99 protein-coding genes, 5 tRNA genes, 1 other RNA gene and 1 pseudogene (1 of these 106 only partly in view) are annotated in these 115,343 nt (G+C 35.2%); 60 read left to right on the forward strand and 46 right to left on the reverse strand.

The window, feature by feature from the left end; translation table 11 throughout:
- Nucleotides 1-67 precede the first annotated feature (67 nt).
- The 3 genes from EWM59_RS02460 (at nucleotide 68) to EWM59_RS02470 (ending at nucleotide 3,738) form a co-directional block, all read left to right on the forward strand.
- Nucleotides 68-670 carry an RNA polymerase sigma-70 factor gene (locus EWM59_RS02460; protein ID WP_130019369.1) on the forward strand — a complete coding sequence of 201 codons (603 nt, stop codon included), beginning with the start codon at nucleotides 68-70 and terminating at the stop codon, nucleotides 668-670.
- Between the two features lie 27 nt (nucleotides 671-697).
- Nucleotides 698-1,711, forward strand: a complete 1,014-nt coding sequence (locus tag EWM59_RS02465) for a FecR family protein (RefSeq protein ID WP_130019370.1) — start codon at nucleotides 698-700, stop codon at nucleotides 1,709-1,711.
- Nucleotides 1,712-1,803: 92 nt separating this feature from the next.
- Nucleotides 1,804-3,738, forward strand: a complete 1,935-nt coding sequence (locus tag EWM59_RS02470; protein WP_130019371.1) for an STN and carboxypeptidase regulatory-like domain-containing protein — start codon at nucleotides 1,804-1,806, stop codon at nucleotides 3,736-3,738.
- Between the two features lie 44 nt (nucleotides 3,739-3,782).
- On the opposite strand, the gene EWM59_RS02475 is transcribed toward EWM59_RS02470, so the two are convergent.
- The 6 genes from EWM59_RS02475 to EWM59_RS02500 all read right to left on the reverse strand — a co-directional run bounded on the left by EWM59_RS02475 (nucleotide 3,783) and on the right by EWM59_RS02500 (nucleotide 10,624).
- Nucleotides 3,783-4,565 (reverse strand): DUF3575 domain-containing protein, encoded by a 783-nt coding sequence (locus EWM59_RS02475; protein WP_130019372.1) that lies wholly within the window; start codon nucleotides 4,563-4,565, stop codon nucleotides 3,783-3,785.
- A 44-nt stretch (nucleotides 4,566-4,609) separates the two neighbouring features.
- A complete protein-coding gene (locus EWM59_RS02480; RefSeq protein ID WP_310587824.1) occupies nucleotides 4,610-4,789 on the reverse strand; it encodes a hypothetical protein in 180 nt (59 codons plus the stop codon).
- 98 nt (nucleotides 4,790-4,887) lie between these two features.
- Nucleotides 4,888-6,870 carry an SGNH/GDSL hydrolase family protein gene (locus EWM59_RS02485; RefSeq protein ID WP_130019374.1) on the reverse strand — a complete coding sequence of 661 codons (1,983 nt, stop codon included), beginning with the start codon at nucleotides 6,868-6,870 and terminating at the stop codon, nucleotides 4,888-4,890.
- 23 nt (nucleotides 6,871-6,893) lie between these two features.
- Entirely contained in the window at nucleotides 6,894-8,507 is a 1,614-nt protein-coding gene (locus tag EWM59_RS02490) for a Na+/H+ antiporter (protein ID WP_130019375.1), read from the reverse strand.
- 170 nt (nucleotides 8,508-8,677) lie between these two features.
- Nucleotides 8,678-9,802: a radical SAM family heme chaperone HemW gene (gene hemW / locus EWM59_RS02495; RefSeq protein WP_130019376.1), complete on the reverse strand. Its 1,125-nt coding sequence runs from the start codon at nucleotides 9,800-9,802 to the stop codon at nucleotides 8,678-8,680.
- A 45-nt stretch (nucleotides 9,803-9,847) separates the two neighbouring features.
- On the reverse strand, nucleotides 9,848-10,624 hold the full coding sequence (locus tag EWM59_RS02500; RefSeq protein ID WP_130019377.1) for a class I SAM-dependent methyltransferase: 777 nt from the start codon (nucleotides 10,622-10,624) through the stop codon (nucleotides 9,848-9,850).
- A 213-nt stretch (nucleotides 10,625-10,837) separates the two neighbouring features.
- Between EWM59_RS02500 and EWM59_RS02505 the strand changes: the two genes are divergently transcribed.
- Nucleotides 10,838-11,191, forward strand: coding sequence for a hypothetical protein (locus EWM59_RS02505; protein ID WP_130019378.1), 354 nt, complete (start codon nucleotides 10,838-10,840; stop codon nucleotides 11,189-11,191).
- Nucleotides 11,192-11,423: 232 nt separating this feature from the next.
- Here the strand turns inward: EWM59_RS02505 and EWM59_RS02510 are convergent, their stop codons facing one another.
- Complete coding sequence (locus EWM59_RS02510) at nucleotides 11,424-12,518, reverse strand: chorismate mutase (protein ID WP_130019379.1); 1,095 nt, start codon at nucleotides 12,516-12,518, stop codon at nucleotides 11,424-11,426.
- A 257-nt stretch (nucleotides 12,519-12,775) separates the two neighbouring features.
- Between EWM59_RS02510 and EWM59_RS02515 the strand changes: the two genes are divergently transcribed.
- From EWM59_RS02515 to EWM59_RS02530, 4 genes are all read left to right on the forward strand, one after another.
- Nucleotides 12,776-13,975: a proline dehydrogenase family protein gene (locus EWM59_RS02515; protein WP_130019380.1), complete on the forward strand. Its 1,200-nt coding sequence runs from the start codon at nucleotides 12,776-12,778 to the stop codon at nucleotides 13,973-13,975.
- 121 nt (nucleotides 13,976-14,096) lie between these two features.
- Nucleotides 14,097-14,891 carry a lipoprotein signal peptidase gene (locus tag EWM59_RS02520; RefSeq protein WP_130019381.1) on the forward strand — a complete coding sequence of 265 codons (795 nt, stop codon included), beginning with the start codon at nucleotides 14,097-14,099 and terminating at the stop codon, nucleotides 14,889-14,891.
- Between the two features lie 39 nt (nucleotides 14,892-14,930).
- On the forward strand, nucleotides 14,931-15,188 hold the full coding sequence (locus EWM59_RS02525) for a hypothetical protein (protein WP_130019382.1): 258 nt from the start codon (nucleotides 14,931-14,933) through the stop codon (nucleotides 15,186-15,188).
- 92 nt (nucleotides 15,189-15,280) lie between these two features.
- Nucleotides 15,281-16,036 carry a hypothetical protein gene (locus tag EWM59_RS02530; RefSeq protein WP_130019383.1) on the forward strand — a complete coding sequence of 252 codons (756 nt, stop codon included), beginning with the start codon at nucleotides 15,281-15,283 and terminating at the stop codon, nucleotides 16,034-16,036.
- Nucleotides 16,037-16,065: 29 nt separating this feature from the next.
- On the opposite strand, the gene EWM59_RS02535 is transcribed toward EWM59_RS02530, so the two are convergent.
- The 3 genes from EWM59_RS02535 to EWM59_RS02545 all read right to left on the reverse strand — a co-directional run bounded on the left by EWM59_RS02535 (nucleotide 16,066) and on the right by EWM59_RS02545 (nucleotide 18,614).
- Nucleotides 16,066-16,767, reverse strand: coding sequence for a LysM peptidoglycan-binding domain-containing protein (locus EWM59_RS02535; protein WP_130019384.1), 702 nt, complete (start codon nucleotides 16,765-16,767; stop codon nucleotides 16,066-16,068).
- A 142-nt stretch (nucleotides 16,768-16,909) separates the two neighbouring features.
- Nucleotides 16,910-17,395 (reverse strand): 5-(carboxyamino)imidazole ribonucleotide mutase, encoded by a 486-nt coding sequence (gene purE, locus EWM59_RS02540; protein ID WP_130019385.1) that lies wholly within the window; start codon nucleotides 17,393-17,395, stop codon nucleotides 16,910-16,912.
- A gap of 37 nt (nucleotides 17,396-17,432) precedes the next feature.
- Complete coding sequence (locus EWM59_RS02545; RefSeq protein WP_130019386.1) at nucleotides 17,433-18,614, reverse strand: 5-(carboxyamino)imidazole ribonucleotide synthase; 1,182 nt, start codon at nucleotides 18,612-18,614, stop codon at nucleotides 17,433-17,435.
- 118 nt (nucleotides 18,615-18,732) lie between these two features.
- On the opposite strand from EWM59_RS02545, the gene EWM59_RS02550 reads away from it, so the two are divergent.
- On the forward strand, nucleotides 18,733-20,679 hold the full coding sequence (locus EWM59_RS02550; protein ID WP_207219934.1) for a tetratricopeptide repeat-containing sensor histidine kinase: 1,947 nt from the start codon (nucleotides 18,733-18,735) through the stop codon (nucleotides 20,677-20,679).
- On the opposite strand, the gene EWM59_RS02555 is transcribed toward EWM59_RS02550, so the two are convergent.
- Nucleotides 20,680-21,315 (reverse strand): response regulator, encoded by a 636-nt coding sequence (locus tag EWM59_RS02555; protein ID WP_130019388.1) that lies wholly within the window; start codon nucleotides 21,313-21,315, stop codon nucleotides 20,680-20,682.
- 104 nt (nucleotides 21,316-21,419) lie between these two features.
- On the opposite strand from EWM59_RS02555, the gene EWM59_RS02560 reads away from it, so the two are divergent.
- Nucleotides 21,420-22,616, forward strand: a complete 1,197-nt coding sequence (locus EWM59_RS02560; protein ID WP_165372088.1) for a WG repeat-containing protein — start codon at nucleotides 21,420-21,422, stop codon at nucleotides 22,614-22,616.
- 15 nt (nucleotides 22,617-22,631) lie between these two features.
- Here the strand turns inward: EWM59_RS02560 and EWM59_RS02565 are convergent, their stop codons facing one another.
- The 4 genes from EWM59_RS02565 to EWM59_RS02580 all read right to left on the reverse strand — a co-directional run bounded on the left by EWM59_RS02565 (nucleotide 22,632) and on the right by EWM59_RS02580 (nucleotide 26,460).
- Entirely contained in the window at nucleotides 22,632-23,096 is a 465-nt protein-coding gene (locus tag EWM59_RS02565) for an META domain-containing protein (protein ID WP_130019390.1), read from the reverse strand.
- Between the two features lie 60 nt (nucleotides 23,097-23,156).
- Nucleotides 23,157-23,942: an aminoglycoside phosphotransferase/kinase family protein gene (locus EWM59_RS02570; RefSeq protein ID WP_130019391.1), complete on the reverse strand. Its 786-nt coding sequence runs from the start codon at nucleotides 23,940-23,942 to the stop codon at nucleotides 23,157-23,159.
- Nucleotides 23,943-23,952: 10 nt separating this feature from the next.
- Nucleotides 23,953-25,194, reverse strand: a complete 1,242-nt coding sequence (locus EWM59_RS02575) for an exo-beta-N-acetylmuramidase NamZ family protein (protein WP_130019392.1) — start codon at nucleotides 25,192-25,194, stop codon at nucleotides 23,953-23,955.
- 501 nt (nucleotides 25,195-25,695) lie between these two features.
- A complete protein-coding gene (locus EWM59_RS02580) occupies nucleotides 25,696-26,460 on the reverse strand; it encodes a hypothetical protein (protein ID WP_130019393.1) in 765 nt (254 codons plus the stop codon).
- A gap of 124 nt (nucleotides 26,461-26,584) precedes the next feature.
- On the opposite strand from EWM59_RS02580, the gene EWM59_RS02585 reads away from it, so the two are divergent.
- From EWM59_RS02585 to EWM59_RS02605, 5 genes are all read left to right on the forward strand, one after another.
- The gene (locus EWM59_RS02585) at nucleotides 26,585-27,895 is read left to right on the forward strand and encodes a cryptochrome/photolyase family protein (RefSeq protein WP_130019512.1); all 1,311 of its coding nucleotides are present in this window, start codon (nucleotides 26,585-26,587) and stop codon (nucleotides 27,893-27,895) included.
- A 457-nt stretch (nucleotides 27,896-28,352) separates the two neighbouring features.
- Nucleotides 28,353-31,292 carry a PD-(D/E)XK nuclease family protein gene (locus tag EWM59_RS02590; RefSeq protein WP_130019394.1) on the forward strand — a complete coding sequence of 980 codons (2,940 nt, stop codon included), beginning with the start codon at nucleotides 28,353-28,355 and terminating at the stop codon, nucleotides 31,290-31,292.
- A 2-nt stretch (nucleotides 31,293-31,294) separates the two neighbouring features.
- Nucleotides 31,295-32,419 (forward strand): DegT/DnrJ/EryC1/StrS family aminotransferase, encoded by a 1,125-nt coding sequence (locus EWM59_RS02595; RefSeq protein WP_130019395.1) that lies wholly within the window; start codon nucleotides 31,295-31,297, stop codon nucleotides 32,417-32,419.
- A gap of 7 nt (nucleotides 32,420-32,426) precedes the next feature.
- On the forward strand, nucleotides 32,427-33,326 hold the full coding sequence (locus EWM59_RS02600; RefSeq protein WP_130019396.1) for a glycosyltransferase family 2 protein: 900 nt from the start codon (nucleotides 32,427-32,429) through the stop codon (nucleotides 33,324-33,326).
- The gene (locus EWM59_RS02605; RefSeq protein WP_130019397.1) at nucleotides 33,316-34,080 is read left to right on the forward strand and encodes a class I SAM-dependent methyltransferase; all 765 of its coding nucleotides are present in this window, start codon (nucleotides 33,316-33,318) and stop codon (nucleotides 34,078-34,080) included. The genes EWM59_RS02600 and EWM59_RS02605 overlap by 11 nt, the downstream gene beginning before the upstream one ends.
- A 48-nt stretch (nucleotides 34,081-34,128) precedes the next feature.
- On the opposite strand, the gene purL is transcribed toward EWM59_RS02605, so the two are convergent.
- Entirely contained in the window at nucleotides 34,129-36,375 is a 2,247-nt protein-coding gene (gene purL / locus EWM59_RS02610; RefSeq protein ID WP_130019513.1) for a phosphoribosylformylglycinamidine synthase subunit PurL, read from the reverse strand.
- A 140-nt stretch (nucleotides 36,376-36,515) separates the two neighbouring features.
- On the opposite strand from purL, the gene EWM59_RS02615 reads away from it, so the two are divergent.
- From EWM59_RS02615 to EWM59_RS02630, 4 genes are all read left to right on the forward strand, one after another.
- Nucleotides 36,516-36,600, forward strand: a tRNA-Ser gene (locus tag EWM59_RS02615).
- An 83-nt stretch (nucleotides 36,601-36,683) separates the two neighbouring features.
- Entirely contained in the window at nucleotides 36,684-36,917 is a 234-nt protein-coding gene (locus EWM59_RS02620; RefSeq protein WP_130019398.1) for a 4a-hydroxytetrahydrobiopterin dehydratase, read from the forward strand.
- Nucleotides 36,918-37,218: 301 nt separating this feature from the next.
- Nucleotides 37,219-38,514 (forward strand): APC family permease, encoded by a 1,296-nt coding sequence (locus tag EWM59_RS02625; protein ID WP_130019399.1) that lies wholly within the window; start codon nucleotides 37,219-37,221, stop codon nucleotides 38,512-38,514.
- 47 nt (nucleotides 38,515-38,561) lie between these two features.
- The gene (locus EWM59_RS02630) at nucleotides 38,562-39,707 is read left to right on the forward strand and encodes a trans-sulfuration enzyme family protein (RefSeq protein WP_130019400.1); all 1,146 of its coding nucleotides are present in this window, start codon (nucleotides 38,562-38,564) and stop codon (nucleotides 39,705-39,707) included.
- Nucleotides 39,708-39,803: 96 nt separating this feature from the next.
- On the opposite strand, the gene EWM59_RS27530 is transcribed toward EWM59_RS02630, so the two are convergent.
- Both EWM59_RS27530 and EWM59_RS28545 read right to left on the reverse strand, forming a co-directional pair.
- Nucleotides 39,804-39,941: a hypothetical protein gene (locus EWM59_RS27530; protein WP_165372089.1), complete on the reverse strand. Its 138-nt coding sequence runs from the start codon at nucleotides 39,939-39,941 to the stop codon at nucleotides 39,804-39,806.
- A gap of 219 nt (nucleotides 39,942-40,160) precedes the next feature.
- Nucleotides 40,161-40,295 carry a hypothetical protein gene (locus EWM59_RS28545; protein WP_262709105.1) on the reverse strand — a complete coding sequence of 45 codons (135 nt, stop codon included), beginning with the start codon at nucleotides 40,293-40,295 and terminating at the stop codon, nucleotides 40,161-40,163.
- 222 nt (nucleotides 40,296-40,517) lie between these two features.
- Between EWM59_RS28545 and rsmI the strand changes: the two genes are divergently transcribed.
- From rsmI to EWM59_RS02705, 16 genes are all read left to right on the forward strand, one after another.
- Entirely contained in the window at nucleotides 40,518-41,186 is a 669-nt protein-coding gene (gene rsmI, locus EWM59_RS02635) for a 16S rRNA (cytidine(1402)-2'-O)-methyltransferase (RefSeq protein ID WP_130019514.1), read from the forward strand.
- Between the two features lie 62 nt (nucleotides 41,187-41,248).
- On the forward strand, nucleotides 41,249-42,193 hold the full coding sequence (locus EWM59_RS02640) for a sterol desaturase family protein (RefSeq protein ID WP_130019401.1): 945 nt from the start codon (nucleotides 41,249-41,251) through the stop codon (nucleotides 42,191-42,193).
- A gap of 22 nt (nucleotides 42,194-42,215) precedes the next feature.
- Complete coding sequence (gene fabG / locus EWM59_RS02645) at nucleotides 42,216-42,962, forward strand: 3-oxoacyl-[acyl-carrier-protein] reductase (RefSeq protein ID WP_130019402.1); 747 nt, start codon at nucleotides 42,216-42,218, stop codon at nucleotides 42,960-42,962.
- Between the two features lie 176 nt (nucleotides 42,963-43,138).
- Nucleotides 43,139-45,226: a vWA domain-containing protein gene (locus EWM59_RS02650; protein WP_130019403.1), complete on the forward strand. Its 2,088-nt coding sequence runs from the start codon at nucleotides 43,139-43,141 to the stop codon at nucleotides 45,224-45,226.
- Nucleotides 45,227-45,861: 635 nt separating this feature from the next.
- Nucleotides 45,862-46,374, forward strand: coding sequence for a DUF8465 domain-containing protein (locus tag EWM59_RS28330; protein ID WP_229239266.1), 513 nt, complete (start codon nucleotides 45,862-45,864; stop codon nucleotides 46,372-46,374).
- Nucleotides 46,371-46,868, forward strand: a complete 498-nt coding sequence (locus EWM59_RS28335) for a Smr/MutS family protein (protein ID WP_229239267.1) — start codon at nucleotides 46,371-46,373, stop codon at nucleotides 46,866-46,868. Before EWM59_RS28330 ends, EWM59_RS28335 begins: the two co-directional genes overlap by 4 nt.
- A 72-nt stretch (nucleotides 46,869-46,940) precedes the next feature.
- The gene (locus EWM59_RS02660; RefSeq protein ID WP_130019404.1) at nucleotides 46,941-48,347 is read left to right on the forward strand and encodes a DUF4403 family protein; all 1,407 of its coding nucleotides are present in this window, start codon (nucleotides 46,941-46,943) and stop codon (nucleotides 48,345-48,347) included.
- A 146-nt stretch (nucleotides 48,348-48,493) separates the two neighbouring features.
- Nucleotides 48,494-48,902: RNase P RNA component class A (gene rnpB, locus EWM59_RS02665), an RNA gene on the forward strand.
- 147 nt (nucleotides 48,903-49,049) lie between these two features.
- Nucleotides 49,050-49,589, forward strand: coding sequence for a 30S ribosomal protein S16 (locus EWM59_RS02670; protein WP_130019405.1), 540 nt, complete (start codon nucleotides 49,050-49,052; stop codon nucleotides 49,587-49,589).
- A gap of 84 nt (nucleotides 49,590-49,673) precedes the next feature.
- Entirely contained in the window at nucleotides 49,674-50,249 is a 576-nt protein-coding gene (rimM, locus tag EWM59_RS02675) for a ribosome maturation factor RimM (RefSeq protein ID WP_130019406.1), read from the forward strand.
- Nucleotides 50,250-50,309: 60 nt separating this feature from the next.
- Entirely contained in the window at nucleotides 50,310-50,984 is a 675-nt protein-coding gene (gene trmD / locus EWM59_RS02680; protein ID WP_130019515.1) for a tRNA (guanosine(37)-N1)-methyltransferase TrmD, read from the forward strand.
- Nucleotides 50,985-51,249: 265 nt separating this feature from the next.
- Entirely contained in the window at nucleotides 51,250-51,582 is a 333-nt protein-coding gene (locus EWM59_RS02685; RefSeq protein ID WP_130019407.1) for a hypothetical protein, read from the forward strand.
- A 46-nt stretch (nucleotides 51,583-51,628) separates the two neighbouring features.
- Nucleotides 51,629-52,003 carry a hypothetical protein gene (locus EWM59_RS02690; protein ID WP_130019408.1) on the forward strand — a complete coding sequence of 125 codons (375 nt, stop codon included), beginning with the start codon at nucleotides 51,629-51,631 and terminating at the stop codon, nucleotides 52,001-52,003.
- 99 nt (nucleotides 52,004-52,102) lie between these two features.
- Nucleotides 52,103-52,402, forward strand: a complete 300-nt coding sequence (locus EWM59_RS02695) for a YXWGXW repeat-containing protein (protein ID WP_130019409.1) — start codon at nucleotides 52,103-52,105, stop codon at nucleotides 52,400-52,402.
- 313 nt (nucleotides 52,403-52,715) lie between these two features.
- Entirely contained in the window at nucleotides 52,716-55,355 is a 2,640-nt protein-coding gene (gene gyrA / locus EWM59_RS02700; protein WP_130019410.1) for a DNA gyrase subunit A, read from the forward strand.
- 117 nt (nucleotides 55,356-55,472) lie between these two features.
- On the forward strand, nucleotides 55,473-56,582 hold the full coding sequence (locus tag EWM59_RS02705) for a tetratricopeptide repeat protein (RefSeq protein ID WP_130019411.1): 1,110 nt from the start codon (nucleotides 55,473-55,475) through the stop codon (nucleotides 56,580-56,582).
- A gap of 356 nt (nucleotides 56,583-56,938) precedes the next feature.
- Here the strand turns inward: EWM59_RS02705 and EWM59_RS02710 are convergent, their stop codons facing one another.
- Together EWM59_RS02710 and EWM59_RS02715 are read right to left on the reverse strand one after the other, a co-directional pair.
- Nucleotides 56,939-57,265 (reverse strand): hypothetical protein, encoded by a 327-nt coding sequence (locus EWM59_RS02710; RefSeq protein WP_130019412.1) that lies wholly within the window; start codon nucleotides 57,263-57,265, stop codon nucleotides 56,939-56,941.
- A 60-nt stretch (nucleotides 57,266-57,325) separates the two neighbouring features.
- A complete protein-coding gene (locus EWM59_RS02715) occupies nucleotides 57,326-58,090 on the reverse strand; it encodes a ParA family protein (RefSeq protein ID WP_130019413.1) in 765 nt (254 codons plus the stop codon).
- Nucleotides 58,091-59,446: 1,356 nt separating this feature from the next.
- Between EWM59_RS02715 and EWM59_RS02720 the strand changes: the two are divergent.
- Nucleotides 59,447-59,611, forward strand: a pseudogene (locus EWM59_RS02720) (type I glyceraldehyde-3-phosphate dehydrogenase); the annotation flags it as partial.
- Between the two features lie 281 nt (nucleotides 59,612-59,892).
- On the opposite strand, the gene EWM59_RS02725 reads toward EWM59_RS02720, so the two are convergent.
- Nucleotides 59,893-60,324 carry a helix-turn-helix transcriptional regulator gene (locus EWM59_RS02725; protein WP_130019414.1) on the reverse strand — a complete coding sequence of 144 codons (432 nt, stop codon included), beginning with the start codon at nucleotides 60,322-60,324 and terminating at the stop codon, nucleotides 59,893-59,895.
- 967 nt (nucleotides 60,325-61,291) lie between these two features.
- The gene (locus tag EWM59_RS02730) at nucleotides 61,292-62,101 is read right to left on the reverse strand and encodes a 2,3,4,5-tetrahydropyridine-2,6-dicarboxylate N-succinyltransferase (RefSeq protein WP_130019415.1); all 810 of its coding nucleotides are present in this window, start codon (nucleotides 62,099-62,101) and stop codon (nucleotides 61,292-61,294) included.
- 579 nt (nucleotides 62,102-62,680) lie between these two features.
- Between EWM59_RS02730 and gap the strand changes: the two genes are divergently transcribed.
- The gene (gap, locus tag EWM59_RS02735; RefSeq protein ID WP_130019416.1) at nucleotides 62,681-63,688 is read left to right on the forward strand and encodes a type I glyceraldehyde-3-phosphate dehydrogenase; all 1,008 of its coding nucleotides are present in this window, start codon (nucleotides 62,681-62,683) and stop codon (nucleotides 63,686-63,688) included.
- A 65-nt stretch (nucleotides 63,689-63,753) separates the two neighbouring features.
- Here the strand turns inward: gap and trmB are convergent, their stop codons facing one another.
- The 6 genes from trmB to EWM59_RS02765 form a co-directional block, all read right to left on the reverse strand.
- A complete protein-coding gene (gene trmB, locus EWM59_RS02740) occupies nucleotides 63,754-64,407 on the reverse strand; it encodes a tRNA (guanosine(46)-N7)-methyltransferase TrmB (RefSeq protein ID WP_130019417.1) in 654 nt (217 codons plus the stop codon).
- 64 nt (nucleotides 64,408-64,471) lie between these two features.
- The gene (locus EWM59_RS02745; protein ID WP_130019418.1) at nucleotides 64,472-65,791 is read right to left on the reverse strand and encodes a bifunctional folylpolyglutamate synthase/dihydrofolate synthase; all 1,320 of its coding nucleotides are present in this window, start codon (nucleotides 65,789-65,791) and stop codon (nucleotides 64,472-64,474) included.
- Nucleotides 65,792-65,883: 92 nt separating this feature from the next.
- Nucleotides 65,884-66,891: a cell envelope integrity TolA family protein gene (locus EWM59_RS02750; protein WP_130019419.1), complete on the reverse strand. Its 1,008-nt coding sequence runs from the start codon at nucleotides 66,889-66,891 to the stop codon at nucleotides 65,884-65,886.
- Nucleotides 66,892-66,976: 85 nt separating this feature from the next.
- Entirely contained in the window at nucleotides 66,977-68,086 is a 1,110-nt protein-coding gene (locus EWM59_RS02755) for an HU domain-containing protein (protein ID WP_130019420.1), read from the reverse strand.
- Between the two features lie 39 nt (nucleotides 68,087-68,125).
- Complete coding sequence (locus tag EWM59_RS02760) at nucleotides 68,126-69,820, reverse strand: TonB-dependent receptor (protein ID WP_130019421.1); 1,695 nt, start codon at nucleotides 69,818-69,820, stop codon at nucleotides 68,126-68,128.
- Between the two features lie 49 nt (nucleotides 69,821-69,869).
- The gene (locus EWM59_RS02765) at nucleotides 69,870-72,881 is read right to left on the reverse strand and encodes a tetratricopeptide repeat protein (protein WP_130019422.1); all 3,012 of its coding nucleotides are present in this window, start codon (nucleotides 72,879-72,881) and stop codon (nucleotides 69,870-69,872) included.
- A gap of 270 nt (nucleotides 72,882-73,151) precedes the next feature.
- Between EWM59_RS02765 and EWM59_RS02770 the strand changes: the two genes are divergently transcribed.
- A complete protein-coding gene (locus EWM59_RS02770; RefSeq protein WP_262709106.1) occupies nucleotides 73,152-74,957 on the forward strand; it encodes a M61 family metallopeptidase in 1,806 nt (601 codons plus the stop codon).
- A 68-nt stretch (nucleotides 74,958-75,025) separates the two neighbouring features.
- Here the strand turns inward: EWM59_RS02770 and EWM59_RS02775 are convergent, their stop codons facing one another.
- Nucleotides 75,026-75,268 (reverse strand): hypothetical protein, encoded by a 243-nt coding sequence (locus EWM59_RS02775; protein ID WP_130019424.1) that lies wholly within the window; start codon nucleotides 75,266-75,268, stop codon nucleotides 75,026-75,028.
- Nucleotides 75,269-75,370: 102 nt separating this feature from the next.
- On the opposite strand from EWM59_RS02775, the gene EWM59_RS02780 reads away from it, so the two are divergent.
- Nucleotides 75,371-76,414 (forward strand): tetratricopeptide repeat protein, encoded by a 1,044-nt coding sequence (locus EWM59_RS02780; protein WP_130019425.1) that lies wholly within the window; start codon nucleotides 75,371-75,373, stop codon nucleotides 76,412-76,414.
- On the opposite strand, the gene menD is transcribed toward EWM59_RS02780, so the two are convergent.
- The 7 genes from menD to EWM59_RS02815 form a co-directional block, all read right to left on the reverse strand.
- On the reverse strand, nucleotides 76,394-78,121 hold the full coding sequence (gene menD / locus EWM59_RS02785) for a 2-succinyl-5-enolpyruvyl-6-hydroxy-3-cyclohexene-1-carboxylic-acid synthase (RefSeq protein ID WP_130019426.1): 1,728 nt from the start codon (nucleotides 78,119-78,121) through the stop codon (nucleotides 76,394-76,396). The genes EWM59_RS02780 and menD overlap by 21 nt on opposite strands.
- Before the next feature lie 66 nt (nucleotides 78,122-78,187).
- A complete protein-coding gene (locus EWM59_RS02790; RefSeq protein ID WP_101725972.1) occupies nucleotides 78,188-79,051 on the reverse strand; it encodes a sigma-70 family RNA polymerase sigma factor in 864 nt (287 codons plus the stop codon).
- Nucleotides 79,052-79,270: 219 nt separating this feature from the next.
- Complete coding sequence (pnp, locus tag EWM59_RS02795) at nucleotides 79,271-81,400, reverse strand: polyribonucleotide nucleotidyltransferase (RefSeq protein ID WP_130019427.1); 2,130 nt, start codon at nucleotides 81,398-81,400, stop codon at nucleotides 79,271-79,273.
- A 176-nt stretch (nucleotides 81,401-81,576) separates the two neighbouring features.
- On the reverse strand, nucleotides 81,577-81,852 hold the full coding sequence (gene rpsO / locus EWM59_RS02800; protein ID WP_130019428.1) for a 30S ribosomal protein S15: 276 nt from the start codon (nucleotides 81,850-81,852) through the stop codon (nucleotides 81,577-81,579).
- A 547-nt stretch (nucleotides 81,853-82,399) separates the two neighbouring features.
- Nucleotides 82,400-82,483 (reverse strand) — tRNA-Leu (locus tag EWM59_RS02805).
- A 165-nt stretch (nucleotides 82,484-82,648) separates the two neighbouring features.
- Nucleotides 82,649-82,721: transfer RNA gene (locus tag EWM59_RS02810), tRNA-Lys, on the reverse strand.
- 51 nt (nucleotides 82,722-82,772) lie between these two features.
- A tRNA-Lys gene (locus EWM59_RS02815) sits at nucleotides 82,773-82,845 on the reverse strand.
- Nucleotides 82,846-82,980: 135 nt separating this feature from the next.
- Between EWM59_RS02815 and EWM59_RS02820 the strand changes: the two genes are divergently transcribed.
- On the forward strand, nucleotides 82,981-83,721 hold the full coding sequence (locus EWM59_RS02820; protein WP_130019429.1) for an SH3 domain-containing protein: 741 nt from the start codon (nucleotides 82,981-82,983) through the stop codon (nucleotides 83,719-83,721).
- 8 nt (nucleotides 83,722-83,729) lie between these two features.
- Here EWM59_RS02820 and EWM59_RS02825 read toward each other — a convergent pair whose 3' ends face one another.
- Nucleotides 83,730-85,928, reverse strand: a complete 2,199-nt coding sequence (locus tag EWM59_RS02825; RefSeq protein ID WP_130019430.1) for a T9SS type B sorting domain-containing protein — start codon at nucleotides 85,926-85,928, stop codon at nucleotides 83,730-83,732.
- Nucleotides 85,929-86,065: 137 nt separating this feature from the next.
- Between EWM59_RS02825 and rlmD the strand changes: the two genes are divergently transcribed.
- Complete coding sequence (rlmD, locus tag EWM59_RS02830) at nucleotides 86,066-87,472, forward strand: 23S rRNA (uracil(1939)-C(5))-methyltransferase RlmD (RefSeq protein WP_130019431.1); 1,407 nt, start codon at nucleotides 86,066-86,068, stop codon at nucleotides 87,470-87,472.
- Nucleotides 87,473-87,562: 90 nt separating this feature from the next.
- On the opposite strand, the gene EWM59_RS02835 is transcribed toward rlmD, so the two are convergent.
- Both EWM59_RS02835 and dnaB read right to left on the reverse strand, forming a co-directional pair.
- On the reverse strand, nucleotides 87,563-88,702 hold the full coding sequence (locus tag EWM59_RS02835) for a carboxypeptidase-like regulatory domain-containing protein (RefSeq protein ID WP_130019432.1): 1,140 nt from the start codon (nucleotides 88,700-88,702) through the stop codon (nucleotides 87,563-87,565).
- Nucleotides 88,703-88,865: 163 nt separating this feature from the next.
- Nucleotides 88,866-90,488: a replicative DNA helicase gene (gene dnaB / locus EWM59_RS02840; RefSeq protein ID WP_130019433.1), complete on the reverse strand. Its 1,623-nt coding sequence runs from the start codon at nucleotides 90,486-90,488 to the stop codon at nucleotides 88,866-88,868.
- A 264-nt stretch (nucleotides 90,489-90,752) separates the two neighbouring features.
- Here dnaB and EWM59_RS02845 point away from each other — a divergent pair, with 264 nt between their 5' ends.
- The 3 genes from EWM59_RS02845 to EWM59_RS02855 all read left to right on the forward strand — a co-directional run bounded on the left by EWM59_RS02845 (nucleotide 90,753) and on the right by EWM59_RS02855 (nucleotide 93,807).
- The gene (locus tag EWM59_RS02845; RefSeq protein WP_130019434.1) at nucleotides 90,753-91,700 is read left to right on the forward strand and encodes a PhoH family protein; all 948 of its coding nucleotides are present in this window, start codon (nucleotides 90,753-90,755) and stop codon (nucleotides 91,698-91,700) included.
- 222 nt (nucleotides 91,701-91,922) lie between these two features.
- Nucleotides 91,923-93,212: a M43 family zinc metalloprotease gene (locus tag EWM59_RS02850; RefSeq protein ID WP_130019435.1), complete on the forward strand. Its 1,290-nt coding sequence runs from the start codon at nucleotides 91,923-91,925 to the stop codon at nucleotides 93,210-93,212.
- Between the two features lie 130 nt (nucleotides 93,213-93,342).
- Nucleotides 93,343-93,807: a deoxycytidylate deaminase gene (locus EWM59_RS02855; RefSeq protein ID WP_374755934.1), complete on the forward strand. Its 465-nt coding sequence runs from the start codon at nucleotides 93,343-93,345 to the stop codon at nucleotides 93,805-93,807.
- On the opposite strand, the gene EWM59_RS02860 is transcribed toward EWM59_RS02855, so the two are convergent.
- On the reverse strand, nucleotides 93,804-94,316 hold the full coding sequence (locus EWM59_RS02860) for an FKBP-type peptidyl-prolyl cis-trans isomerase (RefSeq protein WP_130019436.1): 513 nt from the start codon (nucleotides 94,314-94,316) through the stop codon (nucleotides 93,804-93,806). The two genes, EWM59_RS02855 and EWM59_RS02860, sit on opposite strands and share 4 nt — an antisense overlap.
- 110 nt (nucleotides 94,317-94,426) lie before the next feature.
- On the opposite strand from EWM59_RS02860, the gene EWM59_RS02865 reads away from it, so the two are divergent.
- From EWM59_RS02865 to EWM59_RS02905, 9 genes are all read left to right on the forward strand, one after another.
- Nucleotides 94,427-95,053: an acyl carrier protein phosphodiesterase gene (locus EWM59_RS02865; RefSeq protein WP_130019437.1), complete on the forward strand. Its 627-nt coding sequence runs from the start codon at nucleotides 94,427-94,429 to the stop codon at nucleotides 95,051-95,053.
- A gap of 3 nt (nucleotides 95,054-95,056) precedes the next feature.
- Nucleotides 95,057-96,064 (forward strand): DNA polymerase III subunit delta, encoded by a 1,008-nt coding sequence (holA, locus tag EWM59_RS02870; protein WP_130019438.1) that lies wholly within the window; start codon nucleotides 95,057-95,059, stop codon nucleotides 96,062-96,064.
- 167 nt (nucleotides 96,065-96,231) lie between these two features.
- Nucleotides 96,232-96,576: a hypothetical protein gene (locus EWM59_RS02875; RefSeq protein WP_130019439.1), complete on the forward strand. Its 345-nt coding sequence runs from the start codon at nucleotides 96,232-96,234 to the stop codon at nucleotides 96,574-96,576.
- A gap of 340 nt (nucleotides 96,577-96,916) precedes the next feature.
- A complete protein-coding gene (locus EWM59_RS02880) occupies nucleotides 96,917-97,735 on the forward strand; it encodes an EboA domain-containing protein (RefSeq protein ID WP_130019440.1) in 819 nt (272 codons plus the stop codon).
- 32 nt (nucleotides 97,736-97,767) lie between these two features.
- Nucleotides 97,768-98,787, forward strand: a complete 1,020-nt coding sequence (locus EWM59_RS02885; RefSeq protein WP_130019441.1) for a TatD family hydrolase — start codon at nucleotides 97,768-97,770, stop codon at nucleotides 98,785-98,787.
- Between the two features lie 85 nt (nucleotides 98,788-98,872).
- The gene (gene eboC, locus EWM59_RS02890) at nucleotides 98,873-99,754 is read left to right on the forward strand and encodes a UbiA-like protein EboC (RefSeq protein WP_130019442.1); all 882 of its coding nucleotides are present in this window, start codon (nucleotides 98,873-98,875) and stop codon (nucleotides 99,752-99,754) included.
- 48 nt (nucleotides 99,755-99,802) lie between these two features.
- The gene (locus EWM59_RS02895) at nucleotides 99,803-100,951 is read left to right on the forward strand and encodes a 3-dehydroquinate synthase (protein WP_130019443.1); all 1,149 of its coding nucleotides are present in this window, start codon (nucleotides 99,803-99,805) and stop codon (nucleotides 100,949-100,951) included.
- Nucleotides 100,952-100,953: 2 nt separating this feature from the next.
- Entirely contained in the window at nucleotides 100,954-102,147 is a 1,194-nt protein-coding gene (gene eboE, locus EWM59_RS02900; protein WP_130019444.1) for a metabolite traffic protein EboE, read from the forward strand.
- An 89-nt stretch (nucleotides 102,148-102,236) separates the two neighbouring features.
- Nucleotides 102,237-103,616 (forward strand): alkaline phosphatase family protein, encoded by a 1,380-nt coding sequence (locus EWM59_RS02905; RefSeq protein WP_130019445.1) that lies wholly within the window; start codon nucleotides 102,237-102,239, stop codon nucleotides 103,614-103,616.
- A gap of 29 nt (nucleotides 103,617-103,645) precedes the next feature.
- Here the strand turns inward: EWM59_RS02905 and EWM59_RS02910 are convergent, their stop codons facing one another.
- Genes EWM59_RS02910 through EWM59_RS02920 form a run of 3 tightly spaced genes read right to left on the reverse strand, consistent with a single transcriptional unit; the run spans nucleotide 103,646 to nucleotide 108,073 of the window.
- Nucleotides 103,646-105,022 (reverse strand): TolC family protein, encoded by a 1,377-nt coding sequence (locus tag EWM59_RS02910; RefSeq protein ID WP_130019446.1) that lies wholly within the window; start codon nucleotides 105,020-105,022, stop codon nucleotides 103,646-103,648.
- Nucleotides 105,023-105,037: 15 nt separating this feature from the next.
- Complete coding sequence (locus EWM59_RS02915; RefSeq protein WP_130019447.1) at nucleotides 105,038-106,387, reverse strand: HlyD family secretion protein; 1,350 nt, start codon at nucleotides 106,385-106,387, stop codon at nucleotides 105,038-105,040.
- 48 nt (nucleotides 106,388-106,435) lie between these two features.
- Nucleotides 106,436-108,073 carry an ATP-binding cassette domain-containing protein gene (locus EWM59_RS02920; protein WP_130019448.1) on the reverse strand — a complete coding sequence of 546 codons (1,638 nt, stop codon included), beginning with the start codon at nucleotides 108,071-108,073 and terminating at the stop codon, nucleotides 106,436-106,438.
- 131 nt (nucleotides 108,074-108,204) lie between these two features.
- On the opposite strand from EWM59_RS02920, the gene EWM59_RS02925 reads away from it, so the two are divergent.
- The gene (locus tag EWM59_RS02925; RefSeq protein WP_130019449.1) at nucleotides 108,205-108,879 is read left to right on the forward strand and encodes a TetR/AcrR family transcriptional regulator; all 675 of its coding nucleotides are present in this window, start codon (nucleotides 108,205-108,207) and stop codon (nucleotides 108,877-108,879) included.
- Nucleotides 108,880-109,022: 143 nt separating this feature from the next.
- On the opposite strand, the gene EWM59_RS02930 is transcribed toward EWM59_RS02925, so the two are convergent.
- Nucleotides 109,023-109,096: transfer RNA gene (locus tag EWM59_RS02930), tRNA-Met, on the reverse strand.
- A 198-nt stretch (nucleotides 109,097-109,294) separates the two neighbouring features.
- Here EWM59_RS02930 and EWM59_RS02935 point away from each other — a divergent pair.
- Together EWM59_RS02935 and EWM59_RS02940 are read left to right on the forward strand one after the other, a co-directional pair.
- Nucleotides 109,295-109,678 (forward strand): START-like domain-containing protein, encoded by a 384-nt coding sequence (locus tag EWM59_RS02935; protein WP_130019450.1) that lies wholly within the window; start codon nucleotides 109,295-109,297, stop codon nucleotides 109,676-109,678.
- A 77-nt stretch (nucleotides 109,679-109,755) separates the two neighbouring features.
- Complete coding sequence (locus EWM59_RS02940; RefSeq protein ID WP_130019451.1) at nucleotides 109,756-111,228, forward strand: LptF/LptG family permease; 1,473 nt, start codon at nucleotides 109,756-109,758, stop codon at nucleotides 111,226-111,228.
- Nucleotides 111,229-111,257: 29 nt separating this feature from the next.
- Here the strand turns inward: EWM59_RS02940 and EWM59_RS02945 are convergent, their stop codons facing one another.
- Nucleotides 111,258-111,899, reverse strand: coding sequence for a deoxynucleoside kinase (locus tag EWM59_RS02945; protein WP_130019452.1), 642 nt, complete (start codon nucleotides 111,897-111,899; stop codon nucleotides 111,258-111,260).
- A gap of 137 nt (nucleotides 111,900-112,036) precedes the next feature.
- On the opposite strand from EWM59_RS02945, the gene trhO reads away from it, so the two are divergent.
- Nucleotides 112,037-113,080: an oxygen-dependent tRNA uridine(34) hydroxylase TrhO gene (gene trhO / locus EWM59_RS02950; RefSeq protein ID WP_130019453.1), complete on the forward strand. Its 1,044-nt coding sequence runs from the start codon at nucleotides 112,037-112,039 to the stop codon at nucleotides 113,078-113,080.
- A 94-nt stretch (nucleotides 113,081-113,174) separates the two neighbouring features.
- A complete protein-coding gene (locus EWM59_RS02955; protein ID WP_130019454.1) occupies nucleotides 113,175-113,729 on the forward strand; it encodes a YdeI/OmpD-associated family protein in 555 nt (184 codons plus the stop codon).
- On the opposite strand, the gene EWM59_RS02960 is transcribed toward EWM59_RS02955, so the two are convergent.
- On the reverse strand, nucleotides 113,724-114,233 hold the full coding sequence (locus EWM59_RS02960) for a GNAT family N-acetyltransferase (protein WP_130019455.1): 510 nt from the start codon (nucleotides 114,231-114,233) through the stop codon (nucleotides 113,724-113,726). The genes EWM59_RS02955 and EWM59_RS02960 overlap by 6 nt on opposite strands.
- Nucleotides 114,234-114,361: 128 nt before the next feature.
- On the opposite strand from EWM59_RS02960, the gene surE reads away from it, so the two are divergent.
- Both surE and EWM59_RS02970 read left to right on the forward strand, forming a co-directional pair.
- The gene (surE, locus tag EWM59_RS02965; protein WP_130019456.1) at nucleotides 114,362-115,129 is read left to right on the forward strand and encodes a 5'/3'-nucleotidase SurE; all 768 of its coding nucleotides are present in this window, start codon (nucleotides 114,362-114,364) and stop codon (nucleotides 115,127-115,129) included.
- Between the two features lie 113 nt (nucleotides 115,130-115,242).
- On the forward strand, nucleotides 115,243-115,343 hold the 5' end (the start) of the coding sequence (locus tag EWM59_RS02970; protein ID WP_130019457.1) for a GH3 family acyl-acid amido synthetase. Its footprint extends 1,462 nt past the window's final position; 101 of the gene's 1,563 nt are visible here — the first part of the coding sequence; its start codon is at nucleotides 115,243-115,245; its stop codon lies beyond the right edge, outside the window.

Here is a 115,343-nt window from a genome sequence, read left to right on the forward strand (position 1 = left end):
ATCAAATTCCACTATCGAACTTTGCATAGAAAAAGCTATGTTTGCATAAACTTTCAAATTTTATTCGGTGCAATTATCGGAGCAAGAAATAGTTGGTGCAATCAGGCAGGGGAATGAACGTATTTTCGAGACAATTTTTCGGAAATACTATCAGAGCTTATGCAATTATGCCAATTCTATGCTGAAAGAGATGGACGAAGCTGAAGAAATTGTACAGAACTTATTTTCTGGTATCTGGGAGAAAAGAGCAGAGTTAGAAATAAGTATATCATTGAAATCTTATTTGTACAGGGCTGTTCATAATCATTGTCTGAACAGAATTAAGCACCTGAAAATAAGAGAAGAATATCAGCAATACGCCAGCAACTACCACGAAAACTCTTATGAGTCGGTAGGGCAATCGGTCATGAAAAATGAATTAGAGAGACGAATTGAGGAAGCAATTGAGAAGTTACCTGAGCAATGTCGCCTGATTTTCAGACTGAGCCGTTTTGAAGAATTAAAATACCATGAGATTGCCGAAAAATTGGGTATTTCGCCTAAAACGGTAGAAAACCAAATTGGAAAAGCATTAAAGATTCTGAGAACAGATTTAGCAGAGTATCTGCCACTGATTGTCTTACTGATAGATGGATTGGTAAGCGTAAGAAACGATTACTGGTATATTTGAATAGCCTGACAGATAAAAATACTAAACTTGAATACGAATAATTCTGATAACAACGAAGACCTTTTAGGCAAATTTCTGGCACAGGAAACTGATGTACAAGAGAATGCCTTGGTTGAAAAATGGCTTCAGGAAAATGAAGGAAATCAGAAAGAGTTAGATGATTATGCTTTTATCTGGGATAAAACCAATCAGTTAAAAGAGCAATTTTCACAAACTGTAGATACAGATGCAGCCTGGTTGAAAGTGAAGTCAAAAATGGATTCAATTAGTGAAACCAAGGTTGTTTCGATGCCAATTGCGCCCAAGAAAAACAAATTTTTTACCTTAGGTGTTGCGGCAAGCATTAGTGTTCTTCTGACCGTAGGTATATTATTCTATTTATTCAAAAATTCGGCTCCTGAACTTATTTCGTTAAAAACTACACATAATACTTTAGAACAAACCCTGCCCGACGGATCGGTAGTATTTTTAAACGCAAATACCACCATAACCTATCCCGAGAACTTTAAGGGTGATATGCGTGAAGTTAATTTAACTGGCGAAGCATTTTTTGACATCAAAAGAGATGAAACAAAAGCTTTTTTGATTCATGCCAATGGGTCTGATGTTAAGGTATTGGGAACTTCGTTTAACGTGCGGGCTTATAATAAAAATGTAGAAGTAAGTGTAGAAACCGGAAAAGTACAATTTAAAAATAAGTCTAAGGCTACGCTATTAGTGGCAGGTGAAAAAGCGGCTTTTGAAGCTGAAAAAGATACTATTAAAAAGCAGGTGTTAATTGATAAAAATGCTTTTGCCTATAAAACAAAAATATTTGTTTTTGAAAACTCAAGCCTTGAACATGTAGCTAAAGTATTGGAAGAGGGGTATCATGTAAATATTTCCTTAAAAAATAATCGTATTAAAGCGTGTCGCCTGACTACCAGATTTGATAATGAAACTCTTCCTGATGCATTGAATATCATTGCCGAAACGCTGAATCTGACTCTGAGCTCAAAAGGAGAGAAATATGTATTGGATGGTGAGGGTTGTGCTGAATAATCCACACCTATTTACAGAATTAATAGTTGAAAAAATAAATTTTTATAGGGGAAAAAGTGTTGTGAGGTGTCATAGCTTCAAAAAAGTAATTTATGAAAAAGCTATTAACGTTTATTTTTTTATTACATCTTTCCCAGTCTTTTGCTCAGAACATACCTCCACTTGAAAGGATTATTACCATAAGAATCAATAATGTAAAATTAGATAATGCACTTAAAAACATTTCAGGTGCAGGCAATTTCAGTTTTTCTTATAACCCTAACGAAATTGACATTAATAAGCGTGTTACGGTTTCTGTTCAGAACCAATCTGTAAGAGAAGTACTGACTATGATTTTTGGTAATACGGCTACCTTCAGAAATAAGGGTAACTATATTATTCTCAAAAAAAATGACGAAGAGCCGAAAAAGGATTTTTTCGTGATGGGCTACGTTTCAGACGGGGAAACGGGCTTGAAAATTGAAAAAGCCAGTGTGTACGAGCCTATTACACTTGCTTCTGCCGTCACTAACCAATATGGGTATTACCGCCTGAAAATTCCTGTTACACTCTCAAATATAAGCATACAGGTACGCAAACAAAATTATCATAATGAAGAATTGACGGTTAAAAGTAAAGCCAATACAACATTGAATGTGATGCTTTTGCCAATTAAACCAATACAGGTTTCGGCAAAAAAACTGGAACCAATTGCTATTAAAACCGATACATTACCCCTGAAAAAAATAGATAGTATAGTACCTCTAAAAATTGCACCATTGGTTTTAGCCAAAAAAGATTCAACTGTTGAAGTGTCAACAAAGTTAGACTATCAGGATTACTGGAATGAAACTAAAGACAGGCTGCTCACAGCTCAAAGACACATAACCGACTGGTTAATAACAACCAGACAGAATATTCACTTGAACAATATCGGAGATACAATTTATCGTCCGGTACAAGTATCTTTTCTGCCATTTGTTGGTACTAATCATTACCTGAGTGGGAATGTAATCAATGATTATTCTTTGAATGTTATTGCTGGATACTCTTTAGGGGTAAGAAAACTTGAAATAGGTGGCTTTTTGAACCTGGTGAGGGGTAAAGTAGGTGGAATACAGGCCGCAGGATTTGCCAATCTGGTAGGGGAGAGTGTAAAAGGAATACAGGCCGGAGGGTTCGCCAATGTGGTGGGGAAAAGTGTTTATGGAGTACAGGGAGCAGGGTTTGGCAATTTGGTTTTCAGGAGTTTTAGTGGGGTACAAGGAGCCGGTTTTGCTAATATGGTGTTACATAGTACCAGAAATGCAGTGCAAGGGGCAGGATTTGGCAATATAGTATTAGGCAATGGAAGCGGTGTTCAGGCTGCAGGTTTTGGTAATGTGGTAGGTGGTAATTTTGATGGTGTACAAGCCTCAGGATTTTTTAATTATGTAGGTGAAAACTTCAAAGGTATGCAGGTAGGGGTTATAAATATTGCCACTCGGGTTAATGGTGGGCTACAGATAGGAGTATTAAACTTTGCAGAAGAATCTAATTCAATTCCTATAGGTTTGGCGAGCTTTGTAAAAAGGGGAGGGTATCGCCGTTTTGAATTAAGTACTGATGAAGTGAATCTGGCGAATGTTACCTTTAAAACAGGTGTTAAACGATTCTATAATATTTTTACTGCTGGATATAGTTTTGGTGAATTTAATAAACCTTTATTCAGTTTTGGCTATGGGTTGGGTACCGCTTGGCGATTAAACAGAACATTCTGGCTGAATTTTGATATTGTAAGTTCTCGCTTGCAGAATGATGTCTATGATTGGGAACTCAACCAGTTGATTCGTGGTAGTTTAGGATTAGAGGTACATCTTACGCCTCGCATAGCCTTATTTGTAGCACCTACCATTAATTTTCATGCCACACAAGAATCAGAGATTAATTTAGGGCAGTTCAGTAGATTTAAGTTCTATGAGCAAGAGGGGAGATATTTTGGCGAAAGAGCTTCTTTATCTTCATGGATCGGTTATCAGGCCGGAATCAGAATTTGTAATCTGAATTGAAAGTGTAAAATAAGTGCCTTGAATTTTCAAGGCACTTGCCATTTTTAGAATCTATATCCAATATTAAATCCAAGCCCTCTAAGATTGAGTAGTTTCAGATTACGGGCGTTTTCTACTCTAACACCTGATTTATCAACATCTAATGCCAGATATTGCTCGTTAATTTTAAATGTATCAATGATTTTTGCTCTTAAGTCTTTAATAAACTGTTCGTCGTAGCCTTCCAGGTCTTGTTTAGATTCGCCAAAAATGGTTACTTTTCCATAGTGCCCACCGATAATAAACCAATCGAAAGTAAACCGATTTCCTAAACGAAACTGCTTGCCAAGCATTAAACCTCCTGAATATGTTTTAATCTGTGTATCTACAGGCAGTTCAACTCTGGCCATTACTCCACGGTATTCCATGTCTACAAATACAGGTGCTTTCCCAAAATAGCTGTTATACCTGCCAAAAACAGCAATGTATGTGCCGATAGGTGCAGACTTGTTTTTACCCAGATAAAAACGAAACTCAGGTGTCAGGTTAAATGTACCAACTGTCGCTTCACCTTTTTTTACATTCGCCAGACTTATGTAATCTATTCTACTGTCGGCTGCATCAATGTATCTTTCTACTGTTCTGGCAAAAGGCACTCGTTTTACCGGCCTGTAACCTGCCCCTAAAGTAAGACTTATCTTCTTGCCCAATACTTTTTCGTATTGCAGAGAGTAAGTACCCAGAGTAAGTGCTGAAAGATTGAGTTTCAGTACACTTGTCGGAGATTCCTGAGAGAAACATAAAAATGAAAAACAAACATAAAAGGCTGTAATGGAAGTAGTTTTCACCGGATTTTTTAAGTAAGGTTAATACAATAAATAAAGAAAGCGGATTAATTAAGATTATCGTCTTTGGTGGACTGATAGAATGAGTTAATGGTTGCCATTTCTTTAATTAAAAAGGTTTGCAATTGCTCATTAAATTCTTTTTTATCCTCGTCAGACAAAGATTCATACAGGTCTTTTAATTCCTGATTGATAGAAGCTTTTTCAGCTTCTGACGAAGAGTTCATAGCCCTTATATGATATGATTTAAGGTTAAAATCTTTCATTGATTATTTTTAATCTCTCTTATTAAACACAATATTGTTCATTTAATTGCAAAGAAAGTTTATTTTTCAGTAGAATTAACTAAAAAATAAACTATCCTACAGGCATTGCCTTTACTTTGAGGGTTTTTACTGCTACTTACTTTTAATTGAAGCGTATGTTTTTTGTCGGTAAGACCTGCGGCAAACAATTTGTACCAGGGTAAATGCAAAAAGTGACTCCATTGAGTATATAAATCCATGGTTTTATAGAGGCCACCATCAATGCGATACAAAACTTGTCCGGCATCCGGCCCTGAAACTAATCCTATCCCTATGGCATTGCCTGTAAAAGTCAGAGATAAAGCGGCATCTGAGGAAGTTGCTTCAAGAACAGGGCAATTAACAAAACCTTCGCGTGTTCCGATTCCATCAGATGGTTGCCACTTTTCAATTATTTTCCATCCCTGCTGTATTTTTGCCTCATGAATAGCGATATATTTACCACCTTCAAAATTCTTAGGCTCTAACGGTTTGGTTAATTGAATACTTTCTGATAAAACTACGTTAACTGGTAGAAAGTTTTTGTAGGCTTCATGCAAAAGGAATTTCATGCTTTGGTAATAAATTTCCTGACCAAAAGGTGAGGGGTGTAAATCTTTAAAATCATACTCCCAACTGAATTCTCTAGCAGCTAATCGGTCAGCTATTTCTTTGGCCAGATTAATAGAAGGCAACTGGTAATGGTTAGCTACTGCCTCATGATTCATAATTTCCAACGGAATAAACCCTTTTTGATAATCTGCCGTTTTATCAGGATCAGCAAAAGACATTAAAACTATATCTATTGCAGGATTACTTTTTTTGGCATGGCGTATAATTCCTTCCAAAGCTCTTATTTGGGTCAGACTGTCGGTTTCGTTGGTGTGGTCGTTTACAGCGGCTTCAACAAATAATAAATCTGGTTTACCTTTCCTGAGAACATCTTGTTCAAAACGAAAAGCATGAGGCAGGCTCCCCAATGAGGGTATTCCGGCATTAATAAATGTAAAAGACTTTTCAGGGAATCTCTCTTGCAGATATTTGCTTACTTTATCTCTCCACCCTTTATTGTGCGTAATAGAACCGCCTAAATAAGTTACTGTGATAGTTTGTTTCTGCTGTAAAGTCTGGTAGAAGTGCGAAAGCCCAGCTCGTAGCTGTACATAATCAGCTTTGGGCAATGGCTGTATAACAGGTGTAGAATGTTGAATCACGAAATCAGCCCACCACTCAGGGTGTTCGATTGGAAAATGATGCCCTTCTAAAGTTTGTGGGCCACGACTCATGCTATATACGTAAGCAGTACCACCCAACTTCTGGTATCTTTCTACTAAGGGGAATGTATTTTCTTCTACTGGGACTAATTTATCTTTTAACCCTATAATATGTAGAAGAGGTACTTTATGTGCCGCTAAGCCTTCTAAATGGTCTAAAGGATTATCGTCGTAGGCTAATGCTTTTTCTTCCGTAAAGCTATATACTTCTAATAACTGCTTCCATTCCTGCTCGTTTCGTTTGCTTTTTCCTTTGCCTCCCGGCCAACTTTTAAAATCACAAACGGGTGTTTCGGTATAAATGCAACTGACTTTTTCAGGGTTGCGTTTTGCCCAGGCATATACATATAACGCTCCACGGCTTATGCCTTCTAAAGCCACTTTAGGAGCAAAAGAAAGGTTTTTAGTGAGATACTTATAAAAATCATCCCATTTCAGCATGGCTTGTGGGTCTCCGTATCGGTTGTCAGTATTGATATAGGCAACATGAAAGCCTTTTTCTAAAAGGATGCTATCCATATCAATATGCCAGTCGGCGAAATAGGCACGCCATATCCACGGACTACCGGGCATAGGCTTATTAGGCTTTACATAGTGAGCAGGAGTACCATCTAACAGAAAACTGACTTTCTGAAACCCGTGCCAGTTTTCTGTTTTCTGTGAGGTGATATTCTGAGCAAAAAGCGAGAAACTTATTTGAGTAATTAAAATAAGTTGTATTACCCAGTTAAAAGAATAGCGGTTTAGCATAAATATTTAAGAGGATGTCAGATTTATGAATGACCGTTCCAGGTTATTTTAGCTTCATCAAAGTCTAATTGCATTTCTTGCTTACGAATTTCATCATCACTAAAGGCATATTCTTTACGAATAGAATACAATTCTTTTCTTTGAGTAATGTAAAGTTCTTTTAAAACCTTGTTATATTGTTCAATCTCTTTTTTCTGACATATCTGGCATTCCATTGAGTTCAGCCGCTGGTGTGTCAGTGAAATATCACTTTCAATCTCATGCTTTAAGAAACTTAATAGTTCATTATTTTTTATTTCACTTGAATATTTCTCGTTGAGTTGATTGAGTGCGGCTTTTTTAATCCTCAATTTAATGCCTGCTTCTTGTTCTTCTTCCGGTGCAATATGGTCGATTTCTTTTATCCCTAACCAATTCACAATAAAGGGCAATGTTAAACCCTGAAAAACTAAGGTTATCAGAATGACTACAAAAGTGATGAACAATATCAGATTGCGATGTGGAAATGGCTGTCCACTATTGAGAAAAAGAGGAATAGACAATGCAGATGCTAAGGAAATCACACCTCTCATACCTGCCCAACCTAAAATAAATGGATTTTTTAAGCCCGGGTTTGCTTCATTCTCTCTTATGCTTTTAAATAAAAACCGTGGTATAAAAGTGGCAGGATATATCCATACTAATCTCACAACAATAGTTAAAATACTAATGATAACGGCATACTTAACAGCCTCTAAAATTGAATAGCCTTCAAGTCCTTTTATAATCATCGGAAGTTCTAACCCAATCAGGATGAATACTAAGCCATTGAGTACAAAAACCAATGTTGCCCAAACCCCTATGGTTTGCAAACGAGTTGACCCATGTGTTAGTATTTCATGCGAGCGGTAAGATAAGAACAAACCACCACTTACTACAGCCATTACACCCGAAAAATGAAATTGCTCTGCTACAATATACATGAAATAAGGTGTTAATAAGGTAAGTGCGGCGTCAATACTGGGTGTAGTAGGCAAAAACCGATGTACTGCATAAGCAACGTGTGCAATAACCAGCCCTACAACAATGCCCATACCAGCCACCCAAAAGAAAGTGCCAATGGCTTGTTGCAAAGAGAATTGTCCTGTAACAATGGCAGCCAGGGCGAATCGGAAGACAATTAAGCTTGAAGCATCGTTAATAAGGCTTTCTCCCTCTAAAATTGTAAGAACTCTCTTTGGTACTTTGATTCCCTTAAGAACTGATGAGGCCGCTACTGCATCAGGAGGAGAAATAATACCGCCCAGTAAGAAGCCCAAGGCAAGCGTAAATCCGGGAATCATGGCCTGCGACGCATAGGCTATAATGGTTGATGTAAAAATAACCAAACCAAAAGCGAGTAGTGCAATAGGGCGTTTCCATTTCCAGAAATCATTCCAGGAGGTGTACCAGGCTGCTTCGTAAAGTAATGGTGGTAGAAAGATTAAAAAAATAAGCTCAGGGTCAACCTCAATTTGTGGAATTTTGGGCATGAAACTGATAAACAACCCCGCCAATACTAAAAAGATAGGAGAGGATATTTTAATTTTTTGCCCTAACATAACTAACATGAAAATGACAAAAAGTAATGATATAACGAGTAGTAAGTTGTAATGCATTTTTTAGAATAGGTATTAGTTGGGGGAACACAGTTTTTTTGCGAAAAGTTTTATCTACATGTGTAGATAATTTGATTTTTCGCTAAAATTTTAAAACCGTATTTGGCTAACCAAATATAAAAAAAATAGTAATTATAACAATACAGTAGTAGATTTTGAGAACTAACTTGTCAGATTAAAAACAAATCACTGGCAATTCTATCGGCAAATAACTTGCCTTGTCGGGTAAGGGTAAGTGTTTGATTGTTGAGTTGTAAAAGCTTACTGGTTAGATATTTATTTAAAACTGCCTGATTGGCTATCTGCCATTTGCTACCAACCATTTTTTCAATTTCATTTATATTACATCCCCATTTGGTACGTAAGCCTGTCAGTATATAATCGTTAATCTTTTCTTCTTTGGATAACAGTTCATAATCAGCCGGAACTTGGCCCAAATGAATGGCTTTGAGATAAGAGGTATTGTTAGCTACATTGTACTGTCGTGAATTACCATTGTAGGAATGGGCAGACGGGCCAACACCTAAATATTCATGACGTTGCCAGTAAGAAGAATTATGGCGAGAGTATTTATTGTCTCTGCAAAAATTGGAGATTTCATATTGCTCATATCCGGCAGATTCAAGCGTGTCAACTAAGATTCTGAATTGTTCGGATGCGAAATCTTCGTTGACAGGAGGAATCTTATTGAGTTGTAACCACTTACCGAAAACAGTTTTTTCTTCAATAGTCAAGCAATAAGAAGAAATATGTGGCACATTCAGGTTAAGTGCCCGTTCCAAATCATTTTTCCAGATATGATGATTTTCGTATGGAATGGCATAGATGAGGTCAATGGTAATATTCTCAAATCCCATATCCTGAGCCAATTTAACACATTCTTCTGCCTGAGAGGCATTGTGGATGCGATTCAGTTTTTTCAGATGATGGTCGTTAAAAGACTGAATACCAATACTTAAGCGATTGAAGCCAAATCTTTGTAAAATAGAGAGGCGCTCTTTGGTTATATCATCGGGGTTTGCTTCTAAGGTTATTTCAATATCTTCTGAAAAAGTATAATACTTTTTAATTGTTTTAAAAGTGTCATACAACTCATTAATATTGAGTAGAGAAGGTGTTCCACCACCAAAATAGATGGTTTGTAGCTCTTTATTGCTAAGATAATTGGCTTGTAATTCAATTTCCCGATTAATAGCCTCTACAACTGTACTTTTCATGGTCAGGTTTGTACTGAAATGAAAATCACAGTAATGACAAGCCCTGCGACAAAAAGGTATATGAAGATATAAATGCACTCAGTGAAAGAAATAATCCGGCAATTGATTCAATTGCCAGAAATACTATTTGGTTCCTATAAAAAAGAAATCAATACATTTTTCAGGCTCGTTTGAGAGAAAATGGTCATCCCAACGAATTTCGGCTGCCAAACCTCCGGTTCCTTCCATTAACTTATTTCTATTGAAACGGTTCAGAATTTCATAAGGTAATCTAAGCATCCAAGCCGGAAGGCGATGTTGTAAGTCGAAAATATCGAAGCGCATGATTCGTCGCACCGACTGCTTATTTTCTTCGTAATAATCCCAGACTTTTTTGTTGCCACCTACGCCCATAGTATCTACTTTCGAAAAATACTTTTGCATTAATGTACGCAATTCAGCAGTATTGTACTCACGGATATGCCAGGGGTTTCGGCTTAATGAATATGGTCTGTTCACGGTTGTCAGTAAAATCTTACCTCCCGGTTTCAGTACCCGTGCTGCCTCTGATAGAAATTTATGGTCGTCCTGAATATGTTCAATTACCTGAAAGGTAACTACAAAGTCAAAAGTATTATCTTTAAATTTAGTCAAATGCGGTAAGTCAGCCGTTCGGAAGGTATGCATCGGATAAGCAGCCTGTAGCTGATTAATAAGGGGTTCGTTTTTATCTAAACCAGTATAATGGTCGCATTTTTCAATTAAAGTCTCAACACCACGACCCCATCCACAACCTAACTCTAATACATTGCCGTGAATGATTTTTGCTGCTTCTGTATAAGGGAAGTATAGACGTTGATGTACAGGATTATCCGACGGAATTTCGGCACTTGTAATTTCTGTTGTTGCGTATTTGCTCATAGACGCTCTTCGTATCTTTTTCCTGCCTGATTCATTATTAAAACTGGCGGACTAACACTTTATTTTGATTGGAATTAAGTCTGATTTTCTATTTTTCAGCTTATTTTTACAAAGTTACTTTAAAATTCTGCCTTTGTAAAATGATAGTTGTAGTTTATAAAATTTTCTATCTTGCCAAGCGTTATTTCAGTAATCTAAACCATATATCAGGCAATGAAAACAAGTTTATTGTTGATTGGATTTTTGTTGATTATGATGAATGCAAATGCCCAGATTGGTATTCACAGTATTTATAACCCTTACTTGCTAAATTCCAGAAAAAAATCTTCTGTTTTCAAAACCAATAGTATTTCACCCACTACCAAATTAGATTCTGTATTTATAAAAAACCGGACTTTGTTTTTGCAGTATCTACCCAAACATAAATATTCCCATATCATTATTTTTGCTGACAACAGGATGAGTATCGTTAATCATTTACAGGATGAACTCGACCTGGAAACGTCGAGGAACCGGACTAAGCAATTGTTCTTCAAAATGAAAATGTGGCGGTATTTCAGGGAATAGACTTCTTGCAAAAGTGTTTTAAGCCGCAAAACTGCACCTTTTCGGCTACAAATTGAATAAATTTCTCAACCATAATAGGCTATGCTATCAAAATTTATCCAATTTTCGCTCGAAAATTCACAATTTTTCAATCATAAATCACTCTTGCAAGAAGTCTAATAAAAAAACGCCAGATTAAAACCTGACGCTTTTTTAAATTCTTCTTTTCTCTAAATAAATTTATTCAACCTGCTCAGGCAGTTTGTTGATTCATTACTTCCGTTTGCTTACGAATAGATTCCATGTGAATCAATTTGAATAATTCTTCAACCATTTCAGGATATAGATTTAGTTTCTTACCCTGCTCTGCACGGCTATTATGAACCTGTTTCCAACGATCCAGTTGTAAAACAGCTACGTTATTATCTCTCTTGTATTCACCTAATTTTTCTACTACTGCCATACGCGCCGCTAATACTTCTAAAAGCTCACGGTCGATGTTATCGATTTTTTGACGTAGTCTGTCTAATTCGCTTTGGAAGTCTTCACCGTAAGATGCTTTGCGTACTTCTAATTCACGAAGCATTTCACCTAAAGCCTCAGGTGTTAATTGTTGAGAAGCATCAGACCATGCATCGTCAGGATTGCGGTGAGACTCAATGATTAAACCATCATAATTCAAGTCTAAGGCACGTTGTGCTAACTCAAACAAATAAGCTCTCTTACCTGCCATATGGCTTGGGTCGCCAATGATTGGTAACTGAGGGAACAATGTCTTCAGTTCTACAGCAAGCTGCCACATTGGAGAGTTACGATATTTGGTTTCTTGTGCATTAGAAAAACCACGGTGGATAGCCGCCATTTTCTTGATACCTGCACCTGCAATGCGCTCAAATGCGCCAACCCATAATGCTAAATCAGGGTTCACAGGGTTTTTAATTAATACCGGAACGTCTACACCTTTCAGGGCATCAGCTAAATCCTGTACATTGAAAGGGTTTACGGTTGTACGCGCACCAATCCAAAGAATATCAATACCATATTTTAAAGCTAATTCGATGTGTTGAGGTGTTGCTACTTCTACTGCAATTGGTAGGCCTGTTTCTTTTTTTACGGCAGCCAACCAAGGCAATGCTGCTTCTCCCATACCCTCAAAACTACCCGGACGTGTACGAGGTTTCCAAACACCTGCACGAATCACATGCGCATAACCTTCTTTAGCAATACGGGTTACGGTTTCGGTTACTTGTTCTTCTGTCTCGGCACTACACGGACCAGCGATAATTAAGGGTTTTCCGTTTGTATCTATCCAACTGTTAAGCGGAAGTACATCTAAATTTGCTTTCATTTCTTTGTTAAAATTTGTTTTGTCAATTTTTTCAATGCTTGTAAAAGGTATCAAATGAGTATGTATTGCTCTTGAGCATGGGTATTGACAATATTGTAGATTACCGAATTATTGATATAGTTTCATTAAATGTCTTTTCTTTGGCGTATATTTGCAAACCATTTTAAAAATATCGTTATTTAAACGATAATGTTTCTTGAAATAGTACAATTCATCATCAAAACCAAAAAATTTAAAAGAAACCAATATTTGAAATAATGAAAACGGCTATTCAAAACCGCTCGTTAAATTTCGATGATACTTCTATTGCCTTTGCTCATCAATCAAACAGCAAGCTTCGTAAAACTTATTTGATTTTTGCGTTGATGAATCAAAACTGGGTTGTAAAGATAGGAACTTTTTTTATAAAACTCGCAATAAAATTAGGATTACCTATAAAATTACTGATTAAAAATACCATATTTGCTCAGTTTTGTGGTGGTGAGAGTATCGCAACTTGTCAAAAGACCATTGAAAGCCTTTCAAAAAGTAAAGTGGGTACAATTTTAGATTATTCAGTAGAGGGAGAAGATAACGAAAAAGACTTTGAGGCTACTACAGATGAAATACTTAAAACAATAGATAAAGCTGCTACGCAAAGAAAAGATATTCCGTTTACTGTCTTTAAAGTATCAGGTATTGGATCAGTTGATCTTCTTGAAAAAGTACAAGAGCATCCGGCAGATTTAACAGATGAAGAGAAGATTGCCTTTAAGCGAGTGCAAAACAGAGTAGATAAATTGTGTGCACACGCAGCAGCAGCAGATGTCAGGATTTTTTTAGATGCAGAAGAGTCTTGGATTCAGGATGTGATAGATGACCTGAGTTATGAGATGATGAAAAAATATAACATTAACGGTAAAACGATAGTTTATAATACTTTCCAGTTGTATAGATGGGAGAGCCTGCAACACTTGACAGATGCCTGCGAAGTTGCGCGGAAAGAAAATTATAAGGTAGGAGCGAAACTGGTGCGTGGAGCCTATATTGAGAAAGAAAGGCGTCGGGCAGCCGAATTGGAGTATAAAGACCCAATTCATGCAACTAAACATGAGACAGATATAGACTTCAATAAATCTATTCATTTCTCAATTGACAATCTGGATGTTTTATCTATCTGCTTAGGTACACATAATGAAGAAAGTTGTTTGCTATGTGCCGAACTCATGAAAGAGAAAAAAATTAAAATAAGTGATGAACGAATTTGGTTTGCACAGTTATTAGGCATGAGCGATAATATTTCTTATAATCTGGCTGATGCGGGTTACAATGTGGCTAAATATGTACCTTATGGTCCGGTTGAGGCGGTAATGCCTTATCTTTTTCGTCGGGCTGAAGAAAACACCTCTATTGCCGGACAAAGTAGTCGGGAGTTTCTGCTGATTAAGAAAGAAAAAGAGAGAAGGAGGGCTTCTTAATAGAAGACTTACAATATTTTTAATAAATTTATGTCGGCTTTCGTTTAAGTATTGAAGCAAACGATATATTTGAAAAGAATATCTGCCTTATGAAAGGCTGTTGTATTAAACTTAACAATAAATGATTACAAGTAGCGGCTCGTTGGAGGGCAAGTCTCCATTTAAATATTTATTTCTTACAATTGCGTTGATTTTAATTGACCAAGGAATTAAGCTTTGGATGTATTATGATGTACTCCCTAACCACTATGGCGAAATAGATTTAATTCCAGGTGTTTTCAAACTGCATTATGTTGAAAACAAAGGTATGGCTTTTGGGTGGCAGCTTGCCGGCGAATATGGCAAGTTACTTCTGACTGTTTTTCGTCTTTGTGCCATGATAGGTATTTGCTGGTATCTGGTTTATTTAGCTCGCAAAAATGCACATAATGGTTTGCTTTGGTCTATTGCGGCTGTGTTAGGCGGTGCTATTGGTAATGTAATTGATAGTACTTTCTATGGCGTATGGTTAAATAATGCTCCGTTAGATTCGCCAACACCTTGGTTTCATGGACAAGTGATTGATATGTTTTATACCTATGGCTTAGATGGTAATTATCCAGATTGGATTCCTTTTCTGGGTGGGCAATATAATACAACTCCTATATTTAATTTTGCCGATGCCTGTATTTTTTGTGGTGTGGTGAGTATCCTGATTTTTCAGAAGAGCTTTTTTATTCATGAAGACAGACAAACTGCACAAACAATACAAAATGATGCGTTAGTGGAAGGTGAAGAAAAAGCGTCTGTGCAAGAAAATACGTCAATAGTAGAAGATGAATTGCATTCGTCAGATACAAATAAAGAAAATGTTGAAGTATTTGTGAATCATAAAACCGAAAATGATTCTGAAGAGATAAAAGAAGAGTCAAAGTAAAAGTACAGCAAATTTAAAAATTAAAATTGATATATTATTATGGCAGTTTTATCTAAGCATTCTTACAGATGGATTATTGTTCTGAGTTTTTTGGGAATTATTATTTTACCAGGTATGATGCCATCACCCACTTTAAGAAACACAACTTTAGGTGCATTAGGTTTAATATGCTTAGTCTTTCAATTTCTTAATATGGGTATTGTTACACCCGATAGAAGCCGGAAAGCCGATATTATTCAGGCCTGGATTTTGATATTATTTACAATTATTCTATTGATTGTAAACTTTATGGTTTAAATGCTGATTGAACAGTTTTTATAGGTAGCAATTAGACAAATCGTGAAGATTCAATCAATAGTATTTTCTAAATTTACTAAAAGCTATTATACATGAAAATCTGTTTTCTTCTACACCTAATTTTCTTCTTTTCTGTAGGTAGTGTTTCTGCTCAAAAAGAAATGATGCAGAGTACACGAGATGCGCTAACCCGTGATGTAAAAATTGGTCAGCATAATTCAACGATGCTATATGGCTTCGATAACCGAACTACTGAAATACAAGGTAGTTTTTATCTTGACCCTGATTGGTCTGTTGCTACAGTAAGGTTTTATCCGAGAACTATTTCTACACCAAAAGGGCTTATCAAATTAGATAGTGTTACAGATGTGCAGATGAGGGTATTGCTGAAAGGTAACGACGTTGAATTTAATACACAAGAGGGCATAAAAGTGATTTCAGGTAATTTAATTAGAAGTTTTACTATTAAAAAGCAAGACTTTGTGGATAGGAATTACATCAGTACTCAGGAATTTACAGATAATAGTGAAAAAGTAAAGTCGGGCTTTTTTGAGATACTGGCAGACGGAAAAGTGAAATTGCTTGAATATAGTAAATTAAAAATACATCAACCTGATTATGTAGAGGCCTTTAATATAGGCAGCAAAGATGTGAAAATTAATACAGAGAAACTATGGTTTATTACCAAGGGTAAAGAGGTAATAAAATTCAGTGCAGGGAAAAGAGATTTATATGAAGTGATGGCCGACAAAAAGCCCGAAATTGAAAAATTTGTTAAAGACAATCATCTGAGTCTGAAAGATAAAACAGACCTGATAAAAGTATTTCAGTATTTCAATACTATATAGCAAAAGAGGGCTGAAAAGCCCTCTTCCTTTTATTCTTTTTGTGCATACGGAATAATCAGTTTTTCTCCACGCTCTGCAAAATTCTTTGTCTTTTTATTAGCCTGCATAATCAGATTTACTGGGACACCATATTTCTTGCCTACCACCCGAAGAATATCTCCCGGCCCAACTGTATGAATAGCTTTTATTCTTACCTTCAGTTTAGTAACTCCTACTTTAATACCGCTTTCTTCGGTATTTGGATTCATGGCCTTTAAGGTTTCTTTTTTGACATTGAAACGATTAGCAATTCCAAAGAAAGTTTCTCCTTCGCCGACGGTATGTGTATAAGTTTCACCACCGGTCGGAATCTCTATTTTAGGTTTCTCTTCTTCTTTGGGTTTTTCTTCTTTTGTTTTGGTATCTGTAGTTTTAGCCTCTGTTTTGGTAGCATCGGTTTTTTTATCTCCTACTTTTGGCATTGACACATCAGGTAAAGCCTCAGAAGTTTTTTCTTCCGTTTCGGGAGCAGGTTCCTCTTCAGATGGTTGTGTGTTAATGGCATTAGCAACGGAGTCAGCAGGAGCGGTAGTTAGTTCATCGGCAGTTGATGTATCATCAGACATATATTTCCAGCCGATGTAAAGCAAAGCGCAGATAATACTCACCAGTACCAAAAGCACTGCCATTGGTAAGTTACGTGAGGCTTCTTTAGGACGTTCATTACGTTGTTCGCGGTCTTCGAACTGCATGGTATTAGGAATTTAGTTACGAATTATATTAGGAAAACAAGTTCTTTAATCTAAGCTTATCGTAAGAAGCACTGTATTTGACATAAATATACAATCATTTCGCTATAATTAACAAAATGATTGCCTACTTAATTGTATATACTCATATACTTTTTTTCAATTCTTCATTCATTTCCTCAACCAAATCTTTCAGACTCTCCCGATAAGTTCTTAATCTTTTGGCAACTTCTTCATCTCCTACACCCAATATTTCTGCGGCTAAAATTCCGGCATTTTTAGCACCGTTTAAGGCAACTGTTGCTACCGGCACGCCAGTAGGCATCTGAAGAATTGATAAAACGGAATCCCAGCCATCGATAGAGTTGCTTGATTTGATAGGAACACCTATCACCGGAAGTGTGGTACTTGAGGCTACCATACCGGGTAGATGTGCTGCTCCACCTGCGCCTGCAATGATTACTTTCAGACCACGACGACGTGCCGAAAGGGCATAGTCAAACATTTTCTGAGGTGTACGATGTGCCGAAACAACCTCTTTTTCGTAAGCAATATCTAATTCATCTAAAATTTCTGCAACCCCTGCCATGATTTTCCAGTCAGAGAAACTGCCCATAATAATTCCAACCATTTACGTCTGTTTTACAAGTAATTAAGGATTCAATTGCTTAGTTTTTGGCTATAACTTTTAATTTTTCTTTTACAAAAATGACTTTTTCTTTTAATTTTTCAAAATTCTGGTCAATAATCGTAATATGTCCCATTTTTCTGAACGGTTTGGTAAAGCGTTTGCCATAAAGAAAAGGATGAACACCCTCAACGGCAAGTACTTCGTCCATACCCTGATAAACAGCTTCCCCGGCGTATCCTTCTTCACCTAATAAATTAACCATTGCTGCTTTTGAATGTGCTTTGGTAGAGCCTAAAGGTAAATTAAGTATGGCTCTCAGGTGCTGTTCAAACTGTGAAACATCGTTAGCCCTGATACTCTGATGTCCGCTATTGTGCGGGCGAGGAGCTACTTCGTTAATAAGAATCTGGCCGTCTTTAGTCAAAAACATTTCTACAGCCAGCAAACCTGTAATGCCTAAGGCATTGGCTATTTGTATGGCAATTGCATCTGCTTTCTGTTCGGTTTCTTTCGAAATATTGGCAGGGCTGAAAAGATACTCTACCAAATTAGCTTCCGGATGAAAAACCATTTCTACTACCGGAAAAGTTTTAGTTTCACCTTCCTGGTTGCGGGCTACTATAACGGCTAACTCTTTTTCAAAGTCAATCATTTTTTCCAACACACCCGGTTGGTCGAAGGCTTTACGGAAATCATCTGCACTTCTTAAAATCTGTACACCCTTACCATCATATCCGCCTTGCCCGAGTTTATGTACTGCGGGCAGGAAGTTTTCAAAACTACGGGTATGTTCCTGATTATCAGTAAGGATAAATTCGGCTGTTGGTAGATTTTGCTGTTGATAGAATTGCTTTTGTACTCGTTTGTCTTTGATAATGCGCAATACAGAAGGTTGCGGAAAAACTGCTTTACCCTGTTTTTCTAATGCTTCCAATGCTTCAATACTCACATTTTCAATCTCAATTGTAACTATATCACAATCCTGAGCAAAGGCCATTACTGTATCATAATCGTTCAGCGAACCTACAACAAATTCGTGGGAAATATATTTACAAGGAGCATCACTATCAGGGTCAAGGGTTTTGATAGTTAAGTCGAAATCAATAGCGGCCTGAATAAGCATCCTGCCTAATTGCCCGCCACCAAGTATGCCTAATTTTTTTCTGTTATCGAATCGCACTATTAGGATTTTTTTTGCAAAGATACGGTAAGAAACCATAGTATAAGCAAGAATAAGACTATTTACATATCTTTTTTCGTATATATTACTATATTTGTTTTATGAATGCTTCGGCTCTATGAAAAAAAAGATGCTCAGAAAAGTAACTGCTTTCTTTGTGGGTTTTCTATACCTGCCGTTTGTCTTTCCGCAAAATACTCCTTTTCCTGATGTAGTAATTGAATTAAAAAATGCTTCTTTAGCGCACAAGAAAGTCAATTCTGATAGCTTACTTTATGTATTAAAGAGTTATTACTATTCAGCCCAAACCCCTGATTTTCTCAAAGTAAAGGCTGTTCTTGAATTGTGCAAACTTTATGGACTTAATACCAATCCGTTAAAAAATGCAGACTCTACTTTAAAGTATGCTTACTTGTTGATAAACCTTGGTAAAAAGACTAATAACAGCCTTACTGTATTTGATGGGCTATTGTATAAGATTGATGCCATGAATGATGCACATAATTATCCTAAAAGCCTTGAGTATTGCGTAGATGGATTAAGGTATGCAGATTCGGTAGGTGTAGAAGGGCTTGAATATTATCATGCAAGGTTACATCTCTATTATGCTTTAAATCTCAGAACATTGGGAGACCATGACAACTCCATTAGACAAAATATTCAGGCCATTGATTTCTTGAAAAAATCTAAAAATTATCCAACAGAAGAATTAATAGATTATCAGATAGATCTGGCAAGAACACTAAGTGTAAGTGGGCAAAATGAAGCGGCAAAAGAAAATTTGCTTATGGCTTTGTCAAGTGCCGGCAAAATAAAATCTCGTGCCTTAGAAATGTATATATATAACGAATTAGCAAGTATTTTTTTAGAACTAAATCAGCCCGAAAAAGCAGAACAATATGTAAGAGCATCGAGGCAGTTTTTTGAAAACAGTAACGATTATTTTAGTTTATGTGAGGCTTATTTTCTTACATCGAAAATATTTCATCAGGCTAAAAATTACGATAAGTGTATTGAATTTGCTCTGAAGTCGCTTAATGTGCCTGCCAATGCTTTGGCACTAAGAATTATTATAAACGCTAACGAGTTGTTGTATCTGAGTTATAAAGCAAAGAATCAATCGGATAGAGCATTAGTTTATTATGAAAAATATATAGAATCCAAAGAGAGAAGTTTTAATAAAGCAAACGCTTTAGAGATGTCTTTTCTTAGAAAGACAATTGAAGATGCTGAATTGAATGCCAAAATAGAACAAGAAGAAAATCTAAATAAGGAACAGAAAAAACTAAGAAACTACATGATAATTAGTATCAGTATATTGCTGATTATGGTAGCGGTTCTATGGTATTATTATCGACTTCTACATATAAAAAATACAATTGTTGAAAAACAGAAAAATGAGATTGAGGTCTTGAATTCAGGTCTGGAGGAAAAGGTGAATGAAAGAACTATTGCATTGCAACAGGCGTACGATGCAATAAAAGAAGCGATGCAAAAAGGACAAACACTTGAGCGTAAACGCATGGCTGCTGATTTGCATGATAATATTGGGAGCTTATTAACTGCTATTAATATTTCATTAGATAATATTAATACAGAGAATTTATCTGAACGGGAAAAGAAAATATATGCAGGTATATTAGATATGACAGAGAATGCATATGCAGAGGTAAGAATCTTATCGCACAATTTATTGCCTGAAGAATTGGAGAAAGAAGGCTTGAAAATGGCATTGGAGAGGCTGATTAAGAAATTAAATAATAGTCAGAAAATTCATTTTTCATTAATAGCTGAGGAATTGAATCGTCATAGAAAAAATATAGAATTAAATATTTATGCTATTTGTTTGGAACTTACTCAAAATATAATTAAGCATTCGTATGCGACAGAAGCTCATGTTTCGATTTTTGAGAAAGGCAGAATACTATGGCTCAAAGTAAGTGATAATGGAAAGGGATTAAAAAAGAACATAGAGAGAGGGATGGGACTGAAAAATATTCAAAGCCGTCTGGAAGATATAGGAGGCGAATTTTTTATTGATTCGAATAATAAAGGTACAGAATTTATTATATCGGTACCATTAGATATGGTTTATGAGAGTTGATTATTGAATCAGTTTGTGTTGAAGGGCATACTTGATGATACCTGCAAGATTTTTGATATTGAGTTTGCGAAAAATATTCTTGCGATGGCTCTCAACTGTATTAAGGCTGATAAAAAGCTTATTGGCAATTTGCTGACTTGAATATTCCTCTGCTATCAGAATTAAAACCTCCAGTTCTCTTTCTGTAAGGCTCTGATGCTGATAGTCTACGGCATTATACTCTTCTTCGTGTGTCAGAGAAGCAAGCAATTCTTCATTAAAGTATTTTTTTCCTGATGCCACTGCGAGAATAGCCTTTTCTAATTCTGCTTTTTTTGACTTCTTTAGTATATAGCCGGATGCTCCTGCCTGAATGGCACTTCTGATAGGTATATTGTCTTCTAACATGGTCAACATAAGAATTCTGACCTCTGGGAAAGATTGTCTCACCTGCAATACAGTTGTTATGCCATCCATGATGGGCATTTGCATATCGCAAACCAAAACATCTACTTCATATATATCTAATTTTTTTAATACCTCTTCTCCATTGGTAGCAGTACTCACCACTTCTATCTCGCTACTGGCATTAATTGAGGTAGCAAGACTTTCCAGCAAAATTTCATGGTCGTCGGCAAGGAGCACTTTTACAGGCATAGTATATTTTGTATCGTTAGCCAAAGATAAATATATTATAATGCTATAATAGATTTAATTGGCATAATGTTTGGACAAATTGAAATATAACCATGCCGATACTTATGAAGACTACTAATTTATCACCCATTCTATTTAGCTTAATTATACTATTTTCTTATTCTCTAAAAGGACAAGAATCAAAAACTACATCCTTTATTTTCTCAAACGAAACTATTGGGCTGTATTTTTTCGATAATATGGCACGTGTAAATATCGGAGGAAAATATGGTTTTATTGACCGTCAAGGCTTTTTACAAATTCCTTGCCAATATGATATGGCCTTAAATTTTGAGGATGGACTGGCCATTGTAAGAGAAAAAGAAAAATATAGTTTTATTCGTAAAGATGGTAGTTTGCTTTCTTCGTTAATTTTTGATAGCTGCGAACCTTTTTCTGAGGGATACGCCTTAGTAAGTATTCATGGCAAATACGGCTTTATTGACAAAGAGGGAAAAGTGGTTATTGCGCCCCAATATGATTTTGGTATGGGCTTTACGAATGGCAAAGCCGTTGTAATTAAAAATGGTAAAAACGGATATATTGATACCAATGGCAAATTGGTGATTGATTTTAAATATGAGTTCTCGTTACCTTTCTCAGAGAACTATGCAGTTGTGATGAACAACGGTAAGTTTGGTTATATTGACCAAGATGGGAATGAAGTAATTCCTTGCAAATATGATATAGCCAGTTCGTATCATGAAGGTTTAGCGACAGTAAAAATCGGAGAGCTTAGCGGAGTAATAGACCAAAAGGATAACATGATTGTTGAGGCAATTTATCAGAATATTAGTAGCTATGAAAATGGTGTAGCTGTAATGATGAAAGGTGATAAATATGGCATCATTGACCGTAATGGTAGAGAAGTTGTTTCGGCTAAATATGATCTATTAGATGATTTCAAAGATAATATCGCGGCTTTTAAAATCAACAATAAATATGGATTTATTAACAGTGATGGCAAAGAGTTTATTCCTGCCATGTTTGATAAAGCCAGCGCATTTGATCAGGGAATGGCTGCTGTGATTCAAAAAAATAATTTGTACTACATTGATACACAAGGTAAAATCATTTACTCAAGCAAATATGCTATTCCATCAGAAATAGCAAGTAATACCCAGAAAATATCAGGGTATATTGACGGAAAAGAGAAAATAGACTTTACAATTGATAAGAACAACCGTTCGAAAGTACAAGTAATACTCACCAAAAACTTTGCGTTTGATAAGGGCAATGTACTTACAGGTATTTCGGATTAAAGGATGGTATAGAAATTATTGCTTAATAACTTTTACCAGTCTTAATGTTTCGGCACCACCTGAGTTAAGGCTTAGCGAATTATCAGCATTAATAGAAAACGTATCTATTTTTTTTAGCAAATCTACAAAAGTTGATTCACCTTCGCCCTGACAAGCCATTTTTGTCATGGCCATAGATTTATTGAGATTTATTTTATTGCCATAAACTACCAGTAATCCACTGAAATTATTGCAACTGGTATTACCCGCAAATTTATTGTCGTCAACATCGAAAGTTATAATGGGCTTTTTGTTAGGGTACATACCTGATACGGATACTCTGGCACCCGGAATATCTGCCAGTTCCCAACTACCGTTGAGTTTCATAGATGTATTCATGGCATCAGCAGGTTTCTGGGTAGAAGTGGTGGTTGTTTGTGTGCCTACACAACCAAGCATGCTGCATGATAAAATACTTATGGCGAATACTAAATTTTTCATAGCTTTAAGTTTTTAGTGAAAATTGTTAATTGCGTTTATTGTACTAAGTTAGACAATCTATTACTTCAATACGTTTAACAGAGGCTGAAAGTTTTTAAATTCTTTCAATAAAAAAGCATGGTTTTTAGGCTTTAAAAAAATCATAACAGAAAGTCTGAATACAATGGCCCTTAGTGCCAGTTGACTTACCAATGAGTCAACATGTTTTGTCGTCCACAGGCTGTTAATGGGTTCCTGATGCCAGGCTATGGAATCTGTGATTAGCAATATTTCGGCAAAAGCTTCAGGTCTGAACTCAGGACTAAAGTCTATAATGACAGGAGTAGAGCCATTAAACAAAATATTGCCTGCCAAATCTGAATGAATTAATTGTCTGGTTAAATAAACAGGTTTGTAATTGGCTTTGATTGATTCAATGATTTCTCTTGATTGAATATCTGTATTTCCTGGTAAATCAGCTTCTTCCCATGCTACCCGGTTTGCCAATTGCCAGGGAGAAGACCAATGCTTCCAATCTGCTGGCTGTGCAACTGTTTGAAGCAACTGATTCAGCTCTATGCAGGCTTTAACTTTTTCGGCTATTCTGCTAATAAAGAAATCTCCTTCTATGTAATGGGTAACTCCATAACCATTCTCAACAAAATTGCCATTTTTGGAGCGAATGGGTTTAGCTATTGCCAGATTCTGGCTTGAAACAGACATGAAAACTTCACCAATCCAGCTATATTTGTTCTTCTCTTCAATGGGTTTTATCACAAAATCACCCACTCTCAAAGACTGCCCTTGCCCACCTGGTAATTTTTCTCTTTTACCACTAATCCCAAATATTTCCAGAATTTCTTTCAATATTTTGGCGTTAAGGGTATAGTAAGTATTTCTTTCTCATGGTTTTATAGGCAGATAAACCTGGTTCCCAACTTTTACGGATTTCTTCTTCTGACTTGCCATCAATTATCTGTTGTTTAAAATTCCTTGTTCCTGCCAGTAGATTAATATCATTCATTTGTCTGCTTTGCGTTTTGTCAAAGAATTTTTCTTTATAAGGATAAGCCTTATATAAATCCATCATCCATTTCAGATTCAGTTTTCTGGATTTTCTCAGCTCACTGGTATCATAGTTTCTCAGGTCTATGCCATAACATTCTTCGTTCTGGTGTAAAGGCGTTTCACTCATGCCGGGTATGCTCACAGGTTTGAAATGAAATTCATATTTACCTTTTAAGGCCGGTGCTCCTAATACTGTAAACGGAATATAAGTACCTCTACCCTGGCTAAGAATGGTTCCTTCAAATAAACAGATGCTCGGATAAAGCAGGATAGATTGTTGCGAGTTTAGATTTGGTGATGGAAAAACAGGAAGTTCATAAGACATATCATGATTGTAGTTAGCTACTTTAATGATAGTAAGTTTACACTTTATTTTATTCGGAATCCACCCTTCGCCATTAATCATCTGGGCAAACTCTCCCATTGTCATACCATGTGTAATTGGGATAGGGTGCATACCAATACCAGAATGCAAATCGTCTTCTAACATTGGGCCATCAACAATATAGCCATTCGGATTAGGTCTGTCTAATATTATCAACTCCTTATTGTTTTCAGCACAGCCTTCCATTACATGGTTAAGAGTATTGATATAAGTATAAAAACGACAGCCTACATCTTGCATATCAAACACTACTAAATCAACATCGGCCAGATGTTCTTTTGATGGTTTTTTGTTTTTACCATAAAGTGATATAATAGGGATACCCGTTTTAGGGTCTGTATTATCTTCTACTTTTGCACCATTACTGGCATTGCCACGAAAGCCGTGTTCAGGACCAAAAACTTTTACCACATTTATACCCAAGGCTAACAAACTATCGACACTTGGTTTTTTACCAATAATAGATGTCTGATTAACTACCATCGCAATGCGTTTACCTTTCAGAAGAGAAAGATAAGAAGATAGCTGGTCTGCTCCGGTAATAATCTCTTTTGGTTTTATTTCAGAATTCTTTCCAGATAAATCACCTTTTGATTGACCAAAAAGAATAAATCCAATAATGGTTATCTGTAAGGGTAAGAGTGCTATGATAATAGCTTTTTTCATCTGGTACTATAAAGTTTTGGAAGTATGATTTATTTGCGAATAAACGAAAATGTAAGGACTTTTCTGCAAATATAAGGGCAGAAATTTAAAATGCCCTTGTTGTATTTTTAGTTATTCATGATTCCTTCTATCTTTCAAAGGTGCTTTATCACTCAAAATACCAGTTCATTCGGAATTTCTGATAATTTATGAAATTTAACTTCTGACTTATGTTGTATATAAGCCTGTGATGGAGAGGCTAGAAAAAATGGTTTTCTCAAAAGCCGACATGCTTTGGTGTGGTTGTTTGATATAAGCGAAAGCAACCTGCCGCTTTGGATGGGTATTTTTTGAATGGATATTGACACGACAAGCTAAAAAGGCTTTGAAATCGGGTATTGATAAGCAGCTTACTGAAAGATATGTGAAATACTAAAATCAAAATAACCGTACGGACATGAGTATAAAAAAGCAGATAGCTAAAAAACTATCTGCCTTTAACTTATAAATCATTCAGAACACTTATTCTTTAATCTCAAATTCAGAATCTTTCAATCCTTTGTTGATTTTTACTGATTGTACTTCTGATACTACTTCGCCCATTTGTCCGCCGCTTCTTTTGCTAACTGCAGGTATTAATACATCAGTACCTTTGAATTTCTTGTAGTTTTCATACAAAACGGTACTTTCAAATTTACCTCTTGGTGTTTCGTTAGAAGTAAAGTTTTTTACTTTCAGGCCAGATGCTACATCAAAATAATCTGTCCATTTTCTTCCGTCAGCCGTAGCGAACTCTACTTTATAGGCATCTTTATCGCCTACTTTCTCTGTTCCTAATACTGTACCTGTAATTCCTAAGTCTTTATACATCGTTTCAAAAAATGGGCTTGAGCGCATTGCCTGAATTTTAGCTGCGTTACCTTCCAACTGAGGACGGTTTCCTCCACCTCCACCATTTCCTCCGCCGCCATTCCCACCGCCACGTCCGCCAAAGCCGCCGCTACTTTGGAAATTCTTTCCATCATATACTGTTGACATTCCCGGATTCCCATTAAAGTACATATTCATGGCATATTTATCAGGAAATTTATATTTTACTTCTGTTTCAGAAGTGCCTCTTTGGCTTTCGCTTGTACTACTGATAGTTATATCCTGAATTTTAGCTATGGCATCTTTTCCACCGATAGCCGTAATATATTTGTCAATAATGGCATCAGCGGTAGGCGTGTCCTGAGCAAAACTACCCAAGGCAATGAATGAAAAAAGGCTAACAAAAATTCTTTTCATTGTTGTTTATAAATTTATAGAGTTTGATTTTGAATTAGACAAACAATTAACCTAAAAGTAAAGTTTTTATTTAAAGATATAGATTAAAAAATTAATACCGAAGATAAAAGTTCAATAAATGGAGATGAAGCAAAAAGTGAGTATATTCTGGTACAGAAGAGATTTAAGATTAGAAGACAATGCCGGACTTTATTATGCGCTCAAGGGTACTTATCCTGTAATACCTGTTTTTATTTTTGACTGCCAGATACTTGATAAATTAGACAATAAACACGATGCCCGTGTAGAGTTTATTCATAAAACTCTGAAAAATCTGCGTCAGCAATTAGCAGGAATAGGTTCGTCAATTATGGTAAAATACGGAAACCCAATTGAGGTCTGGAGAGATTTGATGAAAACATTTGACATTTCTGAAGTCTATACTAACCATGATTATGAAAAATATGCCATTGACCGTGATAGAAAAGTAGGAGAGCTGCTCAATGCTGAAGGGATTGGTTTTTATACCTACAAAGACCAGGTGATATTTGAGAAAAATGAAATTCTGACCGGAAGCAAAACACCCTATACGGTATTTACACCTTATAGCAAAAAATGGAAAGACCAGCTAAATGACTTTTACATAAAATCGTACCCGACTGAGCTGTACTTTAATAATTTTCTGAAAACTGAAAGCCTACCATTGCCTTCTTTAAAAGATATGGGCTTCTTTGAAACCGGAAAGAATTTTCCTGAAAAAAGTATTGATGAGAAAACCATTGAGGACTATGATAAATTAAGAGATATTCCTTCAATAGATGGTACAAGCCGATTGAGTGTTCATTTGCGGTTCGGTACTGTTAGCATCAGGAAACTGGTACAAAAGGCTTTGTCTCTGAATCAGATCTGGTTAAATGAATTGATATGGAGAGATTTCTATATGAATATTCTGTGGCATTTTCCACATATTAATAATGCAAAAGCATTCAGAAAAGAATACGATGAGATTGTATGGCGGAATAATGAAACGGAGTTTCAGGCATGGTGTGAGGGAAAGACAGGTTACCCGATTGTGGATGCAGGCATGAGAGAACTGAATGAAACAGGATTTATGCACAACCGGGTAAGAATGATAACTGCCAGTTTTCTGGTAAAACATCTGCTGATTGACTGGAAATGGGGTGAAGCCTACTTTGCAGACAAATTGCTTGACTATGATTTTGCTGCCAACAATGGCGGCTGGCAATGGGCCGCAGGAAGTGGTTGTGATGCTGCACCTTATTTCAGAATATTTAATCCGACTGCGCAGACACAAAGATTTGACCCTGAATTGAAATACATCAGAAGGTGGGTGCCGGAGGTCAGTAATTTTGATTATCCTGAACCTATTGTAGAACATACATTTGCCAGAGAACGTGTATTAAAAGCTTACAAAAAAGCTCTGGACAGAAAATAGTTTCTGAAAGTTAGTTTCTTTGTTTTGTTATATTTTTTGCAAACCCCTGAATCAGGCCTTGTATTACTTTACCTTGTAAATGTTTAATATTGATGTAAGTTTTTTGGTGATATAATGGAGCTTTGATGAGTGAATAATTAACTATTAATGGTGAAAATAATGGGTTTAATGTGATGAACTTCTTTTCTGTTAATACATGTAAGAATTATGAATTGCTGTGGTTGAAAATATAATCTTATAAAAATAGAGTTACTGTCTCTTACGCTATTACACTTAAATCAAGCCATAAATTAGAAAAGTATAGTTTTGTTGAAATACCTTTCAATAGAGATTTCTGTCCTTATAATAATTTTCATTGAATAAATCTGATAAAAAGCTGTAATTTGCATAAAGATTATCTATATTATCAATAAGCTGTTTCTACACTTGACAATAAATAGATGCTTCTACTCATTTATTGATAGTATTAGTTATTTCAATGGTATTTCTGGAACAATCGGCTCGTTACGTTTTTGATAAACACCCCTTGGCACAATTGAAAAATATTTGTGTCATTTTGCCTAACCGCAGAGCCGTGTATTATTTCAAGCGTTACTTAGCGCGTGTTTCAAAAGTTCCTTTTTTGGCTCCACAGGTTTTTGCTATTGATGATTTTGTTGCCAAAATGTCGGGTTTCAACCAGATTGACGCCGTTGGTTTATTATTTGAGTTGTATGAAACATTCAGAAAGTATGACCCCAATGTAAATTTTGATAGATTTATAGCATGGGCTCCTACTTTGCTAAGAGATTTTGATACCATAGACCAATACTTGATTGGCGACCCAAAGGCATTATTTGATTATATAAGCGAGGCTCAAACCATTGCCCGTTGGAATTTAGAGTTAGAAAAAATAAGTAAGCCATTTGTTGAAAGTACTTCTAATACAGATAAATATTTTAAACTCTTTGAAAATATCTATCATGTGTATAACGACCTGCATAGAGAATTGCGAATTAAAGGCTTCTGTTATAGGGGTATGTCATATCGACTGCTGGCAGAGGAGGTAGATACGCTTTTACTGGAAAACAGGGTTTTTGAAAAATTCTATTTCATTGGGTTCAATGCTTTCAGTAAGTCAGAAGAGAAAGTCATTGAGAAATTAGTAAAAGCCAATATGGCCGAAATGCTTTGGGATTCGGATGAGTATTTTATGAACCCAAAGTTTAATCATAAAGGCGGTAACCAGCTAAGAAAATATAAGGTCGGAGGGAAGTTTGGTCAATGGAACTGGAAAACAGACCATTTATTAACTGATGAGAAAAAAATCAGAATAATTGGTGTTGAAAATTCTACTTTACAGACCAAAGTAGCCGGAGCCATTTATGCAGACGTTATAGCAGAAAAACCAGATACGCCAACAGCCATTGTTTTGTGTGATGAGAATCTGCTATATCCTTTAATGTACTCGCTCGATAATGCGGTATCAGATTTTAATATTACGATGGGGCTCTCTCTGAGAGGTTCTATGTTATTTACCTTGATTGATGCTATTTTTGAGTTACAGCAAAATGTGGCCGAGTTTAAAGACAAATCAGGTGAAACGGTAAAAGTAGCCAAATATAGTCATCGTCATATTTTCAAGGTACTTAATCATCCATTCTGCCGCAGGTATGAGCAGATGAATTATATTAATCAGGAGAGTTCTTTTAAAATAAATATTTTCAGAGAAACGCTTAGGAGAATTATACAGGGAAATCTGGTTTACTTGAGTGAAGAAGAAATGCTTGAGTTTGGAAGGGGTGATAAACTTTTCAGAATTTTGTTCACCCGTTGGGGAGATAATTCTCAGAAATCGTTACAAGCATTTTATGATTTGATTGATGAACTGAGGGCTGTATATAGGGAATCGAAAGATGCTATTGAAACCGAGTATTTATATTTGTTCCTGACGATTCTGAATCGTCTTGAAAAAATACAATTTAATAATCGCCAATTAAACCTCAGAAGTTTCAAACATTTTTTATATGAATTAATCAAACAGGAAAAAATTCCGTTTAGCGGAGAGCCTATTGCTAACTTGCAAATTATGGGTATGCTTGAAACACGCTGTCTTGATTTTGAAAGAGTTATTTTTCTTTCGGTCAATGAAGGCGTATTACCTGCAACCCGACACCTTAATTCTTTAATTCCATTTGATGCATCAATAGAATTTGGTTTGCCTGTACATTCAGATCAAAATGCCATAATGTCTTATCATTTTTTCAGGCTTATGCAACGGGCCAAAGAAATAGATATTTTATATGTGATACCTACCGGGGAGGGTGTAAGTGGAGGAGCTACGGAAAAAAGCAGGTTTATTTTACAAATTGAGAATGAATTGGCTAAAGAAAATAAGAAAATTCAAATCTCCTATCCGAAGGTAAAATATAACAAAACTGCTGATAAAGATGTAGTTAGTAAGATAGCAATTCATAAAACTACGGATATTCTGGCTGAGGTCAGTCAACTGATTTCTGGTAATGGTCTTTATCCGACTTATCTGAATGAATATTTGCATTGCACCATGAAATTCTATTTTAATAAGATTGCCAGGATTTCGAAGAGAGAAGAAGTAGATGAGAATTTTGGTGCAGATATTTTTGGTACCTGGTTACATAATACTTTAGAGAAGATTGATAACGATTTTGGACCGATGATTACAAAAGAATTAATTGATTCGATTGTAAGCGAAATTCCGAAAAGATTAGAGACTGCTTACCTTGAGCAGTTTGGTGGATACGTAATTGACTCTGGGATGAATTACCTGTTAAAGCAGGTGGCTGAACAATTGTTGGAAGATTTTTTCAAACAACAAAAGCAAAGTCAGGTTTTCCCCTATCAGGTTTTGGAAACAGAAAGAAAAATTGAGGTAGTGTTTGATGTGCCTGTTCTTGGAAAAGTGCAAAAAGTAAAAATTGCCGGACGTGTTGACAGAATTGAAAAAGAAGGGAATACTATAAAAGTAATTGATTATAAAACCGGAAGAGTGGGAAAAAAAGAACTGGAAAAAGCAAAGGAACAGATTTTAGAAGAAGCTTTGGTTGACCCAGACAAAGAAAAACTCAGACAATTGTGGCTTTATCAATACCTTATGCTGAAGAGTATAAATCAGGATAAGAGTTTTTTATTAGGAGGAGAAAATCCTGAGAATCATGATGTGAAAGCAAAAATTTATTCTTTTAGAAATATGAAAGAAAATTTAGAGGTAAATTTGAGTTTTAATGATAACCCAAGTATCTTTGGTTTTATAGAAAAATCAGAGCAGATATTAGCCGATTTAATAAAAGAAATGCTTAATCCTGAAGTCCCATTTATTCAGACAAATAATCTGGTAATTTGTGAAAGGTGTGATTTTAAAGGAATTTGCGGAAGATAAAAATGACAAATTTTAAAAATACATTGAGCACACGTAAGAATCATATCCCATTTTTAGATTTGAAATTATTGAATCGGGATTATGAGAAGTCTATCAATGAGGTGCTATCCAAAAAAATTGCGTCAGGATGGTATATATTGGGTGAGGAAGTAAAAGTTTTTGAAAAATCATTTGCAGAATATTGCGAAACCAAACATTGTATAGGTGTTGCCAACGGTCTTGATGCATTGCTACTTTTGTTAAAGGCTTCTGATTTTCCAAAGGGTTCAGAAGTTCTCGTTCCATCAAACACCTATATTGCGAGTATACTTGCTATTTCATTGGCTGGTCTTACTCCTGTTTTAGTAGAACCAGACATCCATACTTACCTGATTGACCCAAAAAAGATTGAAGAAAAAATTACCAAAAATACTAAAGCAATTTTAGTGGTGCACCTTTATGGCAAGTGTTGCGAGATGGAGCCAATCAATGAAATTGCGAAAAGAAATAATTTAAAAGTTTTTGAAGATGCAGCCCAGTCTCATGGAGCTATTTATCAGAATAAAAAAGCAGGTAATTTGTCGGATGGAGCAGGATTTAGTTTTTATCCGACAAAAAACCTGGGAGCGATGGGCGATGCAGGAGCAGTAACAACCAATGATGATGTTCTGGCAAGTAAGATACGAGCTTTGAGGAACTATGGGTCAGGAGAAAAATATGTTTTCGAGGAGCAAGGAATCAATAGTCGGTTAGATGAAATGCAGGCAGCTATCCTGAGTGTAAAGTTGCCGAATCTGGATAATGAAAATAAAGTTCGCCAGTCAATTGCAAAAAGATATTTAACTGAAATTAATAACCCGACAATTACTTTACCATTTGCCGGAACAATAATGGAAGATGTCTGGCATTTGTTTGTAGTAAGAACCCGAGACCGTGATAAATTCAGAGAGTATCTTTCTCAAAATAAAATTGGCTCAGATGTTCATTATCCGGTTCCGCCACATCAACAGTTGGCCTACAAAGACTGGAACAATGATTCTTATCCGATTTCAGAAAAAATACATCAGCAGGTAATAAGCTTGCCACTAAATGCTACCTTGTTAGAAGAAGAGGTGAGTTATATAATCGAAAAAATTAATTCGTATTGAGTCGCCTATGTTATTATCTGTAGTTATACCTGTTTATAAAGGAGAAAAAACGATTACTAAACTTGTAGAAAAACTACAAGACGAACTAAAGAAGTATGACTTTGAAATAATACTGGTAAACGATGGCAGTCCGGATAATTCAGAGCAAGTGTGTTTTTCACTGAACGAAAAATATAAGAATCTTCATTTTATTTCCCTTCGTAAAAATTTCGGAGAATTTAATGCGGTTATTTGTGGGTTGCGATATGTGAAAGGAAAATATGCCGTAATTATAGATGATGATTTCCAGAATCCTCCTTCAGAAATTCTTAAACTTCTTAACAAAGCTCAGCAAGAAAACCGTGATGTAGTGTATAGTTACTACACAGATAAGAAACATCATTTTTTCAGAAACCTCGGAAGTTGGGTAGTTAACCGAATCACTACCTGGTTGATTCATAAACCTGCAAATTTATATTTATCAAGTTTTAAACTCATCAGTAAAGAAGTTATTGCTGAGATTATTAAATATACAGGGCCCTATCCATATATTGATGCCTTGATTTTCAGAGTTACCAATAATGTGGGAAGAGTGGAGGTAGCACATAATGATAGAATGGAAGGCGAGTCTAACTATACCATTAAGAAATTAGTCAGACTTTTTATTATCATTGTTTTTGTTTACTCACTTTTACCTATTCGGTTTGTACAGGCAACAGGTATATTCCTGATAGCTTCATCTTTAATACTTACTTTTTTATATTTAATCAATGTAATTGCTGACTGGCAAATACTTATGTTTATTTTCTTTGGGGGAATACAACTTAGCTCGATAGGTATCATTGGTGAATATGTTGGTAAATTATTCCTAACTCAGAACGAAACTCCGCAGTTCGTAGAAAAGTATAACTCAAATCATGTTAAGTAGTAGAGAAGAATACCAGATGATGTATGACTCTGAAGAGAAACTTTGGTGGTATAAAATTCTGCATGAGAAAATTCTGAAAGAGATTAAATCGAAATTTGCAGAGGACAAAAGTATAAATATTCTTGATGCCGGTTGTGGAACAGGAGGATTAATGAGTTTTTTAATTCAGCACGGTTATAAGAATATTGAGGGATTTGATTTTTCAAAAGATGCGGTGAGTTTCTGCAAGGAACGGAAATTGAAAGTTCAGCACATTGATGTTACCAATTTTGATCTTGAATTTGTAGATTCTTCTTTTGATGTGATTATTAACGATGATGTATTATATCAGTTTGAAGATAATATTATCGTGAAAGCCCTGAAAAATCTTGAGAGAAAATTGAAATCTAATGGAATTTTGATTTCAAACAACAATGCTTTCGATATTTTTTATGGAACACACGATATAGCAGTAGGTGGTTTACAAAGATTTACAAAAAGTGACTTTGAAAAATACCTGACCCAAACCGGATTAAAGATTTTTCGCTACTCATATTGGAGCCTTTTCTTGTCTCCTTTGATTTTATCGGTTCGATTACTTCAGCAGTTTCAGTTAAAGTTCAATTTAATTAACAGAGCTGAGATTAAGTCAGATGTGAGTGTACCTGGGAATTTTGTGAATAATATATTATACAAGATTGTGAAAGTAGAGGAAAAGATTTTTACGAACGGGGGCTTTGGAAGTTCTTTGTTTTTGGTAATGATAAAAAAATAAAGACCTCCGTTAAGAGGTCTTTATTCATTTATAGAAATTTGCTAAGTCTTAATTCATGATTTTTCCTATCACATTATCATAAAGATTTTTAGCAGTTTTGCATGTAATCACTGTTTCTCCGTCAATAATAAAGCTTCCTTCATTTACTTCGCCTAAAAAAGTAAAACTTACATTTTTGCTTCGTAATAAATTTTCAATCGAATCCTTTTGCGAATTATTCGCTGAAATTACAACTCGGCTTTGGGCTTCACCAAATAAGAAAGCATCGGTTCTTAATTGAGCATCCGTTTTAATACTGAAACCTAATTCATTGGTAAATGACGATTCTGCCAATGTGATAAACAATCCTCCATCTGAAATGTCATGTACTGATTGAACTAGTTTATTTTGAATCAATTCTTTGATAGCTTGTTGTACATTGAACTCGGTATCCAAATCAAATGCAGGAGCAGGAGATGCTTTTACGTCACGGTATGAATATAGATACTCAGAAGAGGCAATGTCGTTTTTTGGCTCACCCACTAAGTAAATTAAATCTCCGGCATTTTTGAAATTCAAGGTCATGTGGTTCTCAGTATTTTCTAACAAACCTAACATACCTATAGTTGGCGTAGGAAATACTGGGCCATCATCTGAACTTTGGTTATAGAAACTTACATTACCACCAGTTACCGGAGTACTGAATTTGATACAAGCTTTACTCATTCCTTTTACAGCACCAACAAATTGCCAGTACACTTCGGGATTATATGGGTTTCCAAAATTCAGATTATTGGTAATAGCCAACGGTTCGCCTCCAGTACACACAATATTACGCGCTGCTTCAGATACGGCAATCTGGCAACCAATTTCCGGATCGGCATTTACATATCTTCCGTTACAATCAACAGTAATAACAATGGCTTTATCTAAATTGCCTTTTTCAGGATTTCTTAATCTTACTACTGCCGCATCCGACGGACGGTTTGTGCTACGGTTGGCAGTTCCAACTGTTGAATCATATTGTTCGGTAATCCATTTGCGTGAACAGATATTTGGGTGAGACAAAAGATGTTCTGCTATTTTTACCAATTCTGCCTGGCCATTAATATCGGCCACTGAGTTAATGTCGAATTTTTTGAATTCCTGATAATAAGCAGGCTCACTATATTTGCGATGATATTGTGGAGCTCCACCACCCAAAACTAAATCTTCTGCCGGAACATCAGCAATCAATTTCCCGTGTTGATAGAAATGGAGTCGTTGGGTATCGGTTACTTCACCAATCTGGGCACAATGCAAATCCCATTTATCAAATATAGTTTTGATTAAATCTTCTTTACCTTTTTGTACTACCACCAACATTCTTTCCTGCGATTCTGAGAGTAAAATCTCCCAACCGTGCATGTTTGACTGACGGGTCGGAACTTTATCCAAATCTATAATCATTCCATGTTCGCCTTTGGCACTCATTTCAGAAGTAGAGCAGATGATACCTGCTGCACCCATATCCTGGATTCCGATTACATAGCCGCTACCGAGAATTTCTAAAGTAGCTTCTAACAATAGTTTTTCCATAAAGGGATCCCCTACCTGAACAGCCGGAAGTTTCTCCGTTGATTTATCGGTAATATCTTCTGAGGCAAAAGTTGCTCCATGAATTCCATCTTTTCCGGTAGCAGACCCAACTATAAATACCGGATTGCCCACACCATAAGAGGTAGCCGACGCTTGTTTACCAACTTCAACTATACCAGCAGAAAAGGCATTCACCAAAGGATTGGTATTATAACAATCGTCGAAATAGATTTCACCACCAACTGTCGGAATCCCAAAGGCATTACCATAATCACCAATTCCTTTTACCACACCTTTTAATAGACGTTGTGTTTTTGGGGAGTTGATGTTTCCGAATCGGAGAGAATTTAATTGAGCAATAGGGCGAGCACCCATCGTGAAAATATCACGGTTGATTCCACCTACACCAGTAGCAGCACCCTGATAAGGTTCTAATGCAGAAGGGTGATTGTGTGATTCTATCTTGAAGCTACATGCCAGACCATCACCAATATCAACCAGACCTGCATTTTCCTCACCTGCTTTTGCTAACATGCGGTCAGAATCACGCGGTAATGTTTTTAGCCATACAATAGAATTTTTGTATGAGCAGTGCTCCGACCACATCACTGAAAAAATGGATAGTTCAGTGAAGTTGGGAGTTCGTCCTAAGATTTGTTTGATTTTCTCAAATTCTTCGGGCAATAAGCCAAGTTTTTTGGCAGTTTCGAAAGTTGGAAGTTGTTCGATTGTTTCCACAAAAAGAAGTATTCGTAAAATTTTCACAAATTTACGGTTTTTCGAGGGCTTCTGAAAGGAAAAAAAAACTAAAAATTATTTAGCGAGGGGTTGACATTAATTGAGGAAAGCCGTATCTTTGCAAAACATTTCAGTAACACAGAGAGATGGCAGAGTGGTCGATTGCGGCGGTCTTGAAAACCGTTGACTGTTAAAGGTCCGGGGGTTCGAATCCCTCTCTCTCTGCAAAAGCCGAATCATTTGATTCGGCTTTTTTTTGTTGTATATTGTATTGAGGTTTCAGATACACACATTTAACAATTAAAATTATGTGGAAGGAAGAAGACAATAAATTAAGCAGAACCTTCAAATTTAAAGATTTCTCGGAAGCTTTTGCCTTTATGACCCGTGTCGCATTTTTAGCGGAAACTCAAGGACACCATCCTGACTGGTCAAATACCTACAATAAAGTAAATATTACTCTATCAACACATGATGCAGGGAATATTGTTACTGATAAAGACAGAGATTTGGCAAAAGCCATAGATAAGTTGCTTAAATAAAGTAGTAATTTTAAGTGCTAATTGGTGTTTATAAAGTGTTGATAATCAATTACTTACAAGAGTATGTTTTTTGCTACATAATACCAAATCCCAAGAAATTAGATTTTTTTATACGAAAACCTTGAAAAAAGCTGATCATATAGCTAACTATTATGGCTGAGAATTGAATATTTGTTGCTTGCTTGATATATTGTACAGTACATTTAATTCTCAGCCATAATAAATCCTGCACAAGTGTATAAAAAAATCCGAAAAACGACGCTTTTACTCGTTCTTTTTTAACAAAACTATAACCAATAAAATGTCTGACCAGTTTAAAAGAGCCATAAGCTTATATAGTTTAACCATGATTGCTATTGGCTCAAGTATTGGGTCAGGTATTTTTAAAACACCATCAGAGATTGCCACTTACTTACCATCAGAAGGACTTATGCTTTCGGTTTGGGTAATGGGAGCTATTATAGCTGTTTGTGGAGCACTTACTTTTGCCAGTATTTCTTCTAAGTTTTCTAAAGTAGGTGGTTTTTATGTGTTTATTAAAGAGGCTTTCGGCGAATTACCTGCATTTCTTTATGGATGGTCGATGCTTGTGGTTATTAATACAGGGTCATTGGCAGCGTTAAGTTTGGTTTTTACTTCTTATCTCGGCGTTTTTATAGAAATTTCAGAAAATGTTCAGGTAATCATAGCTGTTTTTACTATTGTAGCGCTTACCATTATGAATATCGTAGGGGTAAAACTGGGAAGTATCTTTGCCAGCATTTTTACCAGTACCAAGCTGTTGGGTATTTTTATAGTTGTAGTTATTGGTATTTTGTTTGGCGTAAATGAAGAAATTCATCTGAATAATTTCAATTTGCCTGAAAATACGAATAATTTATCATTAATTTCAGCTTTTGGGCTTGCCCTGATAGGAGTTTCATTCTCTTATGGGGGGTATCAACATGCTACTTTTGTGGCTGGAGAGGTGAAAGATGCCGCCAGAATAGTGCCAAAAGCTATGATTCTGGGCATATTTGTTGTATGCCTGGCCTATTTAACAATCAATATTGCTTATTTGAGACTATTACCAATCAGTAACATAGCCACTTCTAATAGTGTTGCTTCAGATGCGATTAGTGTGGTATGGTCGATAGGTGGTAAATTTATTTCCTTTTTAATAATATTATCTGTTTTAGGTACTATTGGTATTTATATTCTGACGGCTCCACGTATTTATTTTGCTATGGCAGACGATAAATTGTTTTTCAAGAAGTTTGCTGAGATACATCCTACCTATAAAACTCCCTTCTGGGCTATTATTTTTCAATCTTTGTGGACTATTTTTTTATTAATTTTCTGGAAAACGTTCTCAAATCTGATAACTTATGTGGTTTTTGTAGATACGGCCTTTTTTTTCCTGGCAGCTTTGACTTATTTTTGGTTGTTGAAGGAAAAAACGCTTGCCGGAAGCATAGGTGCTATTGTTTTTATGGGTATGTGTGCTTTTATAGTAGGCAATACTTTACTTGAAAAACCACAGCAGGCAGGTGCCGGATTACTTTTTTTAGGAGTCGGCTGTGTTTTTTATCTATTCTTTAAGAAAAAATCAAATTAGTAATTCATTTCTACACTTTTTTAAGCTAAACAGGGAAATATTACCTTATGAACGACTCTTATATTATTAATCAGCTCGCTGAAAATCGTGAGCAATACTTTCATGCAGTTGCCCCACCCATTATTCAGACAAGTAATTTTGCTTATCCAACGGTAGATGAATTTGCCTATGCAGTTACGCATGAAAAAGATGAACACATTTATACAAGAGGTAATAACCCCACAGTAAATATGCTATGCCAAAAAATGGCAGCATTGGAGGGAGCAGAAGATTGTTTAATGGTTGGCAGTGGAGCCGCCGCTATTACCAACGCAATTATGTCGCAAGTAAGTATGGGCGATCATATTGTTTCTGTTAAAAACGTCTATAGCTGGGCTACCCGGCTCATGACAAATACACTTCCTCGGTTTGGAATTACTACTACTTTTATAGATGGGACTGATATTAACAATTTTGTTGAGACAATTTCTGATAAAACCCGTCTAATTTATTTAGAATCACCCATTTCGTGGACATTCGAAATTCAGGACTTAGAAAAAATTGCCGAATTAGCCAGAAAAAAAGGTATTATAACCATTATAGATAATAGTTATTGTACGGCTCTTTGCCAGAAACCTATTGAATTTGGTATAGACATAATAATTTACTCAGCCACTAAATACTATAATGGACATAGCGATATAGTAGCAGGTGCTATTTGTGGTTCAAAAGAGAAAATGACCCAAATTTTCTATAACGAGTATATGACTTTTGGGAATATCTTGTCTCCACAAAACGCCTGGCTTATGTTGCGCAGTCTCCGTACTTTACCCATCAGGCTCAAACAATCTTCAGAAAGTACATTGAAAATACTTGACTTTCTTAGAAAGTCGCCTAAAATAGACAAAATATGGTATCCATTTGAAGAATCTAATCCTCAAATCGACCTTGTGAATAAGCAAATGAAAATGCCAATGGGGATGTTTACCGTATCACTTAAAAACAAAGATATATCATCAATCAAAAAATTCTGTGAATCTTTACAGAGTTTTCTGATTGCGGTGTCCTGGGGAGGACACGAATCTCTAATAATGCCCAAATGTGCATTTGTTAGCGAGACAGACCCACAAGCAAGTATGATCCGATTTTATATCGGCTTAGAGGAGGCAGACTATATTATTGAAGACCTGGAGAAAAACCTTTTTTTATTGTAAATTGGGATTCATCTCATTGTCCGAAAAGCAAAAACAGTATCGATAAATACACATTTTGTGTATTCTAAGCAACGTAATCTGTATTAAACAGGGATATTACCAGGCGTAAACTGAACGAGGACGAGATTGTAAGCGAGCCAAATATCCTTTTGGTGCATATAATTCTTTTTCTTCATTCATGCGGGTCATTAAAAGACCACCAAAAGCGAGTGATGCGATAGTAAGTAGTAACATAGTTTTAAGCACGTTTAATGTGTACAATTTTCTAAAATTCCTTGCAAAAAAGCAATAACTAAAAAAACTATAAGTCAATAATTGGATTTTTTTATCCTAAAATAGGACTCTTTTACGGTAGTTTTAGTTAAAAAAAAGCACAAACATTCAAAAATTGTATTAATAATAGGTATTTCAAGTTGTGATACAGATTTTTGAATAACAATAGGGGACTTTAAATTAATAAGAATAAACGTTACGTGGGCGAGTTTGTAAACTCATCAGGTAACCTTTTGGAGCATAAAGCTCAGTTGTTGCACGTACTTTGGTCATCATCAGACCACCTACGGCGAGGGCTATGGCTGCTAATAACATGGCTTATAAGGTTTATTAGTTCTTCAAAACTATGTATTTAATTTTGTTTTGTCAAGTATTTTCAGAAATTTTTGAAAATAATATAACAAATGAATGTCAGTTTTTTATTAAACGGCTAAATATTAGTGATTTCTTATAAAAATATCCTATTAATAAGCTTTTAATTCAGGATAATCTTCCAGTTGAACGTTGAAATTTGTACTTTTGTCGAAAAAAAATATAGTGAAGCTTGTTCTTGTACCGACACCAATTGGCAATTTAGAAGACATTACATTGAGAGCAATCAATGTAATTAAAGAAGCTGATTTAATACTCTCTGAAGATACACGCAATACAGGTTTTCTTCTTAAACATCTGAATATAACTAAGCCTTTGCAAAGCCATCACGCTTTTAATGAACACCAGACTGTGGGAAAGGTGGTAGAAAGGCTTAAAAAGGGAGAAAAAATCGTACTTGTATCAGATGCAGGTACGCCGGCTATCTCTGATCCCGGTTTTTTATTGGTAAGAGAGTGCATAAGAAATGGGGTAGAGGTAGAATGTCTGCCTGGACCCACTGCATTTGTGCCAGCATTGGTTAATTCTGGGTTGCCTTGTGATAGATTTACCTTCGAAGGTTTTCTTCCAGTGAAAAAAGGCAGACAAACGAGATTAAAATCTCTTATAGAGGAAGAAAGAACGATGATTTTCTATGAATCACCGTTCAGATTGCTTAAAACACTTGAAAATTTTGTAGAAACCTTTGGCGCAGACAGACAAGCCTCTGTATCGAGAGAAATTACTAAAATGTTTGAAGAAAACGTTCGGGGAACTTTAACTGAAATCATTGCGAATTTCGCCAATCGTAGCATTAAAGGAGAGATAGTAATTGTAGTTCAGGGGCGTACTTAAATCAAAAAGCCTTAAAGCCCTGATTACAAGAAGTTTAATATGTTTTAATTATTTGCTTTTTTATGTTCGAAAGTCTTAAAAACTACACCATTGAGCAGCTTGTTATTATTTTTTCAACGCCTCTATATACTTTTTTGATTCTTGGAGAAATCGTATTAAGTAGCATTCAGGATCGTCGGTTTTATACCTTTAAAGATACTGTTACTAATATTTATCTGATGCTGCTGAACGGAGGCATTGATTTGTTATCTCGTGGGGTTACCTGGGTGATACTGGCCTGGTTTTTTCAATACCGTTTCTTCGAAATACAAAATCCGATTCTTTACTGGTTTTTATTGTTTATAGCCGAAGATTTTGTGTTTTATATCTTACATGTGGTTGACCATCATTCAAGATTCTTCTGGGCGGCACATGTTACCCACCATTCATCTGAGCAATTTAACTTGACAGTTGGCTTTCGCTCATCAGTATTCCAACCGCTATATAGATTCATCTATTTTATACCGCTATCGTTAATGGGATTTAAAGTGGCAGATATTGCAGTGATGTATTCCATAACCCAGATTTATGGTATCCTGGTACATACCAGTTATGTGCCAAAGTTTCGCAAAATGCCTTTAAAATTATTAGAATACGTAATAGTTACGCCATCACAGCACCGGGTACACCATGCGTCTAATATAGAGTATCTGGATAAAAATATGGGAATGTGCCTTACTATATGGGATAGAATGTTCGGTACTTTTCAGGAAGAAATCGATGATTTGCCTATTAAGTATGGCCTTGTTTCGCCTTTAGAAAACAGGAATGCGGTTAATATTGTGTTCCATGAATGGGTAAAATTAGTTGCTGATTTAAAAAAGCCGGTGAGTTTATTTACCAAAATAAAATATATGTTTATGCCTCCAGGCTGGTCTCACGATGGAAGTACCAAGACCAGTAAAGGCTTAAGAGAAGACCTGAAAAGAGAAAAAGAAGCCATTGAAACCTTAACTGAATCCGTTTAACACTAATTATTCAAAATCATACATGAAATTACTCGAAAATAAAATTGCCTTAGTTACGGGAGCCTCACGTGGAATTGGGAGAGAAATTGCTAAAAAGTTCGCAGAACAAGGGGCAAATATCGCATTTACGTACTTATCAAGCGTAGAGAAAGGGCAGGCCTTAGAAGCCGAATTGGCGGACTATGGTGTAAAAGCTAAGGGGTATCGTTCTGATGCCTCTGATTATACCGCTGCCGAGCAGCTAATTACAGATGTTGTAAGCGACTTTGGAACCGTAGATATTCTGGTTAATAATGCCGGAATCACCCGAGATACACTCTTAATGCGTATGTCAGAAGAACAATGGGATGAAGTGTTGCGAGTAAACTTGAAATCAGTTTTTAATCTTACCAAGGCAGCAACAAAGCCGATGATGAGGGCAAAACAGGGGTCAATTATCAATATTACTTCTGTAGTAGGTTTAATGGGTAATGCCGGGCAGGCTAATTATTCGGCTTCTAAAGCAGGTATTATCGGTTTTACCAAATCTGTTGCTAAAGAATTAGGATCAAGAAATATCCGTTCTAATGCACTTGCTCCGGGTTTTATTGAAACAGAAATGACTGGAGAACTGAATGAAAAGGCTTTGGAAGACTGGTTGAAAAATATCCCATTGAAACGGGCAGGTCAGGGTGAAGAAGTAGCGAATGCTTGTGTATTTTTAGGCTCTGATATGTCAAAATATATAACCGGACAGGTTTTGCAGGTTGATGGAGGTATGCTGATGTAAGCATCTATCATGTATTCATAGTATTCTGTCGTAGTTTCTATCGTCAAGGGTGATTAATAGCTACCCTTGACGATATTTTTTTGTATCTTGGCAAAATATTTGTTCACTTAAGGTGTTGTTTTAGTAGTACTATTTTTTAATAAAAATTTCACGTTAATTAACGGAATCCGGGGTTTATGAAATCCGAACTTATCTTTCAATCTTCACCATGGTTTATTATACTTTGCTTGCTCGCAGGAGCAGTTTATGCTGTTGTATTATACCAAAAAAAGACCAACTTTTCAGTACTACAAAACAGGCTTTTAGCTGTTGCCAGGGGCTTGCTGGTAGCACTTTTAGCTTTTCTGCTGATAAACCCTTTATTAAGAAGTAATAAGTCGACAATTGAGAAGCCAACAGTAGTATTAGCTATTGATAATTCAACATCGATGGCACAAGGAGGTCAGGATAAGCTGACACAACTAAAAGATAATTTGCAAAAGCTGAAAGATGATATTGAGTCTAAAGGTGCAAGTGTAGAAATCAAGACTTTTGATGAGGAAGGTGATAACAAAGATATTAATGGTATAAAATTCGGAGAAAAAACTTCTGATTTATCAGGTTTACTGGCAAATGTGAAAAATAATTACGAGGGAAGAAACCTTACAGATGTCATCTTAGTATCTGATGGGATTGCTAACTCAGGTATTTCGCCCACTTATGGAAAATATAATTTCAATATTCATTCGATAGGACTTGGAGATACTACCCAGAAAAAAGATATAAAACTTAACGCAGTTTATACCAATAGAATAGCCTATTTGAGTAATAAATTCCCTGTGCAGGCCGAAATTTCGAGTTTTGGATACCTGGGGAAGTCCACCTCAGTTTTATTGAAACAGGGAGGTAAAGTATTAGACAAACAAATTATCAGTTTCGATAAGCCTACAGACCTTAAGCAGGTAACTTTTTATACGGCTGCCGAGCAAAAAGGTATGCAACGATATATTATAGAAGTTGTACCAAGTAGTGGCGAGTTTTCAACAAGAAATAATTCAAGAGATGTTTATATTGATGTAGTAGATGGAAAAGAAAAGGTTCTATTAGTTGCTTTGGCTCCACACCCAGATATCAAGGCCATTAAATCTATTATAGAAAAAAATGAACTTTATGAACTGACAGTAAAGATAATTCAGAGTGATAATATCAGTGAAATAGGGAACCAACCGTTCGATGCCCTGATTCTCCACCAGCTGCCTGATTTATACGGAGCAGGTGGAAGTCTAATAAACCGCTTATTAGCCCAACAGAAGCCCACTTTATTTATATTGGGTAATCAGTCTAATATTGCCAGCTTTAATGGCCTACAACAAACATTGAGTATTATTTCGCAGGCCGGAAGAGCAGATAAGGTAACAGCAAAGTTTAACAGTAGTTTCAACCTGTTTAACCTTGATGGAGAAAAACTAAACATTCTGGAGAAATTACCCCCGTTGTTATCTCCATTTGGAGAGTATAGACCGGCCACAGGCAGCGAAACTATCCTTTACCAAAGAGTTGGGTCATTGGTAACGCCTAAGCCTCTTCTAATAGCTAATACAGCCAATGCCCGTAAATCTGCTGTTTTGGCCGGAGAGGGTATGTGGCAATGGCGTTTAGAAGAGTTTGCACTTACTGACAAACAAGAAGTAGTGGATGAAATATTCATGAAAACACTACAATTGATTTCAGTGAAAGACGACAAACGCAAATTAAGGGTTTATCCTGTTTCACCCGAGTTCTCGATTGATGATAAAGTTATTTTTGAGAATGAAGCCTATAACGATATCTATGAGCGCATTTATAACCAGAATATCAAATTAGACATTACAGACGAAAGAGGAACCACTAAGAGTTATAATTATACGATTAGTCAGGAGAATACCCGTTTTGAAATAACAGGCTTAGGCGAAGGGGTATATCGCTACAAAGCATCAACACAGGTATTAGGTAAGAGTGAGGTAGTAGATGGACAATTTATAGTCAGAAATGCCGATTTAGAAGGGCTTACCAATACAGCTGATTTTAATATGCTACGTACGTTGGCTCAGCAAAACAACGGAAAGTTTTTTGTAGCTAATCAATTAGATAAATTGAAAGAATACTTATCATCAAATCAAAGCCCAGACAAAGTAATGAGTGTTGAAGAGATGAATGAGTTCATTAATTTAAAGTGGGTTTTCTTTGTTTTGCTCATTTTAGCTTCAATTGAATGGGTAACCAGAAAATATCTTGGAAGCTATTAATTATGGCTCTTTCCATCATTTTTTATATTTCGTAATAAAAAGACTTTTTAATAGTATTGCGAATTTTTAGCCTGATTTTATGAATTAACGGTAACATTTTACCGTATTTTTACATAGAGTCAGGCTTTTTTTGTACTTTATTGATGTGAAAAGAATGCATTTATTGTATTTTTCTTTGTCTTCCTGCTTTTAAAATACATCATTTTTATTTCCTTATTTTATTTTTTTATATAAAAAAGCTGTTTTGTTGCTGCACAGTTTTTCCCCTAAAAGTAAATAAGCCAATCAAGAATTTTAATATGACACCGTTTACGAGTTTAACTGTTTTTATTTCTCGTTTTATTTAAGATAAAATTTAAAAACGAAGGTTTTGGTAATTTTTACTGAATTTATGAATCTGAAATTTTAAGGCTGTTTTATTGCTTCTTTAGTCTTAGGAGGCAAAGATTTTTACAATTCCCTTCTTAATGCTTTTTATATATTTAGTAGATTTGCATACGAGTAAGAATAGTATTTTTCTTAGAAAGAAATTTGGATTTTAGCGCATGCTATGAAATTAATTTAGTGTTTGTGCTGTTATAGAAATTGTCTGTTGATAGCTTACAGACACAATTTTACATAACGAATAACACACCATGAATATAGGAGATAAGGTAAGGCTCTTACACTCGAAAGAAGAAGGAATAATTACACGATTTTTAAAAGATAACGTAGTAGAGGTTGAGATTGAAGCAGGATTTAAACTACCTGTATTAAGGAGAGAATTAGCAATTGTTTCGAAAACAGAGCAACAGTTTTTTAAACCTGTTCAACCATCCTCTGGCAATGAAGTAACTAAACAAAAAGATACTAAGCCAGTAATCAAAGCTGATAAGGGAGTTTTTTTAGCTTTTTTACCAGTTAATGATAAAAGTGTAGCCGTCTATCTTATTAATAATTCTGACTGGAATTTCCCTTTTACATTGACTTTACACACCGAAAGGATTCATGTGGGTTTGTTGGGAGGAGTGCTTCAGGCCAAAAGTTCTCAGAAATCGCCCCTGGAATTAGCGATCAAGGATATGGAAGAATGGGGTAGTTTTTCTTTTCAGGCCTTTTATTATAATGACGGACCTTTTGACGAACGAGCCTCTCTGTCAAAAAAATGAGAGTGCGTTCTAATACCTGGGCTAATTACAAGAAAAAAGCACCTTTATTAGAAAAGGACGCTTATCTATATCAGCTTGATTCGGATGAAGTAGAAGTAACTGTGCAAAAACCCAAAGAACAGGAGAAAAAACTCGTTATTGATGTAACAAAGCTGAAAGAAGGAATGATGGAGAAAAAAACAGCAGATGTTTTACCAAAGACTTATGAGAAACCTACGCAGATAGTTGATTTGCATATTGAAGAGCTGACCAAAAACCATCGGTCAATGAATAATGCAGAAATGCTTGAATTACAGCTAAACACGTTTTTAACTAAGTTTGAGCAGGCGATAGCGAGCGGTATGGATGAAATAACCTTTATACATGGCGTAGGGAATGGTGTATTAAGGCAGGAGATACAAAGAAAACTATCAGGTCATAAAAATGTGGCGTGGTTTGAAGATGCTCAGAAAGAGAAGTTTGGATATGGTGCTACGAAAATTAAGATTAAATAGTATTCACTTCTTAAACCAATAATTTTTTTTGGTTTTGTGCGTTTTGCACAAGTTCCCAATTATTTATTCATAATGAAAAAGTCAAACGTATCTGTTCATTTTATAGTAATTGCATTTTTTTGTTCATTTTTAAATGCCAATGCCCAGAAAGCTAATCCGGAAGCTCCGGAGGAAAAGTATTTACAAGATTCTGTTCGTGTGCAAAAAGTTTTTTCAAATATCAGTATCCCGTTCGATATATCAATGAGTGATATTGAAAGGCAGATTAATGTATCTATTGCAGGGCTTATTTACGAAGACAATAGCTATACAGATGGAAATAATGATAATTTTAAATGTAAAGTATGGAAAAAATCTAATATTCTTATTACAGCAGCAACAAATGATGTGTTTGATTTTACTGTACCAATTAAAGTTTGGGCTGAACAAGGTATTGGTGCATTTGGCATAATGAAATATGTTCCAATTGAATTTGAGATGAATTTAAAGTTCTCTACCAAGTTCACGATAAAGCCCGATTGGGCCGTCCAGACTTTTACAACCCCGAATGGATATGAATGGATTACAAAGCCTAAAATAAACATTGGTTTTGATGTACCAATTGACTTTATTGTAGGAAAAATTATTGATAATAACCACACAAGATTTGCAAAGTCGATAGATGAAGCAGTCGCAAAAAACCTTACCATAAAGCCTTACGTGGTTCAAGCTTGGAATGCTGCCTTACAACCTTACCTGGTGTCAAATGAATATAGAACTTGGGTAAGAATTACGCCTTTAGAGATTTTTATGACACCCTTGACTACAGCGGGCAGAGCCGTAAAGTCTGTATTGGGTATTAAAGCATATACAGAAACTATCACCGGCGAGAAACCTGCTGCACCATTATCAGTCAATACAGTGCCTAATCTTAAATTAGTATCAACAATTCCGAATGAGTTTCAGGTTGGTCTTATGAGTGATGTGCCGTTTGTGGAAGCAGCATCAGTGGCAAAAAAAATGTTTATTGGTAAGACCTATGATTTTAAAGAGGGAAAATACAAAATCGAGATAACAGATTTGGATATTTATGGAAGCAATGAGTTTCTGGTAATTAAGGCTGATGTGAAGGGGAATCTGAAAGGAACGATTTATATCAAAGGCATTCCGGTTTATAATCCGGCAAAGAAGAGTATCGTGTTGAGCAATACACAATTTGACATAAAGACAAAGAATATTTTAGCGAGAGCAGCAGCATGGGTGCTGGAAGGACGAATGGTGAAAATGATAGAAGAAGAATATGGGCTACCTGTAGATGAGTTGCTGGGATATGCTAAACAAAATGTTGAAACAGCTATGAATAGTGAATATAGAAAAGGGGTGCGATTAAGCGGAAAGATTGATAGTGTATTGCCGGATAAAGTTTATCTGACACCCTCAAGCATTGTAGCAGTTGTTTTAGCTAAAGGAAAAGTTGAGTTAAAAGTAGATGGTTTATAATTGAATTACTTCGTATAATAATTAAATAAAACTTTTTTAGCGAGGTTTTGCTATGGCACCGCTTAGTCAGTTAAATATTTTTGATAGGTATCAGCAGTGATATAAGTTGCATTATATACAAGTATCAGTTAGTTTTGTATTAAGAAAAAGTAAGCCGTCTTATCGCTGCTTTTGGGATACCCCGATAAAGTTGAGGAAAGTCCGAACAGTGCAGAGCATCATGCTACCTAACGGGTAGGGGATAATTGAGTGATTGATTATCTACAGCCAGTACCACAGAAAATATACCGCCTTCGGGTAAGGGTGAAAAGGTGGAGTAAGAGCCTACCGCTTGTGTTGGCAACAATCAAGGCATGGTAAACCTCATGAACTGAAAGACCAAATAAACCGACAAGAGCAATCGTAAGATTGTTTAAAAGGCTGCTCGCCTGAGTCGGAGGGTAGGTTGATAGAAATAATAGGCGACTATTATTCCAGATAAATGATAAGACTTTAATGAATATCTTATGGAGAATCATTAAACGACAGAATTCGGCTTATAGGCTTACTTCTTCTTTATTAATAGTGTGTATAAAAATACGAAAGAACAAGTAATTTGCTAAAAAAACCTTGTGAAACTTTGATTTTACAAGGGTTTTTTATACTTTTGCAGTCCCAAAAATGCGGAAAGGGGACGGGCTCCCCATTAAAAAACAAATAACAATGGCAGTTAAAATCAGATTAGCAAAAAGAGGACGTAAGAAAGCACCATTATATGATATCGTGGTAGCTGACGCTCGCTCACCACGTGATGGTAAGTTTATTGAGAAATTGGGTCAGTATAATCCTCAATCTACCCCGGCGGGTATTACATTGAAAGATGACAGAGCTTTGTATTGGTTAATGGTTGGTGCTGAACCAACAGACACCACACGCAAAATTTTGTCGGTAAAAGGTATAATGTTTAAAAAGCATTTACAAATAGGTGTTGATAAAGGTGCTATTACACAAGAAGTAGCAGATGCACGTTTTGAGTCTTGGTCGAAAGACAAACAAGAAAAACGTGAGTCGAGAATTGCTAAATTAACAGAAGGTAAAGATAGTATCAAGAAAGCGGCCTTAGAAGCAGAACGTAAAAAACGTGCTGATATGGAAGCGGCTCAACAAAAAGCCCAAGCTGAAGCCGAAGCGGCAGCAAATCCGACTGAAGCTAGTGAAGAAGCTCCTTCAGCCGAAACTACTGAAGAGTCAGCAGAAGCATAAGCTTTTCTTAGAAAGAAGTTCTAAAGAAATGATAGAGAATCCTCGCCCAAAAGCGGGGATTTTTATATTAAACTTGATAAAGATATGACCAAAGAGGATTGTTATTTATTAGGCAAGATAACTAAAACACATGGGCTTAAAGGGGAACTGGCCATTTGGCTTGATGTTGATTACCCGGAAGACTATGAAGAGTTAGACTCCGTACTATTAGAAATAAAAGGAGAACTGGTGCCACACTTTGTGGAAGAAATACAAATCAGACCTAATAAATCAATTATTAAGTTTGAGGATATTGACACTATTGAAGAAGCGCAGAAACTGGTAAATTGTGATATTTACCTGCCTGAAGATAATTTGCCTGAACTGGAAGATGATGACCAGTTCTATTACCATGAAATTATTAGTTATGATGTGATTGATGAAGAAAAGGGTAAATTAGGAAAAGTACTGGCTGTATATACTTCAGACAGACAAGATCTGATTGCTATGCAATATGAAGGCAAAGAAATATTGATTCCGATTGATGATGATATTGTAAAGACTGTGAACAGAGAGAAAAAGGAGCTTTATACTAATCTTCCAAATGGTTTGTTAGAAGTATATTTAGAAGATAGCACTTCTCAGGAACCTGATGACGATGATACAGAAGAACATCAATAAGTAACTATGAAAATTCAGAATAAAGAAAATACCAGTCATTCAGGTGATGACAGTAGTGGTATTCGTATTGATATCATTTCATGTGTGCCTCGTTTATTAGATAGTTATTTCGACCATTCTATTCTGAAACGAGCAAAAGAAGCAGGTCATGCGCAGGTAATTATTCATGATTTGAGGGATTATTCTGAAAACAAACATCGTCAAGTAGATGATTATGCTTTTGGTGGTGGCGCTGGAATGGTATTAGGCATTGAGCCAATTGCTAAATGTATCCGTCATTTACAATCATTCAGGATCTATGATGAAATTCTCTATATGACGCCCGATGGCGATGTATTTGACCAGAGGACAGCAAATAGATTATCAATGACTAAAAACCTGATTATTCTCTGTGGACATTATAAAGGTATAGATGAACGTGTAAGAGAACATTTTATTACCAAGGAGGTTTCAATCGGAGATTATGTTTTATCTGGCGGTGAATTACCTGCTGCGGTTGTCTCTGATGCCATTATAAGATTAATTCCAGGAGTGCTCAATGATGAAACTTCGGCTTTAACAGATTCTTTTCAGGATAACCTTTTAGCTCCACCAGTTTATACAAGGCCTGCAGAGTTTGAAGGATTAAAGGTCCCTGAGATACTTTTGTCTGGTCACGAAAAAAAAATTAACGACTGGCGTCTGGAGCAATCTATTAAACGTACACAAGAAAGAAGACCAGATTTGCTTAAATAACTGCTACAAATAATCAAAAGCTTTGCTTATCAGCATTCTATTATCCATACCATTCCCATTTATTTAACTTTTAAGCGGCTTAATTCTTTCTAATGGGTAATTAATTCTACACTATTTATTTAAAAAATAGCCAAGAAACTCTTTTGTGGTTATGGCTTGATTTTTTTGTTATTATGTCCAAATACGAATAGTTAATTACAACAAATATTAGATTATCGTATTTAGCAACTAATTAATTCCATAATAACTTAAATTATTTAAAAACATGAAAAAGAATTTTTGTTCTTCGATCGTAGCACTTGTATTAACTTTATTTATCTCTATTAGTGCTAATGCTGCTACACCGTCTGCTACTACAGAAAATCCAGCTAAGATTTCAAAGAAAGAAAAATTGATGGGCTCTGAAGAGGGTAAAGCCATCTTATCAAGATTAGAAGAAATTAAAGCAATGGATAAGTCAGAAATGACTGCCAAAGAAAAAAGAGAATTACGTAAAGAGGTGAGAGCATTGAAAACCCAAGCAGCGCAATTAGGTGGGGGTGTATATATTTCTGCCGGTGCCTTGATTGTGATTCTACTTCTTATCCTTTTATTGTAAGAGGGTTATTATTGTAAGAGGGTTAAATATAAGAAAAGGAGGAGTTATGAAAACTGATCAAAAGCCTAAGGAAAAGGCAAAAGAGACTGAATTTCCAGGATATCCGTTATATCCAGCTTCAGAAGATATTTACAGCAGGGGGATTAAAGAAGATAATATTGATCCTGAAAATGTAGATAAACTGAAACAACCCAATGATAAATCACGTAACGATTGGAATGAAGGCGATTATGCTCATCAGGGAACCGGAGATGATTTAGATGTACCCGGCTCAGAATACGATGATGAAGAGGAAGAAATAGGTCTTGAAGACGAAGAGAATAATTATTATAGTTTAGGAGGTGATAATCATTCTGAAGAAGTTAATACAGATTTAGTACAAGATGACTCCGAAGACCAGGATCAATCAAGAATAGATTAATTAAGCCTTGTAAGCTAATAATAAATCTTTCGCACGATTAGCCAAACAACGAAAACCAAGCTACTAATAAAGCTATGGGGTTTTTAAATAAGAGACGCCATGAAAATTTTAAATAAACTATTTCTATTGGGAGTATTTGCTCTTCCAATTGGATTGGCTGGTTGCTCAGGTGAGATTATAACAACACCCCCTCCGGCCGCCGTAGTTGAAACTATGCCAGCTCCACCATCACCTTCTTATGTCTGGATTCCCGGACATTATGTTGCCAGAGGAGGGGTCTATACCTGGAGAAATGGATACTATAGACCAGCTCCACGTTACAGAAAAGTATGGGTTCCAAGCCGATATGTACAAACGTCAAGGGGCTACGTGTATAGGAGGGGGCATTGGAGAAGATAAGGTTTAACGAGTAAAAATTTAAGGCTTAGAAAAGATTATCTTGTGTTAAACAAGTGATTTTTTTTAAGCCTTTTTTGTATTAAATGTATTTATTTATATAAAATGTATTGCCTTATAAATAGTATATTACTTTATGTTTGTATATATGTTATAAATAATACTATACTTATATTATTTATTCGATATTAATACTTAAAAATCTTGTTAGTCTATGATTATTTTATTAAATTTGTATAACTACTATTGAGAATAGTACAACGATATAGTTAAAAAGTTATATTTATCCTTCTAAAAAAAGAAAATTTTAAGGCTAATGGCTGAGGAAACAGAAAATCTAATCCCAGAATCTTCCAACAACGGCACAATTATCCCAATCAACATCGAAGACGAAATGCGTGGAGCATACATTGATTATTCAATGTCTGTTATTATCTCACGTGCTTTACCTGATGTTAGAGATGGACTTAAACCCGTTCACCGCCGTGTATTGTACGGTATGGCAGAACTTGGCGTATATCACAATCGCCCTTATAAAAAATCAGCACGTATAGTAGGAGAGGTGCTTGGTAAATACCACCCACATGGAGATGCATCGGTATATGATACCATGGTTCGTATGGCTCAGGAGTGGTCTTTGCGTTATACTTTGGTAGATGGGCAAGGTAATTTTGGGTCAATTGATGGCGATTCACCTGCCGCAATGCGTTATACAGAGGCACGTTTGAAGCGAATAGCGGAAGAAATGCTTGCCGATATTAATAAAGAAACTGTTGATTTTCAGCCTAATTTTGATGATTCCTTAGAAGAACCCTCAGTGATGCCGGGTAAAATACCCAACCTTTTATTGAACGGTTCAGCAGGTATTGCAGTAGGTATGGCTACAAATATGGCACCTCATAATTTATCTGAGGTGGTTGATGGTATTGCCGCCTATGTGGATAATACAGAAATTACGGTTGAAGAATTAATGCACCATATTAAAGCACCTGATTTTCCTACTGGAGCTATTATATACGGCTACAGTGGTGTAAAGTCGGCATTTGAAACCGGTAGAGGACGTATAGTGTTACGTTCTGTGGCTAATTTTGAAGTATCTAAAACCGGTAAAGACCAGATTGTAGTTACTGAGATTCCATATATGGTTAATAAGGCCATGATGATTGAGAAAACAGCTCAGTTAATTAATGAAAAGAAAATTGAGGGAATTTCAGACATCAGAGATGAGTCTGACAGAGATGGTATGCGTATCGTATATGACTTACGTAAGGATGCTGTACCTAATGTGGTACTGAACAATCTGTATAAATATACTCAACTTCAATCATCTTTCAGTATTAATAACGTGGCGCTTGTAAAAGGTCGGCCGGTTACCTTGAATCTGAAAGATATGATTCGCTATTATGTGGAGCATCGTCTGGAAATTATTACCAGACGTACGCAATATGATTTAAAAGAGGCTGAAAAAAGAGCACATATTTTAATCGGACTTCTGATTGCATTAGATTATATAGATGCAGTAATTACACTCATTCGTAGGTCAAAAGACGCAGATGAAGCCAGAACTGGATTAATGCAAGGCGATTTCATGACTGCTCAGCAGAAAGAAAAATTCTTGACAGAAGGTTTACAACGCTTGCAGATTGTTGATGAGTTGAGTACTGATGCAGAAAGTGGGAATATCTTAAGCGAAGTGCAGGCAAAAGCTATTCTGGATATGCGTTTGCAACGTTTGGTAGGACTGGAAAGAGATAAGTTAAATGCTGAATTTGAAGAAATCAAAAACCTGATTGAAGACCTACGTGCCATTTTAGGGTCAGAAGAAAGAAAAAGGATTATTATCAAAGAAGAGTTGGCGGAGTTAAAAGCCCGCTATGGTGATGAAAGACGTTCTAAAATTGAAATGGCTGCAGGAGAATTCAGTATCGAAGATATGATTCCAGATGATGAAATGCTTGTAACTATTTCACATCAGGGATATATCAAACGTACAGCATTGCAGGAGTATAGAACACAGGGGAGAGGTGGTACTGGCTCAAGAGGTGTTAAAACAAAAGACGAGGACTATACCGAGCATTTGTTTGCTGCCACAAATCATAATTATCTTTTATTCTTTACTAAAAAAGGTAAACTTTTTTGGTTGAGAGTATTTGAAATACCTGAAGGTAGTAAAACAGCTAAAGGAAGAGCCATTCAGAACCTGATTAATATTGAATCTGATGATAAGATTCAGGCTGTTCTGAACGTAACTACACTTACTGATGAAGACTATATTAATAACAATTATATAGTCATGTGTACAGAAGACGGTACTGTAAAGAAAACACTTTTAGAAGCTTATTCTCGGCCACGTCAGGGAGGAATTATTGCTATTAATATTAATGAAGGCGATAACCTGCTGGATGTAGCGCTTACTAATGGAGACAATAATATAGTAATAGCCGCCAAAAATGGTAAAGTAGTTCGTTTTCACGAATCGGGTACACGCCCAATGGGACGTACAGCCACAGGTGTAAGAGGTATCAGTCTGGAAGGAGATGACAAGGTAATTGGAATGGTTTGTGTTTCAAGAGCTGATACACAGCTACTGGTTGTTTCAGAAAAAGGTTACGGAAAACGCTCTGATATAGAAGATTATCGTATTACGTCAAGAGGTGCAAAAGGTGTGAAAACATTGAATATTACCGATAAGACGGGTACATTGGTTGCCATAAAAGAGGTAACAGATGATGATGATTTGATGATTATTACTAAAAATGGTATTGCTATTCGTATTAAAATTGCAGATCTGAGAGTTATGGGGCGTAATACACAGGGAGTAAGGCTTATTAGATTAAATGATACAGATGATATTGCTTCGGTTACTCGTATTATTCGTGAAGAAGACGAGGAAGAAACTGCAGAAGGTGGAGACAATTCAGGTGTATCAACCGAGACAGAAACGTCAGTAGAGTAGGGGAGTATGTCGAGTTTTTATGTTAATACTTTGTTAATTTCCCGAAAATATATATTTTTCGGGAAATAATATTGTCTAACCCTAAACGTTTAAGTATTTTAAAAAATCAACTCAAATATGAAAAAAACCATTTTTGTGTCTGTCTTATCAATGGTTACGGCAGGCGTATTTGCACAAGCAGGACTTGATAATCAGCTTCGCGATGCACAATGTAAATCAGCAGCTGATGAAATAGCAAAAGGTGAAAAAGCAAGTCTGGATGCTAAAAAAGGTGCAAAATCTTCAACCTGGGTTAAACTTGCTACTGCTTATGAAGATATGGCTATTAATTGCGGTAAAGACTCAATGGCATCAGAAAAAGCATACAATACTTACAAAAAGGCACTGGAAGTTGAAGCAGGAGGGAAAGGTGCTAAAGATATTGAGGCCGCTTTAACGAGTCAGAAAATCTATTCAGCATTAATGCAACAAGGCGCAGGTTTCTATAATTCTAAAAATTTCCCAAATGCGCTTAAATTGTTCAGATTAGCTTCTGAAGTAAATCCTAAAGATACCACTGCAGCATTGTATTCAGGTATAGTAGGACAACAAGCCAAAGATAACGAGGCTGCTAAAATTTACTTTAATAAGTTTATTGAACAGGGAGGTAAAGATCCGGCTGTATTCTATAGTTTATCAGAAATCTACAAAGGTGAAAAAAATACAGCTAAAGCAGTAGAAGTATTAAAAAAAGGCATTACTGCTAATCCTAATGATAAAGACTTGAAGGGATCTCTTGTAAACGTTCAATTATCAAGCGGAAATTCAGACGAAGCAATTGCTGAATTGAAGAAATTAGTAGATTCAGACCCTAATAATATAAATAATATGCTAAATCTGGCAATTCTTTATGATAATAGCGGTAAGAAAGAGGAAGCATTAGAGCTTTATAAGAAAGTTATGGCTATAGACCCAACTAATTATGACTGTAACTTTAATTTAGGCGTTTATTACTTCAATCAAGCTGTAAAAATTAAAGAAGAAGTAGATAAAATGGATATGAAAGAGTATCAAAAAAGTGGTAAAGCAATAGAAGATAAAGCATGTGCTAAATTCGCTGAGGCAAAACCATACTTTGATACGTGTAAGGCTGTCAGAGACAAAGAAGGAAAAGCACTTGAAGAAGATTTAACTAATAGTCTGACAAGTTTAACTACAGTTCTTGAGCAGTGTGCAAAACGCAAATAAAGAATCGGATAAAACGAAAAAAGCCCTTAGAAACAACTCTAAGGGCTTTTTTATTGGGTTATATAAATCTTAATGAACTATCTTTTGTCCTATATTTTTGAGTCTCAGTATGGAGAATATTCAGACTTTGCTTAGAATAATTATATTATAATGAAAATAATTTGTTAAATCATATAATGTATTAATAGGATAGGTTTAAATTTCCTATTTAACATAATATAAATTATATAACATATATTTTAATCTATTCTACAGGGGAAAAGGTGTGGAAAATAAAAAATCCACGTGGAACATTTGTTGATAATTTGTTAAATTCTTTTTCTCTCCTTCTGAAATCTGTGTAAGAAAAAATATTCTTAATTAAGAAAAGCTTTTAATGCTTTTGGTTTTCGCCCAACTTTTTTACGCATTTTAACTTTCTCTGGCCGTTCCTTTATCTTCTTATCTTCAAAGAACACGCCTAAGGCTTCAATAATTATATCCTTTTGCGACATGCCTTCCCAGTAACCATAATCTTTCATGGTTTCAACCAATTCGTTCGGACAATCGAATGTAACTTTAGTTGATGGCCCGTTGTCTTGTAGAGCAGCTATCGCTGCCGGCTGATTAACTGTTGCCGTAGATTGTTCAGTATTTTTTGTAGGAACTAAACTTTCAAAGGTGAAATTTTTATTCTTTGCCATTTTTTTTAATTTAATTTGATACAGACGATTCTCAACAAGTTGATTTTAATAATATTCTGCTTAATTATTAATACTTTTTAGAATCTCTTTTGTTAATTGATAATAATCCATAGCACCATTGCTTTCCGGTGAGTAAGAAAAAATATCTTTTCCGTTTGCCTGAGCTTCAGAAATAGCAATATTATCTCTGATAGTTGTAGTAAAAAATGAACTGCCTAATTGCTGTTTTGTAGCTTCGATAATATCGTTACTAAGTTTCTTGTTTATTCGAGGATTATACCTGGTCGCAAAAACACCACCTAATTTGGTCTGAGGACTAATAAGTTGTAGTTCTGAAGAATAATTTAAGAAATTCCTGAGCCCTTCATAACTTAAAAATTCTGCTTGTAGAGGCACTAAATAAATGTCGCAGGCTATAAGCGCAACTCTTGTCATTCCTGAAAGTGTGGGAGGACAATCAATCATAATGTAATCATAGTTCTTTTTTACTTTCTCTAATAGTAGCTTTAGGTTGAAAGGAAATACCGGTGAGGCTTTGATTGCATCTTCTTTTGAATTAAGCTCGGCGGCGCTGGGTAATAAATCTCCTATTGCTGTATTTATTACAATACTTTCAAAAGGAAATTCGCCACTCAGGTAATTACCTACATGGTTCTTTCCAACCTGGGATTCCTGAACACCAAAACATCTTGTAAGACTGGCTTGTCCGTCAAGGTCAATGAACAGTACACGAGCATTTGCAAATTTCTGAAAGGCAGCACCAAGATTTTGAGTAGAGGTGGTTTTACCCACTCCCCCTTTGTTGTTTACTACACTAATGGTCATTGTATATAAGAATAATATTGTGCAGCAATATAGAACAAATCATTCGTAGTAACAATATTAATTAATAACTTATTATAGTTAATAATATCTTTATAATATGTATAGAATGTTTTTATAGAGGTAATTGTAATAAATATATAATTCTTATAAAATATAAATACTTATCTATAAGTAATAATGGTATTTTAATTAATAAAAAAAGTAAAATACATACTTATATTAAATAATGTTATAATTTATATATACTTATTTTATTATCAATATATAATAAACTTATAATTTTTATGAAACTTATTTAATTAATGGTATGTATAATTAATTAATTAAGTTTTAAACTTAATAAAAGTATTTAATTTATAATATGTATTATTTCAATAATAAAGATAATATGTATAAATAATAGTATTATTATGATAAGTATAAATAAATCTAAAAATAAAAATATATTTTGAATGCATAATAAGTATATAATGTTTAATAAGTTTATTTATGTACTAATAGTATAGTTTGTATTTGCAACTCATTATATAGGTTGTTTTAATGAGCTTAGCTGCCAAAATGAGCTACTACCCTATTTGATATGTGAAGTTGCCTTAAATCGAAGATTTGGTGCCTTAAAAAGGGTTGCTTTCTAAGTGTTTTAAAGCGAAGATTAAAAGTTATTCTTAATGAATAAAATTAGATATTTCAATAACTACAATAATTTGTAAGATTAATAAATCTACTTTACACAAAACGATACCTTAGCAACTAATAAAATAGAGTAATGTGTTCTCAAATAATTTATCAAAAATACTTAGTCTGATAAATCGGCAGAGCGAAAACTTAAGTTCAAAAACATTGCTCCTGATTTCTTCTGTATTTCCCTTCTTTGAATTTAGTCAGAAAGATTTAAAATTCATTTGCGTTTTAAGATCTATCAAGTGTACTAAACTTACAATCTAAAGGCCGGAAGATTTTTCAAATTACAGTTATGAGAATATTAACTCATCAAATAATTATCGAGAGGAAGATTATAAGTAATAGGCTTAGAGAAGTAAGCTATCTCTTTAATTTTATAATGGCTACATGGAGCAATTAGCTATAAGGTTTATTTAATGGTCTTAACTCTGATTTGAATAAATTTAAAAATCTGAAACTTAAGTTTATCTGAACTACCTGCTGAAGGCTTCATTGAAGCCGCTCTAAGGAAACTACTATTGTTTAAGATTTTTGCTGGCAATTAAATTAATGAGGACTCAGCTTTCAAGCTTCCTTGAGATAATATATAAAAGGCAATTGGTAAGACAACCTAAGCTGAATAAGATAGAATGTTTTTTTATTTAACTATCTATTTCGTTTCTTCTACGGATGTTCGCTCCCCATGCCAAAGGCGATTTACGCAGACTAAGAAATGCTGCTAATATAGTTCCTAATAGTACTGGTGCAGCAAAAGCTATTGGCTTGGTATTACCTGAATTGAAAGGTAAACTTGACGGAGGTGCTCAACGTGTTCTAACAACTACTGGAAGTTTAACAGACAAGGCATTATTAAAATCTTTGTAATACGAAAAGTAAGAAGTAGCATCTTACTCTATTAGCCTTGGAGCAACTCACGAACTATAAAACTTTAATGGAGAATTGATTAGACTTTATAGTTTGCATGATTTACCTTTTCGTCAAAAACTGATTCAATTCAATTAAGTATAATAGCTTGGTGAAATTTTGAATAAACATGCAACTGGAGTTTAGAATGAAATTCAATCAATCACACCAAGCTAAAACATAGTCTTCTTTTGTTTATCCGACACTCTGACAAATTGTCATGTATTGCTCGACTCAAAAACCTGAGTATTTCCATCCGTATAAACAACAATAATTCTTGCTACATTACCATGCCCGAAATTAGGCAAAATTGTGCTGCTGAGATTTTGTTGTGGTGTAGCATTATCCGCAATTTTCCTTTCAAGCGATTCTCGGGAGGCAAATATAGGCCTCTTTTGTTGTGTAACTGCTTGATTATTAGTGACTTGTGATAATGCTTGAGTCTCATTTTCTTCATCTTCTAAAAACCAATCGAAGCCAAGTTCAGGGTATCTTTTGTAAATTTTTTGAACAATCTCTAAACTGGGCTTATTTCTGTCAGATAAAATGTGTGATATGCTCGGTCTGGGCACTCCAATTTCATCTGCAAACTTAGTAGAGGTCAAATCTTTGTCATTAATAAATCGGCGAATCTTCTCATTTAATTTCATAAACAGTTTACAATTATATTTATAAATAATAGATGTAAACAAAAGTAAACACTAATTCTAAATGTTAATTAACAATTATAAACATCACATTACAAATATAAATTGTTTAAAAATGAAAACCAAATACTTTTGTAAATATATTTGTATAGATGTAAACAGTATGTGTTTACATATGAAATATAATTGTTAATAGCCTTATTTTCAATGAATTATATGATTTAATATGTGTTTATAAGAAGTAGAAGATAAGTTATAAGTAGCGTAGAGTGCTCTCATTGAAATTTCGGAGGACGAAACACAAATCACACAGTATGGAAAAAAGCTTATTAGGATAAATTCAACCTATATTTAATAATGTCAAGAAAAAAAAGAATAATATTTACAAACGGAGCTTGTTTATTAATAGATGTAAACTAAATTTGTATCACGCTTACGTGCTTTCAAACATAATTCATTAAAGATAAATTTAAGTAAAGGTTTAATTTGTAGGTAGAAATGCCAACAATTTGGGATTCAATCGTCAGAAAGTCCTATCTTCTTTTAGATTGGGCTTTTTTTATTTTAGTACTATCAAAAGGCCTATGTTTAGTTTATAACTATTTAGCCCTTTTTTATTGAAGTATATATGGCAAGTAAAATGTGATAGAAAATAGAAAACGCTAAAGGTAAATCCAGACTCGGAGTTAATAGATAATCTCAATTAATAGCAACCTTATGTTTTATTTATATAGACAAACTGACAGTATATTATATGACTAACTATTTAAGCATGGATAGCGTCCTTTATTTTTCCTCCTTAAAGGTTTAATGTATATCTAAATCTCTTGGTTATTTTCTTAATAATGAAATTGACTCTACACATAAATAGTTTAATTCTCTTTAATGAAGTATGTATTCTGGCCTAACTCGTAACAAAAAAGGCAGTAGTTGATTACTACCGCCTTTATAAGGTCAATTTAAAATTAATTCAGACTGAGACGTTATTTTCTCTCAGTGCTTCATTCAGAGAGGTCTTAAGGTCTGTACTTGCTTTTCTCTGGCCTATGATAAGGGCACAAGGTACTCCAAAATCTCCGGCAGGATATTTTTTAGGTAGCATGCCAGGGATAACTACAGAGTTATCAGGAACATAACCAATGTACTCCTGGCCGGTATTAACATCGATAATTTTAGAACTACTGGTAATAGTTACTCCTGCTCCTAAGACGGCTCTTTTGCCTATCCTTGCTCCTTCTACAACTATACAACGGGAGCCAATAAATGCCCCGTCTTCAATGATTACCGGAGAGGCCTGTGCAGGCTCTAAAACGCCTCCAATGCCTACGCCACCACTTAAATGTACATCTTGCCCTATTTGAGCGCAACTACCTACTGTAGCCCAGGTATCTACCATAGTTCCTGAATCTACATACGCCCCTATATTAACATAAGAAGGCATTAGAATAACTCCTTTAGCTAAATAAGACCCATATCTCGCTACTGCGGGAGGAACCACCCTTACACCAATCTTATCGTATCCTGTTTTTAATTTCATTTTATCATGATATTCGAAGATGCCTACTTCCTGAATATTCATTTGTTGCAGAGGAAAATATAGTATAATGGCTTTCTTTACCCAATCATTTGTGGTCCAGGTTCCATCTTCATTAGGATTAGAGACGCGGATGATTCCCTCGTTTAATTGGTTAATTATTTCTTCAATTGCATTTTTAGTAGCGGGGTCATTAATTAATGAGCGATCTTCCCAAGCAGATTCTATAACTGTTTTTAAAGACATTTTATGGTTATTTAAAATATTAATATAAAAATTATAAAGTGTTTATAGTCAATTATTTATGATTAAATTTTAAGTATTTTTTAAGTAAATATAAATAAATTAGTGACATTTACTATACATAAATACAAAGGTAAGATAATATATTTAAAAAACACAGATGCGGTTCTAAGGTTGTCAGTATTTTAAGTAGTGCTGCATTGCATGCATCTCTCCCCTACTAATTATATCAAAGCAAAAACTGAGATAGCAATTAAACCTATGATAAAACATTTAAATCATTCAGCGATTGCTCTGTTTTTCTGGTTACAGAAGCATTTTTTGCAATATAAATCAACGATTAAACTCGAATAATGCAAAATCATTAAATGGTCAGATTAAAACTAAAATATAATAGTCATAATTAACTAATATTTTTAGTTTTAATTACTAATTAATATTTAGCTTTTTGGTTAAAATTACTAAAAATATTAGTAAACACTAATTAGTAATTAATTATTCTACATTCATTTATTGTCTTTCATTAATATAAAAATCTTCTTAACTTGCACTATCGTACCACTTAAACCAAATTATTTTAAAATGTCACAAATAAAGGTAGCTATTAATGGGTTTGGACGAATTGGAAGACTCGCCTATCGTCAAATTTATAATATGGATGGAATTGATGTAGTTGCAATTAATGATTTAACCAGCCCATCAGCTCTTGCTCATTTGCTAAAATATGACAGTGCTCAAGGTAGATTTGATGCAGAAGTAAAATCTACAGATAATAGCATTCTCGTTAATGGAGAAGAAATCAAAATTTATGCTCAAAAGAATCCGGCAGAAATTCCTTGGGGAACTCATGAAGTGGATGTAGTTTTAGAATGTACTGGATTTTTTACTGATAAAGATAAAGCTGCCGCACATTTAACGGCCGGAGCAAAACGAGTTATTATTAGTGCTCCTGCTACAGGAGATTTAAAAACTATCGTATTCAATGTAAATCATGAAATACTTGATGGTAGTGAAACTATTATTAGTTGTGCAAGTTGTACTACCAACTGTTTAGCCCCAATGGCCAAAGCACTTAATGACACATTTGGAATTATATTAGGTAGTATGACTACTGTTCATGCTTATACAAACGACCAAAATACGTTAGATGCTCCACATGCGAAGGGTGATTTACGTAGAGCGAGAGCTGCTGCTGCCAATATAGTTCCAAATAGCACTGGTGCAGCAAAAGCTATTGGCTTAGTTTTACCTGAATTGAAAGGTAAACTTGATGGTGGTGCTCAACGTGTTCCAACAATTACAGGAAGTTTAACTGAATTAACAACTGTTTTAGATAAAACTGTAACTGTTCAAGAAGTTAATGCGGCAATGAAGGCAGCAAGCAATGAAAGTTTCGGCTATACCGAAGATGAAATTGTGAGCAGTGATATTATTGGTATTAACTTTGGAAGTTTATTTGATGCCACTCAAACCAAAGTTGTTACCGTTGGTGACAAACAATTAGTTAAAACTGTGAGCTGGTACGATAATGAAATGAGTTATGTGAGTCAATTAGTTAGAACGGTAAAGTACTTTGCTACACTCATATAGTATTAGTTTAACAGTAAAAAAGGTCGATTTCAAGATTTTATAATCCTAAAATCGACCTTTTTCTTTTATGGTTTGGCAGCTAAATAATTTATTTTAAATCCTTTTTCAACGAATAATCTTTCGTAATGTGTCACTATGTAATGATGTTCTGCTAACAATTCAGAATTATATAAATCAGTGGTATACCTTAATATAGTGTAATTAGCCTCTACAAATGTCTTTAAGGAGTACTCAAAAAGACCACAATTGTCTGTTTTGAAGTAGAAATTTCCATTCGATTTTAAAACTTTCCGATACAAATTCAGGTAATTAGTATTGGTTAGTCGCTTCTTTTCTTCTTTGTCTCTTGGTTGTGGGTCAGGATGAATAAGCCAAATTTCATCAACTTCTTGTTCTTTAAAAAATTCCTCCAAAAAGGCAATTGGAGTTCGCAAAAATGCCACATTTTTCAATCCTGCTTCTATAGCTCTCTTGCTACCGCGAGCAATCCTATCGCCTTTGATATCTATCCCAATGAAATTTTTTTCAGGAAATTTCTTAGCTAATCCAACAGTATATTCTCCTTTCCCACATGCTAATTCTAACACGATTGGATTATCATTTCTAAAATACTCTTTTCTCCATTGACCTTTTACGATAGTATATAATTCCTTCCCTCTCTCAATTACATTATCAGCCTGAGCATTGTGTATAAATCTGGGTAATTTTTGTCGTGCCACTCTCCTACTTAATTAGAATTTATTAAAATTATTAAAAGTATTATTCTTAAAAAAAATATTATGCTTATAGTTCACTTAATTCAGCTACTACAAATGTACTGCCACCTATGTAAATAAAATCCTCTTTTCTGGCAATTTCTCTCGCTTTTTCTAGTGCATCATTCACGCTGAGAATTGAATATCCTTTAAGTCCTATCGACTCAGCAATTTCTATCAAATTCTCAGAGGCCATAGAACGAGGTGAATTTGCCTGACAAAAGAAATAAATCGCCTCTTTAGGAAACAACTGTAAGATTTCTGCTACATTCTTTTCTTTCACAAATCCTAATATAAAATATTTTTGACCCTTAATATATCCAGTCTTTTCTAATTTCTCTATTTGATTTAATACGATATTTAAACCATGTTCGTTATGACCTGTATCACAAACAGTGAGTGGCTTGTCACCTAAAATTTGCCATCGACCTTTTAAACCTGTCAAGGAAACTACATTGGAAATTCCTCTCCTTAAAGCCTCATCGGATATAGTAAATCCTATACCTTTTAATACCTCAATTGATTGAAAAACTCCGGTTAAATTCTTTAGTTGATAATTGCCAATTAGTTGAGACTCTACTGCTTCAAGTCTTATATTACCTTCTCTATCATACACATCAACCATTAAACTATAGTTCCATGATAAAGATGTTCTATTCTCTAAAATTTTGTATTTATCCTCAGCAAAAAAAATTGGTGAATTTTGTTCAATAGCTTTACCAATAAAAACTGGTGCAGTCTCTTGATTTCGCTCTGATATTACAACCGGAGTTTGGTATTTAATAATTCCCGCTTTTTCATATGCAATTTTTGGTAAGGTGTCTCCTAAAATATCCATATGGTCAAATCCAATATTGGTTATGATAGAAAGTAAAGGTTGAATAATATTTGTTGAATCAAGCCTTCCTCCTAATCCGACTTCTATGACTGCTATATCTACGTTCTCTTCAGCAAAAAAACTGAAAGCAAGCGCAACGCTTAATTCAAAAAAAGACGGTTTAAGTGCTTCTATAAAGTCTTTATTTATATTAACAAAGTCTACAACCTTCGCCTTTTCAATAGATTTACCATCTATTCTGAATCTTTCTGTATAGTCTTTTAAATGTGGAGAGGTATAAAGGCCTGTCTTATATCCTGCGCAATTGAGTATGCAGGCCATATAATGAGAAGTGCTTCCTTTCCCATTTGTACCTGCTATATGAATGCTTTTAAATTTGTTCTGAGGATTACCAAGGTGCTCACAAAGGGCAAGTATATTTTCAAAACCCGGTTTATACGCCTTTGCTCCTACTTTATGAAAAACCGGGAGCATGTGGTACAGATAATCAATCGTTTCTTCGTAGTTCATTACAAATAAAAAAAGGTGATAATTAAATCACCTTGTTTGTATTCTGCAAAAATACTAAAGATTTCTAAATATTCGCTTTAGCTTTTCCTTAATTAGTTGCCTGATTGAATATTGATAGTAATAGTTCCGCTTGCTCTTGGTGGTGGTGTCCCTGCCGGAGTCAATACGGAACTTAGTTTTTGTTGGATGTAATTCTTATAAAAGTTTTGCACTGCAGGGCTTACTGTTGATTCAACTACACTAATTCCGACCACATCACCTGAATCATCAACCGTTACTTTAAAAACAATTTTACCCGTTTCACTTGACCCATCATTTGGTAAGGACAATTTCCTTTTATTCCAACCACTTAAACCACCGATCGACGCGCCTGAACCTCCTCCTTTGCCAGGATTACCATACAGGCTTTTTCCGTCAAGTGTCCCTCTTGGGTCTCCTTTATCTCCCACTTCTCCCTTTTTTCCATCACCATTATTGTTGCCACCTATTCCATCTCTGGTACCAATGGTTCCATTTGAATTAGAATTCGAGCCATTGGCACCATTAGAACCTTTTGATCCTTTCTTGAATAATGAACCGTCATCTACAGTTCTTTTAGGAGGTTCTGGTTTAACCGGCTCAGGTTTTGGTGCCTCTGTTTTAGCTTTAGTTTCTACAGGAGTTACTTTTACAACAGGTTTGGTTTCTATTTTCTTTACAGGTTTATCATTCTCTTTTTCTTCAACCGGGCTGTCTTCCTTTGAGGTAATTACAGGTTTAGCCTGTACCTCCTTCACTTTAACCTTTATTGGTTTTTCCGCTACCGGAGGTGGAGTAACCACAGGCTTAACCTTTAGTAGTTTTGCTTCCTCTTGCTTAGCTGCCGGTTTTACATCATAATTATTGGGAGATGGATTTGCTTTATTGGTTGTTTGTATATCTCCACTACCCACCAGATCTATTCCATAATTTAATTCAACACCCTCCGGTTCTTCAAGAGGTGTGTACATTAATTTCAGAAAAAATAAAATGGTTAGAAAAGAACCATAAATAACCAGACTAATAACAAACGCCAAAGGTTGATTCTTTTTATTGTCTTCGGAAAGCGTTGCTGTTTGCATTTATAATATAAATTATTGTTGAACAAGAAAATATAAAAAAACCTGTAAGTGATGCTTACAGGTTCAAAAATATATCGAAAACTCTCTATTTACTCTTAACTATGGCTGGTTTCTCGCCTAACAAGCTCTGATGTCTTTCTGCAATTACCTGAGCCTCTTCAAATGTATCAGATTCAGCAGCAATTACTTTCATAAGGCTGCCAAACTGCACAACTCTTGGTGAAAAACCATTTTTAAGTAAATTCGCACTAAGCTTTTCTACGTTTTCTTTACTTCTAAAAATCCCGGAAACAATTAAATAACGCTTTTCTGTGTTAATTATTGTTGATTTCGTCTCGTCACTCTTTGGTATTTCAGGAAGTTTTTGTTCTTTCTTTGTTTCAGTGATGTTTTCAGTGTTCTTGGTCTCAGTTTTAAGAACTGGAGCAATCTCTTCATTCTTTCCCTCTAAAACCTCCTTCTTATTGAAAACGGGTTTAATAATTTCATACTCAGAAGGAGAAGTTTTATCAGTATCTTTAACTACTTTATTAGCAGACTCTTCTCTTCTTGGAATATAATCTAAAGGATTAAAACTACTTTTTGTGGAGGTTTCGTCACCTTTTGAATTTGAAAACAATACAAAGAACAGGCCTGACGATAACAATAATACTGGCAACGAATATAAAACATAAGTCCACTTTGAATGTGTCCCAGTAGTTGAATAGGAACTATCATGAACAAGCATTTCATCATCATCCGCATCAAAAGTCTTGCTTAATTTATAGTTCTGTTTTTCGACCTTTCTCGGAAAAATGCTATCGAAGCCAAAGCTCTCGCTAAAGAAATTATTTCTTCGGTCAGGGTCAAAAACTAAATTATTTTCTTCGTTTAATGAAAAATCCCCGATTTTTTCAAAATGAAATGATTTCTCATTATCTAATGATGATTTAATTTCAGTTACAAAATTCTGAATAGTTCTTTTTGCTTCATCAATTGTTACACTTTCTCTTCTGGATATATAGGTAGCTAATAGCCCATCATCTTGCTTTAAAATCTCATTGAAAGCAATTCTTTTCTGAGGAGGCATAAGGGAACCGCTGATATCATTAAAACTTGATGGCATATAATTAGCGATAAATGCCCCAAAATTAGGGACAGTTACGTAATCATGCTCATAAAGTAGTGTTCTGATGTATTCTGCAACAGGCTTCATAGGGCTTAACATTATTTGGGGAGCAATCTTTATGCTAAATTAAAATGAAAAATTGACACCTACAAGAAAATTTAAACCTTGTTGCGGATAATATAGAAAACGCTCGTACTTCTTACCTAATATATTATTTAATTTCACGAAAGCAGTAAATTGTGAGCTGAATAAATAATCAAACTCTGCATTAAGATCATAAAATGCTTTGTTCGTCATAAGTTCTTGTGTGGTTGGATTTTTGGCGTATGTTTTGCCAAAATAATACAAATCTAAATTTGCCAACAGTCGGTCTGATACGATTAGAGTATTTCCCCATTTAGCCGTAACTAACGGTCTATGAAACGGTTGTTCAAAACTTCTTCTTTGATAGTGGTTTATATCTGTTTTTATGTAAGTACGCCATATTTCGGCAGGCTGATAGTTTAGTTGAACAACCAAGTTAAAGTACTGAGTTCTTAAACTGTCATATAAAATATTAAATTTAGCTGTATCGCCCAATGCCTCGCCAAAATCAGGCGTATAGTTATTGAAATAATATAAGTTTTTATAATAACCCATCGCTCCTCTGATGTTGAAACTTACCCCAGAACCTAAATCTCCTTTTCCACCGACGTAATACTCCTGACTTTTTTCAGTGTTCATTAATCTCACCTGAGACTTTAAATAAGGATTTTCATTTAACATGCTACCAAGGGTATTTCTTACAATATCTCCATCCATACCAGCAAAGAAATAGAGCAAACTCGGAGATTTATACGTTAATTCAACTGTTGGGAAGCCTTTAGTACGGTTAATCTTTTTAATCTCATCAAATTCATTAACCGCTTTATAACCAATACTGGCACCAAAACTGTTAAAATTAAGTTTAAACGTCGGTTCTACTCTAAAAAGATTTCTTTTGTCCACCTCTAAATCGCTTCTTTGAGTGATAAATGCCTCTGCATCAATTACAGCAACAAATTTTTCATTAATAATCGGGAAATAAGTATTAAAGTTTGAGGCCCAGTCGGTTTCTTGCGCGCCATAAATATTCTTTAGAGACTTCAGGTTAGTTTTCAATGAATAATCAACGCGGGGATTCGGTGCAGTATTTTCGAAGCCAACATTAAATTGCACTATATTTAATATCTGACGAATGTCTTTACGATCTAAATCTTCACGTGGTCTTTGGTAACCATAAAAATAGTATTGGTCTCTGTTATAATTAACACCAGCATTTACCTGAAATTTCTGCGCAATATACTTTCCGGTGATTTCTGCCTTATCATACATATTAGCAGAGTTTTTGTCATCAACTGGCCCTCTCATGGTTGAATTATGGTAGGCATGAACACCGATAATCAAGTTGTTTTCTTGGTTAGAATTTAAAAAAACCTCTCCTAAAATTCGCCCATAATTCCCTGCTCCAATTGTTACATAATTATTATAGCTTTCTGTTTCTTCTTTTTTATTTCCTCCTTCGGGAGCCACCACATTCGGGCTGAATTTTACCTCTTCAACTCCTTTCGGTTTACGGTCAAAAAAAGTATATTTCATCTGTTTTTCATCAGAGCTTGATTTTAAAGGAGGGATTTTTTCAAAAACCCTATTCGCAGGAGGTAGTTCAACTTTTCGGTCTTTGGTAATAATAATATCATCATCTATTTGTGCAAATGATGGTAATATAATAAAACTTAGACCTATAACAAGTAAAAAGAAATTTATGGTTTTTATAGACTTGGTTTGCATCAGGAATTTCATAAAGGAATATTTTAATGTTTTAAAAAATCAGAAAAGCATAAGTAAATCATTACTCTTTATTTTCAATTTCTTTCATTTTTTTCTTGGCAACATCAACGGTTTCTGGGGTTTCTGAATTCTCAATAATTGATTTCAAGGTTGCTTTCGCCATGAAATAATCATTTAATGCAACATAATTATCCGAAATCAGTATAAAACCTTTTTCATACCAATACAAAAACTCCGAAAATTCAGCTGCCAGTTCTTGCAATAATTTAATTGACTCCTTGTATTTCTTCTGACGATAAAGCATTTCACCGATAAAATACTTTGCTTCTGCGCCATTATTGTCTTTGGCCATTGCAATAGTCTTATTAAATTCCTCCTCTGCTTTTACAAAGTCATTTTTTGCCAGATAGGCTTTTCCAATGTATAATTGAGCTTTATTTGATGCCCCCATTACAATATTACCCCCATTGTTGATAATTTCCCTTGCATAATAAATTACAGAGTCTTGATTACCTGAAAAATAATACGCATCAGTTAAGCCTTGCCAGGCATTAATCATATCTCGTTTGTTGGCTGATGAAATAAGCACAGCACGATAATTAGCTATAGCATTTTTATAGTTTTTTGAAGAAGTTTCAATACTGGCGGCTCTTAAAGCTGATTTTGTTACAAAGCTTGTTCGGTTATCGCTTATTACCTGATTATAATACTTTAAGGCATTTGGTTTGTCATTCAGAATATAGTACGAATCAGCTAAATAATACTTAGCCTCATACATACTTGAACTTCCCGGATAATTATTGATAAATTTTATCAGAGCGGCTACGGCATTGCTATATTTTTCATTCAGGTATAGATTTTTAGCTGTTTCGTATTCCAGGTTTTCAACAGAACCGCTACCCGGATTACTTTTTTTATACTCATCTACAATTGAAGAGAACTCTTCAGGTCGCCCTAAAGTGTTGAGCGTTTCCTGCAATCCTAAGAGTGCATTTTCAGCCACATCTGTTTTCCCGTATCTTATTACAATGACTTTATAATCATTTAGCGCAGCTTCATAGTTTTTTAGATTCCCGTACGCCAATGCACGCTTCAATAGAGCTTGTGGAATCAGACCACTCTTGGGGCGCTCCCTAACCATTTTACTTATAAGATTTACAGCACTCTGATAATTACCTTTATCTAATTCTAAAGTCGCATTCTGAAACCAAGCATCATCCACTAATCTTGAATTTGGATATTGGGTTGCTATTCTATCAAAGATTTGAAGAGCTTCTTGATTTCTGCCTAAAAAGGTCAGTGTTAGTGCTTTTTGATACATGGCATAGTCTTTTTCAGTTCTGTTCTCTTTGATGGCTAAATCGTAGTATCTGATTGCTTCTTCGTAATTTTTGATTGCTAAATTACAATCTCCAATTCTTACGATGGCATCTTCATAATTCTGGCGATTTGATTCATCTTTTTTACCTTTAACAAATTCTTTAAAATAATTGGCTGCTTGTCTGTAGTCTTTATTATTGTAATTCAGGTAAGCCAGCGCATATTTACTTTTTTGTTTAAGGGTCTCGCTGGAACTGCTGTTAATAATGTCTTTATAGTAATCGCCAGCCTCTGGCAGTTTAGCTGCATACGATGCCTCAGCTTTCCAGAAAGTGGCATTTTGTTTTAATTCATTATCAATAGGTTGGGTAAGAGATTTTTCAAAATACTGAATAGCCCTTGTATAACGCTCTGCATTAAAATCTAAAACTCCTTGATTGTAGGCAAGTTTCTGATAAGCTGCATTAAGTTTGGGCGACTTCTTTTTTAATCCTTCAATATAAGCTATAGCCTGAGCATAATTATTTGCATCAAACATCACTTCACTCATTACCTCACTTGCTTCATCTTCATATTTGCCGCCCGGATAAGTTTTCAGGTACTGCTCTAATTCTGTGATTCCTTGTTGGCTATTGCCTAAGTCTATGGCTACTTTTGCGAAGTTAAACTGCGCCTCCTCTTGCACAATTTTATCAAAATTGCTATTTTTTGCTCTTTCAAATGCGGCAGAAGCTGCATTTAAGTCATTTGCTTTTAACGAAGAAATACCCAGATAATAAGCAGCTTGTTGACCCAATTCGTTGTTTTGCGCGGCGATTTTCTTAAAATTTTCAATGGCCTTTTCATAGTTTTCTATTTTATAAAGGCTATAAGCGTGTCTGAAAGTAACCTGATTAGAGACAGTTCCTTTTCTAAAAGTCCTGAATTTATCGTAATATTTTGCAGCCTTTACAAAATCGTCTCTGAAATAACAAACCTCTGCAGTAACCAAACACATATCATCTATTTTTCTACCATTTGGTTTTTCAATAATAGGCTCGGTATAGGCCAGAAGTTCATCATATCTTTTCTCAACATAAAGAATATTAGCAATCCAGTTTGGAATTTCTGTTTTATAAGGAGCTACATTTTCCACCTTCTTTAGATCAGACAAGGCGGCATCATAATTAGCATTTTTGTAATTAATCACTCCTGAATAATAATAGGCATGGATGGAATAATCGGAAGCAAGGCTTTTTACTTCATTAAATAAAGGCAGTGCTTTTGTGTAATTATTGGTCTGATAATAAGCTATTGCCAACTTATACTTATACTCTAAAGCTATAGCAGATGAAGAATTAATGTTAATCGCTTTTTCGAGGTATTGAATAGCTCGATTATAGTCTCCGTCAGCATAGAAATAGTTACCTAAATCTCCGTAAATTACTTTTGCCTTCGGGTGGTCTGAGTGATTAACAACGAATCTCTCAATTTCAATATCGGCATCAGGTGCTTTGACATACAATCCTGCCAAAGCCGCATAATATTCTGCATTTGTCAGATTAAATTCATTAGCATTTAATGATTTCTGCGTGGATTTTATGTATTGCCTGAATTCCTCGCGGGAAGGTGCATAAACTTTTTTCTGAAAAAGTTCAATACCTTTATGGTAATACGATTCAGGATCAGTATAAGCAATTGTGTTTTGGGCAAAAGACTGATAGCCCATATTTAGTAAGCCATAGACGGTGGAAATTAAAATCGTCTTTTTCATAGGGTCTGAAATCCCCAACCCCGTGGGGAATAATTTTTAAAGGAGTCAATATTTGGGGTTAGTAATATTGAGTATAAAAGCACTTAAGCCACTTTGAATCAAAGGTAGCTATTGATAATATAAATAAACAATCTAAAAGATAAAAGTTTAAATCAAACAGAATGCCATTTTTGGTAAAGAAGAAAAATTGGAGTAATTTCAAGCAAAAAACGTCTATCTGAAAAAAAAATTGTCTTAATACATCAACAAATCCATTAATCCCCAAACAAAATGATAAAAAAAACGTTTCTCTGCTTTTTTCTATTTTTATTCCTGTCATTTTCTATTTTAAAAGCACAGTCTACCACTATTAATTATTCACTTTCAATGAATGAGCCCTGGACTCATTACTTTGAAGTAACCATGACTTTGAGTAATATTCAGAAAACAAAAGAACTTACTAGAAAGGAGTATGTGGATTTTAAAATGCCTGTCTGGACACCCGGTTCCTATCTGGTGAGAGAGTATGCCAAAAACGTAGAAGGATTTGAAGCAAATGCGGGGGCAAAAAAAGTGAAAGCTGATAAAATTAATAAAAATACCTGGCGAGTTTACTCCGCTGGTGCAGATGAAATTAAAATCAGCTATAAGGTGTATGCGTATGAACTAAGTGTTAGAACAAGTTATTTAGATGATTCACATGGGTATCTGAATGGGGCAAGTATGTTTATGTATGTTCCACAGTTGGCAAAATTTCCATCAAAAATTACAATTAATCCTTATAAAGATTGGAACTCTATTTCTACTGGATTAAAAAAAGTGGTCAATGCAGAAAACACTTTTTATGCACCAGATTATGATATGATTGTTGATAGCCCTATTGAGATTGGCACCCACAAAGTTTTAAATTTTGAGATTCAGAATATTCCTCATTCAGTGGCTATGTACAGTAATGGGCCTTTGGAGTATAACGAAGAGAAAGTTATTGATGCTTATAAAAAAGTTACCCAGGCTGCCTCAACTGTTGTAGGAGAACACCCCTGCAAAGACTATACGTTTATTATCCATCATTTACCTGGTATAGGCGGAGGCCTTGAACATCTTAATTCCACAACCTGTCAGACCTCACCATTTGCGTATACGTCTGATACAGGATTTAAAGGTTTTATGGGTCTGATTGCGCATGAATATTTTCATCTATGGAATGTTAAGCGTATAAGACCGATAGCTCTGGGTCCATTCGATTACGATAATGAGAACTACACCCATATGCTTTGGGTTGCTGAAGGTTTTACCTCATTTTATCAGGAGAATATCCTTCTGAGAGCAGGAATTCTTACCCCCGAAGAATATAAAAGCAAGGTTGCCGCATCAATCAGCGGTATTGAAAACCAACCTGGTCAGAAGGTTCAATCAGTAGCTGAAGCAAGTTGGGATGCCTGGATTAAATATTACCGCCCAAATGAAAATTCTCAAAATAGTACAATATCTTACTATAATAAAGGTGGAGTAATAGGTAGTCTGTTAAACCTTTACATCATAGGAGAAACAAAAGGTAAAAAGTCTTTAGACGATGTTTTTAAATATTTATGGGCGGAATACTACAAAAAACAAGGACGTGGATATAAAGATGATGAGTTTCAGGCAGCTTGCGAAAAAGTAGCAGGGAAAAGCCTGGAAAGTTTCTTTCAGAAATATGTATGGAATACAGATGCTATCGATTATGACACCTATTTCAATTATGTAGGTGTAAAATTAGTAAAAGAATATGATACCAAAACACCATTTTTAGGCGCCAATATAGTGAATAATAAGATAACAACCGTTTTAAAAGGTACTTCTGCCTATGCAGGAGGGTTGAATGTAAACGACGAAATTTTAGAAATAGATGGAATTAAGTATCCGGTTGGAAGCAGCTATATTTCCGGAAAACAGATTGGAGAAACCATTAAAGTTAAGGTCAAAAGATTTGGCAGAGAATTTACTTATGACTTAAAATTGATGCCAAATCCTTCAGCAAGAATCAAACTTGAAAGAGTTGAAAATATATCGGCGGAACAAGAAGAACTTTATAAAAAATGGTTATTCATAAAGTAAGCATGCAAAACATTAAAAAAGTACAATTAAAGAAGTGGCGCAACAACCATATTGCGCCACTTTAATTATTAATCTACCGAATCTAAAATTAAATCAAAGTCTTCCGACATATCTTTGAAACGCTTGATTACTTTTTCCATAAACGAATCACCGAGCATTTCTTCAATTTCATCTTCTCCAGAAACATCGTATTCATTTACTTTATAGGTTTGCTCAAACATACCTGCTTCAAATTTTATGATAAATTTATTGTTCCAGGCATACAAAGATGCTTTACAATAATTATTGGGGATTTCTTTTATAAATTTCATTGTTGTTTATGAAGTTTGTATTTTCTGACACAATTTTACATAAGATTTATCGAATCAGAAAGCAAATGTTAAAATATAAATAGAACTTTTGACACAAATAGAATGAATTATACTTATAATACTTTTAAAACTTTCATTAAATCAATTACATTTAGTACTATTATTTTCTTATTTTCCTGTTCAAGAAAAGAGAAGGACTCAGAATTGTTTTTTATTCAGGGAAATGTAGCGTATAAAAATGGTGATTATGAGAAGGCTATAAAGTATTTTTCAGAAGCTATTGATAAAACTCCGACATTTGCAGATGCCTATAATAATCGTGGTTCTTCAAAACTGGCTAATCAAGATTTAGCCGGAGCAGTATTAGATTTTGAAAAAGCAGTATCTTTAGACAATAATTTTATCTTAGCAAAGTACAATCTGGCTGAAGCCCTTTCAAACACTGATAGATTAGATGAGTCGTTAATTTTATTAAAAGCAATTGAAAGAAAATATCAGGATTCTTCTTTTTACTTTGTTACGCTAAGTAATATTTACATTCAAAAGAATAATTTTTCTGAAGCAAAACAAGTTTTACAAAAAGCATTATCACTAAACTCACAAAATGACAAAGCACTGACTAATCTTGGTTTTATACAATATCAAGAAAAAGATGTGAGTAGTGCAAAGGCAAATTTTGAGAAAGCCATAAAAATAAATCCAAAACAGGATTTTGCTTTAAATAATCTGAGTCTGGTTTATTCGCAAGAAGATAATTTCAATAAAGCTATCGAGTTAGTCAATAAAGCTATTGAATTAAATAAAAATCCGCTTTACGAAAACAATAAAGGTTTCTTTTTACTGAACACCGGAAATTTAACTGACGGGAAAAAGTTAATTGAAAAAGTTTTAGAAAGTAATCAAGAAAATGCCTGGGCAATCAGGAATTTGGGGATTTATGAGTTTTTGAACCATAATCCCCAACAAGCCATTGTTTATTTAAAACAAGCAGATAAGATTGACCCTGATGTGGAGCTTCTAAATTATTATCTTGGAGAAGCAAGTTTTGCTTTAGGCGATAAAGTAAAAGCTTGTGATTATTGGAAGGTAGGTTCCCTATTGAAAGAACATAAATCTATTAACAAACTAACTGAAGTCTGTAAATAATTTTTTATACTTACGAAAAACTTCAGCACTTATCTCTCCATCAACTATTACTTCTAAAAGTTTGGATTGAGTACTCATTTCATAAAATGTTTCAAGCGTTTTTTCTAACTCATCATCAGTTGATGCATATAAATATAAAACTCCGGCATCTTCACAAGTTCGTTTAGCAAAAAATTGTTGATTTGTAACAAAATACTCTTCCAACTCAGTTTGTCTGTTCGGGCCATCAATTATTCTAAAAATGTTCCCTCCCCTATTGTTTAATAGAATTACTCTTAAATTTCCTGGAAGATAACTATTCCATAATCCATTTCTATCATAAAAGAATGATACATCACCGATTAGGCATATAACTAATTTATTAGTTGACAACGCATTACCTACTGCCGAACTAAGTATGCCATCAATCCCACTCGTTCCTCTATTAGCAAAAATTTCAATATTTTTGTTAACTGACAATCCAATGAGATTTGCATATCTGACTGGCATACTATTCCCAAGGTGAAATATCGAATTCTCAGGCAGTTTGTTCGCTACATTTTTTACTATTTTAAACTCTGAATATAATGAATCTAATAAAAAATTAGACAATTTCAACTCAGATTTTTGATTTGCTGTCTGCCATAGGCTAAAATAGTCACTATTTTCCTCATCAAAATCTCCTTCCTTCAATTTCATCATGTCTAAATCACCAAACAAAGTTTCAAAGAAATATTCACTCGAAACTTCAAGTTTGTGGGTCAACGTCTGGAATGGATCAATCAGTTCAACATTTTCCTGAATATGGAAATGATACTTTGGCTTGTACTTTCGAATAAACTGTTTTAAATTTTTTGAAATAATAGACTTGCCACAAGTAATTATTAAATCCGGACGAAGTGATTGTAAAAATGATTCATTCTTAGAAGACAAGAAAACATCATGTGAAGAAATAACATTCTCAAACATCACGTTAGAAATAATATCACTCAAAACCGGAATACCAAATTCATCAGAGATATTATTTAAGACATCAGAGAGTTGAGTATTCTGTTGCTGGCCAACAATAATGAGTTTTTTATCACAGCTTTTCCAGGTCTCATAAAACTTTTCAAAGAATTCTTTCGACAATTTTTTGGAGATTGAAACATTCTCAATAATCCTTACATGCTTATCAAATTTTACAACTTCATGTTCTATTGGGTAGAATGGCTCACGTATAGGGATATTAATATGCACTGGGCCTTGGGGAAAAGACTGTGTAAGATTAATCGCCTCATTGAGTACTCGCTCAATTTGCCAAACAGAGTCCTGATGGGTATAATCAGCGGGTAAATGGAAACTCTTCTTAATATTTCTGCCAAAAATATTTTCCTGATAAATAGTTTGCCCATCATACTGATGAATCCATTCAGGGGGTCGGTCCGCTGTTAGAATCAATAGTGGAATTTCTTGAAAAAATGCCTCAGCTACTGCAGGTGCCAGATTATAGGCTGCTGTTCCTGAAGTGCAAACAATGGCAACTGTTTCATTGGTAATCTGAGCCATACCTAAACCTATAAACGCAGCCGAACGTTCATCACTTATGCTGTAAGTTTTTATGTCAGGATGGCGCACCATTGAAATTGTCAATGCTGCACTTCTTGAACCAGGGCAAAGAATCGCAGTCTTAACATTTTTCTGTGCGCATAGTTCAGCAATATTATGTATTGGTTGTAAAAGAGCCATGGGAGATTACAAAAAAAGGCACGAGAACCGTACCTTTTAATATTAGTCTTAATTGTATTTAATATCTTATCCTAAGTATGCTTTCAAAGCTTTACTTCTTGAAGTCTGACGTAAACGACGAATTGCTTTTTCCTTAATCTGGCGGACACGTTCACGGGTAAGATTAAACTTCTCACCTATTTCTTCCAGTGTCATTGCTTGCTCACCGTTCAATCCGAAGTAATAGGTAATTACTTCTGCTTCACGCTGCGTAAGTGTTGACAATGCCCGCATAACTTCTCTGCGAAGAGAGTCATTAATTAAGCCCTGATCAGGTTTTTCTTCACTATCATTTTCTAAGACATCTAACAAGCTATTTTCTTCACCCTGAACAAAAGGAGCATCAACAGATACGTGACGACCAGAAATTTTCAGCGTATCAATTACTTCTGCAGCAGTAATCTCCAACACTTCTGCCAACTCTTCCGGTGATGGCTCTCTTTCAAATTTTTGTTCCAGATCAGAAAAAGTCTTAGAGATTTTATTAAGCGAACCTACACGGTTCAATGGTAAACGTACAATACGTGATTGTTCGGCTAATGCCTGAAGGATAGACTGGCGAATCCACCAAACTGCATAAGAGATAAATTTAAAACCACGGGTTTCATCAAATCTTTGGGCAGCTTTAATCAAACCAAGGTTTCCTTCATTTATCAGGTCACCTAACGAAAGTCCTTGATTTTGGTATTGCTTTGCAACTGAAACCACAAAACGTAGGTTGGCTTTGGTTAAGCGTTCTAAGGATAGTTGGTCTCCGTCACGGATTTTCTGAGCAAGTATTACTTCCTCATCTGGTGTTAGCAAATCAACCTTTCCAATTTCTTGTAAATATTTATCAAGAGATTGACTCTCCCGATTGGTAATTTGCTTACTTATTTTTAGCTGGCGCATATTAAGTTAGTGAACAGTTTTGTTAAAGAGTTTTATGATACTTTAATCAATATTTTAAAGGTAGCCAATAAAACACCAAAAACCAATTTCTTTATTAACGTAAAAATTCAAATGTTTTCTTGTTAAATGAACAATTAATTTTTATTAACGGTTCGGCCACTCGGCTCCCTTTTAATATAAATAATTTTTCATTTCATAAGCATTGCATGAAAACCCCTATTATGGTTTAGCGGGTCTTGGTAAAAGAACTTTTCTTGAAAGTCTGAACTTGCCCGTTTTAGGGTCAACTTCAAGCAGTTTCACTTGCAGTTCTTCGCCAATTTCTAAAACCCCGTCCATGCTTGGTAAGCGTTCCCATGAAATTTCAGAAATATGTAATAAACCCTCTTTACCCGGCAAAAACTCAACAAAAGCGCCAAAAGGTTGAATTGATTTTACTTTAGCATCATAAACTGCTCCCACTTCTGGTTGAGCTACAATACCATATACTCTCTTCTTCGCTTTCTCCATACTCTCGCCATTAGAAGAGAATATAGAAACATAACCTTTGCCATCTTTCTCTTCTATAGTGATAGTAGCCCCAGACTCTCTTTGAATCTCCTGAACTATTTTACCACCAGGCCCTATAACTGCACCTATAAATTCTTTCTCAATTACTATAGTGAAAGCTCTTGGCGTATGAGGCTTCAAATCTGGTCTTGGGGCCTCAATTGCCTCTTTCATTTTACCTAAAATATGGATACGTCCTTGCTTGGCCTGCATTAACGCTTGCTCTAACACCTCAAATGATAATCCACCAATTTTTATATCCATCTGGCACGCCGTAATCCCATCTTCTGTTCCCGTTACTTTGAAGTCCATATCACCTAAGTGGTCTTCGTCACCTAAAATATCAGAAAGAACAGCCCATTTACCAGTTTCATTATCAGTAATTAGTCCCATAGCAATTCCTGAGATAGGGGCTTTAATAGGAACTCCGGCATCCATTAGTGCTAAACATCCGGCACATACTGTAGCCATTGATGAAGAACCATTTGATTCTAATATATCTGAAACTACACGGATGGTATATGGGTTTTCCGAATCTGGAGGAAGAATTTTCTTTAAAGAACGTTGAGCCAAATTACCATGTCCAATCTCACGTCTTCCTGGACCTCTGTTAGGTTTTACCTCTCCGGTAGAAAATCCTGGGAAATTGTAGTGCAAGAAGAATTTGCTATAACCTGATGTCATTACCTGATCTACAATCATTTCATCGAGCTTAGTACCTAAAGTAGCAGTTGTCAATGATTGGGTCTCACCACGCGTAAACAATGCTGCACCATGCGCCGAAGGTAAATAATCTACCTCACAAAGTATAGGACGAATCTCATCTAATTTACGGCCATCAAGTCTTTTGCGTTCATCCAATACCAGATTTCTCGAGGCATAATACTGAATATCTCCAAAATAAGTTTTGGCAAAACCTTTTTTCTCTGCCAGTTCTTCTTCAGAAAAAGTAGCTAAAAATTCATCAAGAATTGCTTTGAAGCCTTGTCTTCTTACATCTTTTTGATTGCTACCTAATTGACATACAGCATATACTTTATCATATAACTCTTTGTACATACGTTCCTTTAATTCTTCGTCATGTACTTCGTGGTTATACTCTCTTTTCTCTGTTTTCTGTAATTCTACTTCAAATTCTTTCAGAGCATTTACCTGAATCTTTATAGCTGCATGAGCTTCTCGCAAAGCCTCAATCATTTCTTCTTCTGTACATTGGTCTGCCTCGCCTTCTACCATAATAATATTATCAGCCGTACCTGCAACTATTAAATCAAGGCTGGCTTTTACTATTTCACTGGAAGTTGGATTGACAACATATTTCCCATCAACTTTGGCTACACGCACTTCTGAGATAGGCCCATTAAACGGAATATCTGAAGTTGCTAAAGCAGCAGCAGCAGCTAATGCTGCTAAAGAGTCGGGTTGAACTTCTGGGTCAGCAGAAATCAGAATAACATTAACCTGGACTTCTGCATGATAATTTTCAGGAAAGATGGGTCTCAAAGCACGGTCAATCAGACGGCTGATAAGTATTTCGTTATCTGATAAACGTCCTTCACGGCGTTGAAAACTTCCTGGGATTTTACCAGCAGAACCAAATTTTTCTTGATAGTCAACTGAAAGTGGTAGGAAATCAATACCTTCTTTGTGTTCTTGGGCTGCAACAACAGTAGCCAAAAGCATTGCATTTCCTGATCTTAGAAGAACAGAGCCATCTGCTTGTCTTGCTAATTTTCCGGTTTCAAGGCTAATCACTTTGCCATCGGGCATTTCGATGGTCTTTGAGTGAATATTAAACATTTTTGATTTGATTATAAACCACGTTTCCGCTTTCGACGTGGAAATTTTTTATCCGAATTCCGCGGGGATATTCCAATTACTTTAGGTAATAAAGTTCTGAAAATATAAATTGTTTTTAGTAGCTGCTTAAAAGACAATCAGAGAATGAAATTTCATTCTCTGATTATCCTATAAAATTACTTACGAATGCCTAAGTCAGCAATAATCGCTCTGTAACGAGCAATATCTTTCTTATACAAATAGTCTAACAAACGACGACGTTTACCAACCAGTTTCAATAAACCGGATCTGGTAGAATAATCATGTTTGTGACTTTTAAGATGCTCTGTAAGGTGAGAGATACGATAAGTAAATAATGCAATCTGAGATTCGGCTGAACCGGTATCAGTTGCTTTTTTCTGGAAGCCTTTGCCTTCAAAGATTTCTTCCTTCTTCTCCGTAGTTAAATACATTTGATGTTAACTTAGATTTAATAAATATTTAAAACAACTGCAAAGATAATAATTTATTTTCAAAAAAAAGTGAAAATCACAAAAATATAAGCTACTGCGTTAAAAACTTTTGAGTACTTTTTAAGAGTTAAAATATAATTTATCAAATCAGTATATAATCTATTACTACTCGGATTAACTCTTCTATCTTTTATCCAATATATTCAACTATTGGACACTATAATATTCAGCCTCTACTTAGAAAAATCACATTTTAACACATTATTCAAAGACTTTTTTAAGAAAAGCAGAAGTAGGAATAGTAAGACCTTTGTAAAATAGGATCTTCTTTCTTTTATCCTATTATTTTCAGTCTTGAGTTCGGTCATTCCTTAGACTTAGCTTAAAAAAATTACATTTTTGTTTAGTTAATCGGAGATTCGTGGAAAATTTAGTAACACTTAATAAAATTAAGCTTATAACTACTTATGGACAAAAAAATACCTGTAAATCATCGATAAACAGGTATCTAATAACAAATGTTCAACTTAAACTTAAATCTTAATTGTGACGATGGCGAGATTCGAACTCGCACAGGCTAACGCCCACTACCCCCTCAAAGTAGCGTGTCTACCAATTCCACCACATCGCCTTTCTTGGAAATACAAAACTACAGAAGGCTATAGATTATTCCAAATATTTGATGGATATATAATTACTTATTCGTTTAAGACACGCTTAATTTGCCTTAATATCTAAACTGTAATGAGAAATTTCTGGGTAAAAAAAAGACAAGTCAATGACTTGTCTTTGGAAGTGATCCCGCTGGGACTCGAACCCAGGACCCATACATTAAAAGTGTATTGCTCTACCAGCTGAGCTACGGAATCTTCTTTCTATTATCTACTCTAAAGGAAGATTAAAGGTTTTTATACGTTTTGTGATCCCGCTGGGACTCGAACCCAGGACCCATACATTAAAAGTGTATTGCTCTACCAGCTGAGCTACGGAATCTTTTGGTTGCTGAATCAGAATAAGTGAAGGAAGAAATGAAAGAAAAATAAATTTTCGCTAATTTTGCTTTCTCTATTACTTTAGAGCCTTAACCCCTTTCCTGAATCGCGGTGCAAAATTACACTTTTAGATATTATGAAGCAAACATACTTTCTGAAATTTCTGAAAAAACTTTTTTTACTAACTATTTTTTTGATACAAATACCTGATAGTCAAGCTCAAAGAAAATTGTATTTATCTGCAGATTCTTTATTTAAACAACGAAAATTTGACGAGGCTTCAGACTTATATGAAAAAATACTGAATTCATCGAGTAATTTCAATCCGAAAATCTATCTCAAATTGGCCAACATCTATGAGAACAAAGGAGACTTTGTTAAGGAGCTATACTATCTCAATTTGTATTCTTTCAGATTTGCAGACGAGCGTGTCTTTGAAAAAATATATACTATCGCTACCGAGAATGGATATAAGGGCTACGAAAAGAATGACTTAAATTATTTTCTTTACTATTTCAGGCAATACTCTATTTATATCTGGATAGGCTTTCTGTTAGTAGGGGTTTATGTCTTTGCAGTTTTTATTATCAAGCGCATCAACAATCAATTTACCCCAACACACCATAAAGTAATATTTTTACTTTATTTGATTTTTTTAATAGTGCTAATTAACCTGCCTAATAATTACCGTACGGTAATCATCAAAAATGAACATGTATATTTAAGAGATTATCCATCGGCAGGCTCACAGATTGTCGGAAGTATTGGCGAAGGGCATCGGCTGAATGTAATTAATTCAGAAGATATATGGTATCAGGTCCTTTGGGATGGGAAATTCTGTTACCTTAAGCAAAGCGATATATTACTGATTCACTAAAAAACTTTTTATCTTACCAGATGAATAACTCCTTTATAAACTTCATCAGTAAAATAGAGAACATAAAAATAATCGCCGGAAGGTTCTTTGTCTCCGCTCCACCTGAAGTCTTTTTCAGCCGTAACAAAAATTGATTTACCATATCTGTTAAAAATTTCAAATCTTACAAACTGCCTGTTGCAATTATCTTCCGGAATTGAGCCAATAGTGAAATAATCGTTAATGCCGTCCTCATTGGGTGTAAACGTATTAAAAGGCTTTAAAGGGTTTTCCGCTGATAAATTGTTTTTTAGCAAGAATTTTACACTAACAGTATCTTGTTTCTGGTCACAGGCTTTATCTTGCGTAAGAAACTTGACTACAAATTCTTTAGAATCTTTTCCTGCTAATAAATAACAGGTTGGTACCCAAGTAAAAAGGCTATTGACCATACTTATTCCCTCTTTTTCCTGAAAAGTCATAGAAGCGGTTTTAAGGTCAAATCCTTCTGCAATAGCTCCCAAAGTGATCATTTCTTTATCTGAATCTACTGCTTCTACCTCAAATTTCACTTCTGTTTTCCCGTCAGGTGAAAGAATTACCTCTACTACACTATCTGTTAAAGTAGTTGAAACTATAGGCGCATTATTGGGTATAGACTGAATGGTAACCGGAACTGAATAAGCCGTTTGATTACTAACACCACATCGCAAATCTCTTGCTACAAAATCAAGCACAACCTGTTTTTGCCTGACAGCCTCACAGTTTGGAATAAATTGCAAAGTTGATTGAACACTTCCGATTCCTTTACTGGAAGGAAATGAAAACCCGAGACTCCCCAGATTAAAATTTCGCCCGGCACCAGACATGGAGAGCGTATCTAGATCTATATCATTGCCAAATACCTCAAACTTTAAAGTATCTCCATACATCACTGAAGGAGATTCGGTCAGAGAAGTCGTAATAACAGGCCGAGTATTATCAGCATCAGCCAAATTAATCTTCATCCGATAACTCTTGACCTGCGGCACAGGGCAACCGTTATCCTGGATATTAAGAATAAATTCTGCAGCCTGGTTATTTTTGGTAATGATACACTCATCGAGGCAAAAAGAATTTTTCAGGGTATCTGCATTCTGAATAACTACATTAGAAATTGAAGGAATATTTATTTTTTTTGTATCAAAGTTTACTCCTCTCGCAGTAATTGTCACTTTCTGACTAATGTCCGGGTCTAAAAATAAAATATCAAAACACTTTTTATCCCCCTTCTTTAAATTAATAATTTCTCCCTCTTGAATAAAGGCATTGACACCCTGATTTCTCACCATAATCTGGGGAGGGAGATTTATTTTACAATCGACAACTTTCAACTGAAAATCTCTTTTTATCCTGCCAATCATCACCCCTGCTCTATATTCATTTACCATCACAGAAAACACAAATAAGCCGAGTTTATCAGGTCTGGCATATAAAACACCAGTGTTTCTATCAATCCTTAAAGGCACAGTACCGGGAATAACATTGTTTAAACCAATCCCATCAACCCACGTTGCTTCAGGATAACTGCTTCTACCAATACTTATTGGGTTAGGCTGACCCATAGTGGCGTATCCAATCCATGGAGTAATTAACTCATAAGTCAAACTATCTCCGTCTGCATCAGTAGCACTAAAATCCATTTCAAAATTCTGGTTGATACACAGATAATCAGCAACAACATCTTTAAAGTGAGGAGAATTATTGGCAATAGAAAGCGGAGGAAATTCGGTGTAAAACACCATTCCCACTGAACTTGGATTCCTGATATTAGTAATAATCACATTCCGGCAACATCTTTCCCACACAATTGCATATCCACCTGGGTCAGAAAATGAAGCCTCAGGCAGATTCAAGGTAGCCTGGTATCTGATGAGTAATGTTTGAAGGTCGCCTTTTGAACAGGCAGGGTCAATATATTTTATCAAATCGCGATATACCCTCTGACAGACCGCTTCACCCACCCTTGCCAAATCTCTTTTACGGATAAAAGTTAAGGTTATAGAAATATCTTCAGCCGCAGGGCGGCCATTTATGGCATCAAAATACAAGTTTAATGTAACCTCGTGCGTAGTACCGGGAGCAGGGTTTTTTATTTTGGTCAATTCAATCTCTCCACCAACAATATGAGAAGCAACAGATTCGAGAGCAATAGCAAGAAAAAATATAAGGTAAAGATACTTTTTCATAGGCAATCAGGTATTTATCTTAAACATTAGGGTAATCTATTAGTAAGACGTAATTTAATTACAAAAGGTTGAATTTTGAAGTTATTGATAAGTTAAATATTTTTGCAGAAAATTTAAATAGAACAAATACTGCATACATGGCCAAAAACAAAACATTTGTTATTGAAAATATTGAAGTAGAAAATTTTGCTGCAGAAGGAAAATGTTTTGCAAGGCACAATGGACAAATAATTTTTATCGAGGGTAGCAACGTTTCTCCTGGCGATAGGGTGAAACTATGGGTAAATAACCGAAAAAAGAATTATGCCGAGGCCAATGTCTTAGAGTTATTAGAGCCTTCTCCGTTACGTATAGAGCCGTTTTGCCAGCATTTTGGCGTTTGTGGTGGGTGTAAATGGCAACATATCCCCTACGAAAAGCAATTAGACTTGAAATGGCAACAGGTGAACGACCAGTTGAACCGGATAGGAAAATTAGAGCTTCCTCTCATAAACCCGATTTTAGGTTCAGAAAATGTTCAATTCTATCGGAATAAATTAGAATATACTTTTTCGAATAGCAGATGGTTTACCAGAGAAGAAGCCAACAAAGGCGATGATTTAGATAAAAACGCCTTAGGATTTCATGTACCAAAGCGTTTTGAAAAGGTTTTACCTATCGAAAAATGCTATCTACAGAAAGACCCCTCTAATCAAATCAGGCTTGCCTTAAGAGATTATGCTAACAAGCATCAGTATTCTTATTATGACCATATTGCTCATCAGGGTTTTCTCAGAAATATCATGATCAGAACTTCTTCAACCGGAGATTTAATGGTGATGATTCAATTTGCCCAGAAAAACGAGGAGGCAATTGAAGGAGTTTTGAATCATCTGCAAACCAGTTTTCCTGAAATAACCTCCTTGAACTATGTACTTAATCAGAAAAGAAATGATACTTTTTATGATTTAGAAGTACACACTTATCATGGAAAGCCTTTTATTGAAGAAAGAATGGAAGACTTGATCTTCAGAATCGGTGCTAAATCATTCTATCAGACTAATTCTGAACAGGCTTATGAATTATATAAATTAACACGAACTTATGCGGATTTAACTGGCAAAGAATTAGTATATGATTTATATACGGGTACAGGTACAATTGCTAATTTCGTAGCCCGAAACGCCCGAAAAGTAATAGGCATTGAATATGTAGAAGATGCAGTAGCCGATGCAAAAATAAATTCTCAGGTCAATGGTATTACCAATACCGAATTTTTTGCAGGAGACATGCGCAAATTTCTGACTCAGGATTTCATTACCAGTAAAGGGAAGCCTGATGTAATTATTACTGACCCTCCGAGAGCCGGAATGGACGAGCCTGTAACGCAAACAATTTTAGAGGTAGCTCCTAAGAGAATCGTTTATGTAAGTTGTAATCCGGCAACACAGGCACGAGATTTATCGTTGTTAAGTGCCAAATATAATATCGTTGAAGTGCAACCAGTAGATATGTTCCCCCATACTCACCATGTAGAAAATATAGCAAAACTGGAATTAAGATAAATGGTATGAAAATGAATGAATAGTTTTCTTAAATTTTAAGCTACTCTTACAAGCGAATGCTTAGGTCATATAAGAAATGGGAATCTACTGTTAATCATTTTTATTAACGGCTGTTTCTTCGTTTTTTTCTTTTATTAAACCTTCGGTATTATAATCTTCTGGTAATAAATTAGAGAAGCCGTTAGAACCCCAGTAGCCTTTTAAAATAATGTCTTTGGGTTTATTCAACAACCCATTTTCATTAAATCCGGCATTGCCTTTTGGTAAAAGTATTTCGGAATATTGAAAAGGGTAATCTGTATATTGAGGTTTTCCTTGAAATCTTTTTTTCACAAAAACTAAAAGTGGCAATTCTGAGTGCAGGAAAAAACTTTCGGAATCTTTATCGAAGGAGTAAATTTCTGAGTCATTTACTGATACAAGTGTACCGTCCTTTAATTCTTTGGCGACAGTTGTCTGTGTATTCGTTTTATTTTTCAGGGTTGTAATTCTGAAAATTTCAAAATTGCTTACATCTGATTTATTAAGCGTAAGAGCCATTAAAAAACTTCTGAAAGAATCGCTAAAAATATCCTTTCGATTCTTTTCCCATTTAATTCGATTAATCTCGCTATCAGGAACATTTTTTTCAAAGAATTTTAGGCCTGAAACATTAGCATTTTTTCCATCAGACTCGAATTTATCCATCATGAAGTATATTGTATATCCTAAAGCTGTATTTTTTATTAAAATAGGCCCTTTAGCATTAGCAATTACCTTTTTGTCATGGCTATAATTCAGATTTATTACTGAAGGATTAATAATTTTGCACTCTTTTGAAAACTTCGAATCTCCCACTATAGCGTCCTCAAAAGTCTTCCACTTCTTGCTCCAATCTTTATCATCTATTGTTGATACCCCTGCTTCATTTAGTGCCTCTGCGTTTTCTAATTGAAATTTAAAGATTTGAATTTCAGGAGAATAATTGATTTTTCTTTTAAGAGTTTTATATCCTACTGCGTAAATGCTCAACTCAATCTGAGAAAATTTATTAGGAATGTCTAATTTGAAACTACCATTAACATCGCTAAAAGCTCCTATAGAAGTATTATTTATAAAAACGCTTGCAGAAGAAACCGGTGTTTTTTTTTCTTGTACTATATTGCCACTAATTGTCCAGTAGCTTTTTTGACAGATGCCAGAAAAGGAGACAATTATAAGCACATAAAATGTAATAAATTTTGCTTTCATCAGATTCGTTTGTCCAGTTAAGACAAAGCAATTTAAGCAAATTTATATTTTAATTACAAAAAATATCACTATTTTATGTTTTACAAAAAATAATTGTTAGCCCAATAATGGAACTATGTCCTGTAAAAATTAGATTGATAAGGTCTGAAATCAGGAAAGAAGGTTAGAAGGGAAATTCATTTTCTTCATCAAGGTTACGGGCCTGATTAGCTTTACTGCCAAAAGTCATTGAACCACTAGCATTGCCTGCATTTGGGGGACTCCCACCTTGTTCAAAGTTTTCTAAAGAATTTGTAGAAGGAAACGGCTTTGGCGCATTAAAGTCTCCGAAACCATCCTGAATTGGAGTATAGAAACCATCCAAATCGGTAAATTTAGTATATTTCCCTATAAATCTTAATCGAACGGTATCAACGGTACCACTTCGGTTTTTGGCAATAATTACCTCACCTACACCTGTAGTGGGGTTTCCATTTTCGTCCTGGGTAATTTTATAATATTCCGGACGATACAAGAACATAACCATATCCGCATCTTGCTCAATAGAGCCCGATTCACGTAAGTCAGAAAGTTGCGGACGTTTATCACCTCCACGTGTTTCTACTGCCCGGCTTAACTGAGAAAGTGCTATAACAGGTACATTAATTTCTTTGGCAAGATTCTTTAACGAGCGGGAGATTGTGGCAATTTCCTGCTCACGATTACCGCTTTTACCTCCTCCGACTTCCGCTGTCATTAACTGCAGATAATCTATAATTACTAACCCAATATCAAACTGAGCTTTAAGGCGGCGGCACTTTGCTCTCAGTTCCAAAACTGATAAGGCAGGAGTATCGTCGATATAAATCGGGGCTTTAGATAATCTGTCTATTCTATGGTGCAATTGTTGCCATTCATGACTTTCTAAAGTACCTTTTCTTAGTTTCTCGCTATCAATTTCTGCCTCGGCTGAAATCATCCGAAGCATTAACTGTGTCGAGGACATTTCTAAGGAAAATATAGCCACCGGAGTATTCCATTCAACTGCAGCATTTCTCATGGCAGATACCACAAAAGCAGTTTTCCCCATAGCCGGACGTGCCGCAATAATGGTCAACTCTGTATTTTGCCAACCACTTGTAATACGGTCAAGTTCCGTAAATCCACTGGCAACACCTGTTAAACCGTCTTTATTGTTTTTCTTTTTTTCGAGTTCCTCTATCGTAGCCCTCATAATAGAACTGGCATCAGCATAGCTTTTTCTGATATTTCGTTCCGAAATCTCAAAAAAGGTCTGTTCAGTTCTATCTAATAGATTAAATACATCAGTGGTATCTTCAAAAGCATCACGAAGAATATCTCCTGCCACTCGAATCATATCCCTTTTGATGGCCGATTGTGAGATAATACGCGCATGCCATTCTATATTAGCGGCAGAGTTTACTTTACTGGTTAACCTTGCGAGATATTGCGCTCCTCCAACAAATTCCAACTCCCCAAGGCTCCTTAATTGCGAGGTAACCGTCAATAAATCAATGGGTTCTGATTTACCGAAAAGTATCAGAATGGCATTATAAATACGTTGATGCGATTCTTTATAAAAACTGGCTGGCTGCAAAATGTCAACAACAGTTGTAAGTGCATCTTTTTCAATCATCAAAGCACCCAAAACAGCTTCTTCCAATTCAATTGCCTGAGGAGGAAGCTTGCCTGACTCACTACGAGCAGTTTCCAAAAAAAGATTTTTTCCGAATCCTCTCTGGTTCTGGTTTCTGTTTGATTGATTATTTGAGTATTTTTGTTCCATATATTAATGCAATGTTAAGAAAAATTACTTTCTCATAAAACAAAGCAATTCCTTAGAACAATATTCATATAAAGATAAACGATTGATAGTCAATATCTAATCTTTAAACACTTATTTTTTTGTGGAAAAAACATTTAATATTGTGAATAATTTTTGATTTTTGAACTGTAAATTCACAACATATAATAAAAACTAAATTTTTAGGTCTGACGTTTTAATTGCACAGACCCGATTTATTAACCCGTAATCAAACTAATCAGGATTTTGACAGAAAAAGTATTCACATTAGACGAAGTGTCATTGATAGATTTTCTCGGAGTAGAAAATAGTAATATCAAAGTAGTAGCGGCGGCGTTTCCGGAAAGTAAAATTATTTCAAGAGGAAACCAGATATTAATTAAAGGGAATAATACTGAAATCAACAAAATCTCGGATATATTAGAGTCATTACTTGAACATTATCAGAAATACGGCAGATTAAGTAACGAACAGGTAAAAAACTATATTCAGCAGGATATTGAATCGGCCAATCATGAAGCAACTGACGATGATGTCATTCTTTATGGTACTAAGGGTGTTGTAGTCAGAGCCAAAACCGCCAATCAGAAAAAAATGATTGAGGCAGCTCAAAAATACGATATAGTGTTTGCCACTGGTCCGGCCGGAACTGGTAAAACTTATACGGCTGTTGCATTAGCAGTAAAAGCCTTAAAAGATAAAGAGGTCAAAAAGATTATCATCACCAGGCCGGCAGTGGAGGCAGGCGAAAATTTAGGTTTCTTACCAGGCGATTTAAAAGAAAAAATTGACCCTTACCTAAGACCTATTTATGATGCACTTGATGATATGATTCAGGCAGAAAAGCTGAAGTTTTATATTGAAAACAGAACCATCGAAATTGCGCCTTTGGCCTATATGAGAGGTAGAACTCTGAACAATGCGTTTATATTGCTTGATGAAGCACAGAACACCACACCGATGCAAATCAAGATGTTTCTGACTCGTATGGGTCCGCTTTCTAAAACTATTATTACTGGTGATAGAACTCAGATAGACTTACCTAAGAACCAAAGATCAGGATTAGCCGATGCTTTGGAGATTCTTAAAAATATTACTGGTATTGGATTTGTTGAATTAGATGGCAGAGATGTGGTTCGCCATAGACTTGTCAGAGATATTTTGAATGCCTACGAAAAAGCAGAAAGTAAATAATGAACCTGTTTAAACTTTTTATTTAATGACGAGAATGAGGGATTTTTTTAATCAGATGAGATTATTTGTTGAGTGCGTAGCAGCGCTACGGACGAAATAAATAAGCGAAATATGATTGAAAAATAACCATTCGTAGTCGAAAGAAATAAGTTTAAACAGGTTTAAAATGCTTATTTTCTGAATATCTGCAACCATAAGCTATTATTCACCCGTCATTAGAGCATGAAAAAAGCTTTATATATCTCTTTATTGGCATTGATTTTACATCCGGCATTGGCACAAAAAAGACATTTTTGCGCCAATGCCGTTACTGATTCTCTTCGGTCTCTGAAAGACCCATCAAGGTTAAGCAAAAAAACAAGATTTGAGCAAGTGCTTCAGAATTATCAGTTAGATAGAAGCAAAAATGGCCGTTTGAGTGTAGTCGAAGATGAAATTATCCGTATTCCTGTAGTGGTACATATCATTCATAATCAAGTTGATGGTGCGATAAAAGGCTCCAATATCCCAGATGAGCAGGTATTTTCGCAAATTAAAGTTTTGAACGAAGATTACCGGAGAAAAGAAGGCACAATGGGATTTAACAACAACCCCATCGGTGCTGATACTCAAATTGAATTTTTTCTTGCCTCTAAAGACCCATATGGAAATCCTACTACCGGAATAACCAGAACCTACAGTTCAACTACTGAGTTTAGCTTAATTAATGACAATGACCGTCAAAGAATTTCAAATCTGGTTTATTGGGATAGCAATAAATACCTGAACATCTGGGTAACAGCCTATAGAGATCCATATATTGGTTATGCAGAATTTCCTTATGCAGAAACGATTGATGGTTTAGAAGAAGATATTCCCGAGAGTCTTGATGGTACTTTTATCGATTACCGGGTTTTTGGAAAAAAAATAGGTACCAATACAGAAGGTTTATACAGTTTTGGCAGAACATCTACACATGAAGTAGGCCATTGGTTAGGTCTGATTCATACCTGGGGAGACGAATATTGTGGCACTGATTATGTTCAGGATACTCCACAGGCAAGTGGTTCTAATAGTACAGCTTTTTGCAGAGATATGTTTTCAAGCTGTAATGGTGTCCGAACCCGAAATCTGATTGAAGATTATATGGATTATTCGCCTGACTCATGTATGAACATTTTCACGGAAGGTCAAAAACAAAGAATGAGAGCAGTTCTGGAATTAAGTCAAAGACGCAAAAGAGTAGTCAATTATGCAAAGTTTCAGCTTCCTCCTTCAAACACACTTGCAGTAACCCTTATTCCTAATCCAACAACAAAAGATAATGTAAAAGTACAGGTGTTGCTGCCTGATTTTCAGGATTTTACCATTACATTGACTGATGTAAAAGGTAGAAGTATCTATTCAGAAACTTTTAGCGACTACCCGAGTACCATTATTACCCTCAAAACCTATGATTTGCCAGCTGGTATCTATATCATGAATGTGGTCTCCAAACAAGAACGAACCACAGAGCGACTGGCTATTTTTTAGCTTCCTTTCACTATTGTTGAAAACAAAAAAGTACATCAGATAAACCCATTTTCATATTTTAGAATTAGCTTTGTCTTTCTTTATGCTCCTTGCACAGAAGATTAGACAGTTACAACTAAACATATAAAAAGTGGTAAAAGACAAACCTGATTTTGATGAAATTTTTATGAACCTTGCCAAAAACCTTGCACAGCGTTCGCATTGCGTAAAGGCTCAGGTAGGTGCAGTTTTAACTAAAGATACAAGAATCATATCAATTGGCTACAACGGACCACCTTCAGGTACTCATAATTGCGATGAAGATTTTCCGGAGGAAGGGTGTCCGAGAGACTCAAAAGGAAGTTGTTCGCTTGCACTTCATGCTGAACAAAATGCCATATTATATGCCTCTAAAAATGGTGCAAATCTGGAAGGTAGCACGCTCTACGTAACACTATCACCATGCATAGCGTGTGCACGGGTGATTTTCTCAATGAAAATAAAGAAAGTCTTTTTTATGGAGTCTTATGCCCGGTATAAGGGAATACCTGTAGATGAAGGCGTAGAATTTTTAAGAAAATTTGGTATTGAAGTAATAGACTTTGGGTGTAATTAATGAATTACACCCCCATGCCCATGTACATGACCATGCGCAATTTCGTCCGGATTTGCGTTTCTGATACCAACAATTTTCCCTTTAAAATGTAAGGTTTCACCAGCTAACGGATGATTAAAATCTAACATCACCATTTCAGGATGCACTTCAACTACCCTGCCATTCATACGATGCCCTTCTTCATTAGAAAACGGAATAAAATTTCCTATTTCCAACATTCCATCAGGTATTTTACCATCATCAATTTTAAAATGTTCAATCGGAAAATCTATCAACGCTTCGTTATCTACTTCTCCATAACCTTCTTCAGCACTCACAGAAAAGTCAAATGTATCACCTACACTTAAACCTATCAGGTTTCTTTCAAATGCTTCAGGAAGCCCACTCATACCATGTATAAATACAATTGGGTCTGTTTCATCTGAAACCTCTATAATTTCTCTATCCTCTCCTTCTCCAACATACAATTCATAAATGGCAGTAACTACTTTTTTTTCTTCAACTTTCATATACTTAAATTTTATTTTTCCCTAAGGAATAAATCTAACTAAAACAAGGATATTTTATTAGGTGTTATTTCATAACTTTGCCACAAACGTACAAATTCTACCCTTTATAAATGAATTTTTTAGCACATTTATTTCTTTCAGGTGATCATGATGAAATTATAGTTGGAAATCTTCTGGAAGACTACGTGGTGGGTAGAATTGAACACCCTCGTAATCAGCACTACTCACAGAATATAAAAAACGGAATCCTGCTTCATCGCTTGATTGATACCTTTACAGATACTCATCCAGCGGTAAGTACTTGTAAAACCGTACTTTATAAAAACTACCATAAATACGCTTCTGTAGTAATTGACATCTATTTTGACCATTACCTGGCCAAGCATTGGTACAGCTATTCAACGGAGCCTTTTGAGGATTTCAGAAGACGTATTCATCAGGCATTTATCGATTATTGGAATATTATTCCTGATAGAATGAAACCCATGATTGATTCCATGATAAAATATGACTGGCTAAAAAATTATGGTGAATTCTGGGGTATGGAAAGAGCCTTATCAGGCATAGCCAAGCGAACGGCCTTTCAGTCGAACATGGAGCAGGCCGTTAATGATTTAAAAGTTCATTATAATTTTTTTGATGAGAACTTCAGCATATTTTTTCCTCAGATGATCGAACAGTGTACGAATTTCTTAACCGATAAATTTTATACCTACAACCATATAATTCTGAAATAAGGTATGTCAGAACTACTTAAATCAATTAAAAAAGATTCCATAAAGCCCTTGTATTTTCTTCATGGAGAAGAACCTTTTCATATAGAACAAGTTATAGAAAAAATACAGCAATTAGCTATTCCTACGCACGAAAAAGGCTTTAATGAATTTATTCTTTTTGGTAAAGATTTAACAGCAGGTGCATTATTAAATTATGCCCGTCGGTTTCCGATGATGGCAGAAAGGCAACTAATCATTGTAAAAGATGCGCAACAGATTCAGGGAATAGACCAGAAAGAAAATCAGAAACTGATTGAAGACTATGCACTCCAACCATTAACTTCAACTATTTTAGTATTAGCTTTCAGTAATGCCCAAGACGAGCGAAAAAGTTGGGTAAAGGCGTTTGGTAAAAATGGTGTGCTTTTCAATTCTAAAAAATTCTATGATAATCAGTTACCTGAATTTCTGGCAGGTTTCTGCCATTCGCAAGGAGTAAAAATAAGCATGAAAGCCATTCAATTGTTGATTGAACACATTGGAAACGACTTGAAAAGGCTTACAAGTGAATTAGACAAAGTGGTTTTAAATGTAAAATTAGGCGAAGGAATTGATGCCGATACGATACAAAAATTTGTAGGAATCAGTAAAGAATACAATGTTTTTGAATTACAAAAAGCACTCATTCAGCGAGATGTAGTAAAGGCTAACCAGATTATTATTTACTTTGGTCATAACCCTAAAGACAATCCCATACAGCCTGTTTTGATTATTCTCTACAACTTTTTCAGCAAAGTAATTTTAGTTCATGCTACTAACGATAAATCAGAAGGTGCGGTGGCTTCTTTACTGAAAGTGAATAGTTTTTTTGCCAAAGACTACCTGAATGCGGCAAGAAGCTATTCCTTACATAAATTAACTTCGGTTATTCACTCGTTAAAAATTGCAGACATGAAAGCTAAAGGTGTTGAATCAGGAGAAGAAAAAGAAGGAGATATTTTGCAGCAATTAGTTTTTGAAATTCTTCACTAATCATTTATTGAGCCGTAATTTTACTGATTTCTCATTTTTTCTTCTTACTTTTCAATATCCTGCTAATTTCTGAATTAATAAATTCAAAGAAACTCATGAATTTCTGTTTTTATTCACTATAATTCGGATAATTATTGGAGTATTTACATTAAATTTCTGATTGCTCGGTGGAAACGAAGAAAAGAAAACTGACCTTTTCGAATAATCCTGTTCAGATTGATTCCCTACCTAAGTATAGCTGGATAGAGAGGGACACCCTTTTGCTTCATATTGCATTTCAGATATTTATGGATGCCCTTGAAAAAGACAGAGTACTGGAGGTGATTGATTGGGATTGTAATGAAGAATACCGTACAGTCAGAATGTATATTGTTCAATTAAGAAAATGGTGGTTAGAAAGAAAGGATAAAGACCGCCTAAAAGAAATTGACTACTCTGATGAAAAACAATACGAAGAAGACAGTAATCATCTGCATATGTTAATGCTAATCCGCAAATATCTGGTAGTATAAGTTTCTCATCTTCAAAACTCTTAATTTTTTTATAGATTAATGTGTCTGTATATATGTATTCTCTTTGTAACGTAAAGAATCTTGCTTAGATTTCTGATATTATACGGTGAATATTGACGCATAAACATTCCACATTTTAAGCCAATTCGTTTGGGAATCCAGGCTTTTCTTTTTGAATATACCGATAAAAAAACTACAAGATATTTACTAGGAAAGTTAATTAATAGCCCCGAAAAACCTTGATTCGTCTATATTAATCTCAACTTTTTGAACAAATACTATATGAAGCTCAGAATTCTTCTTTAGATTTGCTTAAAAATAAATACTAAGGAATAAAGGAATGAATTATTCTTCTTTGCTGCTTGATAAAATTCAAAGTCAGGCATCATCAAAAGAGATAAGTTGGGTGGAGATGAAAGACAAAGGAAGTTTACAATCTTTGCAAACGGCTTTTGTTACAGTTCCGAGGTTTATTAGTAAAGATAAAATTCAATTTACCTCGCCTATCAATGAAGTTTCATTTGATAATTGGACTTTAGATAGACTTGTGAGAGTTTATCTTTTGACAAAATTTGATAGCTCAGATAAAAGTTCATATACTAAGGCAATAGATACATTATTTGATACGGCTGAAAACAATGAGGCGGTGGCATTAATTTCAGCCCTGCCATTTTTGGCCTATCCTGACTACTGGATACTTCGAGCTACGAATGCTGTAAGGTCAAATATAGGCCCCGTTTTTGATGCTATTGCTTTTGAAAATCCATTTGCCAGAAACCACTTTTCAGACTTAGCCTGGAATCAACTGGTCTTAAAATGTATTTTCAATGATAAACCCATTAATAAAATTGAAGGGTTAGCAGAAAGAGCCAATCAGGAATTAGCTACATCAATCTCTAATCTTGCTCATGAACGCTGGTCTGCAGGTCGAACTATTCCTTCCCAAGCCTGGCGTTTAGTTAGTCAATTTATGAATGATGAAATTTTTAAGGATATTCAGCATTTGCTTTCATTCGGAAACGAATCAGATAGAATGGCAGCAGCTTTAGTTTGTACAGAGACTGATTTTCCGGAAGCAAAAAAGGCATTGGTAAGCAATGAAGATTTACAGTTAAAAATAGCCAATAAGGTTTTTAACTGGCAAAAGATCGAAAATTAATAACAAAGAAGTATATCAATTACCACGAAAAGATGTGTCAGAAGCACTCAGAAATAGCTCAAAATCCTTCCCATTTTGAAGGAAGTACAGATGAATTGAAAACATCGAATGAAATTCAGTCTTATTATACAGAATATATAAAAGGCATGAAGTTCTTCGACCCCCATATTCATATGACGTCCAGAACTACGGACGACTATACAGCTTTAATCGATGCCGGTGTAGTTGCTATTATTGAACCTGCTTTTTGGTTAGGACAACCCCGCACTGGTCTCTCTTCGTTTAAAGATTATTTTAGCAGTCTGGTGGGTTGGGAAAGATTCCGTTCTTCTCAGTTTGGCATTAAGCACTACTGTACCATAGGTCTGAACTCCCGTGAAGCAAACAACGAAGCTCTGGCTGAAGAGGTAATGGAAATACTGCCTGTATTTATATACAAAGAAGGAGTTGTTGGCGTAGGCGAAATCGGATTTGATGACCAGACTCCAGCTGAAGAAAAATATTATCGTCTACAATTAGAATTAGCCAAAGAGGCCAATATTCCGGTTCAGGTTCATACACCCCATCGTGACAAGAAAAAGGGTACTGAACTAAGTATATCTATTGCTTTAGAACACGCCCTTGACCCGGGTATGGTAATTATCGACCATAATAATGAAGAAACCGTTGAAGGTGTGCTTGAAAAAGGCTTTTGGGCAGCTTTTACCATTTATCCGTTTACCAAAATGGGGAATGAGCGTATGGTAGAAATTGTAAAAAAATATGGTTCAGAAAGAATTATGGTAAACTCGGCTGCAGATTGGGGGATAAGCGACCCTTTGGCTGTACCCAAAACAGCCGCCTTAATGAAAATAAAAGGGATTTCAGACGAAGATATCCGATTGGTTACTTATCAAAATGCTATCACCGCCTTTGCCCAGAGTGGTCAGATCAATGTCGCAGATTTTGAAACCCCTATGATTATAGACCAAAGTCTCAAATTTAATGGAAATACCGTTCTACGTGGAGGGCAGATACCAAGAATTGAGAAAGATTCAATAATTATTAGTTAATAAAAACAGCTATTTTATCAATCAGGTTAAATAGATGACCCATAGACTTTAGTGATTAACTTATCACTAAACAATTACTAAGGCCTTGAATATAAAACCCTACTTACAACTAACCCGACCTGCAAACATTATTACAGCCATCTCTGATATTCTGGCAGGAATCGCTATTGCTGGGTTTTCGTTTTCATTAAACCAGATTGACCTTTGGAAAGCAGCCTTCTTATGTATGGCTACAGTGGGCTTATATGGTGGTGGAATCGTCTTCAACGATATATTTGATTTAGAGTTAGATAAGATTGAACGTCCTGAGAGAGTGATTCCAAGCGGTAAAATAAGTAAAGAAAAGGCCACTGTCTTTGGCGTTTTATTGCTGACAATGGGTATAACAATGGCATGGCTCAATAGCCCTGCCAGCGCCATGATTGCTTTAGCAGTAGCCATTTGCGCTTTAGTATATGACAAATTTGGGAAGCATCATTCTTTTCTGGGACCAATTAATATGGGCCTTTGCAGAGGGGGAAACCTGATTTTAGGTATTAGTATTATTGAGACGGCCATTAACCATTGGTGGTTGATAAGTATCTTACCGATTTGCTACATAGCGGCAATCACGATGATTAGTCGTGGTGAGGTTCATGGCGGAAACAAAGCCACACTCTATTTTGCCGCTTTTCTTTATATCGTGGTTAGCAGTGTACAGCTCTATGTTGCATTCAAATTAGGTAATATCCTATTGGCTGCACCGTTTGTAGCTTTACACATATACCTGATTTTCAATCCTTTAACCAAAGCAATAGCCAATCCAATAGGGCCAAATATAGGGAAGGCCGTGAAAGCAGGGGTTTTATCATTAATTGTGATGAATGCGGCATGGGTTAGTGTGTCTGGTAATATTATTTTTGCATTGGTAGTGCTCTGTCTGTTACCTGTTTCAATAAGTCTGGCAAAGATTTTTGCAGTAACATAAAGTATAGATGCCATAGTTTTCGTTTATTTTTATTTATTCAACCTTTCAATGAGTGTAATTCAACAGGCTTTTCAAGTCCCTTATTCATTTAATATTATTTTCACCCAAAATCTTTTCTCTTCAGAGAACAAAGAGTTAATTAATTTCTTGTTACACTTCGGAGATAACGGTTTTCAAAAGAAGATTTTATTTTTAATTGATGAAGGTGTAGCAGAAAAGCATCTTTTTCTAACAGAATCAATCAGAAATTATTTTGAAGGGCAAACACAGATTTTATTAGCCGAAGAAATACTGATTTTGCCAGGTGGAGAGCTTGTAAAAAACAATCCTCAGTATTTAGAACAGACACTTCTCGCAATTAATAATTACGGCATAGACAGACACTCTTTTGTAGCGGCAATTGGTGGTGGTGCCTTTCTTGACATGGTTGGCTATGCTTCCTGCATTGCGCACAGAGGGGTAAAACATATTCGTATTCCTACCACAGTTCTTTCTCAAAACGATTCGGGTGTGGGTGTAAAAAACGGAGTAAATTTCCTGGGTAAAAAAAATTTCCTTGGTACCTTTTCACCACCTGTAGCAGTTTTTAATGATTCTGATTTCTTAAAGACACTTTCAGACAGAGACTGGCGTTCAGGTATTTCAGAGGCTATAAAAGTAGCTTTAATTAAAGATTTAGCCTTTTTTGAGTGGCTTGAGAAAAATGCAGAACGTATGGTTGCCCGTGAAATAGAAGTAATGAACGAACAGATTTTCAGGTCAGCAGCTTTGCACACCAATCATATTTCAAGTGGCGACCCTTTTGAGATGGGTTCTGCCAGGCCTCTCGATTTCGGGCATTGGGCAGCGCATAAATTAGAGTATCTCAGCAATTTTGAAATACGTCATGGGGAGGCTGTAGCTGTTGGTATTGCACTTGATTCTGTTTATTCGCACCTTTTAGGGTTAATTTCGGAGGAAGATGCTTTAAGAATTATAAGGGTTTTAAAAACATTAGGTTTTACCCTCTATCATCCATCGCTTTCAGAAAATGATAAGCAAAATCTTCTGGAAGGCCTCAATGAATTCAGAGAACATTTGGGTGGTAGATTGACCATCACAATATTAGAAAAATTAGGAAAAGGTAAAGAAGTGCATGAGGTAAACTTCGGGTTAATGAAACTTGCGGTTGACCGTCTGAAATTAACCCTTGATTAAATATGAATACACCCTACGGACATTTAAGCTATTGTAGTAATATTCATCCGGGAGAAAACTGGGATGAGCATTTTGCAGTGCTGCAAAACAGTATTCCACAAATTAAAGCAGAAGTTTGTCCTGATGCGCCAATGGGTATCGGTCTCCGGTTAGCCAATCAGGCAAGTATAGATTTATCAATAAATGAGCACTTTAGTTCATTTAAAAACTGGCTTGCAGAGAACAATTGCTATGTTTTTACAATGAACGGTTTCCCATTCGGAAATTTTCATCACACCATTGTAAAAGACATGGTTCATGCTCCTGACTGGACAACTCAGGAAAGAACCGATTATACAATCAGACTATTTGAACTATTAGCCGAGCTTTTACCTGAAAACCTACAGGAAGGAGGAATTTCAACCTCCCCTCTCTCCTACCGTTTCTGGTGGGCAACTGATGAATTGTTAGAGCAAGCAACCATTAAAGCAACCGGAAATATGATTTCAGTTGTTGAGGCTTTAATTGAATTACACAAAAAAACCGGTAAACTATTACATCTCGATATTGAACCTGAACCTGATGGTATTCTTGAAAATTCTGACGAGTTTATACATTGGTACAATAACTACTTATTGCCCATTGGGATAAAACAGCTTCAAAGTAAAGGCTTATCGACGGAAGAAGCTACCGAGGCCATAAAAAACCATATTCAGCTATGCTATGATGTCTGTCATTTTGCAGTAGGTTTTGAGAAACCGGTTAAAGTTTTAGAAAAATTAAATGCAAATCAATTGAAAGTAGGCAAAATTCAAATCAGTTCAGCTTTAAAAGTAGATTTCTCAGAAAATGCTGAAGAAAAACTAAATGAAATTGCTCAGTATAATGAACCTACCTATTTACATCAGGTAGTCGCTAAAAAAAATGATGGGTCTTATATAAAATTCCCTGATTTAAATGAAGCTATAACTAATTTCAGCAATGAAATCAATTCGTGGCGAGTACACTTCCATGTTCCATTGTTTCTTGAACAATACGGGTTATTGAGTTCCACGCAAAAAGATATTGTTGATGTACTCGATATCCATAAAGAAAAGCCTTTTACGCAACATTTAGAAATAGAAACTTATACATGGGGCGTTTTACCAAAAGAATTTCAGGCACCATTGAATGAAAGCATTATCAGAGAAATTAAGTGGGTAAAAGGTGTTTTATAAAGCGTTTTTTAATCATAAATCTTTCACTCAAATCGTAGATAGTAAAGAATGCTATTCTATTGATTTAGGGCATTTCATTTTATAATATTATGCAAAAAACGGTAGTTATTGACATTGTAGGGCTTAGTACTAGTGTAATAGGTGAACATACACCTTTCTTGCAGAAATTTATTGCTCAAAATCATTTAAAACATATCAAGCCTGCTTTTCCGGCAGTTACTACTACTTCTCAAAGTTGTTACATCACAGGCAAGAACCCCGATGAGCACGGCATTGTAGGAAACGGTTGGTATGACCGTGAGGCTTGCGAAATGAAGTTCTGGAAACAATCTAATAACCTGGTTGATGCTGAAAAAATTTGGGAGGCAGCTAAAAGAAAGAATCCTGAATTTACAGTATCAAAAATGTTTTGGTGGTATAATATGTATTCATCTGCTGATTTTTCAGCTACTCCACGACCACAATATCATTCAGATGGGGTAAAGGTTCCTGATTGTTATACCTTTCCAGCTGATTTAAGAGACAAGTTACAGGCAAAATACGGTACATTTCCTCTTTTTAAATTCTGGGGACCCAATACAAGTATCGAATGCTCTAAATGGATTGCCAATGCGGCTTTGGAAGTTGACAAAGACCATGATCCGACGCTGACGCTAATATATTTACCACATTTAGATTATTGCTTACAAAAGTTTGGAGTTGATTTTAATAAAATTTCAAAAGACCTGACCGAAATAGATAAACTTGTTGAAGAAACTGTTAATTACTATCAACAAAAAAAGGCCAATATAATTTTATTATCTGAGTACGGGATAAACAATGTCAGTAATCCTATTCACATCAACCGAATTCTTCGTAAAAACGGTTTGCTCTCTGTAAGAGTTGAAAGTGGCCTTGAATTGCTCGACTGTGGTGCATCAAAAGCCTTTGCAGCCGCCGACCATCAGATTGCGCATATTTACATCAATGATTTAAGTGAGAAAGAAAGAATTAAAGATATACTCTCAAAAGTAGATGGTATTCGGCTAATAATGGATGAAGAAGAGAAGAAAAAACATCACATTAATCATACGAGAGCAGGAGATTTAGTTTTGATGGCCAGAGCAGATAGTTGGTTTACTTATTACTATTGGTTTGATGACAAAGTAGCTCCTGATTTTGCAAGAAGTGTAGATATTCATAATAAACCGGGTTATGACCCTGTGGAAATGTTTATGAATCCGGCAAATCCACTAATAAAGTTAAGAGCAGCTTATAAATTAGCACGCAAATTATTAGGATTCAGATATAGGATGGATGTAATTCCGCTGGATGCAAGCCTTATTAAAGGATCACATGGAACTTTAGATATTAATAAAGAATATTATCCTGTGCTAATTAGCAATCAAAACCTATCAACCGAAATTGCCGCTACTGATGTTTATCAAGTAATCTGGGATAGTATTTTTGGTTATGAGAAAACTAAATGACACATAATTACTTTAGTATCAAATCTTTATCATTGAGCCAGCCGACCTGCCGCATAATCAATTGCTATAATTGATTTGGCAACCTTGGTTTGCAGGGAAATTAATTTTTGCTGGGCTTCATAAAACTTATTTTCTCTGCTATTGACTAAAAACAGACTACTTTCGCCATTAATAAACTTCGTAATTTCAGCCTGATAAAGCCTTTGATAGCTATTTACAGTTTGCTGATAAATTTCTAACTGACGTTGCAACTGCACCGCATCATTAAAATAACTGTTTACTTTATTTTGCTGCTCAGTAAACAAAATGCGGTTTTCCCACGATTGTTGCATTATTTTTAGATTAGCTTTTCTATATTCAGCACGGGCTTCCCTCAGAAGCAAAGGCATTCCAATTGTAAAACCCCATTTATAATTATTCTGAAATAGGTTAGGTTCGGCAATAAATCCATAATCCTTATTCAGAAAATTATAGTTCAGATTCAATGTGGGTAAAAGGCTCTGGAACTTGAGTTGTTTTTCAATAGATAATACATTACTTTTAATTTGTGCCTGCCTTAATTTAGGGTGAGTGGGCAATGTAGTCATGTAATCACTCAGGGGCATCAAAGGCTGACTGATTCGAGTAGGATTAGGTTGAACAGTTGACGGCAATTGGTAAGACTGTTCATTTTCCTGCCACAAAAAATTATTCAATTCAAATCCGGCATTATTAAGTGCTTGTTGAGCCTCAGTTTGTTGAAACTCAAAACTCTGCAATTGCGCCAGTGTTTCTACCGTATCAATAGCCGGACGGTCGCCAAGAATTACCCCATTTTTAATAAAATCATAACGCCTCAGATTGGTTTGCAAAAGACTATCTGCCAACTGTTTAACAAAAAAAGCATTTTGCCATTCGTAATAAGCACTTGTAGCCTCATAAAGCAAATCATTCAGAATCAACCTTCTTTCTTCATCTGAATAAGACACCATTTCTCTTGCTTGCCTGACAGCAGCCCTTCTTTTATCAATCAACAAACCTTTTCCTAAAGCTACCTGTGCCCCTATAAAGCTACTTCTACCTTTGGTAAGTTCTGTAGCTGTGTATTGTCCTTGATTGTTTTCAGTTCCGGCTTTAAAATCTACCCCATACCAGGTTGGAACCTTCAGCTCTGATGTTAGATAAGTATAGTAATGCTTACCTCCGAATTGCTTCTCGTTTTTATTAAAATAAACGGAAGGCTCAAATGCACCTCTGGCACTTTGTAGCTCGGCTTTGGCTATTTCAGTTTGCAGTGCAGCCTGTTGTGCTACAGGATGGTATTTTCTGACTATATTTATAAACTCGTCGTAAGACAATTTGTCTTGTCCAAAAGCAATTTTTGTGTAGCTCAGACAAATAATTATATAAAACAATAATTTTTGCATTTTCAAAACAGATATTTACTTTTTAGCAGTTTTACTGGCATCTTGTTCAATATAATATTCAGGTGGAAAACCATTGATATTACGCCATACCTCATAACCAAGTGGTACATCTTTTAATAAAATAAAGGTATCTGTGGCAGTTCCTAATCTTAAACCATTGGGCCATGGCCGCTCATTCGGGTCGGGTTTTACAAGAACCCTGAAATTTCCACTTGCCGCATCTACATTATTAGATATTGCCGTAATTACACCTCTGAAAGTTCCATACGATTGCGTAGGCCAGCCACTAAATACAATGGCCGGAAATCCATCAAAAATCACGTTTACTTTCCTGCCCGGTTGCAGTAATGTAATATCAAGCGGCTTCACAAAAATTTCAATAGCCATTGCACTCTGGTCAGGTACAATCTGCGCCAGCTCTTCTCCTTCTTTCACAATTTCACCAATTCCTGCTTTATTAGCTCTTGTTACTTGCCCACTTTGAGGAGCTATTACATAATATAATTCATTACGCAACCGATAGCTGCTATATTGATTTTCAAGTTTGGCAATATCTGCATCACCACTCGCAATCTGAGAAAGAGACTGGTAACGCTCTCCTCTCGTTTTAGAAATTTTCTCAATATACTCCTGATTTACTGTATTCAATTCTAATGAAAGGTTAATTAAATCCTGTTTCGAATTCATGAATTTAATTTCACTTCCTGTCCGTTTAGCCAACGAATTCTGAAATGCTTGGTTTCGTTGCTCATATTGCGTTAGTGATACAAGACCTTGGTCGTATAACTGTTTTTGTCGCTTCAATTGTTCGCTGGCAATGGCAAATTCATTCCTTGCAGCAAGCATATCCATACTATCAGCTTGAATTTTAGCCTTGGTCTGAGCTATTTTGTTATTTATCTGAGCTATTTTCAATCGTTGTGCCGCTTCCATAGCTTTGGTTTGCTCATCTGCGGTATTGGCTTTACTCAGGTAATTTTCATTAGCAAGTTCTTTAGCGGTAATCTGTTGGCGGGTACGTTCAATTAAATTAGGGTCAAGGTATTCCACCTTTACCTCTTGCAATCGTGCTATGGTATCTCCTTGTTTTATCATGTCCCCTTCTTTTACATACCATTGTACAACTTTTCCGGTAATAGCACTGTAGACTCCCTGTTGCCTTTGTTCCTGGCGTAAGGTAGTTACTTTTCCGCGGCTCTTGATATTTTGAGTCCAGGGCAAGAAAGCTGCCAGAATCAATAAACCCAGCAAGCCAAACGCCCAGGCTTTAACATTACTCCGCCGATCAATAAAATAAATATCTCTGAAAGATTTAGGCTGTTTGGTCAAATCTTCTTCTTCAAAAACTGTATCTATAAATTTCATGTGTGCTCATGCTTTTAGTTATACCTAAATTAGTTGCGGGTACCTGATTTACTTTATTTCTATAATCCGGTTAAAATAAGGTAGTACTCCTTCCTGGTCTGAAGCTACTATAACTGTCATAGGTAGACTATTAATATAATCTGCCACTTTCTGGCGCTTTGCCTTATTGAGGCTTTTAAAAGGTTCATCAAGAATCATTAACTGACAAGGCTGAACAAACGTACGGAGTAATAAAATTTCCTGCACTAAGTGAGAAGGCAATTTTGCTCCCTTTGTAAAAAGTATAGTGGCAAAACCTTTCTCAAACTCATCAATGAATCCGGTAAAACCTAATTTCTTAATTAACTCATTCGTAGTTTCAGGCTTCACATCAGGATTACCAATAGTAATATTTTCCCAGAGAGTTCCATTAAAAACTTCATTTTGCCCACTCAGATAATTGACATTCTTACGGAAACTATGCATTTCATAATTATCTACTGGTGTATCATTAATTAGAATACTGCCGGAATGTTCTGTTAAATTATTGCTGATAAGTTTTAATATAGTACTTGTACCAGCACCAGAAGCTGTTTTATTCAGTAAGGCTTTCTCTCCTGCCTCTACTTTGAATGAAATGCCATTAAGCAACTGATTATTAGGTGTATAAGAGAAGCTGACTTTCTTAAACTCAACACTCAGGGGGCTTTTTGGATTAAGTATTAAGGTACCATTAGATTCTGTAGGCGTTTGTAATACTTTATTTAATTTTTCAACAGCAGTCAGTACATCATAGACAATATCAATACTTGTAATCAGTTTTTCGACAGAGGCCATAATAGCGATAATCACAATTTCAGCAGCAATAAACTGACCAATATTAATTAAATTGTTAAGGAGCAGAATACAGCCAATGATTAACATAGCTGCCGTTAAGACTACCTTAAAAACTACAAGGCTCCAGTACTGAGTGGTCAGAATACCAAAGTGATTGGTACGATTCTGCAAATACCCCTGCGTATATTCATCTGTTTTCTGAATATTTAACCGGGTATATTCAAAGTTTTTGAAAGTATTCTGGGTACGGCTGATTTCCTGTAACCAGGCTGCTACTTTATATTTAAAATCGCTCTCTCTTAAGCTCGTTGTCAATCCTCTTTCAGAACTCAATCTGAAAATCAGATAGACTATTAACAGCAATAATGCACCAAAGGCGATGAAAATTGAATGATAAAAAGATAATAATAAAATCCCGAAAAGTATCTGTATAAATGCGGTTGGTACATCGAGTAGTAGTTTCGATAAACCTTTTTGCAGATTTACTGTATCAAAAAAACGATTTGTCAGTTCGGGCATGTAGTATCCTTCTGTAGCTTCGGGCCGAATCTTGGGCAAAGTATCTGCATAAGCAAAAGCATACCTTACAAAAATTTTTTGCTGAATTTTCTCGCTGAGTTTCATTTGCTTAATCTGCAAAAAACCGGCAAAGAAAACACTAAAAATTACCAGACAGATAAGCACAATCAACGAAGTGGAGGCCGTATTGTACATAACAAAGTTAATGATTGACTGGATACCTAATGGTAAAACCAACTGGATAATTCCGGATAAGATGGCATAGAAATAGAGCGAACTAATATCCAGTTTGTCAAGCCTTAAAAGATTTATAATTCTTATAAAAGGGTGGAAATCATGATTGTCAGCCATATGATTTTAATAATTTTCGCAAAGATAATAAAACTTTTTTCTGAGATAGTAATACTATTATTATAAAGTGTAATGTTATTAATTATTGTATAATTACTATTAATATTTAATTTTGTTTAAAATTTTTTAATATGGAATACCAGCTAAATTTTAGTCTGAACAATAATATATATCTGCGCGACCCAGAAAGTAGTGAGTTAGGTAAATTAATTGTCAGAAAAGCCATAGAACTGATTTATGAAATGGGCTATGAGCACTTTACTTTTAAAAAACTGGCTTTAGAGGTAGGCACTACCGAGGCCAGTATTTACCGCTATTTCAAGAATAAACATTTTTTATTAGTATATATACTGAATTGGTATTGGAGCTACCTGGATTTTTTGCTGATGTTTCATCTGAAAAATATCAGTAATCCGAAGCTAAAAATCAGAAAAGTTATTGAGTTGCTAACAAGGGAACTCCCCACCGATTCAGGTAAAATAAAGTATAATATTTCTTACCTGAATCAGATTGTTATCAGAGAAAGTAGCAAAGTATATCTGGTGAAAGAAATCAATGAGATTAATCAGGCGCAGGTATTTAAACCATTCAAAGATTTGTGCAATACAATAGCTGGTATTATTCTGGAACTCGACTCTGAGTACCCTTATCCACATTCTCTCAGTAGCACACTTATCGAAACTTCCCATAATCAACAGTTTTTTAGTTCGCATCTAAAAAGGCTGACTGATGTAAAATCTGATGAAAACGTATCAGGATATGTAGCTGCTTATCTGGAAAATTTAGTTTCCCGTGTTTTAGAATAAAAATATCTGTTATATTATTGATAGCTTATTACAATTGAAATTTTATAGAATCTATTTCAAAAATTCCTGTCATTATTGGTGTAATAATCTATAAAAACAAAAAAAGCAGGCCGTTTTAACACGTAACTGCTTGATTATCAGAGTAGCGGGGAGCAGGATCGAACTGCCGACCTTAGGGTTATGAATCCTACGCTCTAACCATCTGAGCTACCCCGCCGGAATATAAATAATATAAAAAATGTGGTGTGTTGCCCTCATCTTTAATATTATGTTGCAAAATTAGGGAAAGTTTTCATACATTGCAAAAAATAAAATTCAACAAAATGAATTTTAAGAAAAAATCATATAAATTCTTGGAAAAATCAATCATTCATGCTAAATAGAATCGGGTATGAATGATTAACAAAATTTTGATATGGGAAAATTTAAGTTTACACGGGAGTACGAATTTAGGGCATCACCTAAAGTCTTATATCAATACATCAGCACTCCTTCAGGGTTGCAACAATGGTTTGCATCGAAGGTAAAATATGTGAATGACGGGAATTTTGATTTTGTATGGGATAACGAAAGCCACCCGGCACGTCTTACCTCTCAGAGATTGAATAAAGCTACCAAGTTCGATTTTTTGAATGATGAGCAAAGGGGTAACTATGTAGAATTCAAATTAGAACAAAGTGAACTCACGAATGCCACTTTTTTTAAGATAATTGACTATTCTGACATCAGTGATGCTTCTGAATTAGAAGACTTGTGGGACGGAATGATTGATAAATTACGGGAGATAGTTGGTGGCTAATTTGTTAAATATGCTTAATAGGCTTGCGCAAACAAAATTCATTTAAGAATTTTGTGCCGCAATCATTTATGTCTTTAATGAAGAAAATTGATTTTTTGGTTATAAAGTCCTTCATCGGACCGTTTATATTAACTACCTGTGTGGTAGTTTTTATTTTTTTAATGCGTTTCCTGATGCTTTATTTTAACGATTTCGTAGGTAAAGATTTAGGTTATGATATTTTTGCCAAGCTTTTTGTTTATTTTTCTCTCATTACCGTACCAATTTCTCTTCCATTAGCTACCCTTCTTGCTTCCTTAATGTGTTTTGGCAATTTGGGCGAACATTCAGAACTCACAGCCATCAAGGCTTCGGGTATTCCTATTTCAAGGGTTCTTTTACCTACCTTAATTTTTGCTTTGGGGGTCAGCATTTTCTCTTTTTGGTTCAATAATAAGGTAAGTCCCTGGGCAAATCTGAAAGGATATAGTTTGCTATATGATGTAAAAACAACTAAGGTAACACTCAATATTAAAGATGGCATTTTTTATGGTGAATTGCCCGGATACAAAATTAAAGTATTAAAAAAATATCCTGATGGAAAAACCCTTAAAGGTGTAACTATTTATAATCATACCACCAACGAAGGTAATATTAATGTAACATTGGCCGACTCTGGTAAAATGTATACGATGATGGATAATAATTATCTGGTTTTCGAACTCTATAATGGTATCAATTACATGGATTACAGAAACAATCCGGGTGGAAATTATAATGAAACTCAGTTTGTAAAAAATTCTTTTAAAAAGAACAGACTTGTTTTTGCCCTTGAATCATTTGGCATGAAAAGAACTGACGAATCGCAGTTTAAATATCATGAATACATGAAAGATGTTTCAGACCTTTCAAAGCAGGTAGATTCAATTCATAAAGAAATTGCCATGTCCAAGAAGGTTCAACTGGGTTCAATGGATCAATTTTATAACCATCATCTAAAAAAAATCATTAAAGATACTTCAAGTAAAAGGATAATATTACCGGGAAAGTGGGTAGATAAACGAATGAACACCCTACATGAAGACTCGAAACTGATGGAATCATTTGAAACAGCTTTTCAACAGGCTAAAAGTGTTCAGGACCATTACAAAACAAATGTTGATATTCAGAAAAGCAAAATAAAAGATGCTAACAGGGCAGACGTAGAGCGCTGGCATAAATATACAATGGCATTTGCCTGTTTTGTTATGTTTCTCATTGGTTCATCGTTGGGGTCCATTATTAAAAAAGGTGGTTTTGGCATGCCTGTCTTACTTTCAATCACCTTTTTTATTTTGATGTATGTGCTGATGCAATTGGGAGATAAATATGCCAAAGAGAGTATCTGGTATGTAATCGTAGGGGTTTGGATGCCCGATACAGTTTTATTAGGCTTCGGTATTTATTTCTTATATAAAGCCACCAATGATGCCCGATTGTTTGATAGCGACATTTACGATGTTTATTTAGATAAATTTAAAGTTTTCCTGAATAAAAAATTCAAGAAAAAAAGCCAACTCGAAACCACTTAAAACCTGTTTATGGTTACTGAATAAGCAATCTAAAGAGGATTAATCTCTAACTGTGTGCCTACATTGATATTTTTATCTATCAAATCAACAATCGTTTGAAAATCCTCTTCATTCTCGGCATAATTCAGATTATTGACATCTATAATCAATAATTTCCCATGCGTGTAGAGGTTCACGAAATCCTCATACAAAACGTTTAATTTAAGCAAATAATCAGGGTCAATATTTCTTTCAAAATCACGGTTACGTTTACTTATCTGCCGTTGCAGTTTTGGCAAATCAGCTCTCAGATAAATCATTAATTCAGGGTGCGAAATAGCCTGCGTAATCGTATTGAACATACTTCTGTATGTCTGATAATCTGTTTCATTAAACTTGCCTGATTCGTATAAATTACGGGCAAAAATATAGGCATCTTCGTAAATCGAGCGATCCTGTATGATGGTTTTATCTTCTGCTAATTTTTTAATTTTCAAGACTTGTTCAAAGCGACTATTCAGAAAAAAAATCTGTAAGTGAAAAGCCCATTTCTCCATATCTTCATAAAACGGAGGCAGATAAGGATTACCTTCAACAGCTTCATATAGTACTTCCCATCCGTAATGCTCTGCTAATCTGGTTGCTAATGTCGTTTTTCCTGCACCTATATTTCCGGTAATCGCAATGTGCATCTAATGATAATTTAATTTTGATTGATTTTTTTTCAAAATAAACGCTAAAATGACTAAAATCATAGAACATCAAAAATAACTTTTGTAATTTTGCAGCGTTCAAATCAAGTCTGCGCCTTGAAATATTGGATTTTATTATGAAGACAGAAGAAAGAAAAACACAAATTACCTTACCGGAACAATCACAAAAAACTGAAACCGGAAAATATTCCGTATTACTCTATTATATATACTCACCTATCGAAAACGTGGTTGAGTACCGTGATATTCATCACCAATACTGTATAGACAATCATCTATTAGGTCGCATAATTATCGCCCCCGAAGGGCTTAATGGAACAGTATCAGGACTGATAGAAGACTGCGAAAAGTATATGGCCTGGGTAAAATCAGACCCACGTTTTGCAACAGTTGACTTTAAGGTTGAAAATTATCCTTCTCATACTTTTGCTAAATTGTATGTAAGAATAAAAAAGGAAATTGTCCATTCTGAATTACCCGTTAATCCCTTAGAGAGAACCGGAAAGCATTTAGAGCCAAAAGAATTCAAAGAAATTCTTCAGAATGACCCAGATGTGGTTTTAGTAGATATGCGGTCAAACTACGAGCACTCGGTTGGAAAATTTAAAGGAGCAATTACCTTTGATATGGAAAACCTGCGTGAGTTACCTGGCCACATGAATGAAATTGAGCATCTGAAAAACAAAAAAGTAATCACCTATTGTACCGGAGGAATTAAGTGCGAAAAGGCCAGTGCCTATTTATTGTCTCAGGGCTTTACAGATGTTTACCAGTTGCATGGTGGCATTATTAAATATGGTTTGGAAGAAAATGGTGAAAATTTTGATGGTAAATGCTATGTATTTGATAATCGCCTGACTACTGAAGTGAATAAGGTAAATCCGGAAGTAATTTCTAAATGCCATGTTTGCGGTACAATATGTGACAGAATGGTTAACTGTGCTAATTCTGACTGTAATGAGCATGTGCCAATCTGTGAAAAATGTGGTGAGGAATTAGAGGGTGCGTGTTCGGTGAGTTGTAAAGAAAACCCAAGAAAACGGGTCTATGACGGAACAGGATATTATTCCAAAACAACCGAAGGCTATAAACCTGAAATTGCTTTCAGAACACGTAAAAACACCAAAAATTTGCATATTGTTGAAAATCTTGGTTTATAACCCTTGACTTTTCAAAACTTTGCCTCAATTCAATTTATGATTAGATTGATTTGAGGTATTTTTGTATTTGATAAAACACCTGATAGTTAACTTTATGGAACCTAAATTTTTTACTCATCAATCTGATTTCCGCCAATGGTTAGAAGAAAATTATAAGAAAGAAAAAGAGATAGTGGTTGGCTATTATAAGGTTAATTCAGGTAAGCCGAGTCTTACCTGGTCGCAATCGGTTGATGAAGCCTTGTGCTTTGGATGGATTGATGGCATCAGAAGATCCATTGATGCTGATAGCTATTGTATCCGTTTTACTCCTCGTAAACCTACAAGTATCTGGAGTTCAGTAAATATCAAAAAGATGGAAGAAATGATTCCGAAAGGTTTGGTAAAGGAAGCAGGATTGCTGGCATATGAAAAAAGGAAAGATAATAAATCTAACATTTATGTATATGAGCAGGACGAATTGGCATTTACTCAGGCGATGGAACATAACTTTAAATCCCATTCTAAAGCATGGGATTTTTTTCAGAAACAACCGCCTTACTACAAAAAACAAATGACAGGATGGGTTATTAGTGCCAAACAGGAAACTACTCAATTAGCAAGATTAAAAAAACTAATAGAAGCAAGCGAAGATGGCAAAAGATTATAGTCTCTTTCGCATCACATAATCGTTCATAAAATATTCACCAATAGGTATATCCTCTTCTGCCATAACCTCAAAGCCCATTCTCTCATAAAATTGTTTGGCTTTATTATATCTATTCACATTCAAATCAAGCCACAACCCTCCTACTTGCTGCAATCGATTTTCAACTTCAACTAATAATTTCTTTCCTAATCCGCCTCCCTGAAATTCAGGATTCAAATAAAGTTTATTTAGTTTATAGATTTTTTCATCAGCATCTTTTATCGAATATGAGGCAAATGCAACCGGGGTATTTTCTTTATCTTTTTCGGTAATATGCTGTATAACAAATACCTGACCGCTATTCATCTGTTCACCTAAACCTTCGGGGCTGTAAATCAAGTCAAACATATATTGAGGCTGTTCCTTTCCTAATATTGGTTCATAGGTAGAAAACCATGTTTTTTGCGCAATTTCTCGAATAATTGAAATGTCGTCAATGGTTGCGTACCTATAGGTCAGATTCATGTAGTAAAGAATTTTCTTTGCAAATATAAACTCTGCTAACATAACATTTTGTTAATTTGCATAAAATTTCTAACCTTCTGTAAGCTAATTCCTGCATACTTGAACTTGGCATTCTTTAAAAACCAATTATGAAACCACTTATTTTAGTAACAAACGATGATGGTATAACCTCAAAAGGAATTTCTGTTTTAATTGAGGTAGTTAAAACTTTAGGAGATGTTTTTGTAGTGGCTCCTGACAGCCCCAATTCGGGTATGGGTCACGCAATTACAGTAGATAGTACAATTCATATAAAAAAGTCTAAAATTTTTAAAGACATAGAAGCTTATGAGTGTTCGGGCACACCTGCAGATTGTGTAAAATTAGCAAAACATCATTTTCTAAGAGGCAGAAAAATTGACCTCGTGGTGAGCGGTATTAATCACGGAATGAATGCTTCGGTTTCAGTTCTTTACTCAGGTACTATGTCGGCAGCAGTTGAGGCTTCCATTGAAGGAATTCCTGCTATAGGTTTTTCATTAAACGATTTTCGTTATGATGCTGATTTCAGGCATGTTAAACGGTACCTGAAGCGAATTGTCGAAAAATCTCTAAAAAATGGTGTTCCTCCTCATATCGCATTAAATGTAAACTTTCCGGCTAAATCAGATAAGCCAATAAAAGGAATAAAAATTTGTCGTCAGACCAACGGATATTGGCGAGAAGAATTTGATGCACGGACTGACTTATACGGAAGACCTTACTTCTGGATGGGTGGAGATTTCGTAAATCGTGAACCAGAGAGTGAGGATACAGATATTTGGGCAATGGAAAATAATTATGTGGCTATTGTTCCTGTTCAATATGACAGAACAGCATATCCAGAGATTAAATCCTTAAAAAAATGGAAATTATAAACAGGCATATATAGGATTTCCCGGAATTATTTAACAACTTTAGTTAATAATCTTTCAATATTTAGCTAAAGGTCGTGCTGTTTGCAATTCACCTACTAAAGATTTATTAATATATGGCAGTCTTAGGAAGTTTATTAAAAGGAGGTATAAAATTTACGAGTACATTACAAAAGATAAGAAGAGTTAAACCGCTGAAATGGCAGAAAAAAGCTTT

The sequence above is a fragment of the Emticicia agri genome (assembly GCF_004168285.1).
Lineage (GTDB): Bacteria > Bacteroidota > Bacteroidia > Cytophagales > Spirosomataceae > Emticicia > Emticicia agri.

Excerpts from the sequence above, each read along its gene's own strand:
- EWM59_RS02470 (WP_130019371.1), top strand. The coding sequence starts at position 1,804 with ATGAAAAAGCTATTAACGTTTATTTTTTTATTACATCTTTCCCAGTCT.
- EWM59_RS02480 (WP_310587824.1), bottom strand. The coding sequence starts at position 4,789 with ATGAACTCTTCGTCAGAAGCTGAAAAAGCTTCTATCAATCAGGAATTA.
- EWM59_RS02485 (WP_130019374.1), bottom strand. The coding sequence starts at position 6,870 with ATGCTAAACCGCTATTCTTTTAACTGGGTAATACAACTTATTTTAATT.
- EWM59_RS02490 (WP_130019375.1), bottom strand. The coding sequence starts at position 8,507 with ATGCATTACAACTTACTACTCGTTATATCATTACTTTTTGTCATTTTC.
- EWM59_RS02500 (WP_130019377.1), bottom strand. The coding sequence starts at position 10,624 with ATGAGCAAATACGCAACAACAGAAATTACAAGTGCCGAAATTCCGTCG.
- EWM59_RS02505 (WP_130019378.1), top strand. The coding sequence starts at position 10,838 with ATGAAAACAAGTTTATTGTTGATTGGATTTTTGTTGATTATGATGAAT.
- EWM59_RS02510 (WP_130019379.1), bottom strand. The coding sequence starts at position 12,518 with ATGAAAGCAAATTTAGATGTACTTCCGCTTAACAGTTGGATAGATACA.
- EWM59_RS02515 (WP_130019380.1), top strand. The coding sequence starts at position 12,776 with ATGAAAACGGCTATTCAAAACCGCTCGTTAAATTTCGATGATACTTCT.
- EWM59_RS02520 (WP_130019381.1), top strand. The coding sequence starts at position 14,097 with ATGATTACAAGTAGCGGCTCGTTGGAGGGCAAGTCTCCATTTAAATAT.
- EWM59_RS02525 (WP_130019382.1), top strand. The coding sequence starts at position 14,931 with ATGGCAGTTTTATCTAAGCATTCTTACAGATGGATTATTGTTCTGAGT.
- EWM59_RS02530 (WP_130019383.1), top strand. The coding sequence starts at position 15,281 with ATGAAAATCTGTTTTCTTCTACACCTAATTTTCTTCTTTTCTGTAGGT.
- EWM59_RS02535 (WP_130019384.1), bottom strand. The coding sequence starts at position 16,767 with ATGCAGTTCGAAGACCGCGAACAACGTAATGAACGTCCTAAAGAAGCC.
- purE (WP_130019385.1), bottom strand. The coding sequence starts at position 17,395 with ATGGTTGGAATTATTATGGGCAGTTTCTCTGACTGGAAAATCATGGCA.
- EWM59_RS02545 (WP_130019386.1), bottom strand. The coding sequence starts at position 18,614 with ATGGTTTCTTACCGTATCTTTGCAAAAAAAATCCTAATAGTGCGATTC.
- EWM59_RS02555 (WP_130019388.1), bottom strand. The coding sequence starts at position 21,315 with ATGCCTGTAAAAGTGCTCCTTGCCGACGACCATGAAATTTTGCTGGAA.
- EWM59_RS02560 (WP_165372088.1), top strand. The coding sequence starts at position 21,420 with ATGAAGACTACTAATTTATCACCCATTCTATTTAGCTTAATTATACTA.
- EWM59_RS02565 (WP_130019390.1), bottom strand. The coding sequence starts at position 23,096 with ATGAAAAATTTAGTATTCGCCATAAGTATTTTATCATGCAGCATGCTT.
- EWM59_RS02575 (WP_130019392.1), bottom strand. The coding sequence starts at position 25,194 with ATGAAAAAAGCTATTATCATAGCACTCTTACCCTTACAGATAACCATT.
- EWM59_RS02580 (WP_130019393.1), bottom strand. The coding sequence starts at position 26,460 with ATGAAAAGAATTTTTGTTAGCCTTTTTTCATTCATTGCCTTGGGTAGT.
- EWM59_RS02585 (WP_130019512.1), top strand. The coding sequence starts at position 26,585 with ATGAAGCAAAAAGTGAGTATATTCTGGTACAGAAGAGATTTAAGATTA.
- EWM59_RS02595 (WP_130019395.1), top strand. The coding sequence starts at position 31,295 with ATGACAAATTTTAAAAATACATTGAGCACACGTAAGAATCATATCCCA.
- EWM59_RS02600 (WP_130019396.1), top strand. The coding sequence starts at position 32,427 with ATGTTATTATCTGTAGTTATACCTGTTTATAAAGGAGAAAAAACGATT.
- EWM59_RS02605 (WP_130019397.1), top strand. The coding sequence starts at position 33,316 with ATGTTAAGTAGTAGAGAAGAATACCAGATGATGTATGACTCTGAAGAG.
- EWM59_RS02620 (WP_130019398.1), top strand. The coding sequence starts at position 36,684 with ATGTGGAAGGAAGAAGACAATAAATTAAGCAGAACCTTCAAATTTAAA.
- EWM59_RS02625 (WP_130019399.1), top strand. The coding sequence starts at position 37,219 with ATGTCTGACCAGTTTAAAAGAGCCATAAGCTTATATAGTTTAACCATG.
- EWM59_RS02630 (WP_130019400.1), top strand. The coding sequence starts at position 38,562 with ATGAACGACTCTTATATTATTAATCAGCTCGCTGAAAATCGTGAGCAA.
- EWM59_RS27530 (WP_165372089.1), bottom strand. The coding sequence starts at position 39,941 with ATGTTACTACTTACTATCGCATCACTCGCTTTTGGTGGTCTTTTAATG.
- EWM59_RS28545 (WP_262709105.1), bottom strand. The coding sequence starts at position 40,295 with ATGTTATTAGCAGCCATAGCCCTCGCCGTAGGTGGTCTGATGATGACC.
- EWM59_RS02640 (WP_130019401.1), top strand. The coding sequence starts at position 41,249 with ATGTTCGAAAGTCTTAAAAACTACACCATTGAGCAGCTTGTTATTATT.
- fabG (WP_130019402.1), top strand. The coding sequence starts at position 42,216 with ATGAAATTACTCGAAAATAAAATTGCCTTAGTTACGGGAGCCTCACGT.
- EWM59_RS02650 (WP_130019403.1), top strand. The coding sequence starts at position 43,139 with ATGAAATCCGAACTTATCTTTCAATCTTCACCATGGTTTATTATACTT.
- EWM59_RS28330 (WP_229239266.1), top strand. The coding sequence starts at position 45,862 with ATGAATATAGGAGATAAGGTAAGGCTCTTACACTCGAAAGAAGAAGGA.
- EWM59_RS28335 (WP_229239267.1), top strand. The coding sequence starts at position 46,371 with ATGAGAGTGCGTTCTAATACCTGGGCTAATTACAAGAAAAAAGCACCT.
- EWM59_RS02660 (WP_130019404.1), top strand. The coding sequence starts at position 46,941 with ATGAAAAAGTCAAACGTATCTGTTCATTTTATAGTAATTGCATTTTTT.
- EWM59_RS02670 (WP_130019405.1), top strand. The coding sequence starts at position 49,050 with ATGGCAGTTAAAATCAGATTAGCAAAAAGAGGACGTAAGAAAGCACCA.
- rimM (WP_130019406.1), top strand. The coding sequence starts at position 49,674 with ATGACCAAAGAGGATTGTTATTTATTAGGCAAGATAACTAAAACACAT.
- EWM59_RS02685 (WP_130019407.1), top strand. The coding sequence starts at position 51,250 with ATGAAAAAGAATTTTTGTTCTTCGATCGTAGCACTTGTATTAACTTTA.
- EWM59_RS02690 (WP_130019408.1), top strand. The coding sequence starts at position 51,629 with ATGAAAACTGATCAAAAGCCTAAGGAAAAGGCAAAAGAGACTGAATTT.
- EWM59_RS02695 (WP_130019409.1), top strand. The coding sequence starts at position 52,103 with ATGAAAATTTTAAATAAACTATTTCTATTGGGAGTATTTGCTCTTCCA.
- gyrA (WP_130019410.1), top strand. The coding sequence starts at position 52,716 with ATGGCTGAGGAAACAGAAAATCTAATCCCAGAATCTTCCAACAACGGC.
- EWM59_RS02705 (WP_130019411.1), top strand. The coding sequence starts at position 55,473 with ATGAAAAAAACCATTTTTGTGTCTGTCTTATCAATGGTTACGGCAGGC.
- EWM59_RS02710 (WP_130019412.1), bottom strand. The coding sequence starts at position 57,265 with ATGGCAAAGAATAAAAATTTCACCTTTGAAAGTTTAGTTCCTACAAAA.
- EWM59_RS02715 (WP_130019413.1), bottom strand. The coding sequence starts at position 58,090 with ATGACCATTAGTGTAGTAAACAACAAAGGGGGAGTGGGTAAAACCACC.
- EWM59_RS02725 (WP_130019414.1), bottom strand. The coding sequence starts at position 60,324 with ATGAAATTAAATGAGAAGATTCGCCGATTTATTAATGACAAAGATTTG.
- EWM59_RS02730 (WP_130019415.1), bottom strand. The coding sequence starts at position 62,101 with ATGTCTTTAAAAACAGTTATAGAATCTGCTTGGGAAGATCGCTCATTA.
- gap (WP_130019416.1), top strand. The coding sequence starts at position 62,681 with ATGTCACAAATAAAGGTAGCTATTAATGGGTTTGGACGAATTGGAAGA.
- EWM59_RS02745 (WP_130019418.1), bottom strand. The coding sequence starts at position 65,791 with ATGAACTACGAAGAAACGATTGATTATCTGTACCACATGCTCCCGGTT.
- EWM59_RS02750 (WP_130019419.1), bottom strand. The coding sequence starts at position 66,891 with ATGCAAACAGCAACGCTTTCCGAAGACAATAAAAAGAATCAACCTTTG.
- EWM59_RS02755 (WP_130019420.1), bottom strand. The coding sequence starts at position 68,086 with ATGAAGCCTGTTGCAGAATACATCAGAACACTACTTTATGAGCATGAT.
- EWM59_RS02760 (WP_130019421.1), bottom strand. The coding sequence starts at position 69,820 with ATGAAATTCCTGATGCAAACCAAGTCTATAAAAACCATAAATTTCTTT.
- EWM59_RS02765 (WP_130019422.1), bottom strand. The coding sequence starts at position 72,881 with ATGAAAAAGACGATTTTAATTTCCACCGTCTATGGCTTACTAAATATG.
- EWM59_RS02770 (WP_262709106.1), top strand. The coding sequence starts at position 73,152 with ATGATAAAAAAAACGTTTCTCTGCTTTTTTCTATTTTTATTCCTGTCA.
- EWM59_RS02775 (WP_130019424.1), bottom strand. The coding sequence starts at position 75,268 with ATGAAATTTATAAAAGAAATCCCCAATAATTATTGTAAAGCATCTTTG.
- EWM59_RS02780 (WP_130019425.1), top strand. The coding sequence starts at position 75,371 with ATGAATTATACTTATAATACTTTTAAAACTTTCATTAAATCAATTACA.
- menD (WP_130019426.1), bottom strand. The coding sequence starts at position 78,121 with ATGGCTCTTTTACAACCAATACATAATATTGCTGAACTATGCGCACAG.
- EWM59_RS02790 (WP_101725972.1), bottom strand. The coding sequence starts at position 79,051 with ATGCGCCAGCTAAAAATAAGTAAGCAAATTACCAATCGGGAGAGTCAA.
- pnp (WP_130019427.1), bottom strand. The coding sequence starts at position 81,400 with ATGTTTAATATTCACTCAAAGACCATCGAAATGCCCGATGGCAAAGTG.
- rpsO (WP_130019428.1), bottom strand. The coding sequence starts at position 81,852 with ATGTATTTAACTACGGAGAAGAAGGAAGAAATCTTTGAAGGCAAAGGC.
- EWM59_RS02820 (WP_130019429.1), top strand. The coding sequence starts at position 82,981 with ATGAAGCAAACATACTTTCTGAAATTTCTGAAAAAACTTTTTTTACTA.
- EWM59_RS02825 (WP_130019430.1), bottom strand. The coding sequence starts at position 85,928 with ATGAAAAAGTATCTTTACCTTATATTTTTTCTTGCTATTGCTCTCGAA.
- rlmD (WP_130019431.1), top strand. The coding sequence starts at position 86,066 with ATGGCCAAAAACAAAACATTTGTTATTGAAAATATTGAAGTAGAAAAT.
- EWM59_RS02835 (WP_130019432.1), bottom strand. The coding sequence starts at position 88,702 with ATGAAAGCAAAATTTATTACATTTTATGTGCTTATAATTGTCTCCTTT.
- dnaB (WP_130019433.1), bottom strand. The coding sequence starts at position 90,488 with ATGGAACAAAAATACTCAAATAATCAATCAAACAGAAACCAGAACCAG.
- EWM59_RS02850 (WP_130019435.1), top strand. The coding sequence starts at position 91,923 with ATGAAAAAAGCTTTATATATCTCTTTATTGGCATTGATTTTACATCCG.
- EWM59_RS02860 (WP_130019436.1), bottom strand. The coding sequence starts at position 94,316 with ATGAAAGTTGAAGAAAAAAAAGTAGTTACTGCCATTTATGAATTGTAT.
- EWM59_RS02865 (WP_130019437.1), top strand. The coding sequence starts at position 94,427 with ATGAATTTTTTAGCACATTTATTTCTTTCAGGTGATCATGATGAAATT.
- holA (WP_130019438.1), top strand. The coding sequence starts at position 95,057 with ATGTCAGAACTACTTAAATCAATTAAAAAAGATTCCATAAAGCCCTTG.
- EWM59_RS02880 (WP_130019440.1), top strand. The coding sequence starts at position 96,917 with ATGAATTATTCTTCTTTGCTGCTTGATAAAATTCAAAGTCAGGCATCA.
- EWM59_RS02885 (WP_130019441.1), top strand. The coding sequence starts at position 97,768 with ATGTGTCAGAAGCACTCAGAAATAGCTCAAAATCCTTCCCATTTTGAA.
- EWM59_RS02895 (WP_130019443.1), top strand. The coding sequence starts at position 99,803 with ATGAGTGTAATTCAACAGGCTTTTCAAGTCCCTTATTCATTTAATATT.
- eboE (WP_130019444.1), top strand. The coding sequence starts at position 100,954 with ATGAATACACCCTACGGACATTTAAGCTATTGTAGTAATATTCATCCG.
- EWM59_RS02905 (WP_130019445.1), top strand. The coding sequence starts at position 102,237 with ATGCAAAAAACGGTAGTTATTGACATTGTAGGGCTTAGTACTAGTGTA.
- EWM59_RS02910 (WP_130019446.1), bottom strand. The coding sequence starts at position 105,022 with ATGCAAAAATTATTGTTTTATATAATTATTTGTCTGAGCTACACAAAA.
- EWM59_RS02915 (WP_130019447.1), bottom strand. The coding sequence starts at position 106,387 with ATGAAATTTATAGATACAGTTTTTGAAGAAGAAGATTTGACCAAACAG.
- EWM59_RS02920 (WP_130019448.1), bottom strand. The coding sequence starts at position 108,073 with ATGGCTGACAATCATGATTTCCACCCTTTTATAAGAATTATAAATCTT.
- EWM59_RS02925 (WP_130019449.1), top strand. The coding sequence starts at position 108,205 with ATGGAATACCAGCTAAATTTTAGTCTGAACAATAATATATATCTGCGC.
- EWM59_RS02935 (WP_130019450.1), top strand. The coding sequence starts at position 109,295 with ATGGGAAAATTTAAGTTTACACGGGAGTACGAATTTAGGGCATCACCT.
- EWM59_RS02940 (WP_130019451.1), top strand. The coding sequence starts at position 109,756 with ATGAAGAAAATTGATTTTTTGGTTATAAAGTCCTTCATCGGACCGTTT.
- EWM59_RS02945 (WP_130019452.1), bottom strand. The coding sequence starts at position 111,899 with ATGCACATTGCGATTACCGGAAATATAGGTGCAGGAAAAACGACATTA.
- trhO (WP_130019453.1), top strand. The coding sequence starts at position 112,037 with ATGAAGACAGAAGAAAGAAAAACACAAATTACCTTACCGGAACAATCA.
- EWM59_RS02955 (WP_130019454.1), top strand. The coding sequence starts at position 113,175 with ATGGAACCTAAATTTTTTACTCATCAATCTGATTTCCGCCAATGGTTA.
- EWM59_RS02960 (WP_130019455.1), bottom strand. The coding sequence starts at position 114,233 with ATGAATCTGACCTATAGGTACGCAACCATTGACGACATTTCAATTATT.
- surE (WP_130019456.1), top strand. The coding sequence starts at position 114,362 with ATGAAACCACTTATTTTAGTAACAAACGATGATGGTATAACCTCAAAA.